Annotated in this window: 108 protein-coding genes and 6 pseudogenes (2 of these 114 only partly in view); 63 read left to right on the top strand and 51 right to left on the bottom strand. The window is 60.9% G+C overall.

The window, feature by feature from the left end; genetic code table 11:
* Positions 1-867: the 3' portion of a protein adenylyltransferase SelO gene (locus tag LB557_RS06030; RefSeq protein WP_224643711.1), read on the top strand. The gene continues 642 nt to the left of window position 1, outside the view; 867 of the gene's 1509 nt are visible here — the last part of the coding sequence; its start codon lies off the left edge, out of view; its stop codon occupies positions 865-867.
* A 75-nt stretch (positions 868-942) separates the two neighbouring features.
* On the opposite strand, the gene LB557_RS06025 is transcribed toward LB557_RS06030, so the two are convergent.
* Positions 943-1269, bottom strand: a complete 327-nt coding sequence (locus tag LB557_RS06025; protein ID WP_140620524.1) for a SemiSWEET family sugar transporter — start codon at positions 1267-1269, stop codon at positions 943-945.
* Positions 1270-1367: 98 nt separating this feature from the next.
* On the opposite strand from LB557_RS06025, the gene LB557_RS31840 reads away from it, so the two are divergent.
* Positions 1368-1526, top strand: a complete 159-nt coding sequence (locus LB557_RS31840; protein ID WP_411970532.1) for a hypothetical protein — start codon at positions 1368-1370, stop codon at positions 1524-1526.
* A 454-nt stretch (positions 1527-1980) separates the two neighbouring features.
* Here LB557_RS31840 and folB read toward each other — a convergent pair whose 3' ends face one another.
* The 7 genes and pseudogenes from folB to LB557_RS05990 form a co-directional block, all read right to left on the bottom strand.
* Positions 1981-2340 (bottom strand): dihydroneopterin aldolase, encoded by a 360-nt coding sequence (gene folB, locus LB557_RS06020; RefSeq protein ID WP_023773903.1) that lies wholly within the window; start codon positions 2338-2340, stop codon positions 1981-1983.
* Between the two features lie 3 nt (positions 2341-2343).
* Positions 2344-2868: pseudogene (folP, locus tag LB557_RS06015) on the bottom strand (dihydropteroate synthase); the annotation flags it as partial.
* 195 nt (positions 2869-3063) lie between these two features.
* Positions 3064-3357, bottom strand: coding sequence for a hypothetical protein (locus tag LB557_RS06010; protein WP_015316681.1), 294 nt, complete (start codon positions 3355-3357; stop codon positions 3064-3066).
* A gap of 238 nt (positions 3358-3595) precedes the next feature.
* Complete coding sequence (locus LB557_RS06005; protein ID WP_224713027.1) at positions 3596-4105, bottom strand: EF-hand domain-containing protein; 510 nt, start codon at positions 4103-4105, stop codon at positions 3596-3598.
* Positions 4106-4478: 373 nt separating this feature from the next.
* Positions 4479-4928 (bottom strand): DUF4112 domain-containing protein, encoded by a 450-nt coding sequence (locus tag LB557_RS06000; protein WP_224642789.1) that lies wholly within the window; start codon positions 4926-4928, stop codon positions 4479-4481.
* Between the two features lie 6 nt (positions 4929-4934).
* Positions 4935-5408 (bottom strand): YidB family protein, encoded by a 474-nt coding sequence (locus tag LB557_RS05995; protein ID WP_140716117.1) that lies wholly within the window; start codon positions 5406-5408, stop codon positions 4935-4937.
* 357 nt (positions 5409-5765) lie between these two features.
* Positions 5766-6665: a GNAT family N-acetyltransferase gene (locus tag LB557_RS05990; protein WP_224642829.1), complete on the bottom strand. Its 900-nt coding sequence runs from the start codon at positions 6663-6665 to the stop codon at positions 5766-5768.
* Between the two features lie 236 nt (positions 6666-6901).
* On the opposite strand from LB557_RS05990, the gene argE reads away from it, so the two are divergent.
* The 6 genes from argE to LB557_RS05960 all read left to right on the top strand — a co-directional run bounded on the left by argE (position 6902) and on the right by LB557_RS05960 (position 13468).
* The gene (gene argE / locus LB557_RS05985; protein WP_224642790.1) at positions 6902-8026 is read left to right on the top strand and encodes an acetylornithine deacetylase; all 1125 of its coding nucleotides are present in this window, start codon (positions 6902-6904) and stop codon (positions 8024-8026) included.
* Positions 8027-8037: 11 nt separating this feature from the next.
* The gene (locus LB557_RS05980; protein ID WP_224642791.1) at positions 8038-8961 is read left to right on the top strand and encodes a 2-hydroxyacid dehydrogenase; all 924 of its coding nucleotides are present in this window, start codon (positions 8038-8040) and stop codon (positions 8959-8961) included.
* A 23-nt stretch (positions 8962-8984) separates the two neighbouring features.
* Positions 8985-9338, top strand: a complete 354-nt coding sequence (locus LB557_RS05975) for a cupin domain-containing protein (RefSeq protein ID WP_224642792.1) — start codon at positions 8985-8987, stop codon at positions 9336-9338.
* A gap of 137 nt (positions 9339-9475) precedes the next feature.
* The gene (locus LB557_RS05970; protein ID WP_224642793.1) at positions 9476-10939 is read left to right on the top strand and encodes an aldehyde dehydrogenase family protein; all 1464 of its coding nucleotides are present in this window, start codon (positions 9476-9478) and stop codon (positions 10937-10939) included.
* A 10-nt stretch (positions 10940-10949) separates the two neighbouring features.
* Positions 10950-11993, top strand: coding sequence for a tartrate dehydrogenase (locus tag LB557_RS05965; RefSeq protein WP_224642794.1), 1044 nt, complete (start codon positions 10950-10952; stop codon positions 11991-11993).
* A gap of 17 nt (positions 11994-12010) precedes the next feature.
* Positions 12011-13468 (top strand): NAD-dependent succinate-semialdehyde dehydrogenase, encoded by a 1458-nt coding sequence (locus tag LB557_RS05960; protein WP_224642795.1) that lies wholly within the window; start codon positions 12011-12013, stop codon positions 13466-13468.
* Positions 13469-13483: 15 nt separating this feature from the next.
* On the opposite strand, the gene LB557_RS05955 is transcribed toward LB557_RS05960, so the two are convergent.
* Positions 13484-14764, bottom strand: coding sequence for an NAD(P)/FAD-dependent oxidoreductase (locus LB557_RS05955; RefSeq protein ID WP_224642796.1), 1281 nt, complete (start codon positions 14762-14764; stop codon positions 13484-13486).
* Between the two features lie 17 nt (positions 14765-14781).
* A complete protein-coding gene (locus LB557_RS05950) occupies positions 14782-15450 on the bottom strand; it encodes a haloacid dehalogenase type II (RefSeq protein WP_224642797.1) in 669 nt (222 codons plus the stop codon).
* A 318-nt stretch (positions 15451-15768) separates the two neighbouring features.
* On the opposite strand from LB557_RS05950, the gene LB557_RS05945 reads away from it, so the two are divergent.
* The 7 genes from LB557_RS05945 (at position 15769) to LB557_RS05915 (ending at position 24170) form a co-directional block, all read left to right on the top strand.
* The gene (locus LB557_RS05945) at positions 15769-16608 is read left to right on the top strand and encodes a GNAT family N-acetyltransferase (RefSeq protein ID WP_224642798.1); all 840 of its coding nucleotides are present in this window, start codon (positions 15769-15771) and stop codon (positions 16606-16608) included.
* A 13-nt stretch (positions 16609-16621) separates the two neighbouring features.
* A complete protein-coding gene (locus tag LB557_RS05940) occupies positions 16622-17995 on the top strand; it encodes an aspartate aminotransferase family protein (protein ID WP_224642799.1) in 1374 nt (457 codons plus the stop codon).
* A 267-nt stretch (positions 17996-18262) separates the two neighbouring features.
* Positions 18263-18955 (top strand): HAD-IA family hydrolase, encoded by a 693-nt coding sequence (locus LB557_RS05935; protein ID WP_411970531.1) that lies wholly within the window; start codon positions 18263-18265, stop codon positions 18953-18955.
* Between the two features lie 65 nt (positions 18956-19020).
* Entirely contained in the window at positions 19021-20631 is a 1611-nt protein-coding gene (locus LB557_RS05930) for an ABC transporter substrate-binding protein (RefSeq protein ID WP_224642801.1), read from the top strand.
* A gap of 88 nt (positions 20632-20719) precedes the next feature.
* Positions 20720-21670 (top strand): ABC transporter permease, encoded by a 951-nt coding sequence (locus tag LB557_RS05925; RefSeq protein WP_224642802.1) that lies wholly within the window; start codon positions 20720-20722, stop codon positions 21668-21670.
* Between the two features lie 2 nt (positions 21671-21672).
* Complete coding sequence (locus LB557_RS05920) at positions 21673-22518, top strand: ABC transporter permease (RefSeq protein ID WP_224642830.1); 846 nt, start codon at positions 21673-21675, stop codon at positions 22516-22518.
* The gene (locus LB557_RS05915) at positions 22515-24170 is read left to right on the top strand and encodes an ABC transporter ATP-binding protein (protein WP_224642803.1); all 1656 of its coding nucleotides are present in this window, start codon (positions 22515-22517) and stop codon (positions 24168-24170) included. The genes LB557_RS05920 and LB557_RS05915 overlap by 4 nt, the downstream gene beginning before the upstream one ends.
* On the opposite strand, the gene LB557_RS05910 is transcribed toward LB557_RS05915, so the two are convergent.
* A complete protein-coding gene (locus LB557_RS05910; protein ID WP_224642804.1) occupies positions 24171-24647 on the bottom strand; it encodes an Lrp/AsnC family transcriptional regulator in 477 nt (158 codons plus the stop codon).
* 9 nt (positions 24648-24656) lie between these two features.
* Positions 24657-26732 (bottom strand): FAD-dependent oxidoreductase, encoded by a 2076-nt coding sequence (locus LB557_RS05905; protein ID WP_224642831.1) that lies wholly within the window; start codon positions 26730-26732, stop codon positions 24657-24659.
* A 72-nt stretch (positions 26733-26804) separates the two neighbouring features.
* Here LB557_RS05905 and LB557_RS05900 point away from each other — a divergent pair, with 72 nt between their 5' ends.
* Positions 26805-27746 carry a LysR substrate-binding domain-containing protein gene (locus LB557_RS05900; RefSeq protein ID WP_224642805.1) on the top strand — a complete coding sequence of 314 codons (942 nt, stop codon included), beginning with the start codon at positions 26805-26807 and terminating at the stop codon, positions 27744-27746.
* A 31-nt stretch (positions 27747-27777) separates the two neighbouring features.
* On the opposite strand, the gene LB557_RS05895 is transcribed toward LB557_RS05900, so the two are convergent.
* Positions 27778-28254 (bottom strand): Lrp/AsnC family transcriptional regulator, encoded by a 477-nt coding sequence (locus LB557_RS05895; RefSeq protein ID WP_140504424.1) that lies wholly within the window; start codon positions 28252-28254, stop codon positions 27778-27780.
* A 222-nt stretch (positions 28255-28476) separates the two neighbouring features.
* Between LB557_RS05895 and LB557_RS05890 the strand changes: the two genes are divergently transcribed.
* Entirely contained in the window at positions 28477-29802 is a 1326-nt protein-coding gene (locus tag LB557_RS05890; RefSeq protein ID WP_224642806.1) for an NAD(P)/FAD-dependent oxidoreductase, read from the top strand.
* A 45-nt stretch (positions 29803-29847) separates the two neighbouring features.
* On the opposite strand, the gene LB557_RS05885 is transcribed toward LB557_RS05890, so the two are convergent.
* The 5 genes from LB557_RS05885 to LB557_RS05865 all read right to left on the bottom strand — a co-directional run bounded on the left by LB557_RS05885 (position 29848) and on the right by LB557_RS05865 (position 36565).
* Positions 29848-31212 carry an NAD(P)/FAD-dependent oxidoreductase gene (locus LB557_RS05885; protein WP_224642807.1) on the bottom strand — a complete coding sequence of 455 codons (1365 nt, stop codon included), beginning with the start codon at positions 31210-31212 and terminating at the stop codon, positions 29848-29850.
* Complete coding sequence (locus tag LB557_RS05880) at positions 31209-31511, bottom strand: (2Fe-2S)-binding protein (protein WP_141906477.1); 303 nt, start codon at positions 31509-31511, stop codon at positions 31209-31211. Before LB557_RS05880 ends, LB557_RS05885 begins: the two co-directional genes overlap by 4 nt.
* On the bottom strand, positions 31508-33493 hold the full coding sequence (locus LB557_RS05875; protein WP_224642808.1) for a hydantoinase B/oxoprolinase family protein: 1986 nt from the start codon (positions 33491-33493) through the stop codon (positions 31508-31510). The genes LB557_RS05880 and LB557_RS05875 overlap by 4 nt, the downstream gene beginning before the upstream one ends.
* 4 nt (positions 33494-33497) lie before the next feature.
* Complete coding sequence (locus LB557_RS05870; protein WP_224642809.1) at positions 33498-35576, bottom strand: hydantoinase/oxoprolinase family protein; 2079 nt, start codon at positions 35574-35576, stop codon at positions 33498-33500.
* An 89-nt stretch (positions 35577-35665) separates the two neighbouring features.
* Entirely contained in the window at positions 35666-36565 is a 900-nt protein-coding gene (locus LB557_RS05865) for a LysR family transcriptional regulator (protein ID WP_141906474.1), read from the bottom strand.
* A gap of 237 nt (positions 36566-36802) precedes the next feature.
* On the opposite strand from LB557_RS05865, the gene LB557_RS05860 reads away from it, so the two are divergent.
* Positions 36803-37921, top strand: a complete 1119-nt coding sequence (locus LB557_RS05860) for an NAD(P)/FAD-dependent oxidoreductase (protein WP_224642810.1) — start codon at positions 36803-36805, stop codon at positions 37919-37921.
* Between the two features lie 493 nt (positions 37922-38414).
* Here LB557_RS05860 and LB557_RS05855 read toward each other — a convergent pair whose 3' ends face one another.
* A complete protein-coding gene (locus tag LB557_RS05855) occupies positions 38415-38855 on the bottom strand; it encodes a GNAT family acetyltransferase (RefSeq protein ID WP_140502830.1) in 441 nt (146 codons plus the stop codon).
* 261 nt (positions 38856-39116) lie between these two features.
* Positions 39117-39749, bottom strand: a complete 633-nt coding sequence (locus LB557_RS05850; protein WP_140502832.1) for a tyrosine-type recombinase/integrase — start codon at positions 39747-39749, stop codon at positions 39117-39119.
* A gap of 193 nt (positions 39750-39942) precedes the next feature.
* On the opposite strand from LB557_RS05850, the pseudogene LB557_RS31725 reads away from it, so the two are divergent.
* The 5 genes and pseudogenes from LB557_RS31725 to LB557_RS31720 all read left to right on the top strand — a co-directional run bounded on the left by LB557_RS31725 (position 39943) and on the right by LB557_RS31720 (position 45287).
* A pseudogene (locus LB557_RS31725) lies at positions 39943-40840 on the top strand (tyrosine-type recombinase/integrase).
* A gap of 3 nt (positions 40841-40843) precedes the next feature.
* Positions 40844-41248: a hypothetical protein gene (locus LB557_RS05835; protein ID WP_224642812.1), complete on the top strand. Its 405-nt coding sequence runs from the start codon at positions 40844-40846 to the stop codon at positions 41246-41248.
* 311 nt (positions 41249-41559) lie between these two features.
* Positions 41560-42087: a beta-class carbonic anhydrase gene (locus LB557_RS05830; RefSeq protein ID WP_140502834.1), complete on the top strand. Its 528-nt coding sequence runs from the start codon at positions 41560-41562 to the stop codon at positions 42085-42087.
* A gap of 446 nt (positions 42088-42533) precedes the next feature.
* Positions 42534-44942 (top strand): PAS domain S-box protein, encoded by a 2409-nt coding sequence (locus LB557_RS05825; protein WP_224642813.1) that lies wholly within the window; start codon positions 42534-42536, stop codon positions 44940-44942.
* Between the two features lie 162 nt (positions 44943-45104).
* Entirely contained in the window at positions 45105-45287 is a 183-nt protein-coding gene (locus tag LB557_RS31720; protein ID WP_318013334.1) for a response regulator, read from the top strand.
* Between the two features lie 129 nt (positions 45288-45416).
* On the opposite strand, the gene LB557_RS05815 is transcribed toward LB557_RS31720, so the two are convergent.
* From LB557_RS05815 to LB557_RS05800, 4 genes are all read right to left on the bottom strand, one after another.
* Complete coding sequence (locus LB557_RS05815) at positions 45417-47036, bottom strand: MFS transporter (protein WP_224642814.1); 1620 nt, start codon at positions 47034-47036, stop codon at positions 45417-45419.
* Positions 47033-48127 carry an HlyD family secretion protein gene (locus LB557_RS05810; RefSeq protein WP_224642815.1) on the bottom strand — a complete coding sequence of 365 codons (1095 nt, stop codon included), beginning with the start codon at positions 48125-48127 and terminating at the stop codon, positions 47033-47035. Before LB557_RS05810 ends, LB557_RS05815 begins: the two co-directional genes overlap by 4 nt.
* Positions 48128-48380: 253 nt before the next feature.
* Positions 48381-48791: a GlcG/HbpS family heme-binding protein gene (locus tag LB557_RS05805; protein WP_140502839.1), complete on the bottom strand. Its 411-nt coding sequence runs from the start codon at positions 48789-48791 to the stop codon at positions 48381-48383.
* Positions 48792-48824: 33 nt separating this feature from the next.
* The gene (locus LB557_RS05800) at positions 48825-49661 is read right to left on the bottom strand and encodes an enoyl-CoA hydratase/isomerase family protein (protein WP_140502841.1); all 837 of its coding nucleotides are present in this window, start codon (positions 49659-49661) and stop codon (positions 48825-48827) included.
* Between the two features lie 292 nt (positions 49662-49953).
* Here LB557_RS05800 and LB557_RS05795 point away from each other — a divergent pair, with 292 nt between their 5' ends.
* The 6 genes from LB557_RS05795 (at position 49954) to LB557_RS05770 (ending at position 55503) form a co-directional block, all read left to right on the top strand.
* Positions 49954-50538 carry a hypothetical protein gene (locus LB557_RS05795; protein ID WP_224642816.1) on the top strand — a complete coding sequence of 195 codons (585 nt, stop codon included), beginning with the start codon at positions 49954-49956 and terminating at the stop codon, positions 50536-50538.
* Between the two features lie 408 nt (positions 50539-50946).
* Entirely contained in the window at positions 50947-52221 is a 1275-nt protein-coding gene (locus LB557_RS05790; protein ID WP_140502844.1) for an epoxide hydrolase family protein, read from the top strand.
* 163 nt (positions 52222-52384) lie between these two features.
* Complete coding sequence (locus tag LB557_RS05785) at positions 52385-53026, top strand: VOC family protein (protein ID WP_224642832.1); 642 nt, start codon at positions 52385-52387, stop codon at positions 53024-53026.
* Between the two features lie 109 nt (positions 53027-53135).
* Positions 53136-53912: an alpha/beta fold hydrolase gene (locus tag LB557_RS05780; RefSeq protein WP_224642817.1), complete on the top strand. Its 777-nt coding sequence runs from the start codon at positions 53136-53138 to the stop codon at positions 53910-53912.
* A gap of 122 nt (positions 53913-54034) precedes the next feature.
* A complete protein-coding gene (locus LB557_RS05775) occupies positions 54035-55093 on the top strand; it encodes an alpha/beta fold hydrolase (protein ID WP_224642818.1) in 1059 nt (352 codons plus the stop codon).
* Positions 55094-55182: 89 nt separating this feature from the next.
* On the top strand, positions 55183-55503 hold the full coding sequence (locus LB557_RS05770; RefSeq protein ID WP_224642819.1) for an alpha/beta fold hydrolase: 321 nt from the start codon (positions 55183-55185) through the stop codon (positions 55501-55503).
* A gap of 34 nt (positions 55504-55537) precedes the next feature.
* On the opposite strand, the gene LB557_RS05765 is transcribed toward LB557_RS05770, so the two are convergent.
* From LB557_RS05765 to LB557_RS05755, 3 genes are all read right to left on the bottom strand, one after another.
* Positions 55538-55720 carry a hypothetical protein gene (locus tag LB557_RS05765; RefSeq protein ID WP_224642820.1) on the bottom strand — a complete coding sequence of 61 codons (183 nt, stop codon included), beginning with the start codon at positions 55718-55720 and terminating at the stop codon, positions 55538-55540.
* Positions 55721-55934: 214 nt separating this feature from the next.
* Positions 55935-56309 carry a response regulator gene (locus tag LB557_RS05760; RefSeq protein WP_140502853.1) on the bottom strand — a complete coding sequence of 125 codons (375 nt, stop codon included), beginning with the start codon at positions 56307-56309 and terminating at the stop codon, positions 55935-55937.
* On the bottom strand, positions 56306-59110 hold the full coding sequence (locus tag LB557_RS05755; protein WP_224642821.1) for a PAS domain-containing sensor histidine kinase: 2805 nt from the start codon (positions 59108-59110) through the stop codon (positions 56306-56308). Before LB557_RS05755 ends, LB557_RS05760 begins: the two co-directional genes overlap by 4 nt.
* Before the next feature lie 726 nt (positions 59111-59836).
* Between LB557_RS05755 and LB557_RS05750 the strand changes: the two are divergent.
* Positions 59837-60110, top strand: a pseudogene (locus LB557_RS05750) (hypothetical protein); the annotation flags it as partial.
* Positions 60111-60269: 159 nt separating this feature from the next.
* Here the strand turns inward: LB557_RS05750 and LB557_RS05745 are convergent.
* Positions 60270-60863 (bottom strand): redoxin domain-containing protein, encoded by a 594-nt coding sequence (locus LB557_RS05745; protein WP_140502857.1) that lies wholly within the window; start codon positions 60861-60863, stop codon positions 60270-60272.
* Between the two features lie 246 nt (positions 60864-61109).
* Here LB557_RS05745 and LB557_RS05740 point away from each other — a divergent pair, with 246 nt between their 5' ends.
* The 4 genes from LB557_RS05740 to LB557_RS05725 all read left to right on the top strand — a co-directional run bounded on the left by LB557_RS05740 (position 61110) and on the right by LB557_RS05725 (position 65908).
* Positions 61110-61766 carry an MEDS domain-containing protein gene (locus tag LB557_RS05740; protein WP_224642822.1) on the top strand — a complete coding sequence of 219 codons (657 nt, stop codon included), beginning with the start codon at positions 61110-61112 and terminating at the stop codon, positions 61764-61766.
* Position 61767: 1 nt separating this feature from the next.
* Entirely contained in the window at positions 61768-64827 is a 3060-nt protein-coding gene (locus LB557_RS05735; protein WP_224642823.1) for a PAS domain-containing protein, read from the top strand.
* The gene (locus LB557_RS05730) at positions 64824-65198 is read left to right on the top strand and encodes a response regulator (protein ID WP_224530503.1); all 375 of its coding nucleotides are present in this window, start codon (positions 64824-64826) and stop codon (positions 65196-65198) included. Before LB557_RS05735 ends, LB557_RS05730 begins: the two co-directional genes overlap by 4 nt.
* A 92-nt stretch (positions 65199-65290) precedes the next feature.
* Entirely contained in the window at positions 65291-65908 is a 618-nt protein-coding gene (locus LB557_RS05725; RefSeq protein ID WP_140503445.1) for a response regulator transcription factor, read from the top strand.
* Positions 65909-66128: 220 nt separating this feature from the next.
* On the opposite strand, the gene LB557_RS05720 is transcribed toward LB557_RS05725, so the two are convergent.
* Complete coding sequence (locus LB557_RS05720; protein WP_140502864.1) at positions 66129-66425, bottom strand: hypothetical protein; 297 nt, start codon at positions 66423-66425, stop codon at positions 66129-66131.
* A gap of 638 nt (positions 66426-67063) precedes the next feature.
* Here LB557_RS05720 and LB557_RS05715 point away from each other — a divergent pair.
* Positions 67064-67706, top strand: a pseudogene (locus LB557_RS05715) (VOC family protein).
* Positions 67707-67772: 66 nt separating this feature from the next.
* Here LB557_RS05715 and LB557_RS05710 read toward each other — a convergent pair.
* A pseudogene (locus LB557_RS05710) lies at positions 67773-69534 on the bottom strand (MOSC domain-containing protein).
* 346 nt (positions 69535-69880) lie between these two features.
* On the opposite strand from LB557_RS05710, the gene LB557_RS05705 reads away from it, so the two are divergent.
* The 9 genes from LB557_RS05705 (at position 69881) to LB557_RS05665 (ending at position 76753) form a co-directional block, all read left to right on the top strand.
* A complete protein-coding gene (locus LB557_RS05705; protein WP_181169702.1) occupies positions 69881-70807 on the top strand; it encodes a DUF4331 family protein in 927 nt (308 codons plus the stop codon).
* Positions 70808-70887: 80 nt separating this feature from the next.
* The gene (locus LB557_RS05700; RefSeq protein WP_224642824.1) at positions 70888-71469 is read left to right on the top strand and encodes a HupE/UreJ family protein; all 582 of its coding nucleotides are present in this window, start codon (positions 70888-70890) and stop codon (positions 71467-71469) included.
* 133 nt (positions 71470-71602) lie between these two features.
* Positions 71603-72313 (top strand): sensor histidine kinase, encoded by a 711-nt coding sequence (locus LB557_RS05695; RefSeq protein ID WP_224642825.1) that lies wholly within the window; start codon positions 71603-71605, stop codon positions 72311-72313.
* Between the two features lie 97 nt (positions 72314-72410).
* Positions 72411-73475 carry a dicarboxylate transporter/tellurite-resistance protein TehA gene (locus LB557_RS05690; RefSeq protein ID WP_140502873.1) on the top strand — a complete coding sequence of 355 codons (1065 nt, stop codon included), beginning with the start codon at positions 72411-72413 and terminating at the stop codon, positions 73473-73475.
* 215 nt (positions 73476-73690) lie between these two features.
* Positions 73691-74146 (top strand): VOC family protein, encoded by a 456-nt coding sequence (locus LB557_RS05685; RefSeq protein ID WP_140502875.1) that lies wholly within the window; start codon positions 73691-73693, stop codon positions 74144-74146.
* A 432-nt stretch (positions 74147-74578) separates the two neighbouring features.
* Positions 74579-75124 carry a recombinase family protein gene (locus LB557_RS05680; protein WP_224642827.1) on the top strand — a complete coding sequence of 182 codons (546 nt, stop codon included), beginning with the start codon at positions 74579-74581 and terminating at the stop codon, positions 75122-75124.
* 345 nt (positions 75125-75469) lie between these two features.
* Entirely contained in the window at positions 75470-75778 is a 309-nt protein-coding gene (locus LB557_RS05675; protein ID WP_224642828.1) for a hypothetical protein, read from the top strand.
* A 304-nt stretch (positions 75779-76082) separates the two neighbouring features.
* The gene (locus tag LB557_RS05670) at positions 76083-76535 is read left to right on the top strand and encodes a hypothetical protein (protein ID WP_224713038.1); all 453 of its coding nucleotides are present in this window, start codon (positions 76083-76085) and stop codon (positions 76533-76535) included.
* An 11-nt stretch (positions 76536-76546) separates the two neighbouring features.
* Positions 76547-76753, top strand: coding sequence for a hypothetical protein (locus tag LB557_RS05665; RefSeq protein WP_224713026.1), 207 nt, complete (start codon positions 76547-76549; stop codon positions 76751-76753).
* 244 nt (positions 76754-76997) lie between these two features.
* Here the strand turns inward: LB557_RS05665 and LB557_RS05660 are convergent, their stop codons facing one another.
* A complete protein-coding gene (locus LB557_RS05660) occupies positions 76998-77717 on the bottom strand; it encodes an SOS response-associated peptidase (protein ID WP_224713025.1) in 720 nt (239 codons plus the stop codon).
* Positions 77718-77763: 46 nt separating this feature from the next.
* Positions 77764-77985 carry a DUF768 domain-containing protein gene (locus tag LB557_RS05655; RefSeq protein ID WP_140620249.1) on the bottom strand — a complete coding sequence of 74 codons (222 nt, stop codon included), beginning with the start codon at positions 77983-77985 and terminating at the stop codon, positions 77764-77766.
* Between the two features lie 342 nt (positions 77986-78327).
* On the opposite strand from LB557_RS05655, the gene LB557_RS05650 reads away from it, so the two are divergent.
* Positions 78328-79014, top strand: coding sequence for a hypothetical protein (locus LB557_RS05650; protein ID WP_411970523.1), 687 nt, complete (start codon positions 78328-78330; stop codon positions 79012-79014).
* Positions 79015-79351: 337 nt separating this feature from the next.
* Positions 79352-79525, top strand: coding sequence for a hypothetical protein (locus tag LB557_RS05645; protein ID WP_181171474.1), 174 nt, complete (start codon positions 79352-79354; stop codon positions 79523-79525).
* Positions 79526-79687: 162 nt separating this feature from the next.
* On the opposite strand, the gene LB557_RS05640 is transcribed toward LB557_RS05645, so the two are convergent.
* Both LB557_RS05640 and LB557_RS05635 read right to left on the bottom strand, forming a co-directional pair.
* Complete coding sequence (locus LB557_RS05640; protein ID WP_224641778.1) at positions 79688-80548, bottom strand: ATP-dependent DNA ligase; 861 nt, start codon at positions 80546-80548, stop codon at positions 79688-79690.
* 1320 nt (positions 80549-81868) lie between these two features.
* Positions 81869-82003 (bottom strand): DUF1127 domain-containing protein, encoded by a 135-nt coding sequence (locus LB557_RS05635; RefSeq protein WP_224641812.1) that lies wholly within the window; start codon positions 82001-82003, stop codon positions 81869-81871.
* Between the two features lie 215 nt (positions 82004-82218).
* Here LB557_RS05635 and LB557_RS05630 point away from each other — a divergent pair, with 215 nt between their 5' ends.
* Positions 82219-83127, top strand: coding sequence for a transcriptional regulator GcvA (locus LB557_RS05630; protein ID WP_224641779.1), 909 nt, complete (start codon positions 82219-82221; stop codon positions 83125-83127).
* Positions 83128-83458: 331 nt separating this feature from the next.
* Here LB557_RS05630 and LB557_RS05625 read toward each other — a convergent pair whose 3' ends face one another.
* The 3 genes from LB557_RS05625 to LB557_RS05615 form a co-directional block, all read right to left on the bottom strand.
* On the bottom strand, positions 83459-84196 hold the full coding sequence (locus LB557_RS05625; protein WP_318013333.1) for a class I SAM-dependent methyltransferase: 738 nt from the start codon (positions 84194-84196) through the stop codon (positions 83459-83461).
* Complete coding sequence (locus tag LB557_RS05620; protein ID WP_224713024.1) at positions 84193-85149, bottom strand: ketopantoate reductase family protein; 957 nt, start codon at positions 85147-85149, stop codon at positions 84193-84195. Before LB557_RS05620 ends, LB557_RS05625 begins: the two co-directional genes overlap by 4 nt.
* A 63-nt stretch (positions 85150-85212) precedes the next feature.
* On the bottom strand, positions 85213-85512 hold the full coding sequence (locus tag LB557_RS05615) for a hypothetical protein (protein ID WP_224641780.1): 300 nt from the start codon (positions 85510-85512) through the stop codon (positions 85213-85215).
* Between LB557_RS05615 and LB557_RS05610 the strand changes: the two genes are divergently transcribed.
* Complete coding sequence (locus tag LB557_RS05610; RefSeq protein ID WP_224641781.1) at positions 85511-87160, top strand: winged helix-turn-helix domain-containing tetratricopeptide repeat protein; 1650 nt, start codon at positions 85511-85513, stop codon at positions 87158-87160. The two genes, LB557_RS05615 and LB557_RS05610, sit on opposite strands and share 2 nt — an antisense overlap.
* Positions 87161-87398: 238 nt before the next feature.
* On the opposite strand, the gene LB557_RS31540 is transcribed toward LB557_RS05610, so the two are convergent.
* A complete protein-coding gene (locus LB557_RS31540) occupies positions 87399-87533 on the bottom strand; it encodes a hypothetical protein (RefSeq protein ID WP_263492600.1) in 135 nt (44 codons plus the stop codon).
* 59 nt (positions 87534-87592) lie between these two features.
* Positions 87593-87850 (bottom strand): hypothetical protein, encoded by a 258-nt coding sequence (locus LB557_RS05605; RefSeq protein ID WP_224641782.1) that lies wholly within the window; start codon positions 87848-87850, stop codon positions 87593-87595.
* Between the two features lie 122 nt (positions 87851-87972).
* Here LB557_RS05605 and LB557_RS05600 point away from each other — a divergent pair, with 122 nt between their 5' ends.
* The 3 genes from LB557_RS05600 to nadE all read left to right on the top strand — a co-directional run bounded on the left by LB557_RS05600 (position 87973) and on the right by nadE (position 90998).
* The gene (locus tag LB557_RS05600; protein WP_224641783.1) at positions 87973-89472 is read left to right on the top strand and encodes a winged helix-turn-helix domain-containing tetratricopeptide repeat protein; all 1500 of its coding nucleotides are present in this window, start codon (positions 87973-87975) and stop codon (positions 89470-89472) included.
* Positions 89473-89500: 28 nt separating this feature from the next.
* The gene (locus tag LB557_RS05595; RefSeq protein ID WP_224641784.1) at positions 89501-89953 is read left to right on the top strand and encodes a ferritin-like domain-containing protein; all 453 of its coding nucleotides are present in this window, start codon (positions 89501-89503) and stop codon (positions 89951-89953) included.
* 217 nt (positions 89954-90170) lie between these two features.
* The gene (nadE, locus tag LB557_RS05590; protein ID WP_140661328.1) at positions 90171-90998 is read left to right on the top strand and encodes an ammonia-dependent NAD(+) synthetase; all 828 of its coding nucleotides are present in this window, start codon (positions 90171-90173) and stop codon (positions 90996-90998) included.
* Positions 90999-91129: 131 nt separating this feature from the next.
* Here nadE and LB557_RS05585 read toward each other — a convergent pair whose 3' ends face one another.
* On the bottom strand, positions 91130-91600 hold the full coding sequence (locus LB557_RS05585) for an OsmC family protein (RefSeq protein ID WP_140619136.1): 471 nt from the start codon (positions 91598-91600) through the stop codon (positions 91130-91132).
* A 31-nt stretch (positions 91601-91631) separates the two neighbouring features.
* Entirely contained in the window at positions 91632-91946 is a 315-nt protein-coding gene (locus tag LB557_RS05580) for a DUF1272 domain-containing protein (protein WP_140619134.1), read from the bottom strand.
* Between the two features lie 61 nt (positions 91947-92007).
* Here LB557_RS05580 and LB557_RS05575 point away from each other — a divergent pair, with 61 nt between their 5' ends.
* Positions 92008-93012, top strand: coding sequence for a GlxA family transcriptional regulator (locus tag LB557_RS05575; RefSeq protein ID WP_140661394.1), 1005 nt, complete (start codon positions 92008-92010; stop codon positions 93010-93012).
* A gap of 123 nt (positions 93013-93135) precedes the next feature.
* Here LB557_RS05575 and LB557_RS05570 read toward each other — a convergent pair whose 3' ends face one another.
* Positions 93136-93930: a DUF2066 domain-containing protein gene (locus LB557_RS05570; RefSeq protein ID WP_224641788.1), complete on the bottom strand. Its 795-nt coding sequence runs from the start codon at positions 93928-93930 to the stop codon at positions 93136-93138.
* Positions 93931-93981: 51 nt separating this feature from the next.
* On the opposite strand from LB557_RS05570, the gene LB557_RS05565 reads away from it, so the two are divergent.
* The 5 genes from LB557_RS05565 (at position 93982) to LB557_RS05545 (ending at position 98296) form a co-directional block, all read left to right on the top strand.
* Positions 93982-94623: a CGNR zinc finger domain-containing protein gene (locus LB557_RS05565; protein WP_210242367.1), complete on the top strand. Its 642-nt coding sequence runs from the start codon at positions 93982-93984 to the stop codon at positions 94621-94623.
* Positions 94624-94808: 185 nt separating this feature from the next.
* The gene (locus LB557_RS05560; protein ID WP_140722267.1) at positions 94809-95906 is read left to right on the top strand and encodes an ABC transporter substrate-binding protein; all 1098 of its coding nucleotides are present in this window, start codon (positions 94809-94811) and stop codon (positions 95904-95906) included.
* 830 nt (positions 95907-96736) lie between these two features.
* On the top strand, positions 96737-97033 hold the full coding sequence (locus LB557_RS05555; RefSeq protein ID WP_140619126.1) for a hypothetical protein: 297 nt from the start codon (positions 96737-96739) through the stop codon (positions 97031-97033).
* Positions 97034-97593: 560 nt separating this feature from the next.
* Positions 97594-97836: a hypothetical protein gene (locus LB557_RS05550; RefSeq protein ID WP_210241311.1), complete on the top strand. Its 243-nt coding sequence runs from the start codon at positions 97594-97596 to the stop codon at positions 97834-97836.
* A 52-nt stretch (positions 97837-97888) separates the two neighbouring features.
* Positions 97889-98296 (top strand): low affinity iron permease family protein, encoded by a 408-nt coding sequence (locus tag LB557_RS05545; RefSeq protein WP_224641793.1) that lies wholly within the window; start codon positions 97889-97891, stop codon positions 98294-98296.
* A gap of 132 nt (positions 98297-98428) precedes the next feature.
* Here the strand turns inward: LB557_RS05545 and LB557_RS05540 are convergent, their stop codons facing one another.
* The 4 genes from LB557_RS05540 to LB557_RS05525 all read right to left on the bottom strand — a co-directional run bounded on the left by LB557_RS05540 (position 98429) and on the right by LB557_RS05525 (position 101456).
* Entirely contained in the window at positions 98429-98812 is a 384-nt protein-coding gene (locus LB557_RS05540) for a potassium channel family protein (RefSeq protein WP_224641795.1), read from the bottom strand.
* Between the two features lie 511 nt (positions 98813-99323).
* Positions 99324-99506, bottom strand: a complete 183-nt coding sequence (locus LB557_RS05535; RefSeq protein ID WP_224641797.1) for a hypothetical protein — start codon at positions 99504-99506, stop codon at positions 99324-99326.
* A gap of 107 nt (positions 99507-99613) precedes the next feature.
* Positions 99614-99820 carry a hypothetical protein gene (locus LB557_RS05530; RefSeq protein ID WP_140619116.1) on the bottom strand — a complete coding sequence of 69 codons (207 nt, stop codon included), beginning with the start codon at positions 99818-99820 and terminating at the stop codon, positions 99614-99616.
* A 1375-nt stretch (positions 99821-101195) separates the two neighbouring features.
* Positions 101196-101456, bottom strand: a complete 261-nt coding sequence (locus LB557_RS05525; protein WP_140661332.1) for a hypothetical protein — start codon at positions 101454-101456, stop codon at positions 101196-101198.
* 297 nt (positions 101457-101753) lie between these two features.
* Here LB557_RS05525 and LB557_RS05520 point away from each other — a divergent pair.
* Positions 101754-101875, top strand: a pseudogene (locus LB557_RS05520) (DUF2269 family protein); the annotation flags it as partial.
* Positions 101876-102874: 999 nt separating this feature from the next.
* Here LB557_RS05520 and LB557_RS05515 read toward each other — a convergent pair.
* Positions 102875-103042: a hypothetical protein gene (locus LB557_RS05515; protein ID WP_224641799.1), complete on the bottom strand. Its 168-nt coding sequence runs from the start codon at positions 103040-103042 to the stop codon at positions 102875-102877.
* A 1204-nt stretch (positions 103043-104246) separates the two neighbouring features.
* Here LB557_RS05515 and LB557_RS31835 point away from each other — a divergent pair.
* Complete coding sequence (locus LB557_RS31835; RefSeq protein ID WP_224713036.1) at positions 104247-104396, top strand: Fic family protein; 150 nt, start codon at positions 104247-104249, stop codon at positions 104394-104396.
* Positions 104397-105171: 775 nt separating this feature from the next.
* Here the strand turns inward: LB557_RS31835 and LB557_RS05505 are convergent.
* Entirely contained in the window at positions 105172-105336 is a 165-nt protein-coding gene (locus LB557_RS05505) for a DUF6894 family protein (protein ID WP_181172997.1), read from the bottom strand.
* 1722 nt (positions 105337-107058) lie between these two features.
* On the opposite strand from LB557_RS05505, the gene LB557_RS05500 reads away from it, so the two are divergent.
* Positions 107059-108177, top strand: coding sequence for an alpha/beta hydrolase family esterase (locus LB557_RS05500; protein ID WP_140619108.1), 1119 nt, complete (start codon positions 107059-107061; stop codon positions 108175-108177).
* 93 nt (positions 108178-108270) lie between these two features.
* Here the strand turns inward: LB557_RS05500 and LB557_RS05495 are convergent, their stop codons facing one another.
* From LB557_RS05495 to LB557_RS05480, 3 genes are all read right to left on the bottom strand, one after another.
* Positions 108271-109329, bottom strand: a complete 1059-nt coding sequence (locus LB557_RS05495) for a PAS domain-containing protein (RefSeq protein ID WP_140661333.1) — start codon at positions 109327-109329, stop codon at positions 108271-108273.
* Positions 109330-109683: 354 nt separating this feature from the next.
* Complete coding sequence (locus LB557_RS05490) at positions 109684-109890, bottom strand: DUF2188 domain-containing protein (protein WP_181166425.1); 207 nt, start codon at positions 109888-109890, stop codon at positions 109684-109686.
* Between the two features lie 902 nt (positions 109891-110792).
* On the bottom strand, positions 110793-111647 hold the full coding sequence (locus LB557_RS05480) for a hypothetical protein (protein WP_224641802.1): 855 nt from the start codon (positions 111645-111647) through the stop codon (positions 110793-110795).
* A 959-nt stretch (positions 111648-112606) separates the two neighbouring features.
* On the opposite strand from LB557_RS05480, the gene LB557_RS05475 reads away from it, so the two are divergent.
* The 3 genes from LB557_RS05475 to LB557_RS05465 form a co-directional block, all read left to right on the top strand.
* The gene (locus tag LB557_RS05475) at positions 112607-113953 is read left to right on the top strand and encodes a family 1 glycosylhydrolase (RefSeq protein ID WP_224641804.1); all 1347 of its coding nucleotides are present in this window, start codon (positions 112607-112609) and stop codon (positions 113951-113953) included.
* Entirely contained in the window at positions 113940-114677 is a 738-nt protein-coding gene (locus LB557_RS05470; protein WP_140661336.1) for an SDR family NAD(P)-dependent oxidoreductase, read from the top strand. The genes LB557_RS05475 and LB557_RS05470 overlap by 14 nt, the downstream gene beginning before the upstream one ends.
* Before the next feature lie 652 nt (positions 114678-115329).
* A protein-coding gene (locus LB557_RS05465) for an ABC transporter ATP-binding protein (protein WP_140619096.1) crosses the window boundary here: on the top strand, positions 115330-115343 show its beginning. The gene runs 1042 nt beyond the window's last position; 14 of the gene's 1056 nt are visible here — the first part of the coding sequence; its start codon is at positions 115330-115332; its stop codon lies off the right edge, out of view.

Here is a 115343-nt window from a genome sequence, read left to right as displayed (position 1 = left end):
ATCCTGCGTCATTTTCCCGAGGCGGCCAGGAAACCGAGACCTTACCTGGCTCTGCTTGAGGCTGTGATCGCGGCGCAAGCGGAACTGGTGGCGCGGTGGATGTTGCTCGGCTTCATCCACGGCGTCATGAACACCGACAACATGTTGATATCCGGAGAGACGATTGACTATGGACCGTGCGCGTTCATGGATTCATACGATCCACAAGCGGTGTTCAGCTCCATCGATCAACATGGCCGCTACGCCTACGGCAACCAACCTCGGGTGGCGGTCTGGAATCTGGCACGCTTCGCCGAGACCCTGCTGCCGCTCCTGAGCGAGCGCGAGGGTGAGTCAATCTCGCAGGCCGAGCAGGCACTAGGGGAATTTCACGCTCGCTACGAAGCTATTTTACATCGCGGGTTCAGGGCAAAGCTTGGGCTGCTGAATGAAGCTGACGGTGACTTGGACCTTGCCAACGATCTGTTGGATGTGATGGCGCGTGGGCGAGCGGATTTCACACTCACGTTCCGCTTGCTGGGAGATGACCTCGACATCCCTGGCACCCAAGCTACCGCCAGGAGGCTGTTTGAGGATCCCGGCCCCTTCGATGCCTGGTCGGTGCGCTGGCGAAATCGCTTGGCGCGGGACGGCGGCGCCACCTCGACGCGCAAAGCCGCGATGCACGGCAGCAATCCCAAGTTCATTCCTCGCAACCATCGCGTAGAGACAATGATCAAGGCTGCGGTGGAGGACGATGACTTCCGAATCTTCGAGCAATTGTTGGCAGTCGTGTCACGGCCGTTCGAGGAACAGCCCACACTGTCCTATTATGCGAAACCACCCAAGCCGCACGAGCGCGTTCTGCAGACCTTCTGTGGCACGTGACATCCCCGCCATGCCGCGAGACGCCACCGACGCGGGCGAACTCTGTAGGGCCGGGTCAAGCTAACGAGACAGGCCTCAGGACGCGGGCGGGCGAGGCCTCTCGGAGCCAGGCGAAGGATCGATTGCGTCCGCCACCATCTCCCTCTTGGAACTGGGAAGGACCCTCATCAGCAGGATAAAAGTGGCGAGCACGAGGCAGACAGCGTTGGTGACTATGATGGGCCATTCGCCTTTAATGATGCCGAAAGTCAGCCACAGCACGAAGCCCAGCACAGTGATGGCATACATCCACGCGGATATGCCAGCCGTGTCCCGGGTCTTGATGATCTTCCAGGCTTGCGGGGCAAAACTGGTCATTGAGCACAGCGCTGCCAGCGAACCGATGAGCGTGACCTTTTCCACGCAACCAACCTCCGACTATCGGCTTCATTCGCACGCCCGAAAGGCCCGCTTGTTCGACCTCGGCGATACCGGCGAAGTCTTTGGGTACCGAGGGCACAGTGCTTCCCCGGTTGGAAGCCGCCCAGCGAGAGCCAATCACAGCACTGGCCGAGATGGCCAGGGACGCCCTGCCGCATGGGGATGTTCCCACACAATCTGTCAGCAGATCAGAGCGGCTTCTGAGGGTGGTGATCAGGTTCGAAGCTCAGCCGCTTTGAGCCGCGACAGCAAGTCGCGGGACGCTTGGATAAGGCGCCGTGTCTCCTCAATGGTACGAAGCAAGTCTTCAGCGCTCGCCCGCGCCCGACGGCTACCGAGGTGAGCTGCTTCCAAATAGATCTTGCGTGCTTGCCGGGGATCACTCATCGCTCGACTTTATAAGTTGGAAGCAAGCGGAAGAAACTAACGTGTGTTAAGGCAAGCGGATCTTTGTGATACCCCACCAAGTAGCAGTGCGTCTGGGCAACAACGAGCCCTGACACGTCGTCCGTCTCGCCGGCGGCTGACCGGTGACGCTGGGCGGCAGAAGGTGCGGTGCGTTGACGAAGCCAGGGTTGAGGCAGTTCGAACCCTGTCCAGAGGGATCTTCCAACATGCAAATTTACAGGAAATGAGCTTGAGGGCGACGCCGCCGGATCGCCCAGATTGCCGCCGAGGCTCAGATAGACGGTGTTATTCGGGCCAGACAACGGTCACCTCGACGTAATCGAGCACGCCAGGCACCGGCGCATTGGGCTTGCGAACGGTGACCTCGGCTTTCCGGATCTGGGGAAAGCGCCCGGTGAGAGCCTTCGCGACTTCCAGGGCCAGCGCCTCGATCAGGAAGCGCCGGTGTCCGGTGATGATCTCCTCGATGACGGTGAAGGCGACGCCGTAATTCACCGTTTCCCCGATGGCGTCATCGACGAGCGCGCGTCCCGGCTCGACGGTGAGCGAGGCATCGACATAGAAGCGCTGCCCCAGCGCTTCTTCCTCGTCCAGCACGCCATGCCGGGCAAAGAAGGCGCAATTCTTCATGCGGATGACATACATGGCTCAGCGTTCCGATCCGGTTTCCCGCGCCAGCATAGCATCCGCCACCGCCAGCGCGTCCACGTTGATTGCGACATCATGGACGCGAAACAGATGCGCGCCCTTGAGCCGGAGAATGACGCTGGTCGCCGCCGTGCCGGCCGCCCGGTCGGCGGCGTCGCGGCCGGTGACGGTGCCGATGAAACGCTTTCGCGACGTACCGGCCATCAGCGGGAAGCCGAGCGCGCCAAGCTCGGCAAACCGTGCCATCAGATCGAGGTTTTCCTCCGCCGTCTCCTTGGCGAAGCCGAAGCCGGGGTCGAGCACGATATGGCCGTCGGCAACACCTTGCCCGCGCCCGATCTCAAGCGATTTTCCCAAGAACGCCAGCTGGTCGGCGATCACATCGGGCAGCTTGTCGCGATCCCGTCCGGTATGCATGATGACGAGCCCGGCGCCGGTATCGGCCGCCACCCGCGCAATGTCGGGCTCGCGCTGCAGACCCCAGACGTCGTTGACGATATGCGCACCGCTCGCATGAGCTAGGCGTTTATCTTGTCAAAGTGGCCGTCAGGAAGTGCAGACCGTCAGCTAGCCATCGTCCTTTGAGGACAGCCGAGCCACCGTTGACTGAGTCTGAATCAGCGGTTTGGCGCACTGAGTCCGAAGCTGCCTTGCAGTATACCTCAGACGTGAAGCGGCATGCACTCGGTCATCGTCTGGGCCACACCATTGCCGCAGGCGCTAGACCAAAGCCATCGGCAGATATCGAATCACAACCTGCTCCTGGCGGAACCGCCGCTCCAATTCCGAACGCCGCCTTTGCCAATCGGGCAGATCGACTTCGTGAGTCATAACCTCGAAGATGACGATCTCGTCTGCTCCCTGCCTCCACACACCTTCCGCAGGCGCGCGCAAATACGCGGTGACACCGTCGAAGCGGAGCGCGAGCTCCTCCTTCACACGGTCAAACTCTTGCTTGGCGAAGGGCTTTCCTGCGTTGTCGGCGCGAGGTAGCAGAATCTGGACCAGATGCATGTTTGCCCCTAAACCTCGCAATGCTTGCCTAGAGCCACTTCTTTGGAATGCTTGGCCTATGGTCGTCGACGGGCACAGCCGTCCAGCCTCGTGCGAGCTCTGCGCAGGTCTTTACCCCGTTGATCCTACCGAGTATCGGCGGAGCATGAGACGGTGGGGAGCCAAATACCGTGCTCCGAGCCATCTCCTGTGGGCCCTAGCTTCAGACGTCGAGCAGGCCGAGGACAACCTGTCGGTGCTAACGTCGGTCCTGGTCTCCTCCGGGACGGAAAAAGGATTGGAGTTCCTGCATGTCGACGCTTTCATCGCCGTCCTCGTCGACAGCGTTGAAAATTCGCCCGATGAAATCCTGAACCTCCGCCCGCGACAGTGTACCATCACCGTCGGTGTCCATGATAGCGAACATGATCCTCATTTTGGCCCCCTGCATCATATCGGCCCCCGCCCTGCGGCCGTGCTTCATACGTCCCGCATCACGATCGCTCATCTCGTCGTCCTGAAGCCTTGGGCCCCTGTGTCGCCAATCCGCCTCGGGGTCTCGGTCCCTTGCTGTTTTTTCCTGCAGCATCTCGTCCATCATCTTGCGCATCATTTGACGCATTGCTTGCTGGTTCTGTCCGGCTTCATCCGCCGTCCGATCCTGGCCTGGTGATGCAGGCTGGGGAACATCCGCCGATTGCGCAAAGGCTGACGGGGCGAGCATAGCGAACGCGGCTGCCAATACTGTAGTTATGACTGCTCGTGTCATTGGGTTTTCTCCTTTGACTGCCACGCCGACCACACGGCGTGCTGTCCCCAACCAGCAGCTCGGTTCATGGTTCCTAGGCATCGGGCGCAAAAGCGGCATAGCTCCGATCATCTCAGCAAAGCGCTGGCTGTCTTTGTCGGAATAGACCTTACCGATCACCTGATCGCTGCGCAGATTTGCCAGCGGCGCAACAAAGATCGGTCTTCACCGATTTTGCCGAACTCATTGACCCACATCGACAAAGGTGGCGCAGACTCCGCCCCAGTTCCGAGAGTGCGGCTGGATGAATTCCCAGTTGGCGGCAACGGCATCGTGTCCGGCCAAAGCCGGACGCTTCCCGGTCGCCAACGCCGCATGGGTGATGCCCTGCGAACTACCGTTCAGCAACCTGACAGCTTAGATGGGCACGAAGCAGGCGGATGTTGCGGTTGTTTGATTTGTAGTAAACATCGAAGATCGATCCGAGAATGGGCACGCTTCCCAAGACAGTGTCAAACAGCACATTGGCCAACATCCGAGCAACCAACAGCTTCCCAGCGCCGCACTTGCGGGCTCGCAGCACAATGTAAGCCGAGATCAACCCGGTTGCTGTATCTCCCAGCACAGGCACCAGGCCTACCAGAGCATCCAGTCCGAACAGAATTGGCGTTCCCGGGATTCGCCAGCGCGAATCAAGCAGCACTGCCAAGAGGTCGAGCTCGGCGATTGCCCTCGCAGTCTGGCGATCCACAATAGGCGTTTCGCTTGTCCCTACTTTCCGGCTGCCATTGCTCGCTCGATCCAATCTCCTCGGTTTCGCACCTCTCCAGTCCGCTTCCGTCATGTGGAATTAGCTTTGTATCGGCCGGGAAGGCACGTCGTCGAGCAGGTTGGGCTGGTCTGGGACTTTTGTTCGGTGGTCTGCTGGGAGGGTGCCGTCGGGGGTCATCTGGTTAACCGCATCGGGCAAATCCCTGGTAATCCTTGCAATCAGCTCCTCGCGCGAGAGGCCGGTCTGGCGGGAAAGTGCTTCCAGTGTCTGAGCGTCAATCGCCGTTTCCACCTCGTGCGCCTCGATCGGCTGGTTCGGCCCAGTGCCAACCCAGGAGTCCACCTTCGACCCGGCACCTGCATTTCTAAAGCGGTCAAGAATATCGCCCAGCGCGGTGCCGGATAGGCCCTTCGACACCTGGTCCAGTATCCCGCCTTGCGGATTATTGGGATCGCGCTCTCCCGCTCCGCGGATCGCCTCCGCGATCTTGTCGCGGTTTTGATAAGCCAAAACCCCCAGCATAGCGATCGCAAGTCTTCCTAGATTGGCCACTCGTTCCTCCTGTGGTTTCGAACATGGAGAAGGTCTCGCCCTGCCAAAAGTTCCCGCGATTGCCAGCAATATAAGGAACGGCTTGGCAATCGCGACCGCTCCATCGCGCGAGACGGAAGGTCAAGTTTATGCCCTCATGATCTCGCGCGACGATACTTCCATTCGATCCTCAATTGTGGAACTGGTCGGCCCGCTTTGGGCCGAATGCGGACAGGCGGCTTTCTGACCTGAGATGTCCATGTCCGGACGCTCAGATCTTAAGGCTTGGGCTGGAACTGGTCGGTCGAAGATGCATAGGGAACAACCGTGCTATGGTTGAATGTTGGCCGGCTCTTTTTTGTCGACCAGAGCATCGACCTACCCCAGAGTTTGGCTCGCCAGAGCATAGGTCTTCAGCGTAGCCGAGCCGCCGACTACAAAATCGGTGAGGCGTTTGCCCATCGACATGGTCAGCACCGTGTCGAAGATCGGCATTCCGCTGTGCGCTAGAAAGGCGGCGAATTCGCCATCTTTCATATGGGTATCGACTCTGAGGAAAGACCCGGAATGGCCGGCCACGTGCGGCTGAACGATCGCCACGGCGTCGGCGTCGCTCTCCGCCACGACAGGCCCCACGACATGGCCTCGCCCGAACGGCCGGCAGAGCGCGAAGGCACTGAGCGTATCACCCTTGAAAAGACCATAGCCGACCGAGTGCGCGAAAAGCTTTTCGATGAGCGCCTCACGCCTCACACCAAATCCCGCGGCGTCGAGCGCGATGACCGCCTGGATATCTTTCGCGTCCAGAGCCCGGATGTCGCCCCGCGTCCCGGATCCGGCCACCGTTGGCGCGCGGGCTATGCCCTGACATTGATAGACGGTCTTTTCCGGCTGGAAGTCGAGCGAGAGATAGAGCCGCTTTGCCGCCCGGGTTGCATTAAGCCGCAGATCATGCCCGGTGACCTTGTCGAACAGCCGTTTCATCAGCCATTGCGCCGCGCCCAGCGTCTGCAGGCGCGGCGAGGTAATGACCATGCCGACGGTCGCGAAATCAGCGCCATGCCTGAACCACATGGCCGAGCCGAGAACGCGCCCGATCTCGTCGAGCACCACGAAACCCTCACCCACGTCGCGCAGGAATTGCCAGTCTTCGGCCCGATGCGGCCAATTCACCGACAGCGAGAGCGCGTGCAACCGATCCAGCTCGACATCTTCGATGCCGCTGACACGCATCGAGAAGGCATCGATTTTCAAGCTTTCGGACGGCTTCAATTCCATGCCTCTGAAATATTGCCGATATGGAGAGGTCCCACAACGGCCTACCCTTACCCCTGCCGACGCTAACCAATCGGACCAATATGATCTGTTCGAAAGCCCCGCGCCAACGCAAGATTCAACTGAAACACTTCCGCTTTCGGCACGCAATCGCGAAGGAACGCTGACATTCTCGACCGTATCGGCCCGACGAACCGGAATGCCAAATGCCCAAACCCCAAAATACCTTGAGGTCTGGAATGGACGTCTTCGACATCCTCGGCCGTCTCGTCGCCTTTCCATCCGTGGCCGGCAAGCCGAACGGGGACATTGCCGGCTGGATCGAGGCCTATTTGGCGGAACAGGGAGCGAAGGTCGCCTTGCTCACGGGGCCGGAAGGCGACCGCTCCAATCTCTTTGCGACGATCGGTCCCACCAATGTCCCCGGCTATATCCTGTCGGGGCATATGGACGTCGTCCCTGCCGGCGAGCCACAGTGGAGTTCGTCTCCCTTCGCGTTGCGCCAAGAGGGCGAGCGGTTCTATGGACGCGGCACCGCCGATATGAAGGGCTTTCTTGCCGCTGCGCTGGCGGCGGTGCCTGCCCTGTCGCGGCTGCGCCTTGCGAGACCGATCCATCTCGCCTTCTCCTACGATGAGGAGATGGGCTGCCGCGGCGTGCCTCATCTCATCGCCCGGCTTCCCGAACTTTGCGCCATGCCGCTCGGCGTCATCGTCGGCGAACCAAGCGGCATGCGCGCCGTGCGCGGTCACAAGGGCAAGGCGGCCGCCCGCGTCACCATCAAGGGACGCTCCGGCCATTCCTCGCGGCCCGATCTCGGACTCAATGCCATCCATGCGATGTCCGAGGCGCTGAGCGCGGCCGTGAACGAGGCCGAACAGCTGACGCACGGTCCGTTCGACCCTGCCTTCGAGCCGCCCTACTCCTCGCTGCAAGCGGGTGTGGTGGCGGGTGGACATCAGGTCAACATCATTCCCGACACCTGCACGCTGGACCTGGAGGCGCGCGCCATACCTGGCGTCGATCCGGCGCGCCTGCTCGCGCCGGTCAAGGCGCGGGCCCAGGCCCTTGCCGCGAAGGGGTATCTTGTCGAGTGGACGCCTATGAGCGCCTATCCCGCACTGTCTTTGTCCCAAGATTCAGGCTTGGCGGCGCTGCTGAGCGCCCTGACCGGCGAAGCACCGCTCACTGCGGTCAGCTATGGCACCGAGGCTGGGCTCTACCAGGCTGCCGGCCTGGATGCGATCATCTGCGGTCCTGGCGATATTGGCCGCGCCCACAAGCCGGACGAATATATTCTCGCCAGCGAACTCACCGCCTGCCAGCTTATGATCGAAGCGCTGGCTGTGCATTGTGCGGCCTGAAGGGGAACCGGATGACATTCCTGTTCAATTCCGATGCGCGGCGCGGCGCGGTCTTTGCCGAAGCCTTCGCCAAGGAACTGCCCGACCTCCCCTTCGCCATGAATGCCGCGACGGCCGATGCCGACGCGGTGCGTTATCTCATCACCTGGACGGTGCCGGATAATCTCGCCCGCTACCGGAACCTGGAGCTCCTGTTCTCCCTTGGTGCCGGCGTCGACCAGTTTCGCTTCGATGCGGTGCCTGCGACGGTGAAGATCGTGCGCATGGTCGAGGAAGGCATCGTGCGCATGATGCAGGAGTACGTATCGCTGGCCGTACTTGCGCTGCACCGCAACCTGCCCGCCTATCTGGCACGGCAGCGGGCCGGTCAATGGCTGGATATCCCGCAGATCCAGGCCGCCTCGCGCCGGATCGGCATGCTCGGTCTCGGGCAGCTCGGCCAGGCGGTCCTCGACCGGCTGAAACCCTTCGACTTCCCGCTCGCCGGCTGGAGCCGTTCGCCGCGTCAGATCGACGGCGTGACCTGCCACCATGGCGAGGTTGGGCTGGAGACGATGCTGGCGGCCAGCGACATATTGATCTGCCTGCTGCCGATGACCGAAGACACGCGCGGATTTCTCAATGCCGATCTGTTCGCCAAACTACCGCAGGGCGCGGCTCTCGTTCACACAGGCCGGGGGCCGCAGCTCGACCATAAGGCGCTTGTCGCCGCGCTCGAGAGCGGCCACCTTTCAGCGGCGATGATCGACGTGACCGATCCCGAACCGCTGCCCGCGAACCATCCGTTCTGGTCGCATCCGAAGATCATCCTCACCCCGCATGTCGCGAGCGTCACCCAGCCGGCGACCGCGGCACGCGCCGTCATCGACAACATCCGGCGCCACCGTGCCGGCCTTGAGCCGATCGGGCTCATCGACCGGTCGCGCGGCTATTGAAGTCCAACCAGAAAGGCCGTCCCTTGTCCCTGCTCAAGACCGTCGATACCAACCCAACCTCTTCGCCGCGCGAATCCAGGGCGCTGCCAGAGCGGCTGATCGCCGGCGACCCTGCCTTCAAGACCTGGGCGCAGGATGTCGCCAAGGACGATCTCGTCCATACCGGCGTCTGGGAGGCGACGCCGGGTGAGACGCGCTCGATCAAGGGGGAGGCTTTCGAGTTCTGCCACATTCTCTCCGGCGTGATCGAGATCATACCGGACGCCGGGGAGAGGGTGACCTACCGCGCCGGCGACAGCTTCGTCATGAAGCCCGGCTTCACCGGTGTCTGGAAGACCATCGAAACGGTGCGCAAGATCTACGTGACCGTCGGATAGCGAGGCACGTCCTCGCGCGAAAGATTTTGCCGTCCCTCATCCCTGGCACGCAACATTCGTCGGTGGCGGAACGCCGAACAGCGCATGCTGCGTGGCGCCACGCGCTAGGCTCCAGCGGTGCCGCAGAGTGGTTGTCGATGAGCCTGAGCTTCGATCCCGATACAATTCCCCTCCCCGTCGGCCATTTCATTGGTGGGGAACTGATCCCGGCCGGGGGTGGGATCGAGATGCGTCGTCCGTCGGACGGCAAATCCTATACGGACTGCCCCGTAGCCGGCCCTGACTTAATCGACCGAGCGGTGAACAGTGCAAAGGCTGCGCTGACGGCCAGCAACTGGGGCGGCATCCGGCCACGCGAGCGCACCAGGGTCCTCCAGGCCTGGGCCGACTTGATCGAGGCGGAAGCCGCGACGCTGGCCAGGATCGAGGCGCTGAGTTCGACGCGGCCGGTCGGGCAGCTCGTCGCCGGTGACATCGCCATCACCGCCGAACAGATACGCTTCTTCGCCGAATTCGCCGACAAGGAAGGCAGCGAGCTCGCGCCGACGGACGACGCCAGCCTCGGCATGATCATGAGCGAGCCCTATGGCGTCGTCGGCGCGATCACGCCCTGGAATTTTCCCGTCTCGATGGCCGGCTGGAAGCTCGGCCCGGGGTTGGCCGCAGGCAATGCGGTTGTGTTGAAGCCGTCGGAAATGACGCCCTTCTCGGCCGTCTATCTGGCGCAACTCGCCGTGAGAGCCGGCCTGCCGGCGGGACTGATCAACGTGGTGCTGGGCGATGGGCCAACCACAGGCGCGGCGCTGACCGGCCATCCCGACATCGCCAAGGTATCCTTCACCGGCTCGACCCGCGCCGGCTCGGCGATCATGGAGAATGTGGCCCGCACCGGCGTCAAACCAATGACGCTGGAACTCGGCGGCAAGAGCCCCCAGCTTGTCTTTGCCGATGCCGATCTCGACAAGGCGGCGGCAGCGATCGCCGGCAGCGTCACCTTCAACGCCGGCCAAGCTTGCGTCGCCGGCACGCGCCTGATCGCCGAGAAGAGCGTCGCCGACAGGCTGACGGCCGCGATCCTGCAACGGATGAAGATGGTGCGGCCAGGCCCTACCTGGGACGACGCGACGCAGTATTCGCCAATCATCTCGGAACGGCAGCGGACACGTGTCGACGGCATCGTGCAGGCTGCGGTCGAGGCCGGCGGCGAATGCCTGACCGGTGGCGGCGTCATGGACAGCCCCGGCTATTTCTACCAGCCGACGCTGATCGCTGACGTGGACAAGGCCAATCCCGCGATCGTCGAGGAAATCTTCGGCCCGGTCCTCACCGTCCAGACCTTCGAAACCGAGGAAGAAGCGCTGGCGCTGGCCAGCCATCCGATATACGGGCTGGCTTCCGGCCTGTTCACGTCAGACCTGTCCCGCACCATACGCTTCGCACGTAAGCTCGAAGCCGGCACCGTCTGGGTCAACCGCTACAGCCGCTCGCGCGACCATATCCTGCCAACCGGGGGCTACAAGCGCTCCGGCATCGGCAAGGACCTCGGCCGAGAAGCCTACATCGCCAATCGCAGGACCAAGAGCGTCCTGATCAGCCTCTAGAGAGATGCCGATGAAGTCCTATTCGATCGCCCTGATCCCCGGTGACGGCATCGGCCCCGATGTAACCGCCGCCGCCTGGTCCGTGCTGCAGACGGCGGCCAGACATGCCGGCTTTGCACTGGCCGGAACCGAATTTCCCTGGTCCTGCAAATTCTACCGGGATACCGGCCGCATGATGCCGGAAGACGGCATCGAAACAGTGCGCAGCTTCGACGCCATTCTTCTCGGCGCCGTCGGCTGGCCGGCGGAAGTGCCGGATTCGGTCTCGCTGCACGGCCTGCTGCTGCCGATCCGCAAGGCATTCGTGCAGTACGCCAACATCCGGCCGCATCGCCTGCTGCCGGGGGTCACGGGACCGCTGCGGGCCGAAAGCTTCGACATATTGTGCATCCGCGAGAACACCGAAGGCGAATATTCGGGCGCCGGCGGGCGCGTGCATCAAGGCACGCTGCACGAGGTGGCGGTAGAGACCTCGATCTTCACCCGCGCCGGCGTCGAGCGCATCCTGCGCTTCGGCTTCGAGCAGGCACGGGCGCGGCGCAGCAGACTGGCCTCCGTCACCAAGTCCAACGCGCAAAAATATTCCATGGTGTTCTGGGACGAGATCACGCGGAAGCTGGCAGCGGACTATCCTGATGTCACTGTCACCAGCTATCACGTCGACGCACTCGCCGCGCGTATGATCATGGCGCCCGAGACCCTCGACGTGGTCGTCGCCTCCAACCTGTTCGGCGACATACTGACCGACATCGGCGCGGCGATCCAGGGCGGGCTCGGCTACGCCGCCTCCGCCAACATCAATCCTGACCGTTCGGCGCCGTCGATGTTCGAGCCGGTGCACGGCTCGGCGCCCGACATCGCGCATCTCGGTATCGCCAACCCGATCGCTACCATCTGGTCCGGCGCGATGATGCTCGAACATCTCGGCGAAACAGCCGCCGCCGACCGCATTACGAAAGCGATCGAAGCGACAACCGCGCGCGGCATTGGCACCACTCCCGGCAAGGATCGAACGGAGGCCATCACGGCCGCCGTCAACGCCGCTCTCACCTGATTGCAAGGTCGTTTCCGATGAAAAGCCTGAACGATAAAAGTCTGTTTCGCGAAGCCGGCCTGATCGGCGGCAAGTGGGTTGCTGCCGGCTCCGGCAAGACGGTCGATGTACTCGACCCGGCGACCCAATTGACGATCGGCACGGTGCCCGACATGGCCGGTCCGGAGACCCGTGCAGCGATAGAGGCCGCCGCATCCGCCTATGTGGATTGGCGGAAGAAGACCAACGCCGAGCGCGCCGGCCTGCTCGAGGCCTGGCATGGGCTGATGCTGGCGCATCTGGACGATCTGGCGTTGATCCTGACGACCGAACAGGGCAAGCCGCTGGACGAGGCCAAGGGCGAGATCCGCTACGGTGCCTCCTTCGTCAAATGGTTCGCGGAGGAAGCGCGCCGCATCAATGGCCACACCATCCCCTCGCCCACATCCGATCGCCGCATCATCATCCTGAAAGAGCCGGTCGGTGTGTGCGGCATCATCACGCCTTGGAACTTTCCCAACGCGATGATCACCCGCAAGGTCGCGCCGGCGCTGGCGGCCGGCTGCACGGTGGTGATCAAGCCATCCGAGTTCACGCCCTATTCGGCGCTGGCCCTCGGCGTGCTTGCCGCACGGGCCGGCATTCCCGCCGGCGTCATCAACATCGTCACCGGCATGCCAGCCGAAATCGGCAACGAAATCATGGCCAATGAGACGGTGCGCAAGATCTCCTTCACCGGCTCGACGCGGGTCGGCTCGCTGCTGATGCGCGGGGCCGCCGACAGCGTGAAGCGGCTCAGCCTCGAACTCGGCGGCAACGCCCCCTTCATCGTCTTCGACGACGCCGATCTCGACCTCGCCATCGAGGGCACGCTGGTCTCGAAGTTCCGCAACGGCGGCCAGACGTGCGTCTGCGCCAACCGCATCCTCGTCCAGGCCGGGGTCTACGAGACCTTCACCGCGAAGCTCTCCGCGCGCGTCAACGCCATGACGGTGGGGCCGGGCACCCAGCCCGGCGTCGTCATCGGGCCGATGATCAACATGGCGGCGGTCGAGAAGATCAACCGCCACGTCGCGGACGCGCTCGCCAAGGGTGCTGCGATCGTCACCGAGAAGCAGGCCCTGCCGGAAGGATCTCAGTATGTCGCGCCGCTGGTGCTGACGGGCGCCACAAAAGACATGCAGCTTGCCGGCGAGGAAACGTTCGGCCCGGTCGCGCCGCTTTTCCGTTTCGAGACGGAAGAGGAAGCGATCGCGCTGGCCAACGGCACACCCTATGGACTTGCCTCCTACTTCTATACCGAGAATTTGAAACGCGCCTGGCGCGTCGGCGAGGCGTTGGAGTTCGGCATGGTGGGCTTGAACACCGGCTCGGTCTCAATGGAGGTGGCACCCTTCGGCGGCGTCAAGCAGTCCGGCCTCGGCCGCGAAGGCGCGCAGGCAGGCATCGAGGAATATCTCGAGATGAAAAGCTTCCATATGGGCGGGCTGGGCTAAACCCCATCCGCCGGATCAGTGGTCACTGATCCGGTCGAGCGCCTTGTAGTAGAGGCCGACCATCGGTAGGAACCACGGCTTGCCTGAATAGCCTGGAATGGCAGGCCACTCGAGCCCCTTCAGCGGATTGCGGTCCTCGCGGCCGAGCATGGCATCGGCCAGGATCATGCCGAGCTGGGTGGAAAGCTGCGCGCCATGACCTGAATAGCCCATCGCGTACCACACCCCGTCATGGTAGCCGGCGCGCGGGAAACGGTCCTTGGTCATGTCGACCAACCCGCCCCAGCAATAGTCGATCTCGACTTTGGCGAGCTGGCGGAAGATGGCCGCCAGGCTTGCCCGCAATATCTGTCCGCTCCTGGCGTCGGAGCGCTGGTCCGATGTCGCCGAGAAGCGCGCGCGGCCGCCGAAGATCAACCGGTTGTCGGGTGAGAGCCGGAAGTAGTTGCCGATGTTCATCGAGTTCACGCAGGTCCGGTTACCCGGCATGGTCGCGGTGATCTCGGCGTCGCTCAAGGGCCGCGTGGCGATGATGAAGCTGCCGACCGAAATGATCCTGCGGCGGAAATAGCCGAAATTCGGCGTCGTATAGGCACCGGTCGCCACCAGCACGGCGTCGGCGCTGATGCGACCCCGGGACGTGGTCAACTCATGCCGCTTGCCGGCTTGCTTGTGATCAGTCACCGCAGCGTTCTCGTGGATCACGGCGCCGTGGCGGGCGGCTGAAGTAGCGAGACCCGCCACATAGCGGCCCATATGCATCATGGCGCTCTTCTTCGACAGCATCGCGCCATGGAAAGGCGAGCCGATCTCCGATTTGAGATCGGCCGCTGACAGCAGCGCCGTATCCGGATCCACCTCGGCATGGATGGCTTCGAAGTTGCGGGCGATCGAATCAAAATGCTGCGGCTTAGAGGCTAGCTTCAGCTTGCCGGCGCGGCGGAAGTTGCAATCGATGCCTTCCTCGGCGACCAGCGCCTCGATGGTGTCGACGGAATCATCCAGCGCCCGGTAGATCGCGATCGCGCGTTCCTTTCCGAGTTCCGCCTTAGCCGAGAGGTAGCTGTGGGCAAGTCCGTTGTTTAGATGTCCGCCATTGCGCCCGGATGCACCCCAGCCCACGCACTCCGCTTCCAGCACCACCACCTTGACGCCGGCCTTCGCCAATTGGCGGGCGGCGGCGAGACCGGTGAAGCCGCCGCCGACGATGGCGGCGTCGTAGTGACCCTCGACCGGGCCTTGCGCCGCGCCGGCAAAGACGGGGGCAGTGTCGTGCCAGTAGGAGACCAGCTTCATCGGCAATCCGCCCGTTTTTAGAGACCGATCACGCCTGGAAGGCCCGAAATATCTGGTATCTCGACATAGCCATAATAGGGGTTGGCTGGTTCGTGGCCGCGGTTGACCCAGACCTTGTTCTTGATGCCGAGATCGTGCGCCGACATCAGGTCGTAGCGGAAAGAGGACGAGCAGTGAAGGATATCGTCCGGGCCGCAGCCCAACATGTCGAGCATGTACTCGAAGGCTTTGAAGCGGGGCTTGTAGGCCTGCGCCTGCTCGGCCGTACAGACAGCATGGAAGGGCGCGCCGAGCTTTTCGACATTGGACATGATCTGCGCGTTCATCGCGTTGGAGAGGATGACGAGCGGAATTTCCTTGGCGACCTTCGCCAAGCCCGCAGGGACATCGGCGTGAGGTCCCCATGTCGGCACGCGCTCATAGACCATCCTGGCGTCGTCCTGGCTGAAGGCGACGCCGTTGCGCTTGCAAGCGCGCTCGAGCGCATTGTGGACGACATCGGCATAAGGTTTCCAGTCGCCCAGAATCTCGTCCAGCCGGTACGCCGCGAAATTCTTGATGAACTCCTGCATGCTCGGCTCGTCGAGCCGGCTGCCGTAGAGATCACGCGCCGCTTCCGCCATCTGGAAATAGGTCAACGTGCCGTAGCAGTCGAAGGTGATGTATTTGGGCCTGAAGGAAGCCATGTCCGTCGATCTCCGGTGGAAGCACATCCGCGCTGGGAAGTATTTCATCATAGAGCGGCAGGCGGCGACCCACCTGACCGAAATAGGCCTTCTGAAAGCAGAAAGTTCCGTATCCGCCATCCGGTTTGGCACGCTGTGGCATCTGGCGTGCCGATTGCGGCGCCGCGCACGGCGTGAGGCGCCCCGCCGTGGATGACGCCAGCACAAGATGCGGCACACCGCTTACGCTACGGCGAAAGATACTGTCGAAGCCAAAGCCTTCAGATGATCTGCGGCGCGCCGATGGTCGAAACTTGTCGTCAGACGGAAGGATGCCTCATGCCGCAGGGCGACATCGAACTCCGGGCCTTCGGGCCCGACCATATCGAGGGAGCCGTAGTGCTTTCTCGCCAGGAGAATTGGCCACATCGCCCGCAGGACTGGCAGATGGCGCTGCAGCTCTCGAACGGCGCGGTTGCGCTCGACGATCAGGGCCGCGTCACCGGAACTATCCTGGTAACGCCCTACGGCGCAGATTGCGCCATGATCAACATGGTGATCGTCGACAGGACTGTGCGCGGCAAGGGGCTTGGGCGCCGGCTCATGGATCGGGCCTTCGCCCTTGCCGGTGACCGTCCGCTGCGGCTCGTCGCCACAGCGGACGGCATGCCTCTTTATGAAAAGCTCGGCTTTGTGCCGTCCGGTACGATCCGGCAACATCAAGGCAGCGTTGCCAAGCTTGGTGCGCCGGGCGGCGTGGAAGCCGCGGGCGCCGCCGATCTCCGGGAAATCAAGGCGCTGGACCGCGACGCCTACGGCGCCGACCGTGGAGCTCTAATAGATGCGCTGGCCGAGCGCGGCCAATTCGCCGTCATCCGCCGCGACGGCGCCATCGGGGCCTATGCCGCGATCCGGCCGTTCGGACGCGGCGAGGTGATCGGTCCGGTCATCGCGGGAAGTATCGACGAGGCAAAGGCCCTGATCGGCTTCTTCGCCGCCCCGCGCGCCGGCGCCTTCCTGCGCGTGGATACCGGCAGCGGGACCGGCATCGCCGGCTGGCTCGAGGAAATCGGCCTCACCCATGTCGGCGGCGGCGTAGCCATGGACCGTCCGCCCAAGCCGATCGCGGAACAGGCCAGGCCAAAAGTCTACGCCCTCGCCAACCAGGCGCTAGGATAGTCGGAGAACAACAATGATCGCCAATTCCCTGATCGAACTCGATCGCGCCCATCTCATCCACCCGGTCTCTTCATACCGTGGTCATGAGGCGCACGGCGTGCGCGTGTTGAAATCGGCAAAGGGCGCGACTGTGACCGATGCGTCCGGCCGGCAACTCGTCGACGGTTTTGCGGGGCTATGGTGCGTCAACGCCGGCTACGGCCACGACAGCATCGTCGAGGCCGCGGCGCGGCAGATGCGTGAGCTTCCCTATGCCACTGCCTATTTCGACCTCGGCTCGGAGCCGGCCATCCGGCTCGCCTCGGAATTGGCCGAGCGCGCGCCCGGGGATCTGAACCACGTCTTTTTCACGCTAGGCGGATCGGACGCGGTCGACAGCACGATCCGTCTCGTCCGCTACTACTGGAATGCCAGGGGCGAGCCGCAACGCGACCAGTTCATTTCCATCGAGCAGGGCTATCACGGGTCGTCGGTGGTCGGCGCGGGCCTGACCGCCCTGCCCGCCTTTCACGCCGGGTTCGGCATTCCTTTTGAATGGCAGCACAAGATCCCCTCCCCCTACCCTTACCGCAATCCGGTCGGCGAGGATGGCAACGCGATCATCGCCGCATCGCTCGCCGCGCTGAAGGCCAAGATCGAGGAGATCGGGCCGGAGCGGGTCGCCGCCTTCTACGCCGAGCCGATCCAGGGTTCGGGTGGCGTTATTGTTCCGCCGAAAGGCTGGATCAAGTCGATGCGCGAGCTCTGCCGGGAGTACGGCATCCTGTTCATCGCCGACGAGGTGATCACCGGTTTCGGCCGCACGGGGCCCTTGTTCGCCTGCACCGATGAGGACATCGTTCCCGATTTCATGACGACGGCGAAGGGTCTGACCTCGGGCTATGTTCCCATGGGTGCCGTCATTATGGCCGATCATGTCTACGACATCATCGCCGATGGCGCGGGCGCCTCGGCCGTCGGTCACGGCTACACCTATTCCGCCCATCCCGTCAGCGCCGCCGTCGCGCTCGAGGTGCTGAAGCTCTACGAAGACGGCCTTCTGGAGAATGGCATCAACGCCGGCGCCCGCCTGATGGCAGGACTGGCAAGCCTGAGCGGCCATCCCCTCGTCGGCGACGTGCGCGGCCGCGGAATGCTTGCCGCGATCGAGCTGGTGGTCGACAAACAGAAAAAGACACCGCTTCCGGCGTCGGCCACGCCGGCGCGGCGCGTCTTCGACAGGGCGTGGGACAACGGCCTCATCATCCGTGCCTTTGCGCATGGGGTTATCGGCTATGCACCGCCGCTCTGCTGCACCGACGCCGACATCGATGCGATCATCGAGCGCACGCGCCAGACGCTCGATCAGACACTGGACGATCCAGACGTCCGCCAGGCCTTGGCATGACGGCAGACGAATACCCTGTGTTTCGAAATATCGCCGGGGCAGACGATTTCGCAATTTTGTGCCGCCCCCTCACGCCTTTTCGGCGAATCCAGTGCGGGGGAAGTGCCAGACTGCTGAGAAGACAAGGCCAGAAAGCCTGGATTTCCGGGCCTTCAAAAAAGACCGACGCCCCGGACAGCACGGAATTTTGTTCTGTTCAACACGTGCAATTCGGCCGCATGCAGAGGAGACCCAGTCTTGGCCAGGGGCTTTAGCGGATTCAAATACATGACTTTCGATGTGGTCGGCACGCTGATCGACTTCGAACGCGGGATCACGACCTGCCTGGCGGAAATTGCCGCCGAGGCCGGCGTTTCGATCGATGGCGAGGAGGCACTGGCCCTTTACCGGCAGGCCCGCTACATGCCCGATGCGAGCCTGTTTCCCGACGATCTCGTGCGTGTCTACACGGTCATCGCGCCGCGTCTCGGCCTCCCTCCCGGGCAGAAATACGGGGTGCGCCTGCGGGACTCCGCCAGCGTCTGGCAAGGCTTTGCCGACAGCGCGGCGGCATTGGCGGACCTCGCGAAGTCGCACAGATTGATCGCCATGACCAATGCCCGGCGCTGGGCGCTCGATCATTTCCAAAAGCAGCTCGGTTCGCCCTTCTTCGCCACTTTTACGGCCGACGATACAGGCACGGAGAAACCGGACCCGGCCTTCTTCCAGAAGGTTTTCGATTTCGTGGCCTCCCGGGGCGACAGCAAGGATGACATCCTCCACGTGGCGCAAAGCCAGTACCACGACATCGGCATATCCCGGGCGCTTGGCATGACCAATTGCTGGATCGAGCGCCGGCATGCCCGGAAGGGCTACGGCGGCACGATCGAGCCCGAGCGTTTCACCGCGCCTGACTACCACTTCACGTCAATGGCGGCCCTTGCCGCCGCCGTGCGGGAAAGCCTGAAGCAACGAACCTGAGCCCAAGCCCGGAAAGCCGCGTCAAGACGAGCAACCCGGAAAAACAAACAGAAAGGGGAATGATTATGACCGACAAGATCACGAACTGGACCAGCGCAGACGATGCCATGGTCGAAAATGCCATTCGGCGGGGCGCGAGCCGCCGCGAACTCCTCAAGATGCTGCTGGCCGGGGGCGCCGCGGTTGCCGCGGGCAGCGTGGTGCTTGGCCGTGCCACCAATGCCGTCGCCGCCACGCCAGTTTCCGGCGGCAGTTTCAAGGCCGCCGGCTGGTCCTCCTCGACCGCCGACACGCTCGATCCGGCAAAGGCGTCGCTGTCGACCGACTATGTCCGCTGCTGCTCGCTCTACAACCGCCTGACTTTCCTCGACAAAGAAGGCGTCACGCAGATGGAGCTGGCCGAAAGCTTCGACAGCAAGGATGCCAAGACCTGGACCGTGAAGCTGCGCAAGGGCGTCACCTTCCACGACGGCAAGGACCTCACGGCCGACGACGTCGTCTTCTCGATGAAGCGCCATCTCGATCCGGCGGTCGGCTCCAAGGTGGCCAAGATCGCCGCGCAGATGACCGGCTTCAAGGCGGTTGACAAGTCGACCGTCGAAATCACGCTCGCCGATCCGAATGCCGACCTTCCGACCATCCTGGCGCTGCATCACTTTATGATCGTGGCGGATGGCACCACCGACTTCTCAAAGGGCAATGGCACCGGCGCCTTCGTGCTGCAAACGTTCGAACCGGGCGTGCGGTCGGTCGTCACCAAGAACAAGAACTACTGGAAATCCGGCAAGCCCTACCTGGACTCTTTCGAGTTCATCGCCATCAGCGACGACAGCGCCCGCGTCAACGCGCTCCTGTCCGGCGACATCAATTTCGCCGCCTCGATCAATCCGCGCGCGATGAAGCTCATCGGCGGCCAGCAGGGCTTCGAATTGTCGAAGACGACCTCGGGCAACTACACCGACCTCAACATCCGGCTCGACATGGATCCGGGCAACAAGGCCGATTTCGTCGCCGGCATGAAGTATCTCGTCAACCGCGAGCAGATCGTCAAATCGGCGCTGCGTGGCCTCGGCGAAATCGGCAACGACCAGCCCGTCTCGCCGGCGAACATCTTCCACAATGCCGACCTCAAGCCGAAGGCCTTCGACCCGGACAAGGCCAAGTTCCACTTCCAGAAGTCGGGCTTGCTCGGTCAGTCCATCCCCGTGGTCGCTTCCGATGCCGCGACCTCGTCGATCGACATGGCTGTGATCATCCAGGCAGCCGGCGCCGATATCGGCATGAAGCTCGACGTCCAGCGCGTCCCGTCCGACGGCTACTGGGACAATTACTGGCTCAAGGCGCCGATCCATTTCGGCAACATCAATCCGCGCCCGACACCGGACATCCTGTTCTCGCTGCTCTACGCCTCCAACGCGCCCTGGAACGAAAGCCAGTACAAGTCGGAGAAGTTCGACAAGCTGATGATCGAGGCGCGTGGCTCGCTCGACCAGGCCAAGCGCAAGGAGATCTACGGCCAAATGCAGACCATGATATCCGAGGAGGCCGGCACCATCATCCCGGCCTACATTTCCAACGTCGACGCCCTCTCCAGCAAGGTGAAGGGTTTGGAGGCGAACCCGCTCGGTGGCATGATGGGCTACGCAATGGCGGAATATCTCTGGCTCGAAGCCTGAGACGCGTCTGCCGGGGACCGGACGACCGGTCCCCGGCACCTTTATTGCGCAACATGGCTTGGCCGAACGCAACCGCAGGAGCGCTTCAATGACGTCTGGGGTTCTAAACCTCGTGCTGAAGCGGCTGGCGATCGCGGTCGTCACGCTGCTGATCGTCCTGTTCGCCGTTTTTTTCGCCACCAGCGTGCTGCCTGGCGACACCGCGTCGATCCTGCTCGGCCAGGCGGCTACACCCGAAGCCGTCGCCGGCCTGCGCGAGGCTATGCATCTGAACGATCCCGCTATCCTGCGCTTCCTGCGCTGGCTTCTCGGCCTGCTCCACGGCGATCTGGGCACTTCCTATGCCAACGAGATGCCGGTCGCAGCACTGATCGGCGGGCGCTTCGTCAACACCATGGAGCTCGCCGGCATCACCACGCTACTCTCGGTGCCCCTGGCGCTGACGCTCGGCATCACCGCCGCCATGCTGCGCGGTTCGCTCTACGACCGCACCGTCACCATTGTTGCGATCGGCGTCATCTCGGTGCCGGAATTCATGGTCGCGACGCTGGCGGTCCTGCTTTTCGCTGTCTATCTCAAATGGCTGCCGGCACTGTCCTCGGTCAACGAAGCGCATACGCTGACCGACCTCGTGCGCATCTATGCAATGCCGGTGATCACGCTGACCTTCGTCATATCAGCCCAGATGATCCGCATGACCCGCGCCGCGGTGATTGAAACGCTCTCCACGCCCTATGTCGAGATGGCGCTTCTCAAAGGCGCCTCACGCGGCCGCATGGTGCTCAAGCACGCGCTTCCGAACGCTCTCGGGCCGATCGTCAACGCGGTTGCGTTGTCGCTGTCCTATCTGGTCGGCGGCGTCATCATCGTGGAGACGATCTTCAACTATCCCGGCATCGCCAAGCTGATGGTCGATGCGGTCGCGACCCGCGACCTGCCGCTGATCCAGAGCTGCGCAATGATCTTCTGCCTCGGCTATCTCTTGCTCATCACGATCGCCGACATCATCGCCATCATGTCCAACCCGAGGCTCAGGTGACGATGGCGCGCGTGGCAGCTTCCCGGCGGTCCTTCCTAGGCCACAGCTACAATCTTGTCGGCGTCGTGGCCGCGCTGGTCATCCTGGCGTGGACGCTGATCGCCATCTTCGCGCCCTATATCGTTCCCCATTCGATCGGCGACATTGTCGATGACGATTATTTCGGCCCGATGCGTCAGGGCCTATGGCTCGGCTCGGACTATCTGGGCCGTGACATGCTCTCGCGGGTGCTGATGGGGGCGCGCTACACCGTCGGCATATCGCTCGCCGCCGTCGCCATCGCCTGCTTCTCGGGCGTGGTGCTGGGGATGATCGCGGCCGTCACCGGCGGCTGGCTCGACGCCTGCCTCAGCCGCTTCCTCGACGCCATGAACTCCATCCCCAGCAAGCTGTTCGGCCTTGTCGTCGTCGCCGCGGTCGGCTCGTCGATCCCGGCGCTGATCCTGACGCTCGCCGTCATCTACATACCGGGCGCCTATCGCTTCGCGCGGGCGCTCGCCGTCAACATCAACACCATGGACTTTATGACCGTCGCTCGCGTCCGCGGCGAAAGCATCGCCTATCTCATCGGGTCAGAGATCCTGCCCAATATCATGCGCCCGGTGCTGGCCGACTTCGGCCTGCGCTTCGTCTTCATCGTGCTCTTGCTGTCCGGCCTGTCCTTCCTCGGGCTCGGCCTGCAGCCGCCGCTCGCCGACTGGGGCGCGTTGGTGCGCGAGAACATAGGCGGCCTGCCCTTCGCCGCTCCCGCCGTCATCGTTCCCTCGCTGGCGATCGCCAGCCTCACCATCAGCGTCAACCTGCTGATCGACAACCTGCCGCAGAAGATCAGGGACAGGGACGCATGACCAATCTCGTCGAGGTCAGGAACCTAAGGATCGAGGCGACCACTGACGCCGGTCGTGTTGTCGAAATCATCAAGGGCGTCAGCCTCGATATCGCCGACGGCGAGATCGTCGCCCTGATCGGCGAAAGCGGCTCCGGCAAGACGACGATTGCGCTCTCGCTGATGGGCCATGCGCGGCCTGGCTGCCGGATCACCGGCGGCGAGATCAATGTAAACGGCAAGAACATGGCCGCGCTTACCGAAAAGCAGCGCGCCAGGTTGCGCGGCACCGACATCGCCTATGTTCCGCAAAGTGCCGCCGCCTCCTTCAACCCTTCGTCCACCATCATGGAGCAGGTGATCGAGGTTACGCGCATCCACCGGCTGATGCCGCCCGAGCAGGCACGAAAGCGCGCGGTCGAGCTGTTCCGGGCGTTGTCGCTGCCGGACCCGGAAGGAATCGGTGCCCGTTATCCGCACCAGGTTTCAGGCGGGCAGCTGCAGCGGCTGTCGGCGGCGATGGCGCTGATCGGCGATCCCAAGCTGATGATCTTCGACGAGCCGACGACGGCACTCGACGTGACGACGCAGATCGACGTGCTGAAGGCATTCAAGTCGGTCATGCGGGCCGGTGGGATAGCAGGTGTCTACGTCTCCCACGACCTCGCGGTCGTCGCCCAGATCGCCGATCGCATCGTTGTGCTCAAGGGCGGCGAAGTGCAGGAGGCCGGCACCACGGCCCAGATTCTCTCGGGTGCCCAGCACCCCTACACGCGCGAACTGCTGGCTGCCTTCGAGCCGAAACCGCGGCAAGCACATGCGGACGCGGATGCCGGCGCGAAGCCGTTGCTGCGTATCGACAATGTGACCGCCGGCTACGGCGCGGTGCGGGCCGACGGACTGCCGCTTATTCGCGCTGTCAATTCCGTCAGCCTGGTCGTCGAGAAGGGGCGCAATCTTGGCGTCATCGGCGAATCCGGCTGCGGAAAATCGACGCTGGCGCGCGTCATCGCCGGCATCCATCCGGCGGCGGCCGGCGACATCGCCTTCGATGGCAGGCAACTGGAGCGCGCCGCGGGCAAACGCAGCCAGGACCAACTGCGCGAGATGCAGATCGTATTCCAGTATGCCGATACCGCGCTCAATCCGGCCAAGCCTGTGGAGGACATCATCTGCCGACCGCTGGCCTTCTATCATGGGCTCGACCGGCAGGCGCGCTCGAAGCGCGTCGACGAACTGCTCGATATGGTTCGCCTGCCCAGGACGCTGCGCTACCGTCGCCCGTCGGAGCTCTCGGGAGGCCAGAAGCAGCGCGTGAACTTCGCGCGCGCTCTGGCTGCCGGGCCCAAGCTCATCATCTGCGACGAAATCACCTCGGCGCTCGACACGGTGGTGGCGGCCGCCGTGATCGAACTGCTCAAGGAGCTGCAGCGCGAGTTGGGCCTTTCCTACATTTTTATCAGCCACGACCTCTCCGTCGTCGAAGCGATCTGCGACGAAATCATGGTCATGTACAATGGCGAGCGGGTGGAGCAGATCACGGCCGACAGACTGAAGGCGCCAACCCACCCCTATTCGAAGCTTCTTTTCTCCTCCGTGCCGAAGCTCGATCCCGCGTGGCTCGATGGCCTCGTCCGCGACCCCGAGCTGGTCAGCCAGTACGGTCACCGCTGATTACAAGGGAAACAGGCTGGGCAGCGGCATGTGTGCTTTGACAATGGGAGACTTCAGCACCACGAAGCTAAAACACTTGTCGATGCCGATATCCATGTCGATGAGCCGCTCCACGGTCGCCTGATATTCCGCAATCCCACCCGTGACGAATCTCAAGAGATAGTCGTAACGGGCGGAAACGCGATGGCATTCGACGGCCGCGTCAACCTTGTCGACGGCGGCAAGGAAACGCGCGCGGTCGATCTGACGATGATTCTTTAGCGTGACTTCCGTGAAGACGGTGAGCGTCCGTCCCAGCTTTGCGATATCGATCTGCGCCGAATAGCGCACGATATAGCCTTCAGCCTGCAGCTTCTTTACCCGCACCAGGCATGGGCTGGGGGAAAGACTGACCAGTTCCGCCAACTCCACATTGGTGATGCGGCCGTTCTTCTGGAGCTCGTACAAAATCTTGATGTCGATCCGATCGAGTTTCATGGGCCTTGTCTACAATTGCGAGCAGAGCCGGTAGGCCTCATAGATCGACGAGTAGATGTCCCTGCTGGCGACCGCGTCTCCTATTCGGTGCAGGAAGAACGATCCGGCAGCTTGGGAACCATTGTCACCGTCCGTTTCCGTTCCCATCATCAGCGCTATGTCGGTGACTCCGTTGTTGACGGAGCGCGCGCGCAACTCCTGGTAGGTATCCTCCATTGGCACCGTACCGCGCTCGACAATGAGTTGGGCGGCGGTCATTTCCATTTTCGCACCGGTGAGCTCATGCCGGAACGTGGCGGCGATGCCGTTGCCCTGGCGCGCTGCTTTGACCAGGCGCACATCGCTGACGATCCGGATGCCTCGTTCCGAGGCGCGTTTGCGAAAACTCACCCTGTCCGGATAGGGCGTCTCGATCGCCAGCGTGTCGTCCGCCATGGCCAGGACGACCACGCGCCCCGGACGGGCAAGATGCAGGGCGCAGGAAACTGCCGCCTGGCGTCCGGTCTCATCGTAGATGAGCACGTCGTCCTTCGCCGGCACGACCCCGGTCAAGACGTCCCAGACGCTGTCGCAATGTTGGGCGCCCTCCAGCCATTCCATGTCCGGAATGCCGCCGGTGGCGATGATGACCGTGTCCGGTCTCTCGGCGAGGACGATCGCTGCGTCCGCATAGGTGTTGAGGCGGACTTCGACGCCCAGACGATCGAGTTCACCGGTACGCCAGTCGACTATGCCGATCAGATCTTTGCGGTCGACGGCAGCGGCCGCGACGAGCACCTGCCCACCAAGTCGCGCTCCGGCTTCGAGCAGGCTCACTCTGTGTCCGCGCTCGGCGGCGACCCTTGCCGCTTCCATCCCTCCCGGACCACCGCCGACCACGACCACACGTTTCAGCGTTTCAGCACGCAGGATGGTATGGCTGACGATCGTTTCATGGCCGCTGGCCGGGTTATGGATGCACTGCACCTTCTTGTACAGGCAGTAGGATGCGCCGACACACGGGCGAATGCGTTCTTCTTCGCCGCGCATCACCTTGTTGACGATATGGGCGTCGGCAATATGCGCCCGGGTCATGCCGACCAGATCGACAAGGTTTTCGCGGATCGCGTGGCGGGCCGTGGCCACATCCCTGATGGCCGCAGCGTGGATGACGGGCAGCCTGGTTTCTCGTTTGAACTGCCCGACCAGCGGCAGAAACGGCGCGCTCTTGGTGAACATGCCGGGCATGTTCTGCTCGGCCAGGGACAAATCGGTGTCCATGCGGCCGAATATGCAGTTGAAGAAATCGATATGGCCAGCCCGCTCGAACAGTCGGGCGAAAGCGAGGCATTCCTCGAAGTCCGATCCGTCATCGGCCGCTTCGTCGATGACCAGCCGAATGCCGACAACGAAGTCGTCGCCAACCGCCTGGCGGATCGCCTCATGAACCATCAAGCCGAAGCGCGCGCGGTTTTCCAGCGAGCCGCCGAAACCGTCCGTGCGTCTGTTGGTTCTGCGCGAGAGGAATTGCCCGATCAGATGGCCGGCGGTGACGGTTTCGACGCCGTCCAGACCGCCGTCCAGGCAGCGCCTGGCGGCACTGGCGTAGTCCCTGACGATCCTGTCGATGTCGGCTGCGTCCATCTCCTTCGGAAAATTCCGGTTTCGCGTCTCGCGAACGCGTGACGGCGCTACGGGCGGCAGCCAGTTCCCGGCATAGGCGGTGGCGCGCCGGCCAAGATGCGAAACCTGGCACATGACGACGGCGCCGTGGCGGTGGATGCGCTGGGACAGCGACTGGAGATGAGGCACGACGCGATCGCTCGAAAGGTCCAGCTGACCGCCGCCCCAACTGGAGTCGGGCGAGGTCATGGCCGAGCCGCCCGCCATGGTCATCGCTAGGCCACCGCGCGCTTTCTCCTCATGGTAGCGCTGGTAGCGCTCCAGCGGCAGGCCGCCATCGTCCAGCATCGAGGCATGACTGGTGCTGACGACGCGGTTGCGGAGCGTCAGACCCTTGAGCCGAAACGGCTGAAGCAGAGGATCGCTGGATGTGCTACCCGCTTGAGATCCCGCTACCTTCACGTTCTGCTCCGCCCCATTCATAAGGGTCATAGTTCGCCATTTCCAGGTTTGCGGAAAGCTTGAAAATTGTTGGGTCGGCTATACGCTGGGCGTATGGCTGGATTTGCAAAACTCATTCCTTCCGCGCGCGGACTTCTCGTTTTCGAGGCTGCTGTCCGGTTGGGCAGCTTCACGGCCGCCGCTCGCGAGTTCAACGTCACGCAACCGTCGATCAGCCGCAGCATTGCGCAGCTCGAGGCCGATTTCGGTGTGCCTCTTTTCACGCGGGGTCCAACGGGATTGGCCCCGACTGCAGAAGGACGTGCCCTCCATTCGGCTGTGCGGGAGGGATTTGACGGCATCGCTGAGGTGATCCGGAGGATGAAGCAGAACAGCGCTGCAAAGCCGGTGGTGACCCTTTCACTTTCGAGTTCTCTGGCAACCTATTGGTTCGTTCCCAGGTTAGGGGCATTCAACACGAGATTTCCTGACGTCGACCTGAGGTTCAAACTGATCGCGGGCGTTCTGCGAGGACCAGCCGAGAATGTCGACCTTGCCACGAGAATCCTGGCCGATGACGATACCCACTATCACCACTGGGCATTCTCACCGGAAATCATAGTTCCGGTATGCAGCCCATCCTATTTGTCGGCCCACGGTCGGTTGATCCATGCCGGAACCGGGGAAGGTCATGCGCTGCTTCACCTGACCGACGCCAAGGAGCAGTGGCTGGACGCATGGGGCAGTGTGGCGGATCGCAAGACCAGCAGGGCAAAGTGGCTCGAATTCTCGGACTACGCGGTCGTGCTTCAAGCCGCCATGAACGGGGAAGGCGTAGCGCTCGGCTGGCTCAGCAACGTTTCAAGGGCGTTGCTTCATGGAACCCTTGTCCCGGCCTCGGACAGACAGATCAAGACCGGCCGGATCCATCAGCTGATTGCACCGCGCTCAAGGCCGGTACCGCCTGTCGTCTCCGACATCTGCGCGTGGATGATCGCTGAGATGCAAGTCGAATTGAAAGCGCTGCACCCGATATTGCGGCCGGACACCTTGTAGCGGGCGACAAGCGCAGCGCGCTCGTCGTTGACTACCTCGGAAACAGGCTAGGCAGCGGCATGTGCGCCTTGACGATGGGAGACTTCAGCACCACGAAGCTGAAATACTTGTCGATGCCGATATCCATGTCGGTCAGCCGCTCCATGATCGTCTGGTATTCAGCGATGCCGGAGGTCACGAACTTCATCAAATAGTCGTAGCCACCCGACACAAGATGACATTCGATGACCTGCTCGATCTTGTCCACGACGGCGAGAAAACGTGCGAAGTCCACTTGGCGGTGGTTCTTCAACGTGATCTCGGTGAAGACTGTCAGTGTCTGGCCGAGCTTGCCGATATTGACCTGCGCGGAATAGCCTCCGATGTAGCCCTCCGATTGCAGTCTTTTGACCCGCATCAGGCATGGGCTCGGCGACAGATGCACCAGTTCGGCCAATTCCACGTTCGTGATGCGGCCGTTCTTCTGCAGTTCGTGAAGAATCTTGATATCGATCCGATCGAGTTTCACGGGTGGCCTCCGAGGAACCGTGCCGCAGCACAAAATGCTGCCCTGCTGATGACCATCGACACTATCACAGCCCGCTGGGCTGTCCATCCGAGTGGACGCCGCTTAAAACGCAGGGACTCCCGATTCCAACGCGACTGCCGGAATAAAATTCTGCTCCGGCCACAAGTGCAGCAGCGGCTGCCTGCACAACACGGTAGATTGGCGCGTCAAGGTAGAGAGACCATGCGCGCACCACTGCAGCAAATCGAGACATCTGGCGAACTGCCGCGGACCGCGGACGCGGTGGTGATCGGCGGCGGCATCGTCGGCGTCTTCGCGGCCTATTATCTGGCACGGCGTGGCCTGAAGGTGGCGCTTGTAGAAAAGGGCCGCATTGGCGCCGAGCAGTCCTCGAGGAACTGGGGATGGTGCCGCCAGCAGAACCGCGACGCCCGCGAGTTGCCGATGGCAACAAGAAGCTTGGATCTGTGGGACAGCTTTGCGGTGGAGACCGGTGAAGACACCGGCTTCCGCCGCTGCGGCCTGCTCTATCTCAGCAATGACGAGGCGGAACTCGCCGGTTGGGCGCGTTGGCGTGATTTCGCCAAAACCGCCGGGGTTACCACGCACATGCTCGACAGTGCCGAGGCCACAGAGCGGGGCCTCGCCACCGGCCGGAGCTGGAGGGGCGGCGTCTTCTCGCCGACCGACGGCACGGCCGATCCGTCGCGGGCGGCACCGGCAGTGGCCCGCGCCATCCTCAAGCTTGGAGGCGCCGTCCACCAGAATTGTGCCGCGCGCGGTATCGAGGTCGAAGGCGGGCGCCTGAGCGGCGTGGTCACGGAACGTGGAACGATCCGGACCAAGGTGGCCGTGCTGGCCGGCGGCGCCTGGGCCTCTTCATTTTGCCATCAGTTCGGCTTCCGCTTTCCGCAAGCGTCGATCCGCTCCTCCATACTGTCCGTCTCGCCCGGTGCGCAGGGACTGCCGAACGCGCTGCATACCGCAAAGGTTTCGGCCACGCGCCGCGGCGATGGTGGCTATACGCTCGCCATAAGCGGGCGCGGCCGCGTGGACGTAACGCCGCAGCAGCTGCGTTTCTCGTCGCAATTCCTTCCCATGTTCCTGAAGCGCTGGCGAAGCCTCGGGCCTGGCGGGCTGCAAGGCATGCGTTCGGGGCACGAAACGTTGCAATATTGGCAGCTTGACCGACAGACGCCGATGGAGCGGATGCGCATCCTCGATCCGGCTCCGGATCCGGCGACAATCCGCTTGACCCTTGCCCGGGCACTCGAGCTGCTGCCTGCACTTCGCCAAACCAGGATCAGCGCGGCCTGGGCCGGCTACATCGACAGCACGCCGGACGGCGTGCCTGCCATCGGCGAGATCGATACTGTGCCGGGTTTCTTCCTGGCTGCCGGATTTTCGGGACACGGCTTCGGCATCGGCCCCGGCGCCGGGCATCTGGTCGCGGATCTGGTAACCGGGTTGGCGCCGATCGTCGATGCGACATCCTACGATCCGCGCCGCTTCGATGGTTCGGTCTGGGGCGAAGTCGCCGACTTCTAGGAGGTGATCCATGCCGACATCCGGGGCGCGGCATTGGCAATTGCATCAGTGCTCCCGGAGAAACGCGCCGACAGGCACTGGTCGGACAGGGGCCTGCCCGCGAAACCGGCCGACTGCATCTGGCGCGCAGCCGGCTCGTGCCGCGACGAGTTCGACGGCGGCCAACTGGCAATAGCGTCCCTGGCATCGGCCCATGCCGACGCGCGACAGCGATTTCACCCTGTTTGCTTCGCCGCCAAAATCAACATTTTCGCGCACATCTCGGGCGGTCACATTCTCGCAGCGGCAGACGACCGCATCGTCGGGGAGCGCCCGCGCCATCACCGCTGGCCAGGGAAAGGCGGAAGCCAAGCCGCAGGCAAAGCGCTCGAGCCGTGCAAGCTCCCGCAGATCGGCCGCGCTGGAGGGCGCTGGAAATCCAAGATCGGCAAGGCACGCCGCTGCCGCCAGACGCCCGGCGATCTCCGCCCCGTCCGCTCCCAGAAGACGAGCCCCATCGCCCGCCACATAAACGCCGTTGCCAGCCCGTCCCATCTGGTCGGTCTTCGGCGACCATTGCCGCCACCGCTCGTCATAGGTGAAGGCGCATCCCGCCAGGTCGGCCAGATGCGTCTCCGCCCGCAGGTGCCAGCCCATGCCGATCATGTCGCAAGGCGTATGCTGCTGCCGACCGCCGGCATCACGCCAGCGCAAGGCCACTACACCTTGCCCGTCGGCCTCGATGCACTCCAGCGTCACGCCCGCATGATAGCGGCGGCCCAGCTTCGCTCGCAGAGCCAGGCCACGCAGCGCGACCAACGGCCGGGCGGCAAGTCCAGAGAATCCGCGCATTTGCTGACGCCAGGAAGAGGTATCCAACACCGCCGCCACATCGGCTCCAGCCTTGACAAGCTGGGCGCCGACCAACGTCAGCAAAGGCCCCGATCCGATCAGGACGATCCGCTGCCCCAGCGCCACGCCCTGTGCCTTGAGCGCGATCTGGGCCGCGCCGAGGCTATAAACTCCGGCGCTCTGCCAGCCTGGGACCGGAGCGACACGGTCGGATGCACCGGTCGCAAGGATCAGGCGGTCATGGAAGATCACCGGCACGCCCCCCTCACCCATCACGTGCAGCCGCCCCTCTTGCACGGCGATGACCGAGCTTCCCGCGCAATGGGTAAGCCGCCCCTCTGCGGACAGCCGATCGAAGAGCGCATGCAGTGCGCTGGCCTTCGCCGCCTCCGACCCGTAGAGCTGCTCCGGCGTGCGGATGAACCCGTCTGGCGGGCGCCGATAGATCTGGCCGCCTGCACGCTGCGCTTCGTCGATCACCACCGGGTGGAGTCCGGCCTCGACCAGCGTTGCCGCGGCCCTTATGCCGGCGGGGCCGGCGCCGACGATCACGATCCGAGGCGGCGCCGTCTCGCTCATGGCCAGTTCTCCGGCGGCGTCGTGCGCAATCGCAAACCTTGCGTGATCAGGGCCGAGCACGCCCGCAGGCGCGGCCCCTCGTCTTGCCAGACCCAGCAATCCTGGCAGGCTCCCATCAGGCAGAACCCGGCGCGCCACTCGGGTCCGAACTCGGAGTTTCGCAGCACATGGCCTGAAGCCAGCATGGCGGTCAGCACGGTGTCGCCCGCCAACGCACCGCACCTCTGCCCGTCGAGATAGAAATGCACCTCTGCCCGGTCGAACTCGGCCAGTCTGACGATGCGGCCGGCGGTGATCATTCCGCCGCCTCTCGCACCGTGCCAGGACGAGGCAGTTCGGGGAAGCGCTCGCAGGCAGCATCGAAGGCCGCCTGGACGCCTTCCGGTCCCCAGCGCCCCTTCATGCGGCGGAAGACCTCCGTCTTGGTGAAGAACCGCCAATGGATCGGCAAATCCCCCAGTATGGCAGTGAGCCGGTCATAGGCGTCGGGCGTCCACTGCGCTTCGTAGCCGTCGCGCTCCGGACCGAAATGGAAATGGCCTGCGACCGGCTCGTGCCGCGCGCGCAGTTGCTCTGTTGCCTGCTCGTCGATCTCGCCGCCGCGGATGACGACGCCGTAGTTGCGTTCGGCAGCTGCCGTCGAAACGTAGCCGCGCCGCACATCCTGTGCGACCCGCCAGGGTTCGCGTTGACGTGGATCGCCGCGCCCGCCGCCTCCGGCGGAGCGGATCTCGAGCACATCGCCGGGTTGCAGCACAGTGGTGTCAATGTTGCCCAGCCGCCGTTCGTGCTCGGTCCCCGGATTGACGATCATGTCCGACAGGCCGGCAGCCTTGCCGCCCAGCACGCCCCAAGGACGGAAGAAGCTGCGGTCGCGGTTGCGGGCAGTGATCCTGGAATCAGGGGCAAAGACGCGGAAGGCCATCTCGGTCGCCAAGCCGCCGCGCCAACGCCCGGCACCACCGCTGTCCTTGGCGAGCCCGTATTTCACGAATTCGACCGGGGTCTCGGTCTCGGTGATCTCGATCGGCGTGTTCTTAAGATAGGCGGCATCGGCGCCCGAGCCATTGGTGCCATCGCGATGCGGCATCGCGCCGCCGCCACCCACCACGGGATTCACCGCCGTGATGACGGTCCGGCTGGTGCGCTCGTCCGTGGTCATGACGTTAACGATGCAGTTGTTGCCGGCCGGCGCCGCGGGCAGGCGTTCAGGCATCACCTGCGAGAAGGCGCCGAAGATGACCGACCGCAGTCGGGCGCAGGTGAGCGAGCGCATGCCAACGGCGGCGGGGTGTACCGGGTTCAGCACGGAACCCCGGGGCGTGATGCAGGTAAACGGCCGGGTCAGGCCGGTGTTGAGCAGGATCTTGGGGTTGAGGGTATACAGCACGTAGTAGACCCCCACCAGCAGCATGGTGTGTCGCGGGTCGCCGCCGGAAGGCACATTGAGCGAGGAGCCGAGCTGCGGATCGGAGCCGGTGAAGTCGAGCACCGCCGCATCGCCCTTGATGGTCAGCGTCAGCTTCAGCCGGCACGGATTGGCCTCGACGGAATCCTCGTCGGCATAATCGGCGAACTCCCATGTGCCGTCGGGCATGGAACGCAGCACGTCGCGCGCCTGCGCTTCCGCCTGATCGAGAAGAGCGGCAACGCCTTCGATGAAGCCGGCCTTGCCGAACTTTCGTACCATTGCCTGGATCTTGCGCTCGCCGGTGTTGAGCGCACCGATCAGCGCTTTGATGTCGCCGATGTTAAGGTCGGGCTTGCGCACATTGGTGCTCATGATCCGCAGGATCGACTCGTCAATGATGCCCTCATTCACCAGCTTCATGGGCGGAAAGCGGATGCCTTCCTGATGGATTTCGGTCAGCGCCCGGCTGAGCGAAGCCGGCACCGCGCCACCCATGTCGGTGTTGTGGATATGGCCACCGGTCCAGGCGACGATGTCGTTGTCAACGAAGACCGGCTTCCACAGATGCGTGTCTGGCGCGTGCGTGGCGACGTGGCCGGAATAGGGATCGTTGGTGAAGGCGACATCTCCCGGCCGATAGTCGTCGACCATCGCGATCGCGCGGCGATACGAAAGCCCCGGGTACCAGGTGGCACCGAGTTCCATCGGCACGGCGAAGGTCGCGCCTGAACGGTCCATCAGCATCACCGTGAAATCCTGCGTCTCCTTGACGAAAGCGGAGTGCGCGGTGCGGTGCAGCGTGTGCGCCATGTTCTCGGCTGCCGCGCGGGCATGGTTCGCCAGAACCTGAAGGTTTGTCCGGTCAAACATGGCGTCACTCCGCGAAGGTCAGCAGAAGGTTGAGATGGCGGTCGACCCTCGCCTGCGCTCCGGCGGGAATGGCGAACGTGGTGTCTTCCTGAACGACCACGGCAGGCCCGTGGAACGTGCTGCCCGGCACGAGGGTCTGCCGGTTGTGGAGGTCGACGGTCTCGACGCTCGCGCCCGTGTAGACGGCAAGACTGCGCGCCGGGACGGCCTGAGCGTTGATCTCGTCGGTCTCCGGGAGGGAGAGCTTCGGCCCCGCGCCCACTGCGGACAGCCGCACGTTCACGAGCTCGATCTCGCCATCAACGTCGTGGAAGTCGTAGAGCTGTTGATGGGTGAGATGGAAGGCCTGCGCGATGGCGGCCGCATCACCATCTGGCAACCATTGCGGCGACAGGACAACCTCGATCTCATAGCTCTGCCCGACATAGCGCATGTCGCAGGAGAAAGTGAGATCCGCGGCCGCGTCGTGCCCCTGCGCCGCAAGCCAGTCGCGCCCCTCTTGCGCCAGCGCCTCAAAGGCCTCGTGAATTCCGGCGAGCGACACGCCCGAGAGCGGGGTGAAGATGGTGCGAATGAAATCCCCGCGCAAATCCGCCACCAGTCCGCCGAGCGCTGACACCACGCCGGGGCGGCGCGGCGCCATCACGCGCTTCATGCCGAGTTCGCGGGCAAGAAAAGCGCCGAGCATCGGCCCGCCACCGCCGAAAGGCATTAGCGTGAAGTCGCGCAAGTCGACGCCGGCGCGCGAGGCGAGCTTCTCGACCTCGACGAACATCTCCGACACCGCGATATCGAGGATCGCCTGCGCGGTCTGCTCGATGGGGCGGCCGAGCCGGGTGGCAAGCTCGCCGACCGCACGATGCGCCAGGCCGGTATCGATTCTGAGCTGGCCATAGGCCATCTCGCTGTGACCGAGCCATCCGCAAACCACCATGGCGTCCGTCACCGTTGGCCTCTCGCCGCCACGGCCGTAGCAGGCCGGTCCCGGCGTCGAACCTGCCGATTCCGGTCCGACCCGCAGCACACCTTGCGCATCCACACTGGCGATCGAGCCGCCGCCGACGCCGATCGAACTGACCGACACGGAGGGGATATGAAGTGGAAATTCGCCGATCAGCTCGCCGGTGCCGAACTGCGCCTCGCCGCCGATGATGAGCGCGAAGTCGGCCGAGGTGCCGCCGATGTCGAGAGTAAGGACTTTGTCTTCGCCTGCCTGACGCGCCAGCCACGAGGCGCCGGTCACACCGGAGGCCGTTCCCGATAAAAGCATATTCACGCAGGCGCGCTTGCCTTCGGCGGCGTTCATCAGTCCTCCATTCGACTTCGTCAGCATCGGACGCGCCGGCACGCCACGGCTTTTCAACCGCTGTTCCAGCGCCGTCAGATAGCCGCAGACGCGCGGATGCACATAGCCGTTGAGGATGGCGGTCGAGCTGCGCTCGTATTCGCGGATGACCGGCCAGACCTCGGCCGAGGAGAAGACGAAGAGGTCGGGTGCAAGACGCGCGATCGTCGCCTTCACTGAAGCTTCCTGAGCGGCATTGCGCCAGGAATGGAGGAAGGACACGATGATGCCTTGCGCCCCATTCGCTTTTGCCACTGCCACCGCTTTTTCCACCGCCTCCATGTCCGGCGCCCGGGATTCGCTCCCATCGGCACGCATGCGGGCCGGAATGCCGAAAACCATGTCGCGCGAGATCAGCGGCTCCGGCCGTGCGCAGAACAGCGAATACATGTCCGGCATGCGCAGCCGCGCCATTTCGATGACGTCCTCGAAGCCGGCATTGGTGAACAACGCGAGCGATGCGCCCTTGCGCTGGATGATCGTGTTGATGCCCACTGTCGTACCGTGCACGAAGCGCGTCATGCGGGCAGGATCAAAGCCTTCGCGGTCGGCCAGAAGCGTGAGGCCCGTCATAAGCTCGGCGCCCGGATCCTCCGGCGTCGTCAGCACTTTCAGCGAGGCGACGCGACCGGAGCGCGCTTCGAGCGCGCAGAAGTCGATGAATGTGCCGCCGATATCGACGCCGACCTTCCAGTCGGTTTCGTTCCGCGCCTCGTTGGCCGCGATGACACCATCCATGATGCGTCCCTTCCTGTCTGCCAACCAAAGCTGACACGACAGGATGGCCTGGGTCCAAGACGTATGAAGAGGAACGATATAAGTCTTGCTTATGGCCTGGCGCCGCCCAACACGACGGAACAGGCGGTGCGGATCTGGTCGCGCATTATCTCATCGGCCCGAGAGAGAGCGCGTGTGCGCGACGTGAGCAGCGCGATCGGAAATTCCGGCCCATTCGCGAGCGGCCTGACGGCAAGCCCGGTAAACTGATGCCAGGGCAGCAGCGCGTCGACCAGGGCGATGCCCAGGCCGGCCTGGACGAAGCCGACCGCGGAGATGGAGACATCGATTTCGAGCGAGGGCGAAAGCGCCACACCTTGCGCGCGGGCCGCGTGGGCCAACTCGTCGGCGGGGCGGGTGTTTCCGCGATAGGATATCAACTCTTCTCCGGCGAGATCGCCGAGGCTCAACTCGGTTTTCCCGGCCAATGCATGCCCGGCGGGCAGCAGGCAGGCGAAGCCGACGCTGCCGATCACCTCTGCATCGATATCGGGAGGCAGCCGGTCGTCCAACGCCACGCCGAGGCTAGCATCGCCGGCGCGCAGCATGTCGACGATCGCGGCGATCGGCGCGCTATGGGAACGCAGCAGAATATCGGGATGCTGCGCCCGGAAGCTGGTGAATGCGCGCGGCAAGATGGCCATGGCCGGCGGCGGCGAGGCCGCCACTCGCACCAACCCCGTCCGGCCCAAACGCAGGTCGGTGGTCTTGCGGCGCAGGCCTTCCAGTCCCGCCGACAGCCTCTCGGCATCGGCGAAGATCTCGAGCGCCTCCGGGGTCGGCCGCAGACGGCCCTTCACCCGCTCGAACAGCGTGAAGCCGAGTTCATCCTCGGTATGGAGCAGGATCTGGCTGAGCGCAGGCTGGGAGATGTTCAGCATCCGAGCCGCGGCGGTCACGGTGCCCGCGCGCATGACGGCGATGAACACTTCGAGCTGACGGGCACGCATTGCCACTCCATAGGCTTAGCTTATGGTTGTTGTCCAAACCCATCTTTGACGCAATGAAGCGGTTCCGACAAGATCGGCGCCTTCAGGGATTGTTCGCTCCGCGCCAGATGAAGATGACATTTGGTCGAATAGCCATCATCTAGCTCTTTGTTGGAGCATGATCTCCTGGACAAACGGAAACCGTTTGTCCGAGAAAACCAGTTCCCACTTTTCGGGATCATGCTCTAGGGAATAACCATGGATGTGATCGTGCTGGGCGGCGGACTGATGGGAACGGCTTCGGCCTATTTCCTCGCCCGGCGCGGCGCGCGCGTGACGCTGATCGAGCGCAATCGGGTCGGCACCGGAGCGACGGTCGCGTCTTTCGGCAACATCCGGCGCACGGGACGCCATCTGTCCCAGCTTCAACTCGCCCACCGCTCGCTCCGACTGTGGGGCGAAGCCGAAAAGATGCTTGGCCGCGACGTCGAGTTCCGCGCCACCGGTCATGTCCGGCTGATCTTCGATGAAGGAAGCCTTGCCGACATGCGGGCCTATGCCCGAGCCGCACAGCCCTGGGGCCTCGAGCTGGAAGAACTCGGCCCACGCGAGATTAGCGCCCGCTTTCCCGGCCTCGGCGCCAACGCGATCGCCGCGTCATTTTCTCCGCATGACGGCAGCGGCAATCCGCGGCTGATCGCGCCGGCCTTTGCCGCGGCGGCTCGCAAACTGGGGGCGCAAATCATCGAGGGCGCCAAGGTCGAGAAAATCACCCATACGGGCTCCGGTTTCCTTGTCACCAGTTCGAAGGGCACATTCGCCTCCGAGTGTCTGCTCAACACCGCCGGAGCCTGGGGCGCGCGCATTGCCGCTGGGTTCGGCGAAGAAGTCCCGCTCGACGCCCGCGGCCCCCAGATGGGCGTAACCGAGCCGCTGCCGCATCGGATCCTGCCGGTGGTCGGCATCTGGACGCGCGACAAGGACCATGGCGCCTATCTACGCCAGGTCGAGCGCGGCAACATCGTCTTCGGCGGCGCGGCAGAAAGGGTGCGGGTAGACCTCGATCCGGGCCACGCGGCCGCCGATCCCATTCGCCTCCCGTCGCAACTCCGCGCCATCGCGCGGCTGCTGCCGGCCATCGCGAAGGTCGCGATCATCCGCACCTGGTCCGGCTGCGAGGGCTATGTCCGGGACATGCTGCCGGTCATGGGACGCTCGGCGACGACGCCCGGCCTGTTCCACGCGTTCGGCTTCAGCGGACATGGCTTCCAGCTTGGTCCGGGCGTGGGCGACGCCATGGCCGAATTCATGATGACTGGCCGTTGCGAAACGCCACTCGACGATTTCAGGATCAATCGCTTCAGCTGCGGAGCCTAACGAGGCGAACCGATCACGGTTGGCCTCCCCAAAGCCATCCGCATGATCGTTTTTAGGAAACGCCGGAGCTTACCGCAACGGGCGATATCGAGGCACAAAGCGGCCGTCCAAGCGTCGACTGACGTTAGATTGCCTGAGAACAACTTTAAATCAGACTGAATGTCTGAAATGCGCATCGAAGCAGCCTTTTGGATGGGCGTTTCGGAACGGCGGGAAAGGGGCCGCTTGCCGACAGTCCGGTTTTGGCCGAGGAATCCGGTAAAGCGGTCATTCGACTGACGACCCCATTGCGGTCGGTCAAAGAGCGTTGCCGCACCCCCATAAGCAGTCGTAGCTTGCGCGTTATGACCCTCGATGACCTTGGACATGCCCAAGGTTAGACTTGCTACACCGCGGTCGCTCGGAGGCTTCTATCGTTCAGAGGCACTCGAGCGAAAGCGCCCGGATCTCGGACGTATCTTTCTGCGGGTTCCCCGAAAGCCGACGTTTGATTTTAGCTCGTGGGCGATGATGTCGAGGGAGGAAGATGTTTGCTCATGCTAATCCGTGGCTCGATCCGATATCCTGACCTTTCGTAGAACTCGACCGTGGCCGCGTTTGATTCGACCACCTGCAAATTCACCTTGATGCAGCCGAGAGCCGCAAGGCGACGTTCGGCCTCCACGAGAAGGTCTCGCCCAACTCCAGCATTGCGGTGCGACCTCAACACTGCAATACGCGAAATCCATCCCCGATGCCCTTCATAACCAGCCATCACGGAGCCAACAACTTTATCTCCGTCAAGGGCGACGAGCATTAAGTCAGGCTGAAACCTGAGTTTTTCGGCGATTGCGGTAACAGCAGCGTTCCAAGGTCCATCATTGGGAAATGCTTCTTTCCAGAGCTTATCCACGCCGGAAAGGTGCTTGCTCTCATATGTCGTTATTAATCTCATTTACCGACCGCTGATTAGATTGCCGTCCCGTGCATTACCACAACAGTTCTGCACCGTCCTACCCCATGATTTAGCAAAGAGACTGGCGGTGCAAATCGAAGGGTCGATTCAGGCCAAATAAGCCCATCAGGCTACGCGTCTGATTTTGCAAGTTGCTCCTCGAAAGCTGCCTTTCAGCTTCCCACCCGGGACAGCCAGAACAAGAACGTATCCGGGAGGCTGAAGCGGTCATCCGTGGTGCATCGGGTGACCGCCCAAATGTCAGATTTCAGTTCGCTCTGCTAAGAGCAGTGCGTCTTCCACATCTACGCCAAGGTACCGAACGGTGTTCTCGATCTTGGAATGCCCAAGCAGGATTTGGATGGCTCGAAGATTTCCTGTCGCCTTGTAGATCATAGATGCCTTCGTGCGACGCAGTGAGTGGGTGCCATACTCCTCTGGACGCAGACCGATCGCCGTCACCCACTCGTCAACCAAGCGGGCATACTGCCTCGTGCTCATGTGGCGGGCGTGATTGATCCGGCTCGGGAATGCATAGTCGTCGATCTTGCCGCCACGCCTTTCAAGCCAAGCCAGAAGGCTGGCTCGCACGTCGCCGGTAATCTCGAACTGGACTGGACGGCCCGTCTTTTGCTGAACTACGATCGCGCGGGTCCTAATTTCCGGCCCCGCGACCAGATCACGAATCCTGATCTTGACCAGGTCGCAGCCGCGAAGCTTGCTGTCGATCGCAAGATCGAACAGCGCACGGTCACGAATGCGGCGCTCGCGATCGAGGAAGAAGCGGACGGCCCAGATCTGTTTCTGCGTGAGCGGACGCTTGGTTCCCACCTTCTTTCCAGTATTCCAAGCTGCGCGCTCGCGGCTAGCATCATCGAACTGAGAATGGCCCATTTGAGTTCTCCTCGGCCTTGATTGGCCGAAGGAGAAACGGTGCGGGTCACCGCTCTGGGGCCGGAGAACGAACCCGCTGCGCGGGAGGGCGCCTACGCTTGAGGTAGCGGTTACGGGCCGGGCGTCGCGCTCGCATTGAGCGTCGTCCGGCAGCGGCAGAGCATGACGGGCTTCTTCAACAAGGAGCCTGACCATGACCCACCCCGCTCTCGATGCACCGATCAGCCCACTGCGCCAGCGGCTGATCGACGACATGAACATGCGGCGTTTCTCGCGGGAGACGCAGCGCAACATCGGACGCCTGGCGACATTCCTCGGGCGTTCACCGGGCACGGCGACCGTCGACGACCTGCGCCGGTTCCAGATCGAGCAGCAGGAGGATGGCGTTCCCGTGCCGACGATGAACAGCATTGTGTCGGCGCTGCGCTTCTTCTTCACCCAGACGCTCGACCGCCCAGACCTGGCGCGCAGGCTCGTCCGGCTGGCGCATCCGCGCAACCTGCCCGTGGTGCTCAGTCGCGACGAGGTCGCCCGGCTGGCTCAACGCCACCACCTGCCTCAAGCACCAGGCCGCGCTCTCGGTCGCCTATGGCGCCGGCCTGCGTGTCGCGGAGGTGTCGATGCTCAAGGTCGCCGATGTCGACAGCGAACGCATGCTGCTGCGCGTCGAGCGCGGCAAGGGCGGGCGGTATCGCAACGCCATGCTCTCAGACGATCTGCTCACGCTTCTGCGTGAGTGGTGGAAGGTCGGGCGGCAGCAGGGCGTGATGCATCGCGACGGCTGGTTGTTTCCCGGGCAGCACGCGATGAAGCCGATCAGCACGCGTCAGCTCTATCGCATCGTCGTCGAGGCGGCACATGCCGCCGACATCGCCAAGCGGGTCGGGCCGCACACGCTGCGCCACAGCTTCGCCACCCACCTGCTGGAGGACGGCACCGACATCCGTATCATTCAGGTCCTGCTCGGGCACGCCAAGCTTAACAACACCGCCCTCTACGCTAAGGTCGCGACCCGGACGGTGCGCACGGTCACGAGCCCGCTTGACAAGCTTGGGCTGTTCAAACCGGGAGAGACCTCGCCCGATGGCTGAGCCGTGCGCAACCTCGATCATGCGTCCGCCGCAGCAAGGGCACGGCGGGCGGAAGTTGCGGAGCTCTTTCGGGATGGCGACTATCCTGTGCTGCGTGGGACCGCCCTCCTGCTCGATGATCAGACGGCTTATCTCTGGACGACGGGCTACGTACCGCAGCTCGACACCTATATCGGGCCGGAAACACCCAATCCGCTGCACATCACAGTGATACGCAACAAGAACGAGAAGCCCGACATCCGCGCGGTCTTGGGAGACATTATGGGTCTCACCAAGATCAACTACAACTCGTGCAACTTCGATGATGGCCTGCCCGTCACCGTGCGATTCGCACGGATGGTTGGAGACGTCCTCACGATGGGCTCGGCGAAGGGAGAGGAACGCCAACCGTTCAAGTTCTACGTGTGAGTTCGAATTCCCACGTGTGAGTTCGAACGTTCTTCACGTGGCGCCGAAGTACGAGGCGTGAAAAGACACCGAAACCCCGCCGGTACGCTTCAGCGGCCCAAAGCAGGAAAGAGGAGTTGCTGCCGACTCGGCCTGTGTCGTTGTCGGCCGGCGATGTCCGCTTCCTGGCTTCTGCCCGTTGGTCGGAAATGGCCGACATTCAGTCGGCAATTTGTCGGTCCACCCGACACCTTGGTCTCATCGACAGCGGCAGCTCTCCAGCGGACTATGACTGCCGCAATTGAAGCGGATTGCTAAACAAGGAGAAGATCATGAGTCTCATCGATAAGGCTCTAGAGGCCAATGAGCGGTATGCCCAGGGGTATGACTCAAAGCTGGGGGCGCACCCTCGGCCCAAGATTGCGGTCGTAACCTGCATGGATCCGCGGCTCTCTGACCTAGAGGGAATCTTAGGTTTGAACAATGCCGACATGGACGTAATTCGCACTGGCGGTCCGGCTGTAACAGATGATGTGATGGGGGAACTTATTGTGTCCACCCGGGTACTGGGCTCAGCAGAGATTATGCTGCTCAACCACACGGGCTGTGGATTCACGAGCTTTACAGACGAGGATTTGAACACAAAGTTCAGCGCGCAGACTGGCGACGCAACGCCGGCGCCTATGCGATTCTTCTCATATAAAGATCCTGAAAACCACACGAAAGAACAAATAACGAAAATTAGATCGCACCCATGGATTGCTAAAGACGTTCCCGTGCGCGGCTTTATTTTTGATGTCGACACCGGTGGTTTGACGGAAGTGACGGTGGAAAGCGAGCAGTTGTCAGAGCGGAAATGAATATATTCGCCAGCGGTGGTGGAGAGGGCCCATCCCGCCGTGGACCGAGTGTGGAGTAAATGGTGCCGTAGGTCGCGGCTAGTGTGGAATTGACTTGCGCCGCATCCCCGCCGTCCGATCCGTCCAAGCGCCGCGTGAGAGCGGTCGTTGGTGAGCCGGGCCCGCGGAGGAAGCAATAGTCTTGCGCTCTGCTAACTCTGTCGTGCCAGTTCGGCCATACCGTGTTCGAGCACCTCGGGCCCAGCGACCAACGGTCGTGCGACGAGTGCCACCTATGATAATTTGATTTGGTGCTCAAGGGGGGAGCTTCCTGAAGTTGCCTAGCGCTGCTGGCGGGTGTACCGAATTGGCCGGTCATGCCGGGGTCGGCATTTGTGGCGACTGCCGCCCAGGAGCAGCCTGGAATCCTACGCGGCCGAAGGCTTCGACGGGAGACAGGCGGCCAAATGGAAATGGACATACCTCAACTTACGGCGGAGCTCGCTCGCGCTAACGAAGCACTCCATCGCGAAGTGGCCGAGCGACGGTTTGCGGAGGACGCGCTTCGGGCCAGTGAAAGTGAGCTGCGCCTGACGCTCGACACCCTTCCAGCGGGCATTATCGTAGTCTCTCCAGAGACAGGAATCACGGACGCAAACAAACGGCTTCTGGGATATCTCGGGTACACGCTTGAGATACTGAAGCAATGGACGACGACCGATATGGTCCATCCCGACGACTTCGGTGGGACGTTGAAGTACTTCCGAACGTTCATGACCCTGGATCGAGAAAGCCGGTTCGAAACTCGGATACGACGATTCGATGGCGTCTATCGATGGTTCCAGGTCCGCAACAATCCGTTGCGAGACGCCGATGGCCGCATCCTCCGCTGGTATGGGGTGCTGACCGACATCGATGATCAGAAAAAGGCGGAGCTAGCGCTGCGCGAAAGCGAGGGTCAACTCCGGCTAGCGGTGAATACCACCCCCGGCCTGATCGCCACCTTCGCGCCGAGCGGTGCCGCCGAAGACGTCAACGCCCAGTTCCTTGAATATCTCGGCCAGACGATCGAGGAATTTTCGAACTGGCCGACGAACGGCACGGTCCATCCCGCCGATGTCGAACACCACGTTGAAGTCCTGAGGGGATCTTTCCATTCAGGACGTCCGATCGACACGGAAACGCGACTGCGGCGCTTCGACGGGGCGTATCGCTGGTTCCAGGTCCGTGGTCTCCCAGCCAAAGATGCCGATGGACGCATCATCCGCTGGTACTGTCTGATGATTGACATCGACGATCGTAAGCATGCTGAGCAAGCCCTCGCGGCCAGCGAGCGCAACCTGCAAGTCACCGTCGATGCCATCCCGGCATTGGCCTGGTCAGCACATCCAGACGGCGCGGCCGACTTCTTCAATCAGCACTATCTCGACTATGTCGGGCGATCGCTCGACGACTTAGCGGACTGGGGCTGGACGTCGGCAGTGCATCCAGAGGATTTGCAGCGATTGGGTGCCTCATGGGAGAAAGCCCGGGAGACCGGCTCGAGCGCCGAGTGCGAGGCGCGGCTATGCGGTGCCGACGCCAAATACAGGTGGTTCATCTTCCGAGCGAGCCCACTACGCGACGAAACCGGAGCGGTCGTCAGGTGGTACGGCATCAATACTGACATCGAGGATCGCAAACGCGCCGAAGACGAGTTGGTGAAAAGCGAAGCCTCGCTCGCGCATGCGCAGCGCGTGAGCTCCACCGGAAGTTTCGTGTGGATCTTAGCGACAAGGGAGATCACGTTCTTTTCGGAAGAACTCTACCGGATTTTCGAGCTCGATTCGAGCGTGCCGATTACGGTTGAGCAGATCGCCACCCGGGTCCATCCCGACGACATCCCGCTGCTGACGACTAAGCTTGCAGAGGCGCAGGCCGGTATTGTGGATCACGATTACGACATTCGACTCCGCATGCCCGACGGCCGCGTCAAATACCTGCGCACAGAATCGCGCCCGGACACTCAAGTTGACGGGCAGAAGATCTTCGTTGGCACCATGCAAGACATTACAGAGCGGAGATTGGCCGAGGAGGCTGTCAACGAGCTGCGCACAGAATTGGCGTACGTCTCGAGGGTCAGCACCCTTGGGGCGATGACGGCGTCGATCGCTCATGAAGTTAACCAGCCGCTTTCGGGTATCATTACTAACGCCAGCACCGGACTGCGCATGCTCGCGTCCAATCCGCCAGACATCGAGGGCGCGCGCGAAACCGCGCGGCGCACAATTCGCGATGGCAATCGCGCCGCCGAAGTCGTCAGCAAGCTGCGCGCCTTGTTCAGCAAAAAAAGTGAGACCACCGAGTCAGTCGACCTCAACGAGGCTGTGCGAGATTTGCTCGCCCTGACGACCATAGAGTTGCGGCGAGGACGGGTGGACCTCGAGGTTGATCTCGCGCCTGACCTGCCGAAGATCGTTGGCGACCGTGTGCAGCTTCAGCAGGTCGTGTTGAACCTTCTTCTTAACGCGGCTGATGCTGTGAGCGAGATCGAGGATCTACCGAGGCGCGTCACACTCAGCACCGGAATGGACGAAGACGGTCAAGTGAAACTGACGGTAAAGGACAACGGCGTAGGTATCGACCCGGAGAGTATCAATAGACTCTTTGACGCGTTCTATACGACCAAGCCGACCGGCATGGGCATCGGTCTATCTGTCAGCCGGTCAATCATCGAGCATCACCGCGGCCGCATCTGGGCAAGCCGAAACGCCGACACGGGGGCGAGCTTCTCGTTCGCGATCCCGCAGCCTGCGGTGCAGGTTGTTCCAACCGAGCCCGCGGGGCACACGCCACAAGGTGCGAAGGCATCCCACGAAGGAAGCCCCAATGCCTAAGCGCCCCCTCGTGACAATCATCGACGATGACGAGCCTGTGCGCGAGTCTTTGCCTGATCTGCTGAAAGTGCTCGGTTACCCCGTTCAGGCCTTTCCCTCCGCACACGCATTTCTCCGCTCGAAAGATCTCGAAAGACGCGATGCCTAATCCTCGACATCGCAATGCCCGATATGACGGGGCCCGAACTGAGAACCGAGCTCAGGCGTCACGGCCACGACATTTCGGTGGTGTTCATTACGGCACATCGCGACGAGTCGATCCGCCCGTTACTGGGTGGTCGGGACGCGGTTGCATGTCTATTCAAGCCGATTAGCGAAGCCGCTCTCGGTAGAGGCGCTCGATAGAGTTTTTTTAAAGCTAATTTAGAAGACGCCGTGTCTCGCCGGAGGTGGGGCGGAAAGGATCGCAAAACTCTGAGTTTCGCTCGGGATGCCATGAATGTGTGAAACCGGAATTTCGCAGTAGATATGGCATCACCGAAGCATGGCTTGCTTATGCGCGGCTGTCCGGTTGCGCCTGACGGCTCCGAGGCCGAGCAATCGCTTGGCCAGAATGAGAAACGGCGCGACGACCGCGAACAGCAGGACGAAAGCGAGGAAAGCTTCATCGAAAGAGATAACGGCGGCCTGCTTGTCGAGCGCGTGCTGCAACAATAAGACCGCGGCCTTTGTCGCTGCAGTGCTGTCGATACCGTTTGACGCCAAAGCGCTCGCAGCAGCCCTCAAGCGCTGGTCAGCCGCGGGATCGCCACTGACAACGTGGGCAACCAGTATCGTCCGGTTATAGGCATTCTGGTGATCAATATATGTTTGCAGAAGGGCCGTGCCGGCCAAACCACCAACCTGCTTGCCAAAATTGAACAGGCCAATGCCGAACGGAAGCGCGCCGGCCGCAAGCCCCTGGAGAGTGACCAGCGTCAACGCCATGAACAGAAGACCAAGACCGAATCCGCGCAGGAGCAACGGAACGGCCAGGTCCGCCGAACCGCTGCCGCTCGTCGAACCAGACAGCAGCCACATGGCTCCGGCGAAGAGCAAAATTCCGAATGGAGCAAGCATGATCGCACGTATCCCCGCCTTTTCGATGAGAAGGCCCGACAGCAGAAGTGCCAGCGCAAGCGCGGCTCCGCTAGGCAGCAGAAGCACTCCCGCGCCCGTGGCGGTGAAATCGAGGATGGTCAGGGCAAAAGTGGGAATGAGATAGGCGCTGCCAGAAAGGGCAAAGCCAGCAAGCAGGCTGGCGAGAAGTCCGAAGCGGAAGTCCGGATCGCCAAGTGGCGAGATCGGCAACAAAGAGCCTCGTGGACGGAACCCGATTTCGCCGATAGCCAGAAGGCCGACAGACATGACACCGAGCGCGGCAAGGACAGCAATGTCGGTGTCATCGAACCAATTGAACCTGCTGCCCTGCAGCAGGACGTAGGTCAAAAGCGTGGTACCGATGCCAAGTAAAATTACCCTGCGGATAGGAAGCTTGGCATCTCGCCAAAATGTCGCGTCACCCTCCGCCGCCAGCAGGATAAGGGAGGCGAGGCCCAGCGGAATGTTGGCCAGAAATATCCAGTCCCAGGTGAGATGGTCGACGAGCCAACCCTGGAGAGCTGGCGTGACTGTCGTCGGAGCCATCACGGCACCTGTAGCAAAAACAGCCTGAACGACCGGCTGGTGTCGATGCGGAAACCGGAAAAACAATAAGGTCTGGCCGGCGACCAGGATTGTGCCACCGGCCAGCCCCTGGGCAACGCGGCAGACGCAAATCCAGACGAGATCGGCCGACAATGTCATTGCAGCCGAGGCCAGAAGAAGGATGACAGCCCCCGCGCGCAAGCAGGCAGTAGGCCTGACCGCTCTGACAAGGAGTGGAGCGACAAAGAAGGAAGTTAGCTTAGCGGCGATGAAAACAATATCGATCATCGCCAGTCCGTCCGGCGTTGCGTGGGTGTCGCCAAGCAGGCCGATCCGGCCGATGGACAGAGCAGTGGATGCGACCGCATCCATGAGCGCGGCCAGTACAACAGCGCCTGTTACGGATAAAGCGCGCAGCCGCGCGTCGAGAAGGTGCTGCGCCGACCGCTTTTCGACAAGGTGGGTCACTGTATTGGTTGTCCGTTCGCGATTCCACCGGTCTGTGGTTTCAGCGCCGCCGCCCAAGCGTCTCCGGCGCTGACGGCGATAGCAACACGAGCCGAAAGGCCAGGAACCAGGCGGCCGGGCAAGGGGTTGCGCATTATCCTGATCTTGACCGGCACGCGCTGAACGACGCGGATGAAATTTCCCGTGGCGTTGTCTGGCGGCAGCAGGCTAAATGCCGCACCACTGCCGGGAGAGAAGCTGTCGACGACGCCGTCAATTTCGAGGTCTGGATACTCGTCGACAGTCACACGTACCCGCTGCCCTATGTTTACCTGCTCTAGCTGCGTTTCCTTGAAATTCGCGACAATCCAAACGTCTTTTACAGGAACAATATCCAACGCCGCAGTACCCGCAGTGACATATCGCCCGACACGTATCTGACGATTGCCAACAATTCCGTCGATCGGGGCCTTCACCACCGTGCTGGACAGGTCGAGCATAGCTAGGTCGAGCGCAGCCTGCGCCTGTGATTGGGCTGCTTCCGCGCTGGCCAACTGTGCACCCAGGACGTCTAACTTCAGCCTTTGAGCCAAAACATTGGCGTCTGCGCCATCCACCGATGCTTTTGCTTTGTCATAAGCGGCCTGCGCATCTTGCAGCTTCTGATCGCTCGCGGTCCCGTTCCTCTGCAGGGTGACGTAGCGGTCGAGGTTGGAGTGCGCAAACTGCAGATCGGCTGCAGCTGATTGCCTCTGCGCCTCGCCCTGCACGATCAAGGCCTTCTGCAATGCAGAGGTGGCCACGATGTTGTCAACTTCCGCCTTCCTGGCGGCGGCGTTGGCCTTCGCCTGCTCCACCTTGGCCCTATAATCATTGTCGTCGACTCGAAACAGGACAGCGCCCTTCAAAACACTGGCGTTGTCGTCCACGTCGACCTCCACCACATAACCGGCGAGCTTCGGAGCGATACTGGTGATCTCTCCACGCAGATATGCGTTGTCAGTCGTTTCCTCGAAGCGGCCTATTGTGAACCACTGCCAGCCCCACGAAGCCGCCAGCGATGTCACGAAAAGGACAACGATGACGATTGCGATCCTGCGAACTCGGCTCATGGCTGCCTCGGCCTCAAATCGACGCACTCGCCGTCGATGGAGATGTTCGCGCCCCTGACACCAAGACGATCGGTGATGTTGCCAGATCGTGCGTGGCCAGTGGAGTTTCACGAAGCCTGTCTCCATCAAAATCCAGACGTGCAGGGCGTAGAACGGCAAATGATTATTGACTTCACGGCCTCGCCGCCAAAAAGCCACACAGGGTCGCGTCTGCCCGCCGGGCGGCCGGCGAGCAAGACTCATCCTTCTTCGATCAAGCAGCCACCTGGGCGCGCTCCTGCAGAGCAGCTTCAACGATAGCCACGTCTTCCTCGGCCGTTCCGCCGCTGACGCCGATACCAGCGTACACCTCGCCCTTCTCGGTCAACGGGACGCCGCCACCCATGGGGCAGAAGCGGCCGCCACCAACCGAAGGGAGCACGTAGAGCGATTGACCAGGCTGCACCAATGTCAGCAGATCAATCGTGCGCATCCGCACCAGGGCCGAGGTGTAGGCCTTCCGCTCCGATATCTCGAGTGAGAACAGCGGGGCGCCGTTCATGCGATGCTGGAGCACGAGATTGCCATGGACGTCGACAATGCAGACGGCTACCGGAATCTTGGCTTTGATTGCTTCAGCCTCTACGCGCTCGGCCAGCTTCTTGGCTGTCATGAGCAAATCCATGAGAGTCATCCTTTCTGAACGTTTGGTGATTGCCTAGCGAGCCAGCTCGCCGAGGTGGAACCCCAGCCGATTTTCAACATCGCCGGGCGTTTGGAAGCCTTTGGCAGTCAGGGTTTTGATGCCATTCTGCGCGGCGGGCCGCCCGAGCGAGGCGATACAGGCCTCCCATCCGGCGCCGAGTTCGACATCCGGCGGCAAGCTGGTATTCACCAGCCGCTTGGTCTGGCCGATGGCCCACTTGTCGAAGCCGGAGATGCGGGTGGCGAGCGCTTCAACGTAGGCGTCGAGTTCAGCGTCGGGAAGCGCCCGGTTGATGTAGCCGTAGGCTTCCGCCTTGTCGGCGGAAATGTCCTCCGAGCTCAGCAGCACCTCCATGGCGCGATTTCGCCCGATAAGGTTAGGCAGCCGAGCCATCGGCCCGCCGCCGGCCACCATGCCCACGCCGACTTCCCACTGCGAGATGATCGTCTTCTCCTTGCTGGCGAAGCTCATGTCGCAGGAAAGCAGCAGCTCGCTGCCGTTGCCAGTCGCGCGGCCACGGATCAGCGCGATCGAAACCACAGGGGCACGCGTAAGGCGCACGAGGAAATCGGGCCAGGGCGGCAAGCCCGTCGGTCCGGGTGACATCGAGGTCATCTCTTCCAGAGGAGCCATGAAGTCTGAATGGTTCAGGAAGAAGTCTTCGGCCGCGCTGTCGAAGACCACGACCCTGACGTCACCGTCAGCCTCGATGGCGTCGATCGTGGCCTGGAACTGCCGCACCATCTCCGGTCCCATGACATTGAGTGGCGGGTTGTTGAAGGTGACGCGCCAGCAAGCGGGCGTGTATCGGACCAAGCAAATTTGTGAAGCGGTTGTCTTGGCGTCCACTGAAACCTCCTTTGGCAAACAATTGCGAGACGCTTGTCAATTACCGCTCAAGTTCGTGCACTTCGATTGGACCTACGTATCGGCGATACTATCGTCTCGACGATATCGTCCGGTGGGGAGTTATCTAGCCAAGCCCGAAGTGAAGATGGCCGACATATCCGGCCCGGGCGTATTCGCCTTAGGTATCGGCGATACCTTGGGGCAATGGATCAGCAGGATCGCCTCTGCTCTGACTGGATCCAGCACCACGCGACAATTCCGTCGATGGCGCGGACTTTGCGAAGGATCCGTCATGCAACTTGTCACGACCAGTACGCGCACTACACCCCGCCAGGTGCGATCGGCAGCCTTGCGCGGCCACGCGGTCGCAATGCTTGCACTGAGCATGGCGGCGCAGCGGATGCGCGCAAAAGCCGCGGCCCGCCAGGCTCCGGTGATTCCGACTGATGACGGGACCATGGACCTTGGTGGCCACGTGGGAAGCATATGTGCGGCTCTGTCGGAGCAGCTGCGAGTTCGGCTCAGCGTCAAGACGGACGAGATACGGCTAGACGCCGCTTGTTGCCGGCGGGTGGGACTGATCCTATCCGAGCTGGTCCGCAGCGCAGCGCACCACAATCTGAAGGGCCGGCGAGAGGCTGTCGAGATTATTTTGAGCGGATGGGGCGGCAATGTGCGCTGCCTGGTCAAAGGCAGCCGCTCGACGGCGGCGGACTCCCAGGAGCGTCCTGAGCGGCGGCGGGTCCGAACCCTCGCTGAGGAACTCGGCGGATCGGTCGACTGGTGCTTCACTGAGTCCGGATCGTTCGCCGGCCTGCATTTCTCGATCCAGCGATCCAAGGATTTGCCGTCGCAACTGAACGCGGATTTAACCTGATGCGTGGGGTCAGAGATGCTCGGCGCGCGTCGTGACTCAGAGCTCTGACCAACAGAGCGAGGATTGCCATTTCCACGATGCCCGGCGAGCCATTGTTCACATCAGCCTGGCGAGGAGTTGCTCTTGGCCATCCGACCGCAAGACATCGCGTGGAAGAGGTTCGCTGCCTACCCGCCAGCCACGCCCGCATAGCGATCCTGGTAAGACCCGACCCGGGTCATATGCCGTACGGGTCAGTTGACCAGCGAACTCGCATCGTGGCCTCGCTGCTCCTTATGAAGGACAGCAGACGCCTCGTAGCCCAGCAATACAAAAGTATCGGCGATACCATCGTGTGATGGATTCGCCTTCGCGGACAGTTGATCTGTTAGCAGCATTCGAAAAATCCAATTTAGACAGGAGGACGTCATGACACGACGCGAACTACTTGCCGCCGCAGCCGCCGCCGGGGCTGCCAACATGCTTCCCGGAACATCCCAAGCGGCGGAAGGGTTGATCCGTCCCTTCACTGTCAACTTCCGAGACAGCGACCTCGACGATCTGCGCCGGCGGGTGATGGCGACCCGCTGGCCGGACAAGGAGACCGTTGCTGACGATACGCAGGGCGTGCAACTGGCGACGATTCAGAAACTAGCGCGGCACTGGGCGAAGGATTACGACTGGCGCAAGGTGGAGGCCCGGCTCAACGCGCTTCCGCAGTTCATCACGGAGATCGACGGGCTGGACATCCACTTCATTCACGTGCGTTCCAGGCACGAGAACGCGCTGCCGATTGTCGTGACGCATGGCTGGCCTGGCTCGGTCATAGAACAGCTGAAGATCATCGAGCCGCTTACCAATCCGACCGCGCATGGCGGAACCGAAGGCGATGCGTTTCACGTCGTGATCCCCTCGCTTCCAGGTTACGGCTTTTCGGGCAAGCCGATCGCGCCGGGATGGACCCCCGTCCGCATCGCCAAGGCATGGGCAACGCTGATGCAGCGCCTCGGTTACATGAAATACGTGGCGCAGGGGGGCGATTGGGGGAACGCCGTCTCTGAGCAGATGGCTCTGCAGGAGCCGCCAGGATTGCTGGGCATCCATACCAACATGCCCGCAACCGTCCCCGCCGATATCTCCAAGGCACTGGCGGCAGGGGCTGCTGCGCCCTCCGACCTTTCGCCGGACGAGAAGCGTGCTTACGGCCAGCTCGACGACTTCAACAAAAACGGGCTGGGATATGCGATCGAGATGAACAACCGTCCGCAGACGCTGTACGGCATCGTGGATTCGCCTGTCGGGCTGGCCGCCTGGATGCTTGACCACGACATTCGCAGTTACAGGCTCATCACGCGCGTCTTTGATGGGAGCGCCGAAGGGCTGACGAAGGATGACATCGTCGACAATATCACGCTGTACTGGTTGACCAACACGGCGATCTCCTCGGGGCGCCTCTACTGGGACAATGCACATTTCCCGACGGGGGGTTTCTTCGATCCGCGCGGCATCAAGATTCCAGTTGCCGTGAGCGCCTTCCCGGACGAGATTTATCAGGCGCCGCGAAGCTGGGCTGAAAAAGCCTATCCGAAGCTGATCCACTACAACCGGCTCGCCAAGGGCGGGCACTTCGCGGCCTGGGAACAGCCGACGGTGTTTAGCGCAGAGCTCAGAGACGCTTTCCGCCCGCTGCGCCAGTCCATCTGAAGCCGAAGGGCAGCCATCAGGTCGTCCACATTTCAAAACGGCGGGCCGGACCGGCAGGTCGGTCCGCCGAGGCGGCGTAGGGCGGCAACATACTCCTTGTGACAAAACCAAGAGAAGGAGAACGACGATGTCATCCACGGTTGAAGCGCGGCAGGTCGAGACAATGCTGGAAACAGCAGTCCGCACAGCGAGCGCGCGATCCCTCGATATGAAGCTCGAAGTGATCGCTGTCCCTGTCTCCGATGTCGATCGCGCCAAGAACTTCTACGGCGGCTTAGGCTGGAGGCTTGATGCCGACTTCGTGGTCGGCGACGTATTCCGGGTCGTTCAGTTCACTCCGCCCGGCTCATCAGGCTCGATCCACTTCGGCAAGGGCATCACTTCGGCCGGTCCGGGCTCGGCGCAGGGCCTCTTTCTCGTCGTCTCTGACATCGAGGCGGCGCGTGCCGACCTCATTGCTCACGGCGCTGAGGTCAGCGAGGTGTTCCATCGCGCCGGACCGGGCCAGCCCGCGATCAGCGGTCGCGATCCTGAAGGGCGCAGCTACGTCTCGTATGCTACGTTCAGCGATCCTGACGGCAACGGCTGGGTGCTGCAGGAAATCATTGCTCGGCTTCCTGGCCGGATCGACGGCAATTCGACAAGCTTCGCCTCTGAAGCGGATCTGGCTGCCGCGATGCGGCGCGCGTCGGTCGCCCACGGCGAGCACGAGCAGCGGAGCGGCGGCGAGCGTGATGAGAATTGGCCGGACTGGTACGCCGCCTACATGGCGGCGGAGCAGACCGGAAAGCCCCTGCCGCAATAGGCAAAGCCCTGGGGGCATGGGTTGGACGCCCAGGCTCGTCCACACCGAGGAGGCACGCCTACGTCTCCGCGCGGTTCGCGCGATACCTCAAGCATGAAGGGACATTCAGATGAAAACACTGCTCGCAGCCTTGGCGATCGCCGGCGCCTCGTTCGGCAATGCATATGCGCAGGCCGACAAACCCACCATCGTTCTGGTTCACGGTGCGTTCGCGGATTCGTCGAGTTGGAACGGCGTCGTCAAAATCCTCGAGAAGGATGGCTATCCCGTCGTAGCTGTCGCCAATCCGCTACGTGGGGTCAAAAACGACGCCGGCTACGTCGCCGACATCCTTGGCTCCATCAAATCGCCTGTCGTTCTCGTTGGGCATTCCTACGGCGGCTCGGTCATCAGTGAGGCGGCCGAAGGCCACGCCAACGTCAAGGCGCTGGTCTATGTCGCCGCCTTCGCGCCGGATGCGGGCGAGACAGCCGCGCAACTTGCCGCCCAGTATCCCGGCAGCACGCTCGGTCCGGCCCTCTCGCCGCCAGTCAGCCTGTCAAGCGGAGGCAAGGATCTCTACATCCGGCAGGACAGGTTCCACGGGCAGTTCGCCGCCGACGTCCTCGAGGCCGAAACCAGGTTGATGGCCGCGGCGCAGAGGCCCATTGAAGAAGCGGCGCTGAACGAAATCCAAACTGAAGCGGCGTGGAAAGAGTTTCCAACCTGGTTCATCTACGGGGCCGGTGACAAGAACATACCGGCGGAAGCCTCAGCATTCATGGCTGCTCGGGCCCGCTCACGGGATACCGTGGTCATCAAGGGCGCCTCGCATTTGGTGATGGTGTCGCACCCTGAAGCCGTGGCGCGGCTGATCGAGAAGGCCGCTAAGGAGACATCACGATGAAAGCCGTCGTGATGGGGCGTCGACTGGCGCGACATGCGACATTGATGGCGACCAGCGGCTCGGATCTTGATCAGGCATGCCAAGGAAATCGAGATTAGTCCTGCCACAGGAGAGGCATCACCATGGACAGTGTTTCCGACAGGATCGATGAGCGCCGTCGCCACATAATCGGCGCGGCGGCAATGACCCTCGCGATCGCCGAACTCGGTGTGAGCACGGCCGCGAAGGCCGCACCCGGCGGAGCCGACAAGACGACCGCGTCAGCGATGCAGACAACACACAACTCGGTTGGCGCACCGAAGCAGATTGACGCCGGCGTCCTGAATGTCGGCTATGTCGAACTGGGACCAGCCGACGGCGCGCCTGTCATCCTGCTGCACGGTTGGCCCTACGATATCCATACTTACGTCGAGGTCGCTCCGTTGCTGGCGTCCAAGGGATATCGCGTGATCGTACCTCACCTGCGTGGCTATGGCACGACGCGGTTCCAGTCAGGCGAAACGCCGCGCAATGGCCAGCAGGCGGCAATCGCATCCGACGTCATCGCCCTGATGGATGCGCTCGGCATCGGGAAGGCCACGATAGGCGGCTGCGACTGGGGTGCCCGCACGGCAAACATCATTGCCGCGCTGTGGCCGGAGCGCTGCAAGTCGATGGTCTCGGTCAGCGGCTACCTGATCGGCAACCAGCAGGCCGGCAAGTCGCCGCTGCCGCCCAAGGCTGAGCTTCAATGGTGGTACCAGTACTACTTCGCCACCGACCGTGGCCGGGCGGGCTACGAGAAATACACGCGCGATTTCGCAAGGCTGATCTGGCAGCTTGCCTCGCCGCAATGGAACTTTGACGACGCCACCTTCGAGCGCAGTGCGGCGTCCTTCGACAATCCGGATCATGTCGATATCGTGATGCACAATTACCGTTGGCGGCTCGAGCTGGCGGAAGGCGAGGCGCGATACGACGCGCTGGAACAGCGGCTCGCTGAGGCGCCCGTTATCTCCGTGCCGACAATCACGCTCGAAGGCGACGCCAATGGTGCGCCGCATCCGGAGGCCAGCGCCTATGCGAAGATGTTCTCCGGCAAGTACGAGCATCGGTTGATCGCGGGCGGCATCGGCCACAACCTTCCCCAGGAAGCGCCGCAAGCCTTCACGCAGGCCATCATCGACGTAAGCGGGATGTGATCCGATGGCGCATCCGATCATTTACCGCACGATTTTCGGTCGATGGTCTTCCGATCTTCGACTGCGAAGCAGGAGACCGCGATGCGCCGGTGATCCTGCTCCTCCACGGATTGCCGTCGCGCATGTATCAGCCGCTGCTTGCGCGACTCTCGGACCGCTATCATCTGGTCGAGCCGGACTATCCCGGGTTTGGCCATAGCGCTGCGCCTGTCCCCAACGCGTTTGGCCACACTTTCGACCACCTAGCTGAGGTCATTACCCGCTTCACCGAGGTTCTGGCACTCTCCCCGTTACAGCCTGTTCATGCGGGATTACGGCGGTCCGGTGGGCTTCCGCATGGCGATGGCTCATCCCGACCGCAATCGCGGATCGTGCAGCATGCCCACGACACGGGCCTCGGCGCTGCCTGAGCTCCCCGCCTCGCTTTCTGGGCAACCGCGCAACTCATGAAGAGACGCTGCGCAAGAAGCTCCTGTCGTTGGGGCGATGCGCCGCCCCCACCTCGGCAGCGATCCGGCCGTCGAGCGCTATGACCTTGATCTGTGGACCGATGAATTCGCGATTCTCAGCCGACCCGGCCAGGCAGATATTCAGACGGGCCCGATAACCTAAAAATTTATCAGCCAAGCGGTGAAACCGCCGACATCAGGGTTGAAGGCGGTCGGCCGCCAACCCTCTTAGCCCCTCCAGTGCTTCGCGGACGGAGATGTCATCATCCACCATATTGACTGTCGGAGTAGCATCCGGCATGGCTGTCCACCGCCGTTGCACCCGGCACGTTGACCTCCACGCGCCCATGCATTTTAAGCCTCCCTTTCCTTGCAGACACAAGACAGGCGAATCACTTCGATCGAAGCACGCCCTGCAGCGCCTCCATCAGGGCCGTATCGCTGAACGGTTTCAGCAGACAATCGACAGCGCCGCGCTCATGAAGTCGGAGCCGTACCGCCCCATCGCCATGCGCTGTGATGAAAACGATCGGAATCTGCAGCTGCCGCCGGCTCAGTTCGCGCTGGAGATCAAGCCCGGACATTCCCGGCATCGCGATATCGAGCACCAGACACTCAGCCTGCCTGAGCTTATCCGATGCTAGAAACTCTTCAGCCGACGAAAATCCGCCCGCCTCGTAGCCGAACTCGCGCAGCAGGTCCGGAACCGACTCGCGTACCGATTCGTCGTCATCGATCACAGCGATGAACCTCCGGCGTTGCGTCATGCGTTCACCTCCGCACCGTCGCCAGCATCCCCGGACGGGATTGAGACAATAAACGTAGCGCCGGGACCGTCATTCCGCTCGGCCCAGAGCCGGCCCTGGTGGTTCTCGACAATCGACCGGCTGACTGAGAGACCGATCCCCATGCCGTGCCTCTTGGTCGTATAGAACGGATGGAAGAGCTTCTCGGCGATTGCGGCCTCGAAACCCACGCCTGCATCCTGGATGACGACGCGCACGGCGTCGCAACCGTCGCGCTCCGTCGCCACGACCAGCTCCTTGGACCGGTCGGCGATACCGTCCATGGCCTGCATGGCATTCAAGATCAGGTTCATGATCACCTGCTGAAGCTGGACACGGTCTCCCTCCACAGATGGGAGCGCCTCGGCCAGTTGCACGCGCAAGCTCACGTTGGCCTTCTTCAACTCAGTCAACGTCAGCGCTATAACCTCTTGCGTGGCCGTGTTCACATCCACCGCTTCGATGACCGGGTCCTTCTTGCTGAAGAGCGACCGCAGCCTGGCGATCACATCCGCAGCCCGGTTGCCGTCTCGTATGGTTCGTCGTGCGGTCTCTCGCGCACCTGTCACGTTGGGTGGATCGGCTGCCAGCATGCGCAAGCACGTGCTGGCATTGGTGATGATGCCGGCCAACGGCTGATTGAGTTCATGGGCGATCGAAGCGGTGAGATGGCCCATGGTCATTACCCGCGTCATATGCGCGAGCTCGGCCTGGGCATCACGAAGCTCGTCTTGGGCCTGTTTCCAGTCGTGCATGTCCGCGCAGGCACCATGCCATTTGAGGATGCGGCCGTCTGTGTCGCGCAGCGGCAGCGCACTGGTCAACAGCCATCGATAGGTCTGATCCGACGCCCGCAGCGTCCGCACCTCGACCCGATAGGGATCACCGGTTGCGATGCAGTGCAGCCAAGCCCTCACCGTTGGCTCGACGTCGTCCGGGTGCAGCATCTTCGCCCAGCCGGTACCCATCGCTTCTTCGGGGGTGAAGCCGGTGAACTCCAGCAGCCGCTTGTTGCAGTAGTCTATCGAGCCATCCGCCGTAGCACTCCAGAGCATCTGGGGAATGGTTTCTGTCAATTGTCGCAGATTGAGCTCGCTCGCCCGCATGGCCGCTTCGGCGCGCTTCAGGTCTTCGATGTCTGTATTAACACCGAACCAGCGTACGACGTTGCCTGCATCATCCAGCACCGGGCTGGCGCGAAACAGGAAGCACCGATATTCCCCATCATATCGGCGGATTCGCGCCTCGGACTCTCCGCCACGACGCTCCGACATCATGGCGCGCCAATCGGCGATCAAATGCTCCAGATCGTCCGGGTGAAGGGCCACCATCCAGCCGACGCCCCGCGCCTGTTCAAGTGAAAGTCCGACATAGTCGAGATAATGCTGATTCAAGAAGTCTGCATGGCCATCGGGAAGAGCGGTCCATGCCAAACCGGGAATCCCGCTGATGATCTGATCGAGATTCCGTTCGCTTGCGGCCAGACGGGCCTCGGCCTGCTTCCGGTCGTGAATGTCGATCTGCAGTACGCACCAGCGCACGATGCGGCCTTCGGCGTCCCGCATCGGATAGCCGCGATGATCATTCCAACGATACTCGCCGTCCGCGCGGCGGATGCGGGCCTCGTGCTCATAGGCCGCGCCGGTCTCAATCGCCCGCTGCCAGGCGGCCTGCGAGGCGACCAGATCATCCGGATGCACGATGTTCTCCCACTGGGAGACCTCCTCGAAGCTCTTGCCGAAATAATCGCCGACCAGATGATTGACCGCCTCCAGCTCGCCGTCGGAATTGAAGAAGCCGATCGGCGCAGCGATGCTGTCCAGCATCGATCCCAGCATCAATTCGCTGGCGCGCAGGGAATCCTCCGCCTGCTGCCGCTGCCGTTCAGTCTGCCGCCAAGCATCGACGTCGGTGTTGATGCCGTACCACCGCACGACCTTTCCGGATTCATCGCGCAGGGGGCTGACCCGCATCAGGAACCAGCGATAGGTGCCGTCGAAGCGCCGCAGTCGCGCCTCGGTCTCGCCGGTCCGGCCGGCGGCCATGACAACTTTCCAAGTCTCAAGCAGATCATCGACATCGTCGGGGTGTACGGCCTGCTTCCAGCTGTCGTCGAGCATGCGGTCGAGCGGCAGGCCGACATAATCCAGGAAATTGTCGTTGAAGAACTCGACATTCCCGCTCGTATCGGCGGTCCAGGCCATCGCCGGCATCGTGTTGATGGTCAGTTTGAGATTGCGCTCGCTGGCCGCGAGAGCTTCTTCGGCCGACTTGCTGTCATGAATATCCAGATGCAGCACGCACCACCGCAGGATGCTGCCATCGGAATCGCGAACCGGAAATCCATGGAGACGCATCCAGCGATAGGGTCCGTGGGCCCGGCGGGCACGGACCTCGACATCATAGGGCTCGCCGGTCTCGATCGATCGCTGCCATGCCGCTTTCACACGCGGCAAATCAGCGGCGAATATCATTTCGCCCGAGGTCCAGTCCATGATCTCTTCGACGGATTTGCGGTGGTATTCCTGGCCGAACCGGTTGACCGCCACCATTTCGCCGGTTGGCGCGCATAGCGTGACCGGTGCCCCAATGCCGTCGATGAAGGATTTCAGCAAGATTTCCCGGAGGTGCGGATTTTCGTGGTCACGGTGCCGCTCGGAAAGCTGGCGCCGCAAATCCTCACTGATGGCGGAGAGCTCGGCCGTCCGCTCTGCGACGCGTCGTTCGATCTCCTCGGCAATGCGCGGGTCGGTCGGCGCAATCGGCCCGTCTGCTGTCAGCATCGAAAATCTCCTCGATCCCAGAATGCGCCACTCGATCTTTGGCGCGCATTATACCTTGGTATCGGTTTGCCGAAGTTTCCGGGATTTCAACGCGCTGCGGCCATTCCCTTGGGCCGTCCAGTGAGACTGAATGGTTGATGTGCTACGGGTGTTCGATCCCGAGAAACAGGCTGAAATCGTCAGAGCGCTTGACCAGCACCGTAATGCGACTATTCGCCGACGTACGAGAGCGACCGGACGGCGACCATCACCGTAACGCTGCCGGCCAACCGCGGAACGGTCATTCTGTTCCATGTCTACCCGCCTGAACTGACCCCGCCGTGGCGAGCGCACAGCTCTGCGCAATGGCACTCGAAACCAGCGGGCGTGACCGTTGCCTGCTAATTGGACGCGACACTTCGCGCTGGAATGGGCCGTATGCCTACATCGGCTTTGCCAAAAATGACGTTTGGAAATTAAGACATGCGTTTATGGCGAGCCGTCTGCGGCCAACAGCCACAATATTCTGAACGTAATCGTCCACCGACACAGCTAAACGGCCACTTTCCCGAATGTGAGCATCAAGATTGGCGACTGGAGAGCGGCGCAAAAGTTCCTGCTCTGGTCCGGGCGGAAGTCAGCTATGGTCAGACCTTCGCATTCGGCAAATGCCGACCCCGACGTAGCCCTGAGATCGCAGAGAGCGGCAATCGGGCCTGCACCCAATTGGAACAGGTCATTTCGAACGGCGAAACACGATGCGACGCGCTGGAGCAGCGGCTCGCGCAGGCGCCTGTGATCGCCGCGTCGACAATCACGCTCGAAGGCTACGCCAACGGTGCGCCGCACCCGGAAGCCAGCGCCTACGCGCGGATGTTCTCGGGGCAAATATGAGCACCGGCTGATCAGTGGCGGCATCGGTCACAACCTGCCTCAGGAAGCGCCGGAGGCCTTTGCTCGGGGCCATCACCGACGTGAGCGCAACGTGATCCGGGCCCGCCAATCAGCTACCGCATCATAGCGGTAGTTCGATTTCCGATCTCCTACCGCGGCGGGTGGGCGCGACCTCCATAGGGTGGCGGCTTCGTCCCGCATGTACCAGCCGCTGCCCGGCGAAGGCCGGAGGACCGTCGGCCGACCGAGCCCATGCCAAAGCGCGCTGCCTCGCCTTCAACGCAATTCAATGCTCTGCCGCAATGTTTGAACTTGGCTTCTGGTAGGGATAGAAAAGCTCCCTTTGGCCCATTTGCCACGCCGACCTGAGTTCGGGTTTCGAAATATCCCAATCCATCCGAGATTTCATAGTCACCGCGCGCATGTCCTGGCGGAGCTCTTCCAATGTGGGTCGACCGAAGAACCAGTAGCCATTGTAGATCTTGTAGACGACCAGGCCAGGCTCCAAGACGACCACGTGAGGAATCATAGGATTGTGCAGGGGGTCCGTGTACTCCGCGATATCAAGGTCCTTTTGGATGATGCGCCGCGGGTCGGAAAGAAAAGGCCAATGGGCGCCAGCCCCCAATCGATACTCGTTCGTTTCCAGAAGATTGTCCGCCGTGATGGTCACGAGCCTGCAATATCCGACTTCCATTTCACCATAGAGCCGTACGAGCCCTTCGGTCTGCCGACGGTCCCGAGGACAAAACCCGCCTCTGCCGAGAACCACCACCATTGGGTCTTCTCCCTGCAGATCGGAAAGCTTTCGCCGTACGGCCGTGTGATCCGGTAACTCGTAATCCGGGAAATTGGACCCTGGAACAATGTCTGAGCGCATTTCGAGAACCTTCGCTAACGTGAGACCCAGGGCCAACAAGAGCGGAAGAACAATCAAAATCCATTATTCCAAGGTATCGGCGACACCATGGAACAATCAGTACCCCGGTGCGGGTTCCGACCGCTACGGCTGGAGACACCGTCGCAACCGGATGTCCCTCATCAAACCGACACCAACGCATAATGGACCTTGGTATTGGCCGCGTGCATGGTGGGATGGGGCGGAGCTGCGTCCCGTGAGGCAAACATGCATAAGAAGACGCCAGCCATTCCCTTCGCGGGGTCCGAACTTGGCGAAATGCGGCACGCCTGCGCATTCTTTAACGGCGACGACGAGGCGTCTCGGGTGTTGCTTCCCTTCATGAGGGATGGCTTCGAGCGCGGTGACAAAGTCATCCACGTCGTCAATCCGGGCGAGCGCTGCAAGCATTTGCATCGCCTGGCAGCGGCGGGCGTCGATACAACGGCGGCGGAACAAAGCGGCCAGCTTGAATTTCGCACCAATACCGAAGCCTACATTCGGGACGGTCGTTTCGATCAGGATCGAATGTTGGAGATCTTCGAACAGCTGGCGAGCGGCAACGTCAGAGGCGATTTTCCACTTAGTCGCATTGTCTGCCATATGGACTGGGCTTGTGAGGTCAGATCGCACATTGACGATCTGGTAGAGTTCGAAGCGCGGGTGAACGAGGATGGTCGCGTCACGAGGACGCGGTTCATCTGTGTGTACGATCTTGCGAAGTTCGGCGGCAACACGGTCGTCGATATCATGCGGACGCATCCCATGATCGTCATAGGCGGCATACTGCAGCACAATCCATTCTTTGTACCGCCGGAAAATTTCCTTCAGGAACTGCGCCAACGCAGAGCCGGACAGCTGCTTCAGCCAGAAATGGACCTTTAGCATGGAGCCGCCGGTGGAGACCTCCTGGGAGGAAAATCAACGGCTTAAGCGCTCGATGAACGACTTGGTAAGCCTGCTAGCTCTCCCTGCGATCTGGGTAGGCGAGGATCCTGTTCACATCGCAAGCACATTGCTTGACGTGCTAAGCGCCATGTTGCCCGTTGATTTCGTTTATGCACGGCTGTTCGACAGAGATGGCGCATGCCCGAATGAAATCGTTCGGGTCGGCCAGGCCTGTGCATTGGAGATGAGCGAGATAGGCAAAGCCCTCGATCATCTGCTTGGAGAGACGGAATCGAATTGGTCGTCCAGCGCCAGAATGGATGTCGGAGCGGGTGGTGTTTTTCTGGCGGTGGCGCGACTGGGGCTTGAGGGGGAAGCTGGAGTCCTGGTTGTGGGTTCAGCCAGGGCCGATTTTCCCAGCCAGTCCGATCAACTGCTTTTGAGTGTTGCTGCCAACCAGGCGAGCATTGCGCTCCAGGGGGCACGGCAGGCAAGAGATCAGAACCGCCTCGCCAAAGAGCTCGACCAGCGGGTTACAGAGCGAACCAGCGAACTCGTCGCCGCGAATAGAACTCTGATGCTGGAAATTGAAGAACGCCGGCGGACAGAAGAAGCCCTGCGAGAAAGCAAGGAAGCTCTTGCGACGAGCCGGCACGATCTCCAGCTGATTGTCGACACCATTCCGGCCTTCGCTTGGTTGACCCGCCCCGATGGCTATGTCGAGTTTTTCAGCCAGCATTACCTTGACTACGCCGGTCTGTCTGCCGAGCAGTCACAGGGCTGGGGATGGACCGCCATAATGCATCCCGATGACCTGGATGAACTGACCGCCAAATGGCAGGCGTTGATGATCGCGGGTGTACCAGGCGAAGCCGAAGCACGAGTGCGTCGATCTGACGGAACCTTTCGCTGGTTTCTGATCCGCGCCAACCCGTCGAGAGACGAATACGGCAAGATTATCAAGTGGTACGGTGCCAATACCGACATCGACGAACGCAAGCGCGCCGAGGAGAAGGTCATCGATGCTGAGCGCGAGCTTCAAAGGATGATCGACGGTATCCCGGCGCTGGTTGGAGCTTTCCGCGCCGATGGCTCACAAATTTCCAGCAACAAGCGAGGACGCGTTTTCACCGGGCTTTCTTCCGAAGACATCGCAAATGGTGGTTGGAGAAATAGAATCCATCCAGAGGACGTCGAAGCTGAAGAGAACAAATGGCTCGAATGTATCGCGACCGGAGAACCGTTCGAGCTAGAGTACCGAGTGCAGGCGGCCGACGGTACGTATCGCTGGCACATGGCGCGTCGCATACCGATCCGGGACGACGCCGGCAAAGTGATGCGCTGGTATGGTGTGAGCCACGATATTGATGGTCGCAAACAGGCAGAAGCCTTTCTGGCGGGTGAAAAGCGACTGCTCGAGATGATCGCGTCGGGCAGTTCACTGCGTGATGTTCTAAGCGCCTTGTGCACATTCGTCGAAGAGGCTGCCCCTGACTGCTTCTGTGATGTTCACATGTTCGATCAGGATAGCCTGACAATTGCCTACGCCGTGGCTCCTTCCCTGCCTTCAGCCTACAGCGATCCGATCGCGGGTACGCCTCTGAGCGGTGATTTGCTGCCATGCGGCATAGCGGCCGTTGAGAAAGTACAGGTCGTCACCGAGGACATTGAGCGGGATCCTCGCTGGTATAACTCGCCAGTTAGGTCCCATGTGCTGCGACACGGATATAGGTCGGTCTGGAGCACCCCGGTTTGTTCCAAGGAAGGGCGAGTGCTGGCCACCTTCTGCATCATTCAGCGAAAGCCCTCGTCGCCATCACCACACCAGCAAGATCTTATTGCGCATGCCACGCAGATAGCCAGCATCGCCATCGAGCGCTCGCTGACCGAGGCCGCACTCAGGCGGACCGAAACATTGCTTTCCGAAGCTCAGCGTCTGAGTTCGACCGGAGCGTTTTCATGGCGTGTGGATACGGATGAAATCGCGTTTTCCGAGGAGCTCTATCGCATTTTCGAGTTTGACCCTGCGCATCCAGTGACGATGAACCAAATTCTCGACCGAATCCATCCGGACGACATTCCATCCCTATCAACGCACATGGCACGGGTTCGCGCCGGTGAGGGTAATCTGGGCTATGAGATCCGAATACGAATGCCGGACCATAGTGTTAAATTCCTGCGCACCTTCGGCCGCGTCGTGCGTCGCCAAGACGATCGGCTGGAGTGCCTCGCCGCGGTTCAAGACGTGACAGAGTACAGACGCGCAGAGGAGGCGCTTGGGAAGGCCCGGACTGAACTTGCACACGTATCGAAGGTTTCAAGCCTTGGAACCTTGACGGCGTCAATCGCGCACGAAGTCAATCAGCCGCTATCCGGCATTGTCACCAACGCTAGCACGTGCCTGCGCATGCTGGCCGCCAATCCGCCGAATATCGACGGCGCGCTCGAGACGGCGCGTCGTACGATACGCGACGGCAACCTGGCGGCGGATGTAATCGCTCGGCTGCGCGCGCTTTTTAGCAAGAGGGCTCCGATAATAGAGGCTGTGGATCTGAATGAGGCCGTGCGCGAGGTGCTGGCACTGTCGTCAGGAGACATTCGTGACAGTCGCGTGGTTCTGCAATCCCAACTGGCCGAAGGGCTACCGCATGTCGCGGGGGATCGAGTCCAACTCCAGCAGGTGATCATGAACTTGTTGCGCAACGCGGCCGACGCAATGAGCGAGATCGAAGATCGTCCCAGGCAGGTCATGATCAGGACCGAGCCGGAGGCGAACGGTCATGTGCGGCTGTCGGTACAGGACACGGGCACTGGATTCGGTCCAGACGGCTCCCACCGTCTCTTCGAAGCTTTCTACACCACCAAGAGTGACGGCATGGGAATAGGATTGTCCATCAGTCGATCCATTATCGACAGTCACTGTGGGCGCCTGTGGGCAGCCGCAAATGATGGGCCAGGGGTTACGTTTTCTTTTTCCGTGCCCGAGTTTTCCGCGGCCCTGCTGATGCAAGATATGGATGTGGCCCATAATGATAAAAAATCAGTGGGGGTTAGATGAAGACTGCGCATGTACTAATTTCTGTGGTCGACGATGACCGGTCCGTGCGCGAATCTTTGCCAGATTTGCTCAAGGAATTCGGTTTCAGCGTGAAGACGTTCTCTTCAGCAAATGAGTTTCTCATATCGGATAGCGTTGATGAGACCAGGTGCCTGATTCTTGACGTAGCGATGCCCGAAATGACGGGGCCTGAACTGCAACTTGAGCTGGCGCGTCGCGGACAGCTAATTCCGATTGTGTACATAACAGCGTGGAAGGATAGCACGGTCCGGCCGCGTCTGATGGAGCAGGGTGCGGTTGAGTGTCTGTTCAAGCCTTTCAGTGACCGAGCCCTTCAGGCGGCGCTTAGCTCGGCACTACGTGCACCTTGAACGCGGTGGTTGTTAACGATGTGCGAGAAGGATACTCTGCGATGCATCCGAATTTGGCGACTGAACTGGGCGTTGGGGCAAAGTCGGCATCCATGTCACAAGGAACGCCTGTCGTGTTCGTCGTTGACGACGACATCTCGGTACGTGAATCTCTTGAGTCGCTGATCGGCTCCGCAGGCTGGCGGCCGGAGACGTTCGCCTCGGCGGAGCAATTTCTCAACTGCCCCCCGGCGCTGGTTCCAAACTGTTTGATTCTTGACATCAATCTCCCCAATCTCAGCGGGCTTGACCTGCAAAAGCTTTTGTCTGTCGGTCGCACCGACATGCCGATCATCTTTGTCACAGGCTATGCCGACGTGCCAATGAGCGTTAAGGCAATGAAGGCCGGTGCGGTGGAATTTCTAACAAAACCATTTAGTGACGAAGAGCTCCTGGCGGCGGTTGAGTCAGCGCTGGAATGGAGCAAGACCTCACTCGCTCTTGGTTCGGAATTGCACGAGCTCAGGGATCGGCACGCGTCGCTCAGCCGTCGCGAACAGGAGGTCATGGCACTGGTCGTCTCCGGTCTGTTGAACAAGCAGGTCGGGTTTGAGTTGGGCATCAGCGAAATAACCGTGAAAGCACACCGCGGTCAGGCCATGCGTAAGATGAGAGCTCGCTCGCTCGCGGACCTGGTGAACATGGCTGCGCGGCTCAGCGGTGCTCAATAGCCAAACTGTCTGCGCCAGATCACGCTTCACATGGGACGATTACCGCATGGGGAAGTGTTCAAACGCCACGTGGATCAGTTGCCCCCGTTTACCCAGCTGACGCAGAGGTAAACAGTCCCATCCCTAATGTCACTGGATGGAACTCTCTACGCAAACAAATGGCGGGCACTCGGCCCGCCATCGTTCGGCTCGAACAGGGATCGCGCCCTGGCTTGGAAGATCACGAGCCGGCAAGCGCATTCAAGTCGGCGCAGAACTCCGCATAGGGCTTCGTCATTCCAGCGTCCTGGCATTCCCTCATCATCGCCTCGCGCTTCGTGTTCGGGAGAGTGGCCAGCGCCGCCCTGAACCGCGATCTCATGATGGGACTTGTGTGTCCCGTTTCCCTGATCGAACCGGTATGAAGGGGCTGCAGCTGGTTGATTGGGTCAATGACGTCAAGAGCCCCCGCAGCAGCAATCCCGCTGGACGCCGAAAGAGAAAACGCCGCTCCCAAGCACACACCTCTGATATTCATGATAAACTCCTTCCCTTTGTTGATATGCGTTACCAGCATATCGGTAACCACAATGTTTAACCAACCATGGATTCACTGGAGCAAGTCCAGATGGTGTGAAGTATCAACGTTTCTGCGAGTTCACCATTGTTCGATGGTATCGCCGATACTTTGGAATGGGCTGCCGGACAAATGCCCAGATTGGTGCGGGTACCGGCCTTTTGGAGTCCCTAATGTCCAAGGCGCCTCTTCGCTAGGAGTTGCCGAGATTCGACTGTAATCGGCGTCGCCGGCGGTTGCCTATACCAACGTGCAATGGATTTATCTCCATTGGGGTCGGATGGTGTCTCAAGCGAGCCTAACGATAGAGCCCGAGGTGGCAGGAACGAGATTGCTGACTCCCTCGGAGCGCCAGCTGGTTGCCGCGACTGCACGTGTCGGAATCGTCGGTGCGCTTCCAGGCACGGCGCAAGCATGGGAGCGCGACCAGCGTATCGAACCGGCGTTGGCTCAGTCCGCCAGGCTAGGCGGGTATGACGGCCGGAGGATGGCGTTCGGCGACGCCATGGCTCGATTGATGCAGTTGACCGGTCTTCGTTTTCGCACGTCCAAAGTGTCCGAAGGCCCAACCCGAGGAGATTGACGTGAGTAATGATGCAATGAGCGTTGCAACTGCGATTGAAATTGCGAAAAGGGCCACCATCGAGATGAAGCTGGAAGCCATCGTCATCGGTGTCTCCGACGTCGATCGCTCCAAGAGTTTCTACAGTCGTCTGGACTGGAGGCTCGATGCGGACTTTGTCGTCGGCAATGCGTTCCGCGTTGTTCAATTCACCCCTCCGGGCTCAGCGTGCTGCGTGCACTTCGGCAAGGGCCTGACTTCGGCCGAGCCTGGGTCCGCGAAGGTAATTTACCTTGTCGTCCCCGACATCGAAGCGGCACGCGCTGAACTCGTGGCGCGTGGGGTCGACGCTAGCGAGGTGTATCATCGGGCCGGCCCAGGCCAGCCACCTATCGGCGGCCGAGATCCAGAGGCGCGCAGCTATTCGTCTTTTGCCACATTCGCTGATCCCGATGGCAATGGTGGCTGTTGCAGGAGATCACGCACCGATTGCCTGGTCGCGAGGACGCGCAGGACACGACATTCTCGAGTTTTCGGAGCTTGCCGCTGCGTTGCGGCGGGCGGCTTCGGCACATGTCGAGCATGAAAGGCGGACTGGCGGCCAGCGTGACGACAACTGGCCCGACTGCTACGCGCAGTTCATGGTGGCGGAACAAACCGGTGGCCCGCTGCCGACATAGTGGCCACGCGCGGAGATTTCCAATCCTGCGAGCGATAGCTCCGGTGTCGAAATTCCCCGGGGCAGATCAAAGGTCGAGAACGACGTCCCCATCGGGCTGCGAGCAGCAAATCAGCGCATTGGCCGTCGCCGGCGGGTCGATTGGCTCGGGGCTATAGGTGACGGTCCCAGTGACGAGTCCCGTCTCGCAAGTATGGCAGACGCCAGTTCGGCATGACCATCGCGTGGGCACGTCGCAGGCTTCGGCAAGTTCAAGTAAGCTCTGAAACCGTGATCCCCAGCGGACGCTCAAGCCACTCCGGGCAAAAGAAACACGGGGGCCCGCGTTGGGAGCTTCAACCAGCGGATGCGGCGATCGCGATGGATCGCTGGCTATCCCGGGCGTCGTCGAAGGACCTGGGCCAAACACTTCGGTATGGATTCTTGCAGGGGCGACGGCGCATGTGGCAAGACCGGCAGTCATGCCACTCATGAACACCGATGGTCCGCAGATGTAGAAGTCGGCATCTGGCGGCACACCCAGATCTTGGAGTGCGCGCACATCCAAGCGTCCGATAGCGTCGAAATCGACACCTAACCTGTCCTCGCGATCGGGCGAACTGTAGCGTATGTGGGAATGGCTGCGCGTCAAGGCCTCAAGCAGGTTTCGGGCCTCTTCGGCGAAAGGATGCTCGCGACCGCAATGGGCCCCATGGAACCACCAAACTTCTTGCGTCGACGCTCGGGCTGCCAATGCGTGAAGCATCGACATCATGGGCGTAACGCCCACTCCGGCGCTCAGCAGCACTATCGGGCGATCCTCGTCCCCGAGAATGAAATTGCCCCGTGGCGCGCTCACGTCCAGGAAATCTCCAACCTGGACGCTCTCGTCTATAAACGTGCTCGCCTCGCCATGCGGTTCCCGCTTTACGCTTACCCGATAGCACCGATCCCCGGGCGCACTCGACAAAGAGTAACTGCGCATAACAGCCGGCCCGTCGGCCGAAACCGCGAGGCGCAGCACGACGAATTGGCCGGGGATGGCGGCGTACAGATGAGAGTCATCCGTAGGCTCGAGGATCAATGAAACCACAGTCCCGCTTTCATGGACCTTGCGAGCCACCTTCAGCGGCCGGAACCCCGGCCATGCTGGTGGCCGTCCGGAGACAGGGTCCAGACCGGCATTTCCCGTCGTGGTTCCCTTCTCCCCTTGTGCGAGAAGTGCTCGGAAGGATCCTTGCCAACCAGGACTCAGCGCGGGAATGCGCAGTGCGCGCTCAAGCTGGCTCCGCGGATGGCTGGGCGTGTAAAGCAGCGCGTCCACCTCGGAGAACCGTCATCGCCTCTGGGCCGATTTCCACCCGAGTGATTTCATCTCCCGCCTGAACCTGGCCTTCTTCCAGTACGCGCAGGTAAAAGCCAGGCCTGCCGTGCGCGACCAGCAGCGCGGCCATACGCGGCTCATTCATCCGGATGCCAACACGGTAACAGGTGACGCGCGGCTGCGTCACTTCCAACAGCGCGCTGCCGATGCGGTAGCGATCGCCAATGCAAACCTCACGATCCGGCAAGCCATCGACCGTGAAATTCTCGCCAAATTGCCCGTAAACGAAGTCGTTTCGACCTAGCTCGCTTTGCCAGAACCGATAAGAGTCGATTTGATAAACCAGCACGGCGCGTTGTTCGCCACCGTGCCCCGCGATATCTCCTTGCCCGTCGCCATCGATGTTGAGCCGACGCACCTGGCAGGGGCCCTCGACTGGCGCTTTCCAAACGGCGGTGTCGACGATCTTGCCTTGCCATGGAATGCCGCGCGGCAATCCCACATTGACCGATAGCAAGCGAGCCATGTTCCCTCTTCTTCGTCAGCGTCGCGGGCTGCACCGCTCGCCAACATTTCACCGAGGATGCCTTCAGGGTTACCACCAAAAGTACCATCGCGGGCCCGCCGATGCGACCGAGACCAAAGTATTGGAGATACCATCGTCCAATATATTCTGGCTCGTGGCGCTGCCACAGTTTGTTCTGCTGAAGTGACGGATGGGTGTTGTCGTGGTCACGATTTTGCAGATGGTAATCTCGTGTCAGGGATAAATGTATCTTTCGGCTTCCGCTTTGGTTCAAAATTCGGAGAACATGATAATGTCTCATCACTATTCAGGCCCTGACTTTGGCTTTCCTCGTGGAGACGCACGTTTGGACCTCACTGACATTTATGCCTTCCCCAAACCGGGAGACGCGAGCAAGTCGATCCTCATCATGAATGTGCATCCATCCTCGACGGTGATTGATCCACATTCCACAACCGTAGAGCCATTCGCCCCCGACGCGGTGTACGAGCTGAAGATCGACACAAACGGCGATGCAGTCGCCGATGTCGCGTATCGAGTGAATTTTGTGTCCTTGTCGGAAGGAAGGCAGATCGCCTCTGTGAGTCGTGTGGAAGGCGCCTTAGCAGCTGGGGCCGACGACGGCGGGGAGGTCGTCGTCACGGCCGCACCAGTCTCGAGAGGAAGCGACGCCCAGGTAACGGAAGCAGGCGATTACCGTTTCTTCGCGGGTTGGCGAAGCGAGCCGTTTTTCTTCGATACTCTCGGCGCCGTCGCGGATTTGCAATTCACGGGTGCTGATTTCTTTGCCGACAAGGATATCTGCAGCATCGTGCTGGAAGTAGCCAATTCCGCGTTGGGCTCAAAGCCCATCGGTCTATGGGCTCGCATCTTGGACAGACAGGGCGACCGTTGGATACAGGTTGAACGTGGTGCTCGACCCCAGCAGGCAGTGTTCCTCCCCGGCGAGCAGAGAGAGGACTATCTCTCTGCCGAGCCGGCAGACGACAACCAGTTCATCAAGACGTTCGCGCACACCCTTGAGCACTCGGGAGGATACCGGCCTGCTGAAGCAGAGCGCGTGGCAAGAACACTGCTTCCCGACATTCTCGTTTACGACCCGTCACGACCTGCGTCATTCCCGGAAAACGGCAGAAGCCTGACTGACGATGCCGCGGATTTCTTTATGGCCATTTTCACGAACGGCGGGGTTCCGGGGGATGGAGTGGGGCCGCACCGCGACCTGCTTGCCGAGTTCCCGTACCTGGGGTCGCCGCACAACCCGCACCTTTGAGGGTTGGAGATGTTCCCTGGGTGTTGTTCGGTCCACTACCCGGCCGAACGCCGCTCGTGTGCTTCACTGAGGAGACAGACATGCGATTGATCCTGATTTTGATAACTGTAACCCTCGCCTTGGCAACGCCAACCTTTGCCCACCCCGGCGTTGATTCCGTCGTTTCCTTTAACGCAGGGTTGGGTCATCCCCTCACGAGCCTCGATCACATCACGGCCATGGTGGCCGTCGGGATGTGGGCCGCCGCCAAGGGAAACCGTGCGCTCTGGGTGTGGCCGTTGACCTTCCTTGTGGTGATGCTGATTGGCGGCGCTCTTGGCCTGGCGCACATCACTGTGCCGTTGGTGGAGCCCGGCATCCTGGCTTCGGTGATCATCCTGGGGCTCATGGTGGCGTCGGCGGTAAATCCGCCGGTATGGATCGGAGCTGCCATCATTGCTCTTTTTGCGCTGCTGCATGGTCACGCCCATGGAACTGAGTTGCCTGAGACCGTGAATGGGGTTGAATTCGTTGCGGGATTTGCGTCTGCCACCGCGGTCTTGCAAGCAATCGGAATCGGATTGGCGCTCGCCTTGCAGCGCTCTGCGTCAGTTCCCCTCAGTCGCGCGAGCGGCGCGCTCTGCGTCGCGATCGGGGCGGGTCTGTACGCAGGAGTTCTTTGAAGCGGGGCCAAGCAAGAGCCGTTTCTGGCGTCAGATTCATTGCTGGATTGCAGCACAAGTGGCGCTGTGTGGCTGGGACTGACGCAAGAACTGTCGACCGGGCAAACGGAGGAATGGAATGTCAGGACCAGAGATGGATGATGACGTGTCTCTCAGCCCAGGCGTCGTTCCTGGGGGTCGCGTGCGTTCGCAGTTATCCACGGCGGGGGTGGTCCATGACCTCGGCAATCTCATCCAGGTGGCTTCCTCTGCGTTGAACCATCTGGCTCGCGAGCCCAGCATCTCAGCGGTTCCGGGAATTGATATTGTAATTGCCGGTGCCAGAACCGCGTTGGATCGAGCGGGCGGCCTTGTCAGGCAGACGATCAAGACGGCCCGGGAGATTCAGGGCGATGTCGAGCATGCGAACATAAGCGTGTGCCTGGTCGAGATCGAATCTTTTGTCCGAAGTGCTCGATATGAAAATGTTCGTTTTGAGTTTCGGGTAGATTCCAACCTCCCTTTGGTAAGGTGCGATCGGGCAGGCTTGCAGAACGCGGTCCTGAACCTTGTGTTCAACGCTCGTGACGCAATGCCTGACGGCGGTTTGATCTCAATCGACGCCTTTGCCCCGGAAAGCCTTCGTCAGGTCGCCATTCGCATTCGGGACAGCGGAATTGGAATGACCGGCGAGACAGTGGTCCGGGCATTTGATCCCTTCTTCACGACAAAGGGCGGTGGCTTTGGCGGTGTCGGCCTGCCGATGGTGAAACGTTTCGCCGAAGAGTCCGGAGGAAGCGTCCATATCGAGAGCGTACTCGGGATGGGCACAACCGTGACATTGCGATTGCCCGCAACAAGCTGACGAAGCACTGCGAGCGGTCCAATCGCGACTGCGGCCGGGCACCGGTGTGCTGTGACAATCCCCTATCACCACGAGCCGGAAACCGTGAGGAGCAACAATGGAAAAGCCGTCCATATCTGAAGGCATCACACCACTGAGTGGGTTGGCGTTGGACGAAGCGGTGGCATCCGCGCACGAGGGGATGATCCCTCCGCCCATGGAAAAATCTCTGATAGCGCGGTTTCCCGCTTCGTTCTTTGCGATCGGCCTGGGGACAAGTTCCTTCGCTGGTTCGTGGCAGTTAGCGCATCAGCTCTGGGCGGCTCCGGAGGGGATTGTTGTGGCATTGGTGTTGCTTGCGGCGTGTCTGTGGGCAGTCCTTCTGACGCTCTACATTCTGAAGTTGTCGCTGGCTCCAATGGCGCTGCGAGCAGAGCTCGCCAATCCCGTTCAGAATTGCTTCCCTGGTCTGGCGGGCGTCGGCATGATGCTCACTGCAGTGAGCATGTTGCCCTACAGCAAGATTGGGGCAGTCGTGCTGCTTTCTACGGGAGGTGTGCTCGCAGCAAGCTACGGCATCTGGCGGACCCAAATGATCTGGCGGGGGACGATTTCGATGTCCGACGCGACCCCTGCCCTATACTTGCCGGTTGCCGCGGCCTCTTTTGTCCTGAGTATTGGCTTGTCGACATTTGGCTGGTTTGACTGGGCCGAGCTGGCGTTAGGGGCGGGACTCTTCTCATGGCTGGCGACCGAATCGCTATTGTTTGGCCGGCTCTATTTTGGTGAGCCGCTAGCCAGCCAGATCCGATCGACGATGGGTGTCCAACTGGCGCCGCCGGCGGTGTGCTCACTGGCCTACGCTGATTTGTCGGGTACCGCTGGAGACGTGTTCGTCCACTCCCTCGTGGGTTACGCGCTTCTGCAAGCAATTGTCGTTGGCGCCATTCTCTCACGGATCCTACGACGCTTCTCCGCCGGACTTTGGAGTGTCAGCTTCGGGGCCACAGCATTGGCAACGTCAATTGAAAAGCTGGCTGTTCGAGGCGACACGAATGTTGCGACGGTCCTTGCTCTGCCGGTTTTTGTTGGCGTCAACCTGCTTATCCTGTGGCTAACCGTCAGAACGATCATTTCGGCTATCTCCGGTTCTCTACTGCCTGTCGCCCAGGAGGAGAAATGATCCCCTGTGCAAATTCCGCCCTGCAATAGCGGCCACGTATAGCCGTGCTTCGTGGGTCTGAAGGGCCGCGACTTGGTAGGTGCTTCGGTCGGCACTGCGACGTTCCCTTGCCACGGGCTGCTCACAACTGCCGATTTGCAAAGGAGACGCCCGCGCAGGATCGGCAGCCAAGGAAGGTCGCGAAGATTTGAACTTTGTCTCAATGGGAGTCCCGGATGACCCAAGCAATCGTAGCGGATCAAATCTATGCAATGCCCCCGCAAAAGGGCTTTACCGTCGCGCATTTTTTGACAGTGGCCGACATCGGTCGTTCGGCGCGGTTTTACGAGAAGGTCTTCGGAGGCCGCATTCTGAGCCTGGGAGATAGCAGTGGTGCGCCCGGCTACATTCAGATCGCGAATACTTGGCTGATCGTAAACGTCGGGGGTGGGCCTACCCCCGACAAACCGTCCGTCATGCTTGATGTTCCCGGCGATCCCAATTTAGCCAGCAGCTTTCTGAACATTCGCGTTGCCGATATCCACGGCTGCCATGAACTATGGCAAGCCCGAGGTGCTGAATTCATTACCGAGCCGATGGAGAAGTACGGCGAGACGCGCTGCTACATTCGCGATCCAGACGGCTATATCATCGAAGTGGGTCAAAGTGAGCCAGGGGTCGTATTTGGTTAGCCAGGGAGGCGCAAGGCCAGACTGCACGACGAGGAGAGCAAGCATGCTGCCGAGTGGTTGGGTCAAAGCTTGTGACGAGCAGCCTATCGGTCCTGCGACTGATCTGCGGCCCGCGCGCTTCGATGGGAAATCGATGTCAAGTATCGGCGGCGTGGTTCTGATATTGGAGGAGCCAATGTCAAGAGCGTCATTGGCGAGACGTGGCCCGTACAGAACGCCGGCTGCCGCTTTTTCTCGCCTCCCGCGGCTCCCATGCCTAACTTTTTGAGCAGCGATGTCTGCTTACGGGCGGGGGCAAGCTGGCTCCAATGGCCGACATGAGGCGCAAAACTGTCATTCGTATAGTGCTCTCACATGTGGTGCGCGATCAGCTTGACATCGACTATTTGCGGCAAGGTAGCATCAAGCCTTAGCACCTTGAGGTGACACCAAATGGCTCGCATTGGTTACGCACGCGTCAGCACAATCGATCAAGACCTCGATACGCAACTTATTAAGCTGAAAGCCGAAGGATGCGAGGTCATTCGCTCGGAGAAGGTTTCGGGCGGCAGTCGTGACGGTCGCGCCGAACTGGCAACGGTGTTGGATTTTCTTCGTCCTGGGGATGAGCTGGTGGTTACGCGCCTTGACCGGCTTGGCCGCGATACCCGCGACGTGCTTAACCTCATTCATGAATGCGAGCTGAAAGGCGCATTCGTTACCGTGCTCGATCCGCACGTCTCGACCCGTGGCGAGATGGGGCACGTCGTGCTGACCGTGCTTGGCATGGTCGCGCAAATGGAACGGCGCTTCATCAAAGAGCGACAGCGCGACGGCATCGAGCAAGCTAAGCGAGCGGGCGTATATCGTGGAGGGAAACGCCGATTGGATCGCGACACTGTTCTGAGGCTGAAACAGGAAGGCAACGGACCGGTAGCGATTGCCACTGCACTTGGCTGCTCCAGAATGCAGGTCTATAGGATTTTATTAGGCATGTGAGGTGGGCTTGCCGGGCGTGGTTCTTTTGACGACCTTCATGTCGACTCCCGCCTCGGACTCCACGCGCTCACTTCAGCGTCACCGCCGTGACGTGCGGGTGGGTCGCGCATACTTCCAAGATCTGCGCGTTGAACGGCGCAGATGCTCCTTCGCGCCAGGGAATGCATGTCGACGCGATACCTCCGAGGTGAGCTGCGTTGAAGGGGCAGCTCCCGACACTTCTGCCGGAGCGCCTGGAGGGTGTGCGCGCCAACTCCGGGCCGAACGCTGATAGCTGGCAGCACGTCATGCAGGAACCTCCTGGCACGCATCGAGTTTGAATGACGTAGTCAAACGGAGCAACTGATGAACGTCGCCAACCTGCAACTCGAGGGGCTGCTGATGGCAATAGCGGCCGTTAACAACGCGCTCGTCCACAATGGGGTGTTATCGATAGATGCCATTGACGATGCACTGCGCAAGGCTGAAGCTTCAGTTACAGGCGAAGAGCGGGTATACGAGGACATGTCGCCGGCCAACAGGGATGCGATCCGCTTCCCGTTGAGGCTGCTGCAGCTCGCCAATCTCTCGCAGGACGAGACCGGGGTTCCGCCCTTCTCAGAGTTGGCGCGGCAGGTCGGGCAGACCAAGGAACCGTACAACGACCAGAGGTAGTTTGTAGAGCCGGCGAACCAAAGCATTGCGCCGCAACAGTGCTTTGTGGGCTGTGTGGTGTCTGTGTAGTTACGTGGGGGCAACCACGTCTTAGGCAGCCACCTTAACGGGCCGCGACGGTTGCGAAGGCTTGCCACAGGTAACGGCCTAGGCCCGCCAGGTAGGTTGCAGAGGTACCCGGCGGGCATCTTTGCAACGCACCGAGAAAGAACCGCTCATCCCCTGAACCTTTCGGTGTACCAGGTGATCTTGCCGTCCACCTTCATCGGCTTGTGGATCATCAGACGCTTCGGAAGGTGCTCCGATGGACTTCAAGGAGCGTGATCTTGATCGATGGCTTGCACCGGTTGCAGTCGAATTTCAGCTTCAAAGGATCAACCCCGCCGCCATAGACCATCATGAGATCGGCCGATCTGCAGTAACGGACATTGCCGCAACTGCATTCCACCTTCACAAGCATATTGTGCCGGGTCGCCTGCCCCAGCGTGTCGATCGGATCATGCGCCATGAGAACAGAAAGGGAACAAAGTCCTTGCCCGTCAAGCAGTCTTATGGAATCTTTCCGCAGATGAGCGACGAACCGACCAGGCTTCCCGACGGCATAACGCCCGTGCCGCGCGAGCGCGCCAGAGTGCTAAGGCACATGTGCGAGCGCACAGGTTGCGCGAAGCGCGGAGGGTTCGGCTTTGCTCGGCCTCGCCAGGATCCGCATTGGTTCTGTTTCGAGCACCGAGATGATGGGGAGCGCTATCTCTGAAGGAGGAAACCATGGCAGATAGACCACCGTATATGCCCACAGGAATTGGCATCGGCATGCTGAGGGACGACGAAACGAAGATCGGCGTCCTGATTTTCGAGACGGTGGAAGGCAATTTCGACTTCGCAGTCAACTTGCAGGCGGTCGACGTCATTCGGAAGGCGCTCAGCAAAATCGAGACGCACCTCACGAACGGCAAAATCTCGGACGTGGATTAGCCGGTGAAACTATTTTATGCCCCTGACGTTCTTGCCGTCTCAGGGTAGGTGGGCAGGTGGTACTTGGCAGGATTTAGGAAGTTCGGGTGTCGGCAATGTCTCGGCGCCGGCAAGGTTTTTCAATGCGCAAAGTGGCTGAGCTCAAACGGCACGTGTTGCCCGACGGGAGTGCACCGAACCGGCTGCAAAGGGTCTACGATCAGATGCCCTATGTGTCGTGGCAGCGGCCTCCAAAGCCCGGAACCTAGACGTCAAACAGATCAGTAGGCCCGCGACCGATCTCATCAATGATGTCGGGCGTGTTGTTGCGCGGAGATCCGACCTTGCTGTCGATCGGCCACATCTTCATTAGATCGGACGGAAAGGGCTTCATCAGCTCGCGAGGGTCCTGCTCCGGCCCAAGCCAGCGCATGTACTCGGCCGGCGCCAGGATCACCGGCATGCGGTCGTGGATGGTCGCCATCAGATCGTTGGGCTCGCAGGTGGCGATGGCAAAGGTCCGCACAAGTTCGCCCGTAAGCTTGTCGGCATACTCTTCCCATATGCCGGCCATGGCGAAGGGGTCATCAGACTTCATAGCGATAGCATAGGGCTGCTTCTTCTTCCCCGACGCGTCGAGCTTCTGCCATTCGAAATAGCCGTCGACGGGCACCAAGCAGCGGCGCGTATTGTAAGCCTTGCGGAACAAGCCATTACTGGCAATGGTCTCGCAGCGGGCGTTGACCGGCGGCGGGCGGCCGTCACCTTCCCGAGCCCATCCCGGGGCCAGGCCCCAGCGCGCCGACATAAAGCCGGCCATGCTGGTCGACAGCTCTTCACGGATGATGATCGGGTAGGTCAGGCTCGGAGCACCGTTCCAGAGAGGAAAGCTGTTGCCAAGCCGTTCGACCTCGCCAGGATGGGCGAATTCGAACCGGCGAACCATGTCGGGGATTGTGGTCTTTACGAAAACTCGTCCGCACATGCACCAGAGATAGGGACCCGAAAAGCAATAGTCTACTTCGGGACCGCTATTCGATCGCGCCACCCTCATGATTGCTGACAGCCTCCGCTATTACGGCGAAGACGCTGTCGACCTCCTCATCTATCTCACGCGGCCGGATACCAGCCTTGATCGCGTCGGCCATGGCCTGATCGGCAAGATGAGCGATCAGGCCCGGATCGACGGAAGCATGTTCGGGTATATTTTCGCTCATCCAGCGATAGAGGAAATCCACGCCGCGTGTGCTCATTCGGCGATAAGTGCGATGGGTGCCCTAAGTTCCCGGCTGGCACGCGTTGGCTATTGCTTATCCCGGAAATCGAGCAGCTTGGCGTAACGTAGCTTCTCCTCGCCCTTCAGAACTTCACGCGGCCGACGAGGCCCGGCCTTAGCCATTCGGCCTTTTCCTTCGTGAGACCTTTCGGCGGCGGCGCGCCGATCTTACTCACGACACGGTCATTCGTACGGATGACGCATTTCCTGGTTCGTCGGCTAAGATTACTATCGGACGGCTCCCCTCAGTCTGGATTAAAAGATGATCTTGGAGCTATTTGGGCCCTCCGGCGCTGGTAAGACCACCTTGGCGTCCGAGTTGGCACGCGATCTGCGAGGTCAGGGCCAGCCCGTTCTTTTGCATATCGCTGACCGTGCACACCCGGTTAGAAGAGCCGCCTTTAAACTGGTTTCTGGCGTTCATTCAAAGTGGATTGGACAGCATTCTCTCGGAGAAATGTTTGAGATTCTCCCACCCAAGAACGAGATGTGGGCAGCTCGTCTGAACTGGCATCTTGAGGCTCTTTTGCAAGCTTGGCGCGCCGCAATGGCGTCTAATCAAAAGATCTCAATTTTTGACCAAGGTATGGTTCAATTCGTATCCTCACTGGCTTTGTTCAGCGACATCACGGATCGTGAAAGAGTGTCGCGTGCTCTCGAGCTTCTGCCCAAACCGGACCTTCTTGTCCGATTGCGGGCGCCAAGGCGAATTCTAGAGGTGCGGTTGAGGGAACGCCGGCGTACTCTCGGGATCATTCAGAAGTTCCTCGATCTCGATCTGCAGAGCAGTCTTGATCAAATCCACCACATTAATCTTGTCGAGGAAGAACTTAAATCGTTCCCGGTACCCACTATTTGTGTCGAGAGCTTGGATTCAGACGGCCTCAGAGCCGCCACCCGAGTAATAACGCTTCGATTAACAAGATTGCGCGGCGCGGCCGATATTCAAACGGGCTTGGTATCAACGAAGAGAGATCGCCGACCAGAGCAAGATGTTGCGGATTAGAACGGCCAACGCCATCCACGGCGCACCTCCTTTAGCAATTAGCTAAAATAGTTTAGCAAGGCCAAGTGTTTGAAGGCCGCATGACGAAGGTATCTGGGTCCTCTGTAAATAAGTACTCATGTGGTATGATTCGCTGCATGGGCAAGAAGGCGAAGCACAGAGGAAAGCAGGCTATCATTGCACTCCGATGACGAGTGCAAACAGAAGCCGCTTACTATGCCCGCAAGTGCGGCATTACCCCGGAAGAAGCGGCCAAGATGATTCGGGAAGCCCACGCCCCAAAGCCCACCATCCTCTCTAGAGGACGTTGAGGCCATTATCAGTTGACGAAACTGAAGTGAACGTGCGCAATAAGCCCGGCCTTGCCGATATTAAGCGGAAAAAGCCCACCGGCCTGAGCCAGCGGGCGGTGAAAGGCAGATGTTTCGGTTATTCGATCGATCAGAGCGAGCGGCAAAGCCTCATCCGCATCAAAGAAACTCAGGAGCTCATCGAGCAGAACCGCGGCTGAGAAAGAGGTCCCGCGAAATGCTTGCGCACGCGTCCGCCGCGCTTGGCAGCATTTAGGATCCCATACCCCGTCGGCATGGTGTCGGGCGTGTAGATGACGCCGACGCTCCCTGTCGATCAGTGACTCAAGCGTCCAGTTGTTACGCATCAAAGCACGATGTCCCTATTTTTCCCGAAAATCCTTGAGCGAGGCGTGACGTAGCTTCTCCTCGCCCTTCAGGAACCTCACGCGGCCGACCAGACCGGGCTTCAGCCATTCCGCCTTGTCGCTCTTAAGACCCTTCGGAACAGGTCCGCCGACCTTGCCTTGCACGCGGTCCCACAGCACTTGCCGCTTGTCGGCCTTGAACGTGACGAAGGCGCCGCCGGCATAGCGGCCCCGGTCGGCCATGAGCACCATCGCGGGTTTCCCGGCCTCACGCTGCACGCCAATGATGTCCATTTCCTTCTCAGCATAGCACTTGATCTTGCGCCCGTTCATCGTCGTCCCGCTGCGATATTTGCTGTTCTTGCGCTGGGAAACTATGCCCTCCAGGCCGGCTTGGTTGACAAGGTGATAGACGGCATCGCCGGTCCCAGGCATTGCTTCGCTGAACTGGATGCGGCCACCGGTCGGGATCAACGCCTGAAGGATGTCGCGGCGGTCTTCCTCTGGCATTTCGCGCAAATCACGGCCATTGAGGTGCAGGAGATCGAACGCCACGAGATACAGATCGCGAGACGGCTTGCGGCTGGTGATGGCTGATTGCAGTGCATGGAAGTCAGACAGCCCAGCTTCATTGATGGTGATCGCCTCACCGTCGATGATGAAATCCTTCGCTTCGATCGCCGCTGCTTCGCCGGCAAGCTGGATATAGCGACCTGTCCAATCGTAGCCATTCTTGGTGATCAGCCGAATCCCGTCGTCGTCCTTTGTGACTTGGGTCCGGTACCCATCGAACTTGATCTCGTGGAGCCATTCGGCGCCCTGTGGCGGGGTGTCGACCAGTTCGGGCTCCATTGGCTTAATGAACTTCAGACGCATCAACTCACTCACGCAAACCGTCGATTCAATAAGCTTTAGCTAAAATGGTTCCGGAACATTTAGCATGACCGGATGTTGCAGCCCGCATGACGAAGCTATCCGACCTTGGCCCTCCGATTCCCGGCAAACTGTATGGGCGGGAAGAAATTGAAGAGCAACTTCACTTCTACAACTGCCCTGAATGTGGGCAGCGGGTCGACCAGCGCGATATGCGGCAAATCTTGTGGCATGAGCGGCCCGGGTCATGAACCGCTGGAGCCGGAGACTGAGGTGATAGAATTTCCAAAGCGGAAATAACAAAGCTCGCCGGCCGGAGCCAGCGGGCGGTAAGTTCCGCTCAGAGTCGCAGAGCGCGGCCCACGTTAATGTATATTCAAGTTCTCTAATTTAACGTTTGTAAATGCGCTTCTCGGTTTTGCCTTTTTGCTGGGCAGCATTCTTCGGTTGGGACTTCGCCGCCAACGAAGGCGAATTCACCGTTGCCCTTGGTATGCGAGTTGCCCACCTAATCCACGTCATATCGGGATAGCTGTGGCCCGTGTCCTGTTTCGTTCACAGTCTACGGGACGATAGCGCCTGACTTGGTGGCGAGCCGGTCGAGCAGCTTGCGGGATTCATCGATTATGCGGCGCGTCTCTGCGATGTCTGAGCGCAAATCCGCAACATGTGCCACCGCCCGTTGCTGATAGAGGCGAGCGCTCACGGTGAAATAATCGTCAGGCTCCCAAGGCTCCATCGTTATCGGGTCTGTTTTCGAATTAGTCTAAACGACCACGCTTAAGGACTGATGACCGAAATCGCGTGTTGCTGTGATTGGCTGGTTCAAGGAAGTTGGGATACTGGCTTCTAAGACCGATATGAGGCGCGTTGCCGCCAATCTCGTTGCCATATGGACGGCGGCTTTCCCCGGGTGATCGCCCAAAACTGCACCTCCGCTTTCCTCCTCAAGACAAGCAACGTAGTCTCGGGAGCTGAACCGGTCATCCGCGCTGCGACGGATGACCGCCCAGCGTCAGATTTCGGTTCGCTCCGCCAAGCACAACGCGTTCTCAACATCTATACCAAGAGCGGCCTTTCTCGGCCATCGACACGGCGAGACCATTCATCGCCACACCCCGGTGGAGGACCACACGTTGGGCCAGCGGCCGCCAAGGACGGGTGCGCGAGGCATCCGCATAGCCACGCCACAGACCGACGACGGTCCTGCCGTGGGCTACGCCGATACGCCGCCAGCATGCTCGAGGCCGTCGGCGAGAGGAGCCATGGCTGCCCGTCGGGCATTTGCTATGTAACGCGGTTATCTTGATGGGCGGTCTAGAATTAGGCCTGCCAAGGCCATTTTGCGCATTCGTTCCGAACCTGAGTACGACTAAGACCCAGGTCTGCGAGCTGATGGTCCTCGAGCTCGGCCAATTGTCCACGCTGGCAGTGGAGTTGGATCCAGCGCCCTACCATTACAATCGCTCCTGTTACATTGTTGGCGATGTGACGGACATGTGTCGGCAACGACGACGATGGCCTCCGCGCCTCAGCCAGCGGGTGATTGAACATTTCTCATCCTTTCGCGGCATCCATGTTGACCTGTGGCGCTGAAGTGCGCCAATCTGCTGCCGCGCGCAAAGCATGGTTTGTCATGCTAGCCCGAATTTTTCTCATGATCTGGTGCTAAATTGGCTCGCCGACTGCCGTCGCTCAATGCCCTCAAAGCCTTCGAGGCGGCGGCACGTCATCAGAGCTTCACCAGGGCGGCGGAAGAGCTGTCCGTAACGCAGGGCGCGGTAAGCCATCAGGTGAAGGCGCTCGAGCTCGAATTGGGCATCAGGCTGTTCGATCGCGAACGTCAAAAGCTGAGCATTACACGGGCCGGGCTTACCTATCTGGAGGTGGTGCGGGATGCCTTTGACAGTATTGCTCTCGGCACTCAGCGCATCCAGCATCTATCACGGGCCGGAGCGCTGACGGTCAGCACGTCGCCCGACTTTGCGGCCAAATGGTTGGTCAACCGCCTTGGCAGGTTTGCCGAGACGCATCCAGCCATCGATCTCAGGATTTCCGCAACCTTGCATCACGTCGACTTCGCCAGAGAGGATGTCGATCTTGCGGTGCGGCATGGCGATGGCAACTGGCCCGGGCATGATGTTGTCCGCATATGCTCCGAGGAACTGTTCGCGATCTGCAGTCCCAAACTGAAGCAGCGAATGCGCGAGCCTTCCGACGTGCTGAGATTTCCGTTGCTGCATCTTGATGACCGAAAGGACTGGTCGGAATGGCTCGAGGTCGCTGGCGTCGTTGATGCCAAACTCTCCCACGGACCGATCTTGAACCGCGCCAGCATGGTCATAGACGCCGCTGTCGACGGCCAGGGCGTCGCACTCGCCCGCACGACGCTTGCGGCGTGGGACCTCATCAACGGGCGGCTCGTCAGGCCGTTCTCCATGGCTCTGCGATTGTCCAAGACCTATTGGATCGTGTGTCCCAAGGCGACGTCGATGCTGCCCAAAATCACGACATTCCGGAACTGGCTGTTGGCCGAGGCCGCTGATGACGTACGTCGCCTCGAGACGCTCGTTCCAAAGTAGTAATTCCAAAATCGCGAACGTCCGGCAGTCGGAAACGTTACTTCCTCGACTACTCTCTTGCGACGGGCGAACGTCCGACTACCGGTCGCAAGCAGTACTTCAGACGAATGCCGATAGGAGACGGCCGTTGGCATCCGCGATCTCTAGCACCGTCGACGGGAATGTCAGCTTTCGAGCAATCGCAAAATTGAAATCTACGACCGATATGAGGCGCAAAGCTGTCTTGCGTGGAGGCGAAGTTATCACCCGCTGACCTAGCTCGGTCACCAGATCAGCACGGGAGCGCTGCGGTTTTCGTGTTTGAGATTATCGCGACAAACATCGCGACATGTCAGTTCCAATATTTGAAAACTCTCCCGAGACGATTAGGCATCATGAACAGCTCGTCCGAATTGGCAAATCCGGCTTGATAGCCGATCGCCCTCCAAGTGTCGGCCGGCTCGGGGAAGTCTGCCAGGCGCATGTGGCTCTCCATCGCGGCGAATTCGTCGTCCGTGACCGCGGCAAACGCCGCCCGACAGACTGAGAATCGATCGAGCCAGTCATCTCTGGTCTCGCCCTCGAGCAGCGTAGGCTCCCAGATCAGGAATATCCCGCTGCGGCTGAGTGCATCATGCACGTCTCTCATCAACCGGGCCTTGCCGTCGGTCTGCAGATGGTGAAGCGACATTCCGATCCACACTACGTCGACAGGCGCGGACCAGTCGGCCATCGCCTCGACGAAATCGCAGCATCTGAGCTCAACAGGGCATGTCAAAACCTTCAACGCCTCGCTCGCGAGTTGCAGCGATCGTGCCGAGAGGTCGATGCCGTAATAGCGGTCGACGGACGTTCCCTTAAGCGCCGCCGCTGACGCGACGGCGTCCCCGCATGCGATGTCGAGAAACTTGAAGGGCCTCGGCATCTCTCGGGACAATAGTTCCCCGAGCAACCCATAGACCTCGCGGTGAAACATTAGGTTTTCGCCGACGATCTTGCGATAGGCTGCCAACTGCCTGTTGAACAAGGCCTGGGCACAGTCAGCTTGGAGCGACGGGGCGCCTGCGGTTGAAGTTTGGTCCGTTGTCATTTGGTTTCCTCCAGAGCGTCGGGCCAAACCAGTCGTGGCAATTCGGAGCCTCCCGCATGCAGATGCAACGCTCGATAAACGGCGGTATGTGCCGGCGTCGGCACGCCAAGCTCGTCGCCGAGCGCGCGCAAGCGCCCCGACAGCCATGCGAGCTCGGTCGGCTTGCCTCGCTCAAAATCGATGGTCATCGAGGATCGAGTGTCTGGCGGGAACGTTCGCCACAACCACATCACCTCCTCGTTATATCCGTCGGGCATGGGGTAGCCCGCTGCCGTCGCCACGGCCATTCCTTCATCCCGGAGCTGTTCTATAAAAGTGCGCGCTTCAGGGTCGGCCAGGATCGGGCCTATGCCGGCGCGCATCAGGCTGGTCGCGCCCGAAAAGGCGCACAGCGTGACGAACTTGGTCCACAGCAACTGGTCTACGTCTTGGACCGTCTGCAGGTCTATGCCGACAGCTCGGTCGCAGACGCCGCGAAGCCTTTCGATCGTCGTATCGCCTTGTCCGCCGACCTTGAACCGGGTGACGCCGCCGCGATGCACGATACGGCCCGGAGCTGCGAGGTGGACGGAAACGTAGGCGGCGCCCCCTGCAATCTGCGAACGCGGCACAAATCGGGCAAGCATGTCGATGCTGTCTATGCCGTTCTGAAATGCCAGGAGCCTCGTCTGCGGCCCGACCAGCGGAACCACCGCCGCGGCCGCGTTTTCAACGTCGTAAAGCTTGACGGCGAACACCACGACATCGACGAAGCCAATGTCGGAAGGTGCCTCGGTCGCTGTAACCTGGCGCAGCGTCATGTTGCCGAGGGGACTTTCCAATTGCAGACCTTCCGTGCGCATTGCTTCGAGATGGGCGCCGCGTCCGATGAAAGCCACGTCTTCCCCGGCCTCGGCGAGCCGCGCGCCGATATACCCGCCAATTCCACCTGAACCCATGATCGCGACCTGCACTATCGTACCTCCCTCGCCATGTCGCTACGCGCTTCTACAGGATTTGCGTGTCTTGCACCGCGCTCACCAGAATGGTGTATTGGTGAAGCCAGCGCGCGTGTCCTTAGGCGAGCATGCCGCGTCGAACCCTAGGAACTGACGCGAGATCCAAGCGGCTATTTTACGGATTAAGGCGGAACGAGCGATCCGCCGGCCGCCACTCCCCTTGGAGACCCCGATCGCGCCATGTTTCCGGTAGCCGGCCATGTAGCTGTCGAGAGCCATCTGGAATTCCGCTTCGCGCCGAGATTTCCGTGCGCCTGCTGCTGGATGCCTGGTCCGTGCTTCCATGTCGAAGACTGCGTGGTCGATGAGGGCGGACATGTCAGTACTCCTGTCGCTGCAACTGCCGCAAAGTGCGCCCCGCAGCCGTTCGATGTCCCCAAGCCCGGCCGAAATGTTCCGAAAAGCTCCAAAAAGATGTAGGTTCGCGCCCATGCGGGAGCGCTTTGCTTTCGGTCCATTCGTGCTCAGTCCGGAAGCAGGCATGCTTCTGCGGCAAGGAGTGCCTGTGCCGGTCGGCTACCGCGCACTGCTGCTACTGATAGAGCTGGTTAGACATGCCGGTGAGGTTCTGGCCAAGACCGATCTGATGGACATTGCCTGGCCTGGAATATCGGTTGAGGAGAGCAACTTATCCGTCCAGATCGCGTGTCTCAGGAAACTCCTAGGCCCGGGATCCGACGGAATTGAGTGGATCGCGACCATTCCACGGATCGGCTACCGCTTTGCCGGCGAGATAGAAAAATTGGACGACGCGACAGCAGCACGCAGCCCGTCGGAACCCGGTCCTTCGATAGCCGTGCTACCATTCGCCAACCTTAGCGACGACATCGAGCAGCAATATTTCGCCGATGGGCTGGCGGAAGACATAATCACCCGCATCTCACGGCTGCGCTGGCTCTTCGTATCCGCGCGAAATTCTTCGTTCAGCTACCGGGGGAAGGTCGTTGACGTGACGCAGGTCGGGCGCGAGCTCGGTGTGCGCTACGTCCTCGATGGAAGCGTGCGCCGCTCGGGCCAAAGGCTCAGGATAGGCGCCGAGCTCAGCGATACCCCCAGCGGCCGCCAAGTCTGGGCCGAGCGCTACGACGTTCAACTGGCCGATTTCTTCGAGCTCCAGGACCAGATCGTCGACAGCGTTATCGGTGCCATCGAGCCGAGACTTTATGCGGCTGAGCACCAGCGCTTCCAGGGCCGCTCGCCGGGCAATCTGGATGCCTGGGGGTTCGTCATGAAGGCGATGCCCTATGTCTGGACGTGGGGATCGGCGGCCGAGATCGATGCCGCCGAGGGACTGCTGAAGCAGGCCACGGATCTCGACCCCGACTATCCGCGCGCCAACTGTCTGCTGGCACTGATGCTAACCACCCGGGTGCTGCTCGGTCTGGACGCGCAGGCCACGCACCTGCCAGCCGCCCTCGAGATGGCGGAGCGGGCGATCCGGCGCGAGCCCGAAGACCCGTGGACACACTTCGCTGCCGGTTTTGCGTGCATGGTGGCGCGGCACTTCACCCAGGCAGTGGAAGCGCTGACGGAGGCGATCGCCCTCAACCCAAGCCTCGCGATCGCCCACATGATGTTAGGATCGACCTACGGCTACGGAGGCATGCCCGATGACGGCCTGCACCATCTAGCGCTGGCGGAGCGGCTGAGCCCGCGCGACTTCACCCAAGCAGCGAACCTTTCGATCAAGGGCATGTGCCAGTTCGTGGCTCGCAACTTCGCCGAATCCGCGCTGCTTGAAAGCCGAGCGGTAAAGCTTCGTCCTCACTTCGGAACGGCTTGGCGAACATTGGCCGCGGCGGCCGGTATGTCAGGCGATCACGCTTCCGCCGCTCGAGCTCTCACCGAAGCGAGACGGCTGCAGCCGTCGCTGTGCGTGGAATGGGTCGAGAAATATTACCCCATGGTACGGGCCCAAGACCGAGCACTATACATCACAGGGCTCCGCGTTGCAGGTCTCAGCTAAGGAGCCGACCGCGAGCCCGTTGGACCAATGTCCGGTTATGGCGCAATACACCGGCTGGTATTCATGACCGGAATTGGTCGCATTGCGGTCGAAGGTCGATGACTCGGTGAAAGGAGGCTTTCGCGGCCTCGCAGCCCGAAACCTGGGAGCCCGTTTCCCACCCCCAGCCCGAACTAGCAGCACAACAATACCGTCCCGCGAAGAGGTCATCCGCCGTACACGAATGACCCCTACGGCGTCAGATTTCAGTTCGTTCTGCTAAGAGCAAAGCGTCTTCGATATCGACGCCCAAATACCGCACTGTATTCTCGATCTTGGTATGCCCGAGCACGATCTGAATGGCGCGCAGGTTGGCCGTCGCCTTGTCGATCATAGCAGAGAATGCGTGCCATAATCCGATGCTCGAAATGGCAGTGAAATTATGGATGCAAATCACGCCTGCCAGAACGGCTTTTGGAGTTCCGCCTCGACGGCTGCCAGGGTGAGACCGACGTCGTCGATCCGCTGAGGCCCATCTTCCGCCAGTCGCTTCAGCTCCTCGCGATAGTACATGCGCTCGCGCCAGACCGCGACCAGCCCGCGCAGGGCGATGAGTCTCGCCCAGACCGATGCCGGTCCAGTCGTCCACGTCGGCTGTTCGCTCCAGAGAGACTGGTAGAATCTTGAGGTAAGAGAAAGCTGCGTGCTCATTTGGCTCGTCCTTTCTTGGTGCTGCTAGAATCGATGACGCTACTTTGGCGGATGAGCGGACCTGCGTACTAAAGCGCGGCCGAAACTGTTCCGAAAAATTCCGAAACGTCTAATATGGCGTGATGCAACGGGTTCACCTCGCCTTTGGTCCGTTCGTGCTCGACCCTGAGAAGGGGACGCTCCTGCGGCAAGAGCTACCGATCTCCATCGGGCATCGCGGCATCACGCTGCTCGCCACGCTTGCAGCGCGGTCCGGCGACATCCTGACCAAGGCCGAGCTGATGGAAGCTGCCTGGCCGGGTCTGGCGGTCGAGGAAAGCAATCTCACCGTCCAGATTGCGACGCTGAGGAAGGCGCTCGGCCCTACCGACCAAGGTGGCGACTGGATCGCCACCGTGCCTCGCGTCGGCTACCGTTTCACCGCGCCTGTCGAGCGCGTGGAAGGTTCAGTGCAGCGACGGATCGCGCCGTCCGGCAAACCCACCATTGCCGTGCTGCCCTTCGCCAATTTGAGCGGCGATCAGGACCAACACTATCTGAGCGACGGCATTACCGAAGATATCATCACCGAACTGGCGCGATACCGGTCGCTCGTGGTGATCGCGCGCAATTCATCTTTTCAGTTTCGTGGACCAGCGCCGGACTCTGCGGAAGTCCACCGGCAACTCGGCGCGCGCTACGTCGTCGAGGGCAGCGTACGACGGCTGGGGGACCGCATCCGGATCACGGCGCAACTGATCGACGGGCCCAGCGGCTTCCATTTGTGGGCTCAACGCTACGACAGGGCGCTTGAGGACATCTTTTCGGTTCAGGAGGAGGTAGCGGCCCTTGTGGCTGCAACCGTCCAAGGCGCTGCCGAGGCAGATGCGACTAACCGCTCGCGGCGAACGCCGCCGGTCGATTGGGCCGCCTACGACTACTACTTGCAGGGTCGCGCGCACTACCATCAGTATGAAATGGACAAGGGCGAATCCATGTTCGCCCGGAGCGCCGAACTCGATCCGGCTTTTGCTCAAGGTCATGCCTATCTGGCGCAGTGCCTGGTTGCGCGCTTCTGGTATGACCACGATCCTCGTACGCTGCAAAGTGCCTTGCAGTCTGCGCGCACGGCGCTCCTGCTCGACCGGAATGACGGCATCTGTAACCAGAGCATGGGTCTTGTGCTTGTACATATGCGCCAGCATGGGGATGCCGGACTGCATTTCCAGCAGGCCCGTACGCTCAATCCGCACGACGTCAACATTGCCGGAGACTATGCGAGCTGGCTCAACTACGGCGGCCAGCCTCAGCAGTCCTTGGCGGTCCTCGAAAGGGCCATACTGCTCGACCCGTTGCCCCCGGTCTGGTTCTGGGAGGTGAAGGGCAGCGCGCTCTTCCTGCTCGGCCGATATGCCGAGGCCATCGACGCTTATCGGAAGGCCGGCGACCAGTTCTTCATCCATGCCTTTCTTGCGGCGGCCTACGCACATCTGGGCGAGATGGAAAACGCCCATGTCGCAGTCGAGGCCACACTGAGCCGGCAACCGGACCTCTCGCTTGGCTACCTTGCCCACCTTCCCTTCGCAGACCCGTCATCATTTGAACTCTTCCTCTCCGGCTTCAGAAAGGCCGGCTTCTTATAGGATCCAGTCCGAGAACTCATCGCTGCATTTGGACATCTATTTCGCCGAGAAGAAGATCCTGGCAACCCTTCCCAAGATGGCAAAGGCAGCGCAAAGCCCTGACCTCAAGACAGCTTTCGAAAAGCACCGCGGCCAGACCCAGGAGCACGTCGCGCGCTTGGAGAAAATATTCGAAGCCCTAGGCAAGAAGCCCCAGGGCAAGACCTGTGCCGCCATTATGGGCATCACCGAGGAGGGCGCCGAAATCATGGACGACTACAAGGGCTCTCAGGCTCTCGATGCTGGTCTCCTTGCGGCGGCTCAGGCAGTAGAGCACTATGAAATCTCCCGCTATGGTACGTTGCGGACCTGGGCTAGCGAGCTCGGCATGGCCGAAGCGGTTAAGCTTCTCGAGCTTACCCTTGGCGAGGAAAAGGACACCGACGAAGCCCTTACGCAGCTCGCCGAGTCAGCCGTGAACGTCGCTGCCGAGGCAGCTTAGGAACTGCGACTACGGTGTCTGTCATTCGCCGAGAGAGACTCGCGGATACCGCACCATATGGGTCGGTATCCGCGGCGGAACGCTTGGGAAGATCAAGCGCGCCCTGGTCTGACGGCATGGCCAAAACGCTTTCCGGTTTTCCCACGCAGGCGCAGACCGGTCGCCGGAATCGGCACCAACGACGTTTCATTTTTGAACAGCGGGAGCAGAAAGGGATATGACACAACAAGAAGCGATCATCAGCGCCTTGCGCGTCGCTGCGAGTTTCGATGCCGCCGCGGAGGCACGCCGACGCATCGACTTTCTAAGCGGGTACCTGCGTGCAGCCGGCCTCTGCACGTACGTGCTAGGCATAAGCGGCGGTGTGGATTCGCTCGCGGCGGCACTTCTGGCTCAACAGGCCGTAAGCGAACTGCGGAGGGCAGGATACGACGCCAAATTCCTTGCTGTTAGGCTGCCGTATGGGACGCAGGCCGATGAGAAGGACGCTCAGCGAGCACTCGAGACCATCGGAGCTGACGAAGCGCACAGGCTCGACATCAAACCGGCGGCCGACGCGATGCTCGACTCGATCAGGTCGGCTGGCGTGGAGCTCGGCAATGCTCGTCGGGAAGATTTCTTGCTGGGCAACATAAAGGCCCGTCAGCGCATGATCGCCCAATTCACACTCGCCGCTGCCAGACGAGGGCTGGTCATTGGTACCGATCATGCGGCCGAGGCAATGATGGGCTTCTTCACCAAGTTTGGCGACGGCGCCGCCGACATCCTTCCCCTTGCCGGGCTAAACAAACGCCGGGTGCGCGCGCTGGCGGCGCATCTGGGCGCTCCGCCGCAACTCGTCAACAAGGTGCCGACCGCAGATTTGGAGAACCTCGTGCCGCTTCGTCCTGACGAAGATGCGTATGGAGTAACATATGATCAGATTGACGATTTCCTCGAAGGTAAGGAAATCGACGAAGCGGCGCGGAAGCGTATCCTTGATGCGTATTTAAGCACCACTCACAAGCGTTCGCTTCCGGTGGCACCCGATCTCCCGCTTCGCTAGCGGCGTTTGGTCCTTGCCACCGTCGGACCGGCACCATGGCGCTGGGCGGCGTTGGGCGGCCGAGCCGCCTGAACATCAATGCATTTGCAGTCGGAGGATGAGACCGCACGCTGCGGGTGCCGTTCTCTCGTTCACAATTTTCGGTAATCGGCCTCAACACGAATTGGGAAATTGACGGAACGCGCGATGTAGCAAATCTCATGAATTCGATGATGGATGGCTGCAGCCTCGTCGAGATCGATGCCGCTTTCGACCTCGATCCTGGGCCGCAATGTGGCGCCCACGAAACGCCCGGCTCCGTTTGGCTCGCTCTCGCCATGGCCCACGGGTTGATCAGTATAAGAGTGGACGACAATTCCCGCGTCACTCGCCAGATGCAGGTACCAAAGCATGTGGCAGGCCGAAACGGATGCGAGAAGGAGATCTTCGGGATTGGGTAGCGCCGGATTGCCCCCAAGCAGCGGGTCATTGGAGCACTTTATCACAGGCTTTCCGATCGTGGTTATATCCCATGTCCGGTCGTAGCCCCGATACGTTCTGGTGCCGGCGCCGCGATTGCCGGTCCATCCTATGCGGCAGGTGTAGTCGTGGAATTTAGCCATTGCTATATCTCTTCTGTGTTTGGATTTTCTCTTATCGGCCCTCCGGCGCCACGTCGTGCAGGCGCCTCGCGAGATCTGCAACCTGCTCTGCTGTCCACTTCGAGTGTGTTCGTCGGCTGCTCGCTGGATCGTGCTCAAGCCCGAGACAAGAGCCCGCGCGCCATTCACGCCTGGGCCGGATCGGCCTTGCTGAAAAATTTCCGCCGCAAGTCGGGCAAACGTCGTGCAGGACCGTCGAAACGCACTCTGCACAATAGGTGCACTCGTAGCTGCAGATTCGAGCCTCCGAACTGCCCGGGGGCAGATCGCGGTCGCACCATTCGCAATTGGGCCTGATCTCGAGCATGGACCATATCTCTTTCCTCGCCGTCTGGATCGCACAAGGTTCTCGTGGCATAAATGCCATTATGACCTCGCATTCTGCCAACGCGCACCGCGAACGACTGATCGCCTTTCTGGTATTCGATCGCACGAAGCTTCTCGATGTCACCGGCCCGCTGCAAGTTTTCAATGACGCCAAGCGAGCAAGCGGAGAACCCGCGTTTCGTACCATCCTTGTTTCGCAACGAGGCGGGCCGATCGAGACGGATGCGGGCGTTGCTCTCCACACCGTCAGTTTCGATCACTGCCGTGAGCTCTCGATCGACACACTCCTGATTTCAGGTGGGGCGACGGCCTTAGAAGCCGCAAAATCCCGTCCTCTTCGGGGTTGGTTGATCAGACAAGCAAAAGACGTGCGTCGGCTTGGCTCCATTTGTCTGGGAGCGTTCATTCTGGCCGAGTGCGGCCTGTTGGATGGCCGACGCGCCACGACCCATTGGGAGCGTTGCGCCGAACTTGCAGAGCGATTTCCCGCGATCGACGTCAGGCCAGATCCAATTTTCGTACGATGCGGGGCCGTCTGGACATCGGCAGGGGTAAGCGCCGGCATCGACATGGCGCTGGCGATGGTTGAGGAAGATCTCGGCCACACGACAGCCTTGGCAATCGCACGGGAGTTGGTCCTGTACCTCAAACGGCCCGGCGGACAATCGCAATTCAGCACTGCGCTTCGTCAACAAATCAGAGACCGCGTCGGCCGCTTCGACCGTCTGCATGCTTGGATCAGGCAAAATCCTGGCGCCGATCTGTCCGTCCCGGCACTGTCATCCTTCATGGCCATGAGCCCGCGGAACTTTGCCCGCGTCTACTCTAAGGAAAATGGACAGCCCCCAGGACGAGCCGTCGAGGCTCTACGCGTTGAGGCCGCACGAGACCTTCTGGAGACCAGCCGCCAATCTGTCCAGCAGATCGCACATGAGGTTGGATTCGGCGATCCTGAGACTTTGCGGCGGGCTTTCATGAGATCGCTCGGGGTTGCCCCAAGCGACTACAGGAGCCGCTTTGCGCAAGCTCCTCAGGATTGGGAGTGAACCTGACAAATGGCATAGCCACTCAGCCGGGATTCGCAGGCGAGGATGCTTCACAGCAGCAGCTGGCGGTGCGAGTTGGGCGAGTGGGCCATGCGACCTCCCGCAATGTCATGGCACCCCGCCCTAATTGGGCGGTCGCATGCGCTTGGCGGCACCTCCAATTGCGTTGCGGAAGGCAGCATCGAAATTTACGCCGGAAACCTCCCACTTTTTACCTTCTGTAACGAGTGGGAGGCGCCAAACCGCATGCCAGCCCGGCTCGTTGGTTTCCCAATCGAGGTGCCCGACCAAGATCGCGTCAGCTCCCAATCTGGATTTCAGTCTGGCCAGGCTCCCATCAGGTATTGCATCGACGTTATCCAGCGCGAGCGCCGATAGATCGGCCTCCTTCGGAAATATGATCGGTATCGCGAATCGCACCGAAGCATCTTCAAAGCTTTCGCGCAGGTCCGACCCGTGGACGCCATCGGCGGCGAGTACATAGCTACGCGCCATATCGGTAACCTCGATGACCAGCGCCAGCTTTGGGCGCGGCCCCAACCATGGTCTCTCACCCAGAAGCGCTATCGCATGGTCCATTCGCTTGCGGTCGAACTGGAACGTGAGATCGAAAGGCCGATCGCGTGTGCCCTGCTCGTCGTGAATTGGCCTGCCGAACATGCGGTCATGATAGGTGTAGGACCAAACCATGGCAGGCGCCCCGGTCGCCAGCGAAGCGAAGGCCGGATTGTGCACGATGTCGGGATTTCCGGTCAGCTTTTGCGCTGCCAGTGCGAAACCCTCAGGGATGGCAGGGACGCGCGTTTCCTCGCGATCTCCGGTGACGATCACGCTTGAGCGATAAAGGACATCGTCATTTGCGTGGGCAGTGACTGCAAACGCAAACCAGGACAAGAACGTCAACAGTGGCTTCTTCATTTGACCCGCCCTGCCCTCTTGAGTAACTGCTTATCAGGTTACATATTGACGATGATGGAATCAACAGAATTTGTCCGGACCTACCTCTCGCCGCGCGGCCCTATGCGAATGTTGGGTGGTGCGCCCGCCCTTGACCTTGCCAACACGTTGCACTGGCGCGACGGAGCAGAGATCGACTGCATACCGAGCTATCAGGATCTGTTGGTCTTTTGCATTCCGGCCCTGTTGTTGTCGGAAAATGAAGGGCGGGTCCTCGAGCGTCGTGCCGTGACTTACCCACGCGTCGCCCGCGATGTGCATCTCGAGGTGCTAACGCTACGCGCCGCCCTCAAATCGTGGCTCAATGTCTGTGCGAAAAACCTCGGCCATGACGCCGCCTCAAAACGCGTTGCCCTGCGCAGCTTTCATAAAGCGATAGCGCAAGCGGGCGGCTCGGCTGGCCTTGGCGGCATCTTGAACCTCCAATCCTCGTCGGCAAACGAAAGGCTATACCTGCCGCTGCGCCGCTCAGCAGCGGCCGCTGCTATGCTGGTGCTGTTCCCCGCAGGAAAGGACATCCGGCGATGTGAGGCTGACAATTGCGGCGGGTTTTTCATCGACGACAGCCGCTCCAAACCGAGGCGCTGGTGCTCGATGGACAGTTGCGGTAACCGCGCCAAGGCGGCCCGCTACCGCTTGGCACATCGGAAGTAGCGCAGAATGGAAAGGCCGGGCCGGCAGCCAGTCCGCTCAAGACCTGCCGCATCGGACATCGAATGGGACTGTGTCGGTGGTCGCGATGGTACAGATTGTTGGAGGTAGGTCCGACTGCCTCTATCGGTCGACGCATATCCGCTGTAGCTGGGTACCCGGCGAGCGGCGGAACCAGGAGATTTTGAATGGGATCGACTGGTCCGGGCTGCGAAGAAACGACCACAATCGGGGCACTCGTCCCTTTGACTCGCCCCGGCTGGGTTGAGGCAGGCAGACATTTGCTTGCGGGCCTTCAGCTTGCTGTTAGCGAAATCAATGGCGCTGGTGGCGTCGGCGGCAAAGCGCTTGAGCTGCTCGTCCGAGACACCGCAGCCGACCCACAGAAGGCCTTCGCGGCAGTGGATGAACTGGCTCGTTTGGGCGTGGTGGCGATAGCGGGAGAGTATCACAGTGTCGTTGCTCGCGCGGCGGCTATCAGGGCCGACGAGCTCGGCCTACCCTTTCTCTGCTCGTCGGCGGTACTCGACAGGCTAACGGAAAAACCAACGAAATGGGTCGCACGTCTTGCCCCGCCGCAGTCCCGCGGCTGGCAAATATATGCCGACTTTCTCTCGCGCGCCGGCCACGATCGGATCTCAGTTGCATCGCAGCAGAGTGTCTATTGGGCATCTGGCGTTCACATTCTTCGTGATCGCCTGCAAGCAAATGGCGCGACCTTATCGGACATCAGTATGAGCTCGCTGGACCCCTCAATGTTGTGCGACCAACTTATGGATCATGGCGCAACAGTCCTTCTTCTTCTGGTAGGCCAGCCAGATCCAGCTATCTCAATCGTGAAGTCAGTTCGCAATGACGGCCGCCTGTCCACGATCAAGATCGGCGCTCCAGCTGGGCAACCGGAATTCGCTGAATGGGCCACATTGCTAGGTAAAGATAGCGCTGCGATCCCCTTCCTGCGCTACCGACCCGGACACCTCAACCCGCTAGGATCACGCGTCGAAAGGGCGCTGCGGGAGACGTTGGGCGAGGCGCCCTCCTTCGTTGCTCTGGAAGGGTATGACACGATCCTCGTCCTTGCTCAGGCAATACGGACCTGCGGCACTGACCGGAACAGCATCGCAGAGTCATGGCCGCACATAGAGGTTGCGGGCACCCGTGGCCACATCCAGTTCTTTCGCACACCAGCTACGACCGTTTGGCAGTGGACTGGCGCGCCGATCCAAATCGCCGAAAGAACACCGGGCAACCTGGCGCAATTCAGGCGTGTTGACGATCCAAGGTGAGGCGGAGTTGGCTGGCGGAGGCTCGCGGCGGCAGCAGCGCTGTCACCATTGGCCATCCAATGCGCCTTGGAGCATTCTCCAGGCTATGGCCAACGGGCTCCGAGAAATCTGAACCTGATGAATTGTTCCATGCAGCCGCTGCCGCAGGGAGCCCGCGTCGACCTCGTGCCGGCGCGGCGCGCTGCTCTCTCCCTTGGCAAGTGATGCTTTGGCATCAGCCCTGAAAATAGTTTTGGTGTTCCCAAACGAAAGGAACATCAGCGCCTAATTGAAGTTCGGGAGTCGATTCGGATCCGACTATTGGATCCTGGAAGGATATCCAATGACCAACGATCTCTCACGCAATCAGGAACGGCGAGGTACAGCTCGGATCGTGAGCTGGGCGGTCTTCGTGATCGCCCTCGTTTTTCTAGGCCTTCTCGCCTTTTTTATATTTGCGCCCTTGTCAAACGCTTCGCGGCAAGCGACACCCCTTAAGGTTGCCCCCGAGCAAAACCAAGGCGGCAACGCACCCGCGCCCACTTCGCCTGCCGCAGGCTGATAAGAAGCGCTCGTCTCGCCGCCAGACCCGGCAAGCTGAAGCTGCAAACCGCGATTACCTCCATACCTCTTCCAGTCCCAGCATCCGCTTCGGTGGCGTGATCTTTCTCGCGCCTCAGCGCGGGTGACCTAACCGACCAAACGGTGCGTATGAATGAACGCCTGTCAGCTAGGGAGGAATGGCCCTCACCAATATTGGAACAATGCGGCACCCGGGCGTCAGGCAGGAACAAAGACACCTCTGCCTCGTTGCCTTCGTGAAGGGATTTCAGGCATACAGGAATAGCAAAATGAAGGTTTTGATCTTAAGCGCTTTGGCTCTTTCGCTTGCGGCTCCGGTGGTCGCTTCTGCTGCCGAGGCTGACGTGGTGGTTTCAACACATCACCGGCATCACCATGGCACCACCATCATATACAACGACGAAGGTGACCGTCTTCACCACCGGCATCGCGGCCAGGACGCGTTCTATGACAACGGCCATCGCTCGTGGCGCCATCGGCATCATCGCCGTGACACCGTCGTCATCACCCGCTCGGTGCACCGTCACCACCACAATCGGCCGGTCGTTATCCAGCAGGACGACTGATCGCTCTCCGGTCCGGCTCCATGCGTCCAACACGGGAACTGGATTGACCATCTAGAAATGAGATGCGCGTGCCCTTCAGCAGGCGTGTCATCGCTTGTCGAAGAGCATCTGGGAAGAGGTCCTTGAGGACCTCTTGTCCGCTGATCGAGCAAGCGTGCCCGACCAAGCAGCGCGTTGCGACCCCAACAGAGCCGAATGGTCGATTAGAGATGCCTATCGCATAGCCAATGCCTGCCAGACGAGTGTACTTAGTACACGACCGAGCTAGGTACTCGGCGGCGGCACATCCCTGGCCCGATGTGGTTAAGGTCGAGCGTACTGGCAGACCTCGCCCGCCGCCGAAGGTGTCGGGCTTTTTTTGTGCCGGAGAGCTGTTCGAACAACTTTCAAACGCATCCCGCCGCCGCTGGTCGATCTTGAGGGAACTCGGTATAACGTCGCGCGGGCGAGCGGATTTCACGCTCACCGCCGGCCTCGTCCGATTAGCGATTGCCGATCCCTGAATGGAACCGTTTCCTGCCGCTGCGCATTGATGATCAAGTTAAACGGAGGGTAGCGCAGTGTCCATCATCGACAGCATCACCGGCATTTTCTCCTCCAGCGAGAAGGCAGCTAAGAAGGCTCCTGCTAAGAAGGCCGACCCTAAGAACGCAACTGCAAAGAAGCGATCAAGTGCGAAGGCGAGCGCGGTCAAGAAGACCGGAGCCGCCCCCGCAATGGCAGCCCACTCAAAGAATTCCGCTTCAAAAAGCCAATCTGGTCAGCCCAAATCGGCGGCGAGTAAAAAAGCGACTGCGCAATGACGCAAAGTCTTCCGCCTCGGCGGCTTTCATTGTGATTCGGCCGTGACGCTGAATGGAAAGGTCGTTCGGAAATATTGCCAACGCCGTTGCTCGAGGAGTGGGTCGGCCTATCACATTCATCCTTTGCATTGCGTTGATAGCGGTCTGGGGTTTCTACGGACCTGTGCTCGCCTTTTCAGAAACTTGGCAGCTAATCATCAACACCTCTACGACGATCATTACCTTCCTGATGGTTTTCCTCATCCAGAATACGCAGAACCGAGATGGGGCGGCGGTACAGGCTAAGCTTGACGAGCTGGTGCGGGTGAGTACAGGCGAGAACAGCTTCATCGGGATAGATCTTCTAACCGCGACCGAGGTTGAAGAGATCAGGTCGACCTGTGAGGCCGCAGTGGCCCGCGCCCGCTCAACCGGGCAGACACGCAAAGGCGGCGAAGGCGCAAGGAAAGAACATCGCTGACCGTAAGTATGAGAAACGGCATTAAACCGCTCCTCGCCAATGGCACGAAGCAACATGCCCGCGATCGCTGCCGTAGCTTCCTTAGTCATTTCAGTAGACCTCATATCGAGACGGGCCTGGGATCTCGCGGCGCTACCTCCTCTTCCAAAAATTCTCCATGGAGAGGTAGGTGAACGAGGCCGTCCAGCTCAACAGCACCAGGCCAGTGAGCGCCTCCGATGAGGCAATCAGTCGGATCGGACCCTCGGCCCTGATATCGCCAACTCCCAGCGTCGTGTAATTGGTGACGGAGAAATACAGGAAGTCGACCCATCCATTGGAGATTTCTCCGACGATTTCGCCGAACACCCGATAGCTATGGAGGCCCCAGAAGACGAACCCGTAGAACGTAATCTCGACGGTATGTGCCGCAAGCGCTCCGAAGATTACGATCAGATCGCACCTCGTAGTCTTCTTCGACCGAGACGCGGTTCCGATCCGAGAGTCTCTCTTTCGCTTGTCGTCTGCCATCTTCATTCCTCCACTCCTGAGGGGCAACGTGGTTCGCCTGGCTTTGTTGCACAGGCATGGCCGCTTCGTCTCGGCGGGCGAGTCCGGCGCGGGGGCTGAGATGCTGAGGGGGCTGGCCTACTAGCCGTCAATGCTCGCCGTGAGCCCCTTGGCCGCAATGGCATACTTTCCCCCTAGAAAGGCTCGGGTTGTCGGTGGCGTCGACGGCGACTTCGAACGGCAGAACTTTGGTGAGCCGGTAAAAAAGGAAACAGCCCTCCCCAGGGCCATGAAGTCCCATGACCGTAGCCTAATTTGAGAGGAAGTATTCCGATAACGCACGGCAAATCGTGCCCACGCTGGCGATCGCGACCTGTCAGCCCAACGACAGCTGGCGACCATTACGACCGCATGCCGCATCCTGCGCCGGCCGATTGCATGCGCAGGCTAGGACGCAGCAGTCTGGCGACCCGGTGAAGCCGTTGCCTCCGAAATCCCCCTTCCAAAAGAAGTGCGGGAAAAGTTCGCTGATTTGTAGCTAGGCGCATTTCTTTAATTCGACAACCTCGACGCCGAGGCGCAACGCCTGCCCGTCCGCGTATGAGGGCGCGTACTCTTCAGATTCGAAAGTAAACGTGATGACGCTCCCATAGGCGGTCACACGCACGGTCCATTTCTTCTCGCGGATGATTTCAACGGCATGCTGCTCATGCGGAGCCATGCTCTCCTCCCAGACGTTGAGGCAGCATCTATAGCGTCGTGAAATTCATTTGAATGCAAATAATCCGACATGTGACGTGTCGAAATTCCGGAGCCGCGCCGGACCGATTAGGCTGTTATGATCTTGAGCTGTTCGAGATGCTCCATGGCCAGCTTGTGCAGCGTTTCGGCCGTCTCTTCCTGGGTCCATCCTTGGGCGATGGAGGTGGCGACAAGGGCGGCGAATGCGGTTTCCAGAGCGACCTCGCAATTGACAGGTCGGTCCGGGCTGGTCTCGGGAAGAATGGGTGGAGCAACTTCAGGGGTTTTTGTCATGCACAGCAATCCGCGCGGCTGGAAAAGGTTCCAACCGCCGGCAGAGGAGTTTGGCCCAGCCGTAGGCTGCCTAACTTGTCAAGGTGCGCGGCCGTTCTTAACGTCGCGGTAACGATAACACGGGAGCAAGCAGACCGTGAATGAACGGACAGGATCGGCGGTGGTTATGTCTGGCTCAACAGGGGACCATCTCTTGCTCGTGACCGCCTTCGCCTTGCTGATCTCCTTCTCGGCCAGCCATGCCTCGCTTTCGTGGGCAGCGCCTATTACCGCTCAATCCATATCCGACCTGAACCGGTCCAGCCACGGGTGGAAACTAAGTCCAACAAGACCCACTCCTACACCGACGACCGGATATGAGGGTCCCCGGCGTCGGCGAGCGCCCGAGCGGATCGCTGCTCCTGCGGATTTGCAACTATAAATAGCTTGCCGCGTTGATGCTCGCACGACGAGCGAAGGGACGCCTCATGTGGTTCTTTACGGCCATACTGCTGGGGTTCGTCGTGGCCATCTCGCTCGGGTGGGCTGTCGGCAGTATTGGTCGGTGAGCCACCGGGCTACTCCCTCTAAAACGGACAAAGTGTCGACCCGGATTAGGAGAGAGGCACCGCCGCAAGCGGTTTGGCTGCCAGAGATCGGTTGCACGCGGGCAAAAACCTGTTACGCCCTTGGTTCGTTTGATGGTTGCGGATGTTGCTGGTTGAGCAGCGTGGAAAGGGCTGTGATGACCTGAGGCAAAGCAAACGGCTTCGTGCATGATGCTTTCTGGGACGCCCTCCGCGCCCCAGTGCGAGGCACTGTCCCCGCTTAGATATACCATCGTCGCATTGGATTGCCGCACATGCCGGGCAACTTCCCAACCCGATCGTCCATCACCCAGCCGTATGTACGAGATCAGAGCGCTGTACGAACCCGGGTCCGCATCAAAGGTCGACAGGGCTTCGCAGCGCTACTCACAAAACCTGGAAGCCAGCTTCTTCGAGAGCGTCCTGTAGGTCGAGCAGTATCATTGGCTCGTTTCAAAACGATCAGAACCGACCCATTTGCCATGATTCGCCCCGGATGGCACAACGCGCGGAAACTATTAGTTCCGTGTGATGAACGGCTGCCCGCGAGCGCAGATTTATCTGCAGTGGGAACTTCGACTGATCGCTTCTGCAGCAGTGATGCAGTCCTGTCGAGCGCACTCCCTTCAGCGGCCGCGACGGTCGGTTTGCTTGCCACCGTCCGCACCTGCGGCTGGTGTTCATGGCCCGTGAAGTCGCAGGTTGTAAGCGACGATGGCCCTTAGGGCTAGTCGTTCGGCGGATCGCCGAGCTCTCCCAAATACCAATTCGCAGTCTGCCGAATCAACTTGCCGACATGTCGGCACTGTTCACATCCCCAAGGTTTGATCGGGCTCCAGATGAAGGAAAGCTGCGAGCGAGCGACGAGCAGCGTCGTGGGCAGGGTGTTTAGTGGCTTGGGCGAACTGCACCAATGCGTGCTCCACTCCGCTCACCGCCGTTTCCGTTAGCTGCATGTGATAAAGGACCTGGTGGGTGAGCATTGCGAGCTTGGCGTCGCGGTACAACGGGCTGTGTTTGACCCGTCCGGTATCGAAGTCTCCGATCCGCATGATGGTTCCTCCAAGCATTGTAATGACTCCAAAGCAAATCTCTGGCGTCGGCATTGGTTCCGATGGCCTCGAATCGCTTTCTGCAAGGAATTGGCGCCCGCCGACGGCTTTTGGTCGTGGCTGAACTCGGCGCCGATGGCGGTAGGTCATGCACCTCACGCGGCGATATTCGCGCAGCCGAGAGACCGCGCACAGCGCGGCTGGACGTTGGCAGGTACACAATGTCCGAAACCCTGTGGCCACTCAGCCGGTATGGACGGCGAATGTTCAGAAGCCCTGCTCTTGGGGCTGACAGCGGCGCAGACGGCGTGCCAGGCCGCGGCGGCCGGCCAGCCTCCACCCGAACGTTGCGATCATTGTTCCGGCTGTGGTTCATTTTCGGCTTCCCAGCATTCGGAGCGGTGACCACCATCAACAGGCTGAAGATCACGCGACCCGCTTCCAATGGATCTGATATTCCGGCCGGTTTAGTTGGGAAGTCGCGCTTTAGATGCCGTTTGCAGCAGGTTGTGCGGCAGAGAGAGTTAGGCACTCGGTGGCGGGCTCAATCGAAGGCTGTTCGAACACAACTTACCGGCGCCCTCTGGCCGACAACTCGCAGGCGCTCACCCGATTTTGCGTGCCCTCGATACGTTCCCTCCAGACGCAGAAAGCCCGCCGGCCCGAGCCAGCGGGCAGTCACACGGAGCCGCGGCACCCGGCCCGATTTGGTCTTCTGGGCATCGGTTCAATGTCCACACCGCCTGCGCTCATCTGCCGCGATCGTCCCCACACAGCCTCGCCCGATCGGTTTGCCCGTACCTGATCGTGTGACCATGGCCATGTCTCCTATCGGCGCGCGGCGGACCGGCGGGCTGCGATGGCCGGCGCGGTAAAGGCAGTGAGTTCGGTGCCTTGGCATCCACCTAGCGTTTCTTCGTCGGCTCGACATTTGCATGCAGGACGGAATGCTATCCCAGCCGATCGGCCCTCAGACGAGGCCATCTTCGCTTCGCGAGCTTTGCGCTCGGCATCGGTGACGACGCGAGTTTCCCGGTCGGTCTGTTCCTGCCTTAGCCTGTCGACCTTGCGACGACTATTGGCCCCTTCAATAGACGACGCCGCGCCCACCAGCCGCCCACCCAGCCATGGTCGTTTAGGTTTCAAACGAAGGCGCCAGACGCGATCGCAGTGGGCCCGCCTCACTGGCAAGGGAAGCGGGCCCGGCCAGGTATTGGGGACCTGACCAGCAGCACGGGTGCTGCCGCCTGTCGAACCAGCCGACGAATATCAGGTTCCCCTACGTTGCATAAAAAGCGCCGGCCTGAGCCAGCGCGCAGATCACAAGGAGGCACCGCAACAGGATAAGCGGTCCGGCTCCGGAACCTCTGGCCGGACACATGTTCCGGCAACCAGCTCGGCGGCCGAAGTGCAGTCGAATGTGCCGCGGCGAAGCATCAGGCGAAAAGCCCGCTGGCAGCGTCATGCTTCCAGGCCAGCTCGGTCGATAAGGTGATAAACGCATCACCAGTTCCAGGCATTGCTTCGCTGAACTGAATGCGGCCACCGGTCGGGATCAATGCCTGGAGAATGTCGCGGCGGTCTTTCACCAGCACGTCGCGCAAGTCGTCCCGTCGAGGTGCAGGAGGTCGAACACCACCAGATAGAGGTCGCGCCGATGTGAGACTGGTAACGGCTGATTGCAGTGCAGGTCAGGCAGGCCAGCTTCATGGATAGTGATCGCCTCGCCGTCGATAATAAAGTCTTTCGCCTCGATCGCCGCTGCTTCGCCGGCAAGCTGGATGTATCAGCCCCCTCCAATCGTAACCATTTTGGTGACTAACCGAAGCGCGTTGTGATCCAATGACCCACCCATCGAATTTTATCTCATGGATCCACTCATCGCCTTGCGGCGGGGGTGCCGACCAGTTCGGGCGCGATCGGCCTGGTGAACTTCAAACGCATCAACTCACCGACGAACTGTCCGTTCCAATAAGCTTTAGCTAAAACAGCTCCGGAACATTTAGCCTGACCGGATGTTGCAGCCCGCATGACAAAGCTATCCGACCTTGGCCCTCCGATTCCCCGCAAACTGCGTGGAGGGCAGCATATTGAAGAGCATCTTCACTTCTACAACTGCCCGTACTGCGGTCAGCGGGTCGACCAACGCGATTTGCGCCAAATCTACTGGCACGAGCGGCCTGGTCATGAGCCGCTGGAGCCCGAGCCTGAGGCGAAGGTGATCGAATTTCCAAAGCGGAAATAAGAAATCCCAGCGAGCGCATGGCCGGCGACAAAGGATGGGCAGTTCAGCAGACGACGAACACGCCGCAATTCCGCCTACCCGCCATTGAGCTTTACTCTGGAAGACCAGCTGCATTATGCACGATGGCATCGAGCACGGTTTCATAAAATGCTGCCGGTCTCTTGCTCGATGTCGGTGCTACCGATCCCGATCGCCTTCGCATCGGGAAAAGCTTCTGAATAGCCTCTGCCACCGAGATCCCGTCTAACCTGGCCAGACCTGACAGACCTGCTCAGCCGCTTGTCCAAAAAGTTTACGGCCGCGAGTGGTCTCCGCCGCCCTCATGCGACGAACGTAAGCGAAGGTTCGCCTCCCGCCCCTTGTTTCGCAGACACGCGTTTTCTTCTTGGTGTCTCAATGTGACCGGCTGGCCGACGTGTGCTTCTGCCGCTTTGAACGGCGCCTGGGCCATGAGCACCTGCGAAGACACAACCGACTCGCCGGCCATTATCTCAACTCGATACTCCGCCACTTCGCGCCCTCGCGACTGTTACACAACCGCCATTAACTTAGTTTGAGCTAAAATAGTTCCGGAACTTGCCGTACTGGGGCACTGGCATGTAGGTTATGTGCACCCTTACCTGGACGGCAACGCCCGTATGGCGCGGTTCCTCATGAATAAGCGGCAGCATGAATGTGAAGCCGTTTGCGGCGTTTCTGGCCGAGCAGGTTAACGAACAGGCCCGCTTCAAGAGGTCAGGCACTCGCGGCCGATGAAGGTGATCTGCCGCGTCCCGTGAACGATCTTGGCCTGCACAGCGAATTCAGGTGAACCTCGTGACGGCCTCCACCCAGAAGCCCCTTCCGAGCCGGGTTAGCGTTGCAGTGCGGACAGGAAAGTCAGGTCCTTAGCGACCAGACGATTGGACGAAACAATACGTTGCTCGCGGGATGAATTGGTCCAGCAAGTCGGATTTCAGGGAAAATGTTCCGGCCTCCTAGTGCGTTCGAATGCTTCACGAGTGCCTAAGGGAGCGCATAACCTCTTGGCCGGCGAGAGGACGCGGCCCCCCGCTAATCTCTCTGGCTGGGCTCGGCGTCTTTCAGGCAACTCTCCTTCAGGGCGCCGAGCCGACAAAACTCTGCTTGCCAAGGCCGCAGCCAATTGGGATCGATCGCCCTCGGGACATTTTAGCTTGAATGTTCGATCGGCAGTCGAAGCATCCGCAAGGTCGGCCACCACCGAACCAAACACGGGTCCAGCTGATTGGCCGGAGAAGTTCTACCGACGCACAGCGTCGCAAGCCCGCAGACAGACGAGACGCCTGCAGGCAATTTTGCACGACACCATCTTTCGGCGTCGGGGCCACAAGACAGGATGACGGTCGAACGATCAAATGCAGGTTCATGGATCAGGCGTGGGGGAGGATCGCGACGAAAACGAGTCCCGCTCCTCCTCAACCTTGAAAACGATGCTTGCTCGAAGGGCCAGATCGCCGCCCTCATCTCTTACGAGAATTTGTGGTGATCACCGTCTGGAAGCGCGTCTTTGGTCATCTCCGCCAAAGCTTTGATCGCTTCATATTTGACTGCGGCAAGGTCTTGGCCTTCTGTTCCCTCATCGTCAGGGAATATCGTTCCGTTGTCGTCGAAGTCGAAATAATAGAGCGCCATCGCCGAAAGGCTCGCCGTTTGTTCCTCGCTTTCCCTGATGACCCATTACAGGGGGCAGCGTCAAATGCGCAAAGTCACGCCATGAGCGAGGCGCGCGCCAATTCACCCTCCCCAGCCTTCATCTGTTCGACCTACTTGAAAGCGGGTGCGCGGCCAAGTCAGCCCAGTCGATCGTCCTACCCTTCGCGCGCGGGTCTCTTCGGACGGCAAGATCAGCTTTGGTTCAGGGGGCCGCTATCTCACATGGGTACTCAAATCAGCCCCAGGCGCGCACCCGAATCCTGCCACAATATTGGCCCGCGCCTTCCTGAGGAGTCGCGGGCCGACCAAGATTGGGTCTTTGGTCAGCGGCGGATTCGGAGTGGGAATCGGCCGCCGTGGCTCAATTCGCCCTGCGCCGGAAAGTTCCCCAGCTGGCCTGTCACGATCATGGCCCGAGAGGTCGTGCCCACACGACTGACAGGCGTGCAGATTTGCTCAGAACGCGCCTCCACGGGCTCCCGCGGGGGTGTCCTCAACGCGGAGAGAACTGCGGCGGATGGGCGGGTTAGCCAGAGCCGCAAAAAAGCCCGCTGGCTGTAAGCCAGACGGGCAGTTCACATGGGAAGGACTGCCCGGGAGCAGGCAGGCCGGCACCCGAACCTTGGTCTCAAGCAATGTTCCAGCCCGCCAGGCCGGGCGGGACCCGCCAGGCAACTCTGCAGTCGGCCGACGGGGCCAACGATGACTGGCGGCAGGTCCACCGTAGAAACAGAAATGATCCGCATGCGACGTCGTCGGGAAAGCCCGCCCGAGCCAACGGCAGGTCACATGGAGGACCGCGGCGAGTAATATTGAGAGATACCAACCTGATACCGGCCACACGCGTCCCAAGTGGAGAGCGGCCGGTCAAGGGCCCACCTGTTGCGGTCCCGCTCTCACCGGTGCGGGCGATCCTCCGCGATAACGTTGTAGAGAACACAGCACGCCAACAAGGAGACGACACCGCCGAGGAGATCATTCCCCGTCAGACCAGAAAAATAGACGAATTCAAACGCTGACACGGCGTCCTCTCAATTGGAAAACTCCACCGAGGTAGAACCGTCAGCAAGCTCTGATGTTCCGCTCCCGTGTGGCACTTCTGGACGTCCTTGACGCCGGGACGGCATGCCCCGTGTCAACCGTTTTGGCCTTGCTCCGACCGAAGCCGGAACCATCGCCGGCGCGGCGAAATCGTGTTGGTCACCGTCGGACGGCGAGCCTTTCTCGGCGCAGTGTCCAGGCGCGATGATGGTCCCGTTAAGGCAAGTTCGCCGGACTTGTGGAAAGGGGATGACGCTGCACGGCTTGCGAAAGGCGCTAGGCGTTTATCTCGCCAAGGCAGAAGCCCTCCACAGGCAGCTTCTCACGTGCTGAGGCAGGACGATATTGACGACGCGGAACTCTATCGTGGCGAAGCGTCGTGGGGATCCAGTTGTGCACCTGATGAGCAGCAAGCCGCCACTTGGCGGGCTTGTGCTCTGTCAGCCACACAAAGAGGATGTCAGTGTGTGAAAGTCGAGAGCGGCCAGTCCGTTTTCCACCCATGCTGCTCGATCGGAGGGCTCTCTGCACCGGCGATGCAAAGCCAATCCCATGCGGAATCGATTGCTTGCAGGCAATTTATGCTGCACTGCAGCAACCAATCTGGAGACGCGGCGTTCCGTTGTTCGATCCGCTCTGGATCGACGAAAGGATACCGACATGAGAAGTCTCGCCGATACCGTTGCACGCTTGGCTGCTCGGCGAAAACAGATCGACGGCGTCTTGAACGGTTCCGAAAAAGACCGGTTTTCCGAACTTCAGGCGTTCGGGTCAAATCCCGGAAACCTGCGAGGCTGGACATACCGCCCCAAGGATCTTGCGGCGAAGGCCTCTCTGGTGGTTGTCCTCCATGGCTGTACGCAGTCCGCTGCATCCTATGACCGCGGCGCCGGCTGGTCGAGGACGGCGGATCGCAATGGTTTTGCCGTCCTCTTTCCAGAACAGCAGCGCAGCAACAATCCCAATCTTTGTTTCAACTGGTTTGTCCCCGACGACACCCGACGGGGCTCCGGCGAGGCGCTTTCGATCCGCCAAATGATAGAGGCCGTGGTCACCGCTCACGACATCGACCGCACCAGGATCTTTATCACCGGACTTTCCGCCGGCGGGGCAATGGCCGCCGCCATGTTGGCGACTTACCCGGAAGTCTTCGCCGGCGGGGCCATCATAGCCGGTCTACCCTACGGCAGCGCCACTAGCCTGCCGCAGGCTTTCGACCGCATGCGAGGGCACGGCGGCCCCACTGCGAAGCAGTTGGCGACGACCGTCCAGCAAGATTCCGGTCATGACGGACCATGGCCGAAACTCTCCGTCTGGCACGGAAGCGCCGACACAACAGTCAGTCCGGTCAACTCCGAGCAGCTCGTCGGGCAGTGGCTTGCATTGCGCGGCCAAAGTAGAGTGCAACCCGAGACGCAGGTGCATCAGGGCTATCGCCGCGAGGTCTGGAAGAACGCTGCCAATGAGGAAGTCATCGAATCGTACCTGATCGCAGGCATGGCGCACGGGACCCCCGTGGACTCCGCGGACGGATTGAGTCACGGCGGATCCTTTATGATCGATACAGGCATATCGTCCACTTCGCTTATCTCCCGGTTCTGGGGATTTGAAGAAGCGGGCTCTCAGGTCCCATCGCCTGATGTGCGTTTACCGGCAAAATCTGTTGGGCACTCCCCTTTGGTGGTCGCACACCCACCCTTCGAACCGCGCAGCGGTCTGACGGCTGGGCCCGGTCCGCTTATCGAAAGCGCCCTTCGCGCTGCCGGCTTGATGAAATAGTTCATGGCTAGACTTTTTGATGAACCTTCGTCTAGCGGGGGTCGGCCTGCGACGCCGCTATGGAAAAATGGGAGTGCCAGATGAACGAGCGTCTCAGATACCCTTGGCTGTCGAAACGGCAGCTGCTCCCGGGATGCTTATGCTGATTTTCAAACCGTCCGCTGCCCACTCCCGTAGGATCTCACCCTGAAGCTGCTTCTGGACAATTGCATTGACCATGGTCGTTCCGAAGCCGGGCGCCCCTGGCCGAGATTCAGCTTTACGTCTCCCGCTTTCTTCCCACCGCAGGTTAAAGCCGCCATGATGGCCCGTCCCATGCCAGCTGACCTGCAACCGCCCCGTACCCTGGGCGAGGGTCCCATGGGTGGCGGCGTTGACGATCAATTCATGGGCGACGAGAGCCAGTGGTTGAACGACCACCGCCGGGATCAGTACTTCAGGACCGCTCATTGCCGTCCTGCCAGACGCAAACTGGGCGACCTGCCTGGAGACGATTTCGTCCAGCGGCACATCGCGCCAGCCGCGCTCGGCCAATAAAGCGTGTGCGACTGCCAGAGCCTGGATCCGTCGTTGAACGGCCGCGGCATAGAGCGATGCATTGTCCGCCTTGCTCAGCCGAACGATACCATCGACAACCGCTAGAACGTTCTTTGCGCGATGGTCGACCTCCATAAGGAGGCGGTGCTCCGCCGCTTCCAGGCTCTGGATCATGCGATGTTTCGTAACGTCGATCTGCGACGCGAAGTAGTAAAGGAGCGCGCCTTCATCGTCCTTGATAGGGCTCAGATGGAGCTGGTTCCAGAACGGCGATCCGTCCTTGCGGAAGTTCAGTATCTCTACATTGGTCTCGCGTTCACGCTCTATCGCCGCTCGAATTTCAGCAACGGCCGCGGGTGATGTTCCCTCCCCTTGCAGGAAGCGGCAATTTCGACCCAAGACTTCATCGGATGTATAACCGGTCAGATCCAGGAAAGCTCTGTTGGCGAGCACGATAGGATTGTCAGGCTGCCGAGCATCGGTGATGACTATGGGCATGCGCGTGCGTTCGAACGCCGCCGACGCCAACTCCTTGCGATCCGCCCATGCAGTGGTGGCTGCTGCGGCCGGCGCGTCGCCATGGAGGGCTGACGGTGATTTAGCGTTGTCAGGCACTCTTTGCTCACTCGATAGAGGTCAGCGATAACGTCCGACTTCCTACAAGGTTTCCAATGTGATGTTTCGAACCGGACTGGTAGAAGGAGTAAAGCCGCGTAATCCGTTCTTCGAATTACTTGAGGCGAGCAACCGGGGTGCCGCAGCTGAAATGTGCAACCTACCGGGCAGACCAAACATCGCCGGCGCGTATCAGGAGGATACCTATGTTGTTCGACAGCTTGACCGATAGCCTCGATCGATGGCGAACCGATGAAAAGGTCGCCACAAAGGCGGAGCCGCAAACTGCGAACAGATGAGCGCCAAAGCGCATTACAGCCGTCAGCGCAGGACGCTCATCAGGGCGTCCCGACTTTAATCAATGGGCCATTCCGTACGCCACTTTCCATCGACGCCTTGAACCAATACCTCTGCATCGTAGCCAGTGGCCGAGGCACTGCTGGCTGCCTTGACAGCCGCACGGACGGCCTCCGAATGCGCTGAATAGCGATAGTCCTTGCCGTCAAACCGGACCAGCCATTGATCACCGGTCCTTGAAATGAAGTACCTGACATGCGCCATGGCCGCCCCCCCGATGCGTCGCATAGAAATCACGATGTCCACTGGCTGTGCAACAAGCATCACGAGATGACGGCATATTGCCCGGCCAGCCAAACGGTGCGACGTTCGAACGGGGTCAAACGAGTTCTCATTTTATCGCTGTGACCCTGCCGGCCCTGTCCAGTCGACAGTCGACCTCGGCCTGCCGAACTTCGACGCCCCCTTGCCTTGCATACTCTATTTGCACCTTGATTGGTGCCGTGAATGCACCTCCACCTCGACGCAACAACCCTGCGCTTAACGCCCGCACGCGGACAGCGCCAAGCAGCGTGGCCGCGGATGTGATTGCGGAGCGGCAGGCCTGCACAACAGCAGCCGGTATACCGGGCTTCGCTCTGAGGGGTCTCTGAGGCCTGATTGGATAGCCGTCGGTGAAGCCGCCGTCAGTAGATACGGAAGGCTTAAGAATTGGTGGCAAGGCAATCGATTGCTTACCACTCCCGGCGGGCGCAGCGGCGGTGGGCCCAGCCGTTCCTTCGGGTGTGGTGGCTGGACTGCCACTGCCGGTAGGCGACCCGTCGTAGGCCGCCGGATCATCGCCCGTACCAATACTGGTCGAAACGCCTGCGCCTGGGTCGCCGACATTGCCGCCGGCACCAACGCCAACGCCAACTGATCCCTTGCCCGCGCCAACCGAAGCTCCGACATGTGATCCCCCTGCATCGCCGACGCTCGCTCCCACCGCGACCGATGCGCCTTGCGAACCGGCGTTTACTCCGGCGCCGACTCCGATTCCGCCGACGCTGGCGCCTACCCCTTTGTCGAGAGCGCAGGCAGGTCCGATTCCAATCCCGATCATCAGGGCGGCGGCGACGTACTGTTTCATTGCTATGTTGACCTCGGCATACATTCGGCTCCACGGTTCACTGGCGCGGGTCGAGCCCTTTCGGTGGTCGGGTCGGCAGCAATGCGAGGGGAAGAGAGAGCGGGCCCAAGACAGCAGCCTGTTTCTGTTTTTCTCGCGAGCCCGGTTTGCGCCTCCATTCGACACCTGATCTGGGTGGTGCACGTGCAACCACACCTGCCGGCTTATGGATCATTCGCGAGCGCGCTGCAGCCGCAGGCCGGTTCCTGGTTGCGAGGTCGTCGATTGCCTCGCGCGCGGCACTCAGGCTCAGGGCCAGACCGGTCGCCCGTTCACGTTCTTCGTCCAGCGCCGCGCTTAACCCTACCGAGGTCCGGTTTGAAGCGTCACGTTCCTTGCGAACGACGTCGAGATCACGGGCAGCTGAATCGGCTCGTTTGCGTTCCAGTTCGAGCGCTTCTCCAGCTTGCCGTAGGCCTGCTTCGGCCGCCTCACGGTTCTTATTGGAGTTGGCCAGCTCGACGGCGGCGGCATTTGCGGCTGTCTTGAGGGCCTCGATGGTTCGGTGAGCCGTTGTGAGCTCTTGTCCCAAGAGCTCAACCTTGTGCCGTTGGTCGTCAAGAGCTTGCGTCACAGCAGTCTCGGGGAGGTGGTTGGAGCGTTGGGTTGCAGCGGCGGCGGCGGGCTTCTCACCGCCCCAGAGAGTGGCTTCGGCCCTGAAGCTTTCGATGGCGCGCTGCGCCGTCTGCAGATCGAGCGAAAGGGCTTCGTCCTTTTGCTGCTGCTCTTTTAGAGCTTGTGCTTGCTTGGCTAGCTCGGCTCGTGCGGCATCCAATTCGCGTCGTAACATCTCCTGATTTTCGCCGGGCAGCGTTTGCGCCTCTGTGTCGGGTGCCTGTGCTTGGCCGGCCACCAGCTCTCCAGGTGCGTGGGATCCGAACGCTCGCGCCGGTGTCTCGTCGGGCTCTTTGGCGACATCAACGTGTTCTGCAAATGCCTCCGACGAGCTGTCGCTGGCTGGGGGAGCCGCTGACGCGTCAGGCGCCCGCTGACTGTGTGCCGCAGATGCGAACAGCAAAACCAGGCATAGCGCAGCCAGGCATAGCGCAGAGAGGGTGAAAATGGCCCGGCCTGGACTTCCGCGCGTTGCGTGCGGCAAAAGCGAAGTCCATCGCCCAATCAAGCTGAACGCACCGAGGGGGGAAATCGCTCTCGTGCTCTGCCCATGACGCATCGCTGAACCTCAAGACCGCGGCCCTCACCGCATTGTATTTCCACCTGTTGAACATCCGCGCAGCCGAGCAAAAGCGCGAAGCCAGCGAAACATCAGCGCGCGCCAAAGCATCAGTTCGAACCTAACTGCTGATTCCTTAGCTGCCATCATTCGAACGAACGGGAGATTCGTTCTTTAAGTGCGTGCCTTGCTTGGCTTCCCGCCTTGGCTCCAGCCCATTCCTTTGGCTGCTCCACTGTCGTGCAAAAAGGAGGGAGGCTGCCCTTGTGCCGAACCGGCGGGCTACGGCAAGGGTGTTTCGCGCCACCACCATAGCCGCCACCAGGACACCGTCGTCGTGACGAACGCGTTCCGCCAGTGGCCATCAGAGCACGCAGGCGGCAACAGTTATCCGCATCGTGTGGCGATCTCTTCGCTTGGGGGTTCCAGGACGAAATCACCTTCGGCGAAAATCCCCTCACTCGGCCACGTCAAGAAACTGAACACGCAGATCGCGGCATACCCGGCGAGACCCGCCACGCCATCCCGGTATTGGTCGCGTATCGCCAAGAAGCGCGATGACCTGCCGCCTGACCGGAACTGCGCTGCAACCTGGACGTTGGGAAATGGCTGCAGCTTGGCTGGCTCAGGACCCTTTCATGTTCAATTTCGTCTTTGCCACCGGCATTGAAAACAGCGCTCCCACGATTAGTGGAGGTCGGGAGCGTGTCGACGAAATGGAGAAATGTCGCTTCTACCAGCAATGGCGCACCGACTTCGAACTGCTCCAGGATCTGGGTCTTCGCTTCCTCCGCTACGGGCCTCCAATTCACAAGACTTGGCTGGGCGACGGACACTACGACTGGACCTTCGCCGATGAGACCTTCTCTGACCTGAAGGCTAAGGATATTCTTCCGATCGTCGACCTCTGCCATTTCGGCGTTCCGGACTGGGTGGGCAATTTCCAGAATCCGGATTTTCCGCGGCTATTTGAATGTTACGCGCGCGACTTCGCAACCCGCTTTCCTTGGATCCAGCTCTACACACCCGTCAATGAGATGTTCATCTGCGCCACCTTTTCAGCGCGCTGGGCTTGGTGGAACGAGCAACTGAGCACCGATGCCGCGTTCGTCACCGCTCTCAAGCATATCGTGAAGGGCAACGTGGTGGCGATGCGGGCGATCCTGCAAGTGAGGCCCGACGCTATTTTCATTCAAAGTGAATCCTCGGAATACTTCCACGCTGACTCCCCCGAGGCCATCGGCAAGGCGGAGCGCTTCAATAGCCAGCGTTTCCTATCGCTCGACCTCAATTACGGGCATGACGTCGACGCCCGTACGTATCGCTACCTGCTCGAAAACGGGATGACCGCGCAGGAGTACAGCTTCTTTCTGGAAAACCATTTGCGCAGGCATTGCGTGATGGGCACTGACTATTACCAGACCAACGAGCACCGGGTTTGGGCGGACGGAACCACGTCGGCTTCCGGCGAGGTGTTTGGCTATGACGAAATTACGCGCCAGTATTTCAACCGTTACCGCCTGCCTGTCATGCATACAGAGACAAACATTCGCGAAGGCCCGAACGGGGACGAAGCCGTTTACTGGTTGTGGAAGGAGTGGGCCAACGTGCTTAGGATCCGCAACGACGGCATACCGATCGTCGGATTCACCTGGTACTCGCTGACGGATCAGGTGGACTGGGACAGCGCCCTGCGCGAGAACAACGGAACGGTCAATGCGGTCGGCCTCTATGACTTGGACCGTAATCCCAGGGCGGTGGGAACCGCATATAAAGCGCTCATCGCCAACTGGAACAAGCTGCTCGCCACCCAAAGTGTGTGCCTGGCTTTGCCCGTCTTTTTGCCGTCCGAGCAGAACGACCCAAGTGTTCGCGCACAGCAGGACTATGCGCGGGGCCTTTTGCATGTGGACCGGATCGCTGAAGCTGGGGCCGAACCGCTCGAACCCTCCAAGGACAAGGTGAAACCCGATGCGCCTGGCTGACAAGAGTGCAATTGTGACCGGCGCTGCAAGCGGCATCGGGCTGGCCATCGCGACCCGCTTGGGCACCGAAGGCGCCCGCGTTGTCATAGCCGACCTAGTTGGAGCCAATGCGCAGGCGGCCGCACAGGCAGTCCGAAAAGCCGGCGCACCGGACACCGCCGTGTCGGCTGGCGACGTTTCAGACGAGGTTGCAGTCGCACAGTGCTGTCGACTGGCGCTGGCGCGATTCGGCAGGTTGGACATTATCGTCAACAACGCCGGCCTGATAATGTTCAAGCCTCTCGAGGCGTTCACCAGCGCGGACTGGCTGAAGGTGCTGAGTGTGGACCTGCTGGGGGCAGTCCATTTCACGCGTGAGGCATTCGCGCACATGACCAATGGCGGGTCGATCGTGAACATCTCAAGCGTGCACGCGCTTGAAACGACGCCGCATGTTGCCCCTTACGCAGCGGCGAAAGCCGCGCTGCTGTCGCTCACCCGGTCGACCGCGATCGAAGGCCGGGCGCGTGGCATACGCGCCAATGCTATCCTGCCAGGGGCCATCGACACACCGATGCTTTGGGAAAATCCGAACATCAAGTCCGGCGTCGAAACCATTAGCCCGGAAGATGTCGGCAAGCCCGAGCAGATTGCCGCGGCCGCCGCTTTCCTGGCTTCAGACGACGCCGCCTTTGTGAACGGCGCGGCGCTCAACGTGGATGGCGGCCGGTTGGCGCGGCTCTAGACGTGCACGCGGTATTGCTGCGGCACTGCGAAGCCAGGTCTCGCATGGATCACCCGCACCGGCGTGGACGGCGCGCGCGTGGGCAGGGAACAATCCTGGGCCCGGGGGCTCGAAGACAATCACATTGTCACGGCTGGAGAAAGGCTCGCATCAAGCTGGGCAGCCCAGATTGCATCCCTCAGCGCTCCGGCAGGAGCATCTCCGGACAGCGGCAGCGATGCGGACCAATGCCACGAAGGAGATCACGAGAGGCGCGATGGGCGGCATGAATGCGGACGAGCGGTCTCCAGCGGTCGGCCTACCAGGAGCCGAGCCTCGTCGGCCAACCAGCTCGCCGGCCGTCAGTCCATTCGATTGCCGTTGAGGTCGCCGCCACTGGCCGCCGCCTTGTTCCGCAATATTTGGAGAATCGGAGGTGCACAAGGATGGGACGGCGATGGCCGAGGAATGCTGCTTTTGTCCCGAGCGGCCGAGCGCCTCTCGAAACATTGAAAATTCGATCTAGATCACTGTGGCCCAGGGAGATCAGGCCGTGCTTTACACGCACTGCTGGTAGCGCTACCACTTCAGATGGAGGACGCGGCAAGACCGGAAGCTGCGTATGTGAAGTGGACGTCTTCTTGCAGGCGCCTAATCGCTCGGGAGGAAATCGATGGCGTCCGTTGC

Source organism: Mesorhizobium sp. BR115XR7A (genome assembly GCF_020165315.1).
Classification (GTDB): Bacteria; Pseudomonadota; Alphaproteobacteria; order Rhizobiales; family Rhizobiaceae; genus Mesorhizobium; species Mesorhizobium australicum.
The sequence above is the reverse complement of the archived record's forward strand: the minus strand, read 5'-3'. Positions and strand labels throughout refer to the sequence as shown.

Excerpts from the sequence above, each read along its gene's own strand:
- LB557_RS05580 (WP_140619134.1), bottom strand. The coding sequence starts at position 91,946 with ATGCTCGAGATCAGGCCCAATTGCGAATGGTGCGACCGCGATCTGCCC.
- LB557_RS05950 (WP_224642797.1), bottom strand. The coding sequence starts at position 15,450 with ATGGCTTCCTTCAGGCCCAAATACATCACCTTCGACTGCTACGGCACG.
- LB557_RS05785 (WP_224642832.1), top strand. The coding sequence starts at position 52,385 with ATGCTGGAAACAGCAGTCCGCACAGCGAGCGCGCGATCCCTCGATATG.
- LB557_RS06010 (WP_015316681.1), bottom strand. The coding sequence starts at position 3,357 with ATGCATCTGGTCCAGATTCTGCTACCTCGCGCCGACAACGCAGGAAAG.
- LB557_RS05905 (WP_224642831.1), bottom strand. The coding sequence starts at position 26,732 with ATGAATGGGGCGGAGCAGAACGTGAAGGTAGCGGGATCTCAAGCGGGT.
- LB557_RS05695 (WP_224642825.1), top strand. The coding sequence starts at position 71,603 with ATGGATGATGACGTGTCTCTCAGCCCAGGCGTCGTTCCTGGGGGTCGC.
- LB557_RS05555 (WP_140619126.1), top strand. The coding sequence starts at position 96,737 with ATGAAGGTTTTGATCTTAAGCGCTTTGGCTCTTTCGCTTGCGGCTCCG.
- LB557_RS05500 (WP_140619108.1), top strand. The coding sequence starts at position 107,059 with ATGAGAAGTCTCGCCGATACCGTTGCACGCTTGGCTGCTCGGCGAAAA.
- LB557_RS05760 (WP_140502853.1), bottom strand. The coding sequence starts at position 56,309 with ATGACGCAACGCCGGAGGTTCATCGCTGTGATCGATGACGACGAATCG.
- LB557_RS05755 (WP_224642821.1), bottom strand. The coding sequence starts at position 59,110 with ATGCTGACAGCAGACGGGCCGATTGCGCCGACCGACCCGCGCATTGCC.
- LB557_RS05615 (WP_224641780.1), bottom strand. The coding sequence starts at position 85,512 with ATGTCCGCCCTCATCGACCACGCAGTCTTCGACATGGAAGCACGGACC.
- LB557_RS05870 (WP_224642809.1), bottom strand. The coding sequence starts at position 35,576 with ATGGATGGTGTCATCGCGGCCAACGAGGCGCGGAACGAAACCGACTGG.
- LB557_RS05780 (WP_224642817.1), top strand. The coding sequence starts at position 53,136 with ATGAAAACACTGCTCGCAGCCTTGGCGATCGCCGGCGCCTCGTTCGGC.
- LB557_RS05915 (WP_224642803.1), top strand. The coding sequence starts at position 22,515 with ATGACCAATCTCGTCGAGGTCAGGAACCTAAGGATCGAGGCGACCACT.
- LB557_RS05940 (WP_224642799.1), top strand. The coding sequence starts at position 16,622 with ATGATCGCCAATTCCCTGATCGAACTCGATCGCGCCCATCTCATCCAC.
- LB557_RS05575 (WP_140661394.1), top strand. The coding sequence starts at position 92,008 with ATGACCTCGCATTCTGCCAACGCGCACCGCGAACGACTGATCGCCTTT.
- LB557_RS05910 (WP_224642804.1), bottom strand. The coding sequence starts at position 24,647 with ATGAAACTCGATCGGATCGACATCAAGATTTTGTACGAGCTCCAGAAG.
- LB557_RS05920 (WP_224642830.1), top strand. The coding sequence starts at position 21,673 with ATGGCGCGCGTGGCAGCTTCCCGGCGGTCCTTCCTAGGCCACAGCTAC.
- LB557_RS05825 (WP_224642813.1), top strand. The coding sequence starts at position 42,534 with ATGGAAATGGACATACCTCAACTTACGGCGGAGCTCGCTCGCGCTAAC.
- LB557_RS05965 (WP_224642794.1), top strand. The coding sequence starts at position 10,950 with ATGAAGTCCTATTCGATCGCCCTGATCCCCGGTGACGGCATCGGCCCC.
- LB557_RS05945 (WP_224642798.1), top strand. The coding sequence starts at position 15,769 with ATGCCGCAGGGCGACATCGAACTCCGGGCCTTCGGGCCCGACCATATC.
- LB557_RS05670 (WP_224713038.1), top strand. The coding sequence starts at position 76,083 with ATGGACTTCAAGGAGCGTGATCTTGATCGATGGCTTGCACCGGTTGCA.
- LB557_RS05890 (WP_224642806.1), top strand. The coding sequence starts at position 28,477 with ATGCGCGCACCACTGCAGCAAATCGAGACATCTGGCGAACTGCCGCGG.
- LB557_RS05855 (WP_140502830.1), bottom strand. The coding sequence starts at position 38,855 with ATGAGATTAATAACGACATATGAGAGCAAGCACCTTTCCGGCGTGGAT.
- LB557_RS05720 (WP_140502864.1), bottom strand. The coding sequence starts at position 66,425 with ATGAATATCAGAGGTGTGTGCTTGGGAGCGGCGTTTTCTCTTTCGGCG.
- LB557_RS05875 (WP_224642808.1), bottom strand. The coding sequence starts at position 33,493 with ATGTTTGACCGGACAAACCTTCAGGTTCTGGCGAACCATGCCCGCGCG.
- LB557_RS05735 (WP_224642823.1), top strand. The coding sequence starts at position 61,768 with ATGGAGCCGCCGGTGGAGACCTCCTGGGAGGAAAATCAACGGCTTAAG.
- LB557_RS05865 (WP_141906474.1), bottom strand. The coding sequence starts at position 36,565 with ATGCGTGCCCGTCAGCTCGAAGTGTTCATCGCCGTCATGCGCGCGGGC.
- LB557_RS05475 (WP_224641804.1), top strand. The coding sequence starts at position 112,607 with ATGTTCAATTTCGTCTTTGCCACCGGCATTGAAAACAGCGCTCCCACG.
- LB557_RS05990 (WP_224642829.1), bottom strand. The coding sequence starts at position 6,665 with ATGGAATTGAAGCCGTCCGAAAGCTTGAAAATCGATGCCTTCTCGATG.
- LB557_RS05885 (WP_224642807.1), bottom strand. The coding sequence starts at position 31,212 with ATGAGCGAGACGGCGCCGCCTCGGATCGTGATCGTCGGCGCCGGCCCC.
- LB557_RS05775 (WP_224642818.1), top strand. The coding sequence starts at position 54,035 with ATGGACAGTGTTTCCGACAGGATCGATGAGCGCCGTCGCCACATAATC.
- LB557_RS05530 (WP_140619116.1), bottom strand. The coding sequence starts at position 99,820 with ATGACAAAAACCCCTGAAGTTGCTCCACCCATTCTTCCCGAGACCAGC.
- LB557_RS05850 (WP_140502832.1), bottom strand. The coding sequence starts at position 39,749 with ATGGGCCATTCTCAGTTCGATGATGCTAGCCGCGAGCGCGCAGCTTGG.
- LB557_RS05795 (WP_224642816.1), top strand. The coding sequence starts at position 49,954 with ATGCAACTTGTCACGACCAGTACGCGCACTACACCCCGCCAGGTGCGA.
- nadE (WP_140661328.1), top strand. The coding sequence starts at position 90,171 with ATGACACAACAAGAAGCGATCATCAGCGCCTTGCGCGTCGCTGCGAGT.
- LB557_RS05745 (WP_140502857.1), bottom strand. The coding sequence starts at position 60,863 with ATGCGCTCAGACATTGTTCCAGGGTCCAATTTCCCGGATTACGAGTTA.
- LB557_RS05700 (WP_224642824.1), top strand. The coding sequence starts at position 70,888 with ATGCGATTGATCCTGATTTTGATAACTGTAACCCTCGCCTTGGCAACG.
- LB557_RS05930 (WP_224642801.1), top strand. The coding sequence starts at position 19,021 with ATGACCGACAAGATCACGAACTGGACCAGCGCAGACGATGCCATGGTC.
- LB557_RS31540 (WP_263492600.1), bottom strand. The coding sequence starts at position 87,533 with ATGATCGACAAGGCGACGGCCAACCTGCGCGCCATTCAGATCGTGCTC.
- LB557_RS05635 (WP_224641812.1), bottom strand. The coding sequence starts at position 82,003 with ATGGTAGGGCGCTGGATCCAACTCCACTGCCAGCGTGGACAATTGGCC.
- LB557_RS05805 (WP_140502839.1), bottom strand. The coding sequence starts at position 48,791 with ATGGATTTGCTCATGACAGCCAAGAAGCTGGCCGAGCGCGTAGAGGCT.
- LB557_RS05565 (WP_210242367.1), top strand. The coding sequence starts at position 93,982 with ATGATGGAATCAACAGAATTTGTCCGGACCTACCTCTCGCCGCGCGGC.
- LB557_RS05690 (WP_140502873.1), top strand. The coding sequence starts at position 72,411 with ATGGAAAAGCCGTCCATATCTGAAGGCATCACACCACTGAGTGGGTTG.
- LB557_RS05640 (WP_224641778.1), bottom strand. The coding sequence starts at position 80,548 with ATGCGTCTGAAGTTCATTAAGCCAATGGAGCCCGAACTGGTCGACACC.
- folB (WP_023773903.1), bottom strand. The coding sequence starts at position 2,340 with ATGTATGTCATCCGCATGAAGAATTGCGCCTTCTTTGCCCGGCATGGC.
- LB557_RS05980 (WP_224642791.1), top strand. The coding sequence starts at position 8,038 with ATGACATTCCTGTTCAATTCCGATGCGCGGCGCGGCGCGGTCTTTGCC.
- LB557_RS05830 (WP_140502834.1), top strand. The coding sequence starts at position 41,560 with ATGAGTCTCATCGATAAGGCTCTAGAGGCCAATGAGCGGTATGCCCAG.
- LB557_RS05790 (WP_140502844.1), top strand. The coding sequence starts at position 50,947 with ATGACACGACGCGAACTACTTGCCGCCGCAGCCGCCGCCGGGGCTGCC.
- LB557_RS05740 (WP_224642822.1), top strand. The coding sequence starts at position 61,110 with ATGCATAAGAAGACGCCAGCCATTCCCTTCGCGGGGTCCGAACTTGGC.
- LB557_RS05560 (WP_140722267.1), top strand. The coding sequence starts at position 94,809 with ATGGGATCGACTGGTCCGGGCTGCGAAGAAACGACCACAATCGGGGCA.
- LB557_RS06000 (WP_224642789.1), bottom strand. The coding sequence starts at position 4,928 with ATGACGGAAGCGGACTGGAGAGGTGCGAAACCGAGGAGATTGGATCGA.
- LB557_RS05860 (WP_224642810.1), top strand. The coding sequence starts at position 36,803 with ATGGATGTGATCGTGCTGGGCGGCGGACTGATGGGAACGGCTTCGGCC.
- LB557_RS05970 (WP_224642793.1), top strand. The coding sequence starts at position 9,476 with ATGAGCCTGAGCTTCGATCCCGATACAATTCCCCTCCCCGTCGGCCAT.
- LB557_RS05935 (WP_411970531.1), top strand. The coding sequence starts at position 18,263 with ATGACTTTCGATGTGGTCGGCACGCTGATCGACTTCGAACGCGGGATC.
- LB557_RS05600 (WP_224641783.1), top strand. The coding sequence starts at position 87,973 with ATGCAACGGGTTCACCTCGCCTTTGGTCCGTTCGTGCTCGACCCTGAG.
- LB557_RS05730 (WP_224530503.1), top strand. The coding sequence starts at position 64,824 with ATGAAGACTGCGCATGTACTAATTTCTGTGGTCGACGATGACCGGTCC.
- LB557_RS05960 (WP_224642795.1), top strand. The coding sequence starts at position 12,011 with ATGAAAAGCCTGAACGATAAAAGTCTGTTTCGCGAAGCCGGCCTGATC.
- LB557_RS05470 (WP_140661336.1), top strand. The coding sequence starts at position 113,940 with ATGCGCCTGGCTGACAAGAGTGCAATTGTGACCGGCGCTGCAAGCGGC.
- LB557_RS05610 (WP_224641781.1), top strand. The coding sequence starts at position 85,511 with ATGTCAGTACTCCTGTCGCTGCAACTGCCGCAAAGTGCGCCCCGCAGC.
- LB557_RS05655 (WP_140620249.1), bottom strand. The coding sequence starts at position 77,985 with ATGAGCACACGCGGCGTGGATTTCCTCTATCGCTGGATGAGCGAAAAT.
- LB557_RS05540 (WP_224641795.1), bottom strand. The coding sequence starts at position 98,812 with ATGAAGATGGCAGACGACAAGCGAAAGAGAGACTCTCGGATCGGAACC.
- LB557_RS05925 (WP_224642802.1), top strand. The coding sequence starts at position 20,720 with ATGACGTCTGGGGTTCTAAACCTCGTGCTGAAGCGGCTGGCGATCGCG.
- LB557_RS05725 (WP_140503445.1), top strand. The coding sequence starts at position 65,291 with ATGTCACAAGGAACGCCTGTCGTGTTCGTCGTTGACGACGACATCTCG.
- LB557_RS05665 (WP_224713026.1), top strand. The coding sequence starts at position 76,547 with ATGGCAGATAGACCACCGTATATGCCCACAGGAATTGGCATCGGCATG.
- LB557_RS05675 (WP_224642828.1), top strand. The coding sequence starts at position 75,470 with ATGAACGTCGCCAACCTGCAACTCGAGGGGCTGCTGATGGCAATAGCG.
- LB557_RS31720 (WP_318013334.1), top strand. The coding sequence starts at position 45,105 with ATGCCCGATATGACGGGGCCCGAACTGAGAACCGAGCTCAGGCGTCAC.
- LB557_RS05955 (WP_224642796.1), bottom strand. The coding sequence starts at position 14,764 with ATGAAGCTGGTCTCCTACTGGCACGACACTGCCCCCGTCTTTGCCGGC.
- LB557_RS05490 (WP_181166425.1), bottom strand. The coding sequence starts at position 109,890 with ATGGCGCATGTCAGGTACTTCATTTCAAGGACCGGTGATCAATGGCTG.
- argE (WP_224642790.1), top strand. The coding sequence starts at position 6,902 with ATGGACGTCTTCGACATCCTCGGCCGTCTCGTCGCCTTTCCATCCGTG.
- LB557_RS05660 (WP_224713025.1), bottom strand. The coding sequence starts at position 77,717 with ATGTGCGGACGAGTTTTCGTAAAGACCACAATCCCCGACATGGTTCGC.
- LB557_RS05625 (WP_318013333.1), bottom strand. The coding sequence starts at position 84,196 with ATGACAACGGACCAAACTTCAACCGCAGGCGCCCCGTCGCTCCAAGCT.
- LB557_RS05585 (WP_140619136.1), bottom strand. The coding sequence starts at position 91,600 with ATGGCTAAATTCCACGACTACACCTGCCGCATAGGATGGACCGGCAAT.
- LB557_RS05570 (WP_224641788.1), bottom strand. The coding sequence starts at position 93,930 with ATGAAGAAGCCACTGTTGACGTTCTTGTCCTGGTTTGCGTTTGCAGTC.
- LB557_RS05505 (WP_181172997.1), bottom strand. The coding sequence starts at position 105,336 with ATGGCGCTCTATTATTTCGACTTCGACGACAACGGAACGATATTCCCT.
- LB557_RS05605 (WP_224641782.1), bottom strand. The coding sequence starts at position 87,850 with ATGAGCACGCAGCTTTCTCTTACCTCAAGATTCTACCAGTCTCTCTGG.
- LB557_RS05680 (WP_224642827.1), top strand. The coding sequence starts at position 74,579 with ATGGCTCGCATTGGTTACGCACGCGTCAGCACAATCGATCAAGACCTC.
- LB557_RS05535 (WP_224641797.1), bottom strand. The coding sequence starts at position 99,506 with ATGGCTCCGCATGAGCAGCATGCCGTTGAAATCATCCGCGAGAAGAAA.
- LB557_RS05900 (WP_224642805.1), top strand. The coding sequence starts at position 26,805 with ATGGCTGGATTTGCAAAACTCATTCCTTCCGCGCGCGGACTTCTCGTT.
- LB557_RS05525 (WP_140661332.1), bottom strand. The coding sequence starts at position 101,456 with ATGCTTGGAGGAACCATCATGCGGATCGGAGACTTCGATACCGGACGG.
- LB557_RS05810 (WP_224642815.1), bottom strand. The coding sequence starts at position 48,127 with ATGAGCCGAGTTCGCAGGATCGCAATCGTCATCGTTGTCCTTTTCGTG.
- LB557_RS05545 (WP_224641793.1), top strand. The coding sequence starts at position 97,889 with ATGGAAAGGTCGTTCGGAAATATTGCCAACGCCGTTGCTCGAGGAGTG.
- LB557_RS05685 (WP_140502875.1), top strand. The coding sequence starts at position 73,691 with ATGACCCAAGCAATCGTAGCGGATCAAATCTATGCAATGCCCCCGCAA.
- LB557_RS05880 (WP_141906477.1), bottom strand. The coding sequence starts at position 31,511 with ATGATCACCGCCGGCCGCATCGTCAGACTGGCCGAGTTCGACCGGGCA.
- LB557_RS06005 (WP_224713027.1), bottom strand. The coding sequence starts at position 4,105 with ATGACACGAGCAGTCATAACTACAGTATTGGCAGCCGCGTTCGCTATG.